This is a genomic window from Streptomyces macrolidinus, from assembly GCF_023887685.1.
Classification (GTDB): Bacteria; Actinomycetota; Actinomycetes; order Streptomycetales; family Streptomycetaceae; genus Streptomyces; species Streptomyces macrolidinus.
The window spans coordinates 1-115,343 of sequence record NZ_JAMWMR010000014.1 but is presented as its reverse complement, the minus strand read 5'-3'; the positions used below and the strand labels follow the sequence as shown (position 1 = coordinate 115,343).

Annotated in this window: 93 protein-coding genes (1 of these 93 running past the window's edge); 65 read left to right on the top strand and 28 right to left on the bottom strand. The window is 71.4% G+C overall.

The genetic code is table 11. The features are described 5' to 3' along the window. From NGF19_RS17320 to NGF19_RS17310, 3 genes are all read right to left on the bottom strand, one after another. Positions 1-733, bottom strand: the 5' portion of a protein-coding gene (locus NGF19_RS17320; RefSeq protein WP_252425846.1) for an ion transporter. 155 nt of this gene lie to the left of the window's left edge; only the first 733 of its 888 coding nucleotides appear in the window; the start codon lies at positions 731-733; its stop codon lies beyond the left edge, outside the window. Positions 734-922: 189 nt separating this feature from the next. Continuing rightward, a complete protein-coding gene (locus NGF19_RS17315) occupies positions 923-2,194 on the bottom strand; it encodes a cation:proton antiporter (protein WP_252425845.1) in 1,272 nt (423 codons plus the stop codon). A 3-nt stretch (positions 2,195-2,197) separates the two neighbouring features. Further along, positions 2,198-2,683, bottom strand: coding sequence for a cation:proton antiporter regulatory subunit (locus NGF19_RS17310; RefSeq protein WP_252425844.1), 486 nt, complete (start codon positions 2,681-2,683; stop codon positions 2,198-2,200). A 242-nt stretch (positions 2,684-2,925) separates the two neighbouring features. Here NGF19_RS17310 and NGF19_RS17305 point away from each other — a divergent pair, with 242 nt between their 5' ends. The 3 genes from NGF19_RS17305 (at position 2,926) to NGF19_RS17295 (ending at position 5,951) form a co-directional block, all read left to right on the top strand. Beyond that, on the top strand, positions 2,926-3,579 hold the full coding sequence (locus tag NGF19_RS17305) for a response regulator (protein WP_252425843.1): 654 nt from the start codon (positions 2,926-2,928) through the stop codon (positions 3,577-3,579). A 94-nt stretch (positions 3,580-3,673) separates the two neighbouring features. Beyond that, positions 3,674-5,194 carry a tRNA (N6-isopentenyl adenosine(37)-C2)-methylthiotransferase MiaB gene (miaB, locus tag NGF19_RS17300; protein ID WP_252425842.1) on the top strand — a complete coding sequence of 507 codons (1,521 nt, stop codon included), beginning with the start codon at positions 3,674-3,676 and terminating at the stop codon, positions 5,192-5,194. 31 nt (positions 5,195-5,225) lie between these two features. Next, positions 5,226-5,951, top strand: coding sequence for a class III extradiol dioxygenase subunit B-like domain-containing protein (locus NGF19_RS17295; protein WP_252425841.1), 726 nt, complete (start codon positions 5,226-5,228; stop codon positions 5,949-5,951). Positions 5,952-6,080: 129 nt separating this feature from the next. Here NGF19_RS17295 and NGF19_RS17290 read toward each other — a convergent pair whose 3' ends face one another. Further along, on the bottom strand, positions 6,081-6,347 hold the full coding sequence (locus NGF19_RS17290; protein ID WP_252425840.1) for an antitoxin: 267 nt from the start codon (positions 6,345-6,347) through the stop codon (positions 6,081-6,083). A 300-nt stretch (positions 6,348-6,647) separates the two neighbouring features. On the opposite strand from NGF19_RS17290, the gene miaA reads away from it, so the two are divergent. The 6 genes from miaA (at position 6,648) to hflX (ending at position 15,191) form a co-directional block, all read left to right on the top strand. Next, the gene (gene miaA, locus NGF19_RS17285) at positions 6,648-7,586 is read left to right on the top strand and encodes a tRNA (adenosine(37)-N6)-dimethylallyltransferase MiaA (protein ID WP_252425839.1); all 939 of its coding nucleotides are present in this window, start codon (positions 6,648-6,650) and stop codon (positions 7,584-7,586) included. Between the two features lie 105 nt (positions 7,587-7,691). Beyond that, positions 7,692-8,219 carry a hypothetical protein gene (locus NGF19_RS17280; RefSeq protein ID WP_252425883.1) on the top strand — a complete coding sequence of 176 codons (528 nt, stop codon included), beginning with the start codon at positions 7,692-7,694 and terminating at the stop codon, positions 8,217-8,219. 198 nt (positions 8,220-8,417) lie between these two features. Further along, positions 8,418-9,302, top strand: a complete 885-nt coding sequence (gene dapF, locus NGF19_RS17275) for a diaminopimelate epimerase (protein WP_252425838.1) — start codon at positions 8,418-8,420, stop codon at positions 9,300-9,302. Between the two features lie 431 nt (positions 9,303-9,733). After that, a complete protein-coding gene (locus tag NGF19_RS17270; RefSeq protein ID WP_252425837.1) occupies positions 9,734-11,926 on the top strand; it encodes a RelA/SpoT family protein in 2,193 nt (730 codons plus the stop codon). Positions 11,927-12,024: 98 nt separating this feature from the next. After that, entirely contained in the window at positions 12,025-13,518 is a 1,494-nt protein-coding gene (locus tag NGF19_RS17265) for a M1 family metallopeptidase (RefSeq protein WP_252425836.1), read from the top strand. A 182-nt stretch (positions 13,519-13,700) separates the two neighbouring features. After that, positions 13,701-15,191 carry a GTPase HflX gene (gene hflX, locus NGF19_RS17260; RefSeq protein ID WP_252425835.1) on the top strand — a complete coding sequence of 497 codons (1,491 nt, stop codon included), beginning with the start codon at positions 13,701-13,703 and terminating at the stop codon, positions 15,189-15,191. A gap of 154 nt (positions 15,192-15,345) precedes the next feature. Here the strand turns inward: hflX and NGF19_RS17255 are convergent, their stop codons facing one another. The 5 genes from NGF19_RS17255 to NGF19_RS17235 form a co-directional block, all read right to left on the bottom strand. Further along, positions 15,346-16,578: a trypsin-like serine peptidase gene (locus NGF19_RS17255; RefSeq protein ID WP_252425834.1), complete on the bottom strand. Its 1,233-nt coding sequence runs from the start codon at positions 16,576-16,578 to the stop codon at positions 15,346-15,348. Between the two features lie 116 nt (positions 16,579-16,694). Further along, positions 16,695-17,465, bottom strand: a complete 771-nt coding sequence (narI, locus tag NGF19_RS17250; protein ID WP_252425833.1) for a respiratory nitrate reductase subunit gamma — start codon at positions 17,463-17,465, stop codon at positions 16,695-16,697. After that, positions 17,462-18,226 carry a nitrate reductase molybdenum cofactor assembly chaperone gene (narJ, locus tag NGF19_RS17245; protein ID WP_252425832.1) on the bottom strand — a complete coding sequence of 255 codons (765 nt, stop codon included), beginning with the start codon at positions 18,224-18,226 and terminating at the stop codon, positions 17,462-17,464. Before narJ ends, narI begins: the two co-directional genes overlap by 4 nt. Further along, the gene (narH, locus tag NGF19_RS17240; protein ID WP_252425831.1) at positions 18,223-19,791 is read right to left on the bottom strand and encodes a nitrate reductase subunit beta; all 1,569 of its coding nucleotides are present in this window, start codon (positions 19,789-19,791) and stop codon (positions 18,223-18,225) included. Before narH ends, narJ begins: the two co-directional genes overlap by 4 nt. Before the next feature lies 1 nt (position 19,792). Then, a complete protein-coding gene (locus tag NGF19_RS17235) occupies positions 19,793-23,491 on the bottom strand; it encodes a nitrate reductase subunit alpha (RefSeq protein WP_252425830.1) in 3,699 nt (1,232 codons plus the stop codon). Between the two features lie 464 nt (positions 23,492-23,955). On the opposite strand from NGF19_RS17235, the gene NGF19_RS17230 reads away from it, so the two are divergent. The 3 genes from NGF19_RS17230 (at position 23,956) to NGF19_RS17220 (ending at position 27,260) form a co-directional block, all read left to right on the top strand. After that, the gene (locus NGF19_RS17230; RefSeq protein ID WP_252425829.1) at positions 23,956-25,188 is read left to right on the top strand and encodes a TIGR04053 family radical SAM/SPASM domain-containing protein; all 1,233 of its coding nucleotides are present in this window, start codon (positions 23,956-23,958) and stop codon (positions 25,186-25,188) included. 101 nt (positions 25,189-25,289) lie between these two features. Beyond that, the gene (locus NGF19_RS17225; protein WP_252425828.1) at positions 25,290-25,736 is read left to right on the top strand and encodes a hypothetical protein; all 447 of its coding nucleotides are present in this window, start codon (positions 25,290-25,292) and stop codon (positions 25,734-25,736) included. 348 nt (positions 25,737-26,084) lie between these two features. Then, positions 26,085-27,260 (top strand): MFS transporter, encoded by a 1,176-nt coding sequence (locus NGF19_RS17220; RefSeq protein WP_252425882.1) that lies wholly within the window; start codon positions 26,085-26,087, stop codon positions 27,258-27,260. On the opposite strand, the gene NGF19_RS17215 is transcribed toward NGF19_RS17220, so the two are convergent. Next, a complete protein-coding gene (locus tag NGF19_RS17215; RefSeq protein WP_252425827.1) occupies positions 27,261-28,595 on the bottom strand; it encodes an MFS transporter in 1,335 nt (444 codons plus the stop codon). A 106-nt stretch (positions 28,596-28,701) separates the two neighbouring features. Here NGF19_RS17215 and NGF19_RS17210 point away from each other — a divergent pair, with 106 nt between their 5' ends. The 6 genes from NGF19_RS17210 to NGF19_RS17185 all read left to right on the top strand — a co-directional run bounded on the left by NGF19_RS17210 (position 28,702) and on the right by NGF19_RS17185 (position 37,710). Then, complete coding sequence (locus NGF19_RS17210) at positions 28,702-29,397, top strand: ArsR/SmtB family transcription factor (protein WP_252425826.1); 696 nt, start codon at positions 28,702-28,704, stop codon at positions 29,395-29,397. 163 nt (positions 29,398-29,560) lie between these two features. After that, positions 29,561-30,829, top strand: a complete 1,269-nt coding sequence (locus tag NGF19_RS17205; protein WP_252425825.1) for an MFS transporter — start codon at positions 29,561-29,563, stop codon at positions 30,827-30,829. A 277-nt stretch (positions 30,830-31,106) separates the two neighbouring features. Beyond that, positions 31,107-32,492, top strand: a complete 1,386-nt coding sequence (locus NGF19_RS17200; protein ID WP_252425881.1) for a diaminobutyrate--2-oxoglutarate transaminase family protein — start codon at positions 31,107-31,109, stop codon at positions 32,490-32,492. Positions 32,493-32,620: 128 nt separating this feature from the next. Then, positions 32,621-34,597 carry an IucA/IucC family protein gene (locus NGF19_RS17195; protein ID WP_372505669.1) on the top strand — a complete coding sequence of 659 codons (1,977 nt, stop codon included), beginning with the start codon at positions 32,621-32,623 and terminating at the stop codon, positions 34,595-34,597. A 39-nt stretch (positions 34,598-34,636) separates the two neighbouring features. Beyond that, positions 34,637-35,551: a GNAT family N-acetyltransferase gene (locus NGF19_RS17190; protein ID WP_252425824.1), complete on the top strand. Its 915-nt coding sequence runs from the start codon at positions 34,637-34,639 to the stop codon at positions 35,549-35,551. A gap of 185 nt (positions 35,552-35,736) precedes the next feature. Continuing rightward, the gene (locus tag NGF19_RS17185) at positions 35,737-37,710 is read left to right on the top strand and encodes an ATP-dependent DNA helicase (protein ID WP_252425823.1); all 1,974 of its coding nucleotides are present in this window, start codon (positions 35,737-35,739) and stop codon (positions 37,708-37,710) included. Positions 37,711-37,833: 123 nt separating this feature from the next. On the opposite strand, the gene lexA is transcribed toward NGF19_RS17185, so the two are convergent. Further along, complete coding sequence (gene lexA / locus NGF19_RS17180) at positions 37,834-38,613, bottom strand: transcriptional repressor LexA (protein WP_252425822.1); 780 nt, start codon at positions 38,611-38,613, stop codon at positions 37,834-37,836. A 530-nt stretch (positions 38,614-39,143) separates the two neighbouring features. On the opposite strand from lexA, the gene nrdR reads away from it, so the two are divergent. Together nrdR and NGF19_RS17170 are read left to right on the top strand one after the other, a co-directional pair. Then, complete coding sequence (gene nrdR / locus NGF19_RS17175; RefSeq protein WP_252425821.1) at positions 39,144-39,695, top strand: transcriptional regulator NrdR; 552 nt, start codon at positions 39,144-39,146, stop codon at positions 39,693-39,695. Between the two features lie 153 nt (positions 39,696-39,848). Further along, positions 39,849-42,734 carry a vitamin B12-dependent ribonucleotide reductase gene (locus NGF19_RS17170; RefSeq protein ID WP_252425820.1) on the top strand — a complete coding sequence of 962 codons (2,886 nt, stop codon included), beginning with the start codon at positions 39,849-39,851 and terminating at the stop codon, positions 42,732-42,734. A gap of 82 nt (positions 42,735-42,816) precedes the next feature. Here the strand turns inward: NGF19_RS17170 and NGF19_RS17165 are convergent, their stop codons facing one another. Continuing rightward, entirely contained in the window at positions 42,817-43,350 is a 534-nt protein-coding gene (locus NGF19_RS17165; protein WP_252425819.1) for a TerD family protein, read from the bottom strand. Positions 43,351-43,503: 153 nt separating this feature from the next. Between NGF19_RS17165 and NGF19_RS17160 the strand changes: the two genes are divergently transcribed. The 3 genes from NGF19_RS17160 to NGF19_RS17150 all read left to right on the top strand — a co-directional run bounded on the left by NGF19_RS17160 (position 43,504) and on the right by NGF19_RS17150 (position 45,834). Next, the gene (locus tag NGF19_RS17160) at positions 43,504-44,109 is read left to right on the top strand and encodes a YdbC family protein (RefSeq protein ID WP_252425818.1); all 606 of its coding nucleotides are present in this window, start codon (positions 43,504-43,506) and stop codon (positions 44,107-44,109) included. Between the two features lie 135 nt (positions 44,110-44,244). Further along, positions 44,245-44,904, top strand: coding sequence for a histidine phosphatase family protein (locus NGF19_RS17155; RefSeq protein ID WP_252425817.1), 660 nt, complete (start codon positions 44,245-44,247; stop codon positions 44,902-44,904). A gap of 12 nt (positions 44,905-44,916) precedes the next feature. Then, positions 44,917-45,834 carry an ADP-ribosylglycohydrolase family protein gene (locus NGF19_RS17150; RefSeq protein ID WP_252425816.1) on the top strand — a complete coding sequence of 306 codons (918 nt, stop codon included), beginning with the start codon at positions 44,917-44,919 and terminating at the stop codon, positions 45,832-45,834. Positions 45,835-45,920: 86 nt separating this feature from the next. Here NGF19_RS17150 and NGF19_RS17145 read toward each other — a convergent pair whose 3' ends face one another. Further along, positions 45,921-47,468, bottom strand: coding sequence for an MFS transporter (locus NGF19_RS17145; protein ID WP_252425815.1), 1,548 nt, complete (start codon positions 47,466-47,468; stop codon positions 45,921-45,923). A gap of 217 nt (positions 47,469-47,685) precedes the next feature. On the opposite strand from NGF19_RS17145, the gene NGF19_RS17140 reads away from it, so the two are divergent. The 3 genes from NGF19_RS17140 to NGF19_RS17130 all read left to right on the top strand — a co-directional run bounded on the left by NGF19_RS17140 (position 47,686) and on the right by NGF19_RS17130 (position 49,860). Beyond that, complete coding sequence (locus tag NGF19_RS17140) at positions 47,686-48,309, top strand: TetR/AcrR family transcriptional regulator (protein WP_252425814.1); 624 nt, start codon at positions 47,686-47,688, stop codon at positions 48,307-48,309. A gap of 174 nt (positions 48,310-48,483) precedes the next feature. Continuing rightward, complete coding sequence (gene rnhB, locus NGF19_RS17135) at positions 48,484-49,185, top strand: ribonuclease HII (RefSeq protein ID WP_252425813.1); 702 nt, start codon at positions 48,484-48,486, stop codon at positions 49,183-49,185. Positions 49,186-49,254: 69 nt separating this feature from the next. Beyond that, on the top strand, positions 49,255-49,860 hold the full coding sequence (locus NGF19_RS17130) for a hypothetical protein (protein ID WP_252425812.1): 606 nt from the start codon (positions 49,255-49,257) through the stop codon (positions 49,858-49,860). Between the two features lie 210 nt (positions 49,861-50,070). Here the strand turns inward: NGF19_RS17130 and NGF19_RS17125 are convergent, their stop codons facing one another. Next, the gene (locus tag NGF19_RS17125; protein ID WP_252425811.1) at positions 50,071-50,703 is read right to left on the bottom strand and encodes a hypothetical protein; all 633 of its coding nucleotides are present in this window, start codon (positions 50,701-50,703) and stop codon (positions 50,071-50,073) included. 399 nt (positions 50,704-51,102) lie between these two features. On the opposite strand from NGF19_RS17125, the gene NGF19_RS17120 reads away from it, so the two are divergent. From NGF19_RS17120 to NGF19_RS17085, 8 genes are all read left to right on the top strand, one after another. Further along, on the top strand, positions 51,103-53,262 hold the full coding sequence (locus NGF19_RS17120; protein ID WP_252425810.1) for a RecQ family ATP-dependent DNA helicase: 2,160 nt from the start codon (positions 51,103-51,105) through the stop codon (positions 53,260-53,262). 188 nt (positions 53,263-53,450) lie between these two features. Continuing rightward, positions 53,451-55,028 (top strand): DUF4192 domain-containing protein, encoded by a 1,578-nt coding sequence (locus NGF19_RS17115; protein ID WP_252425809.1) that lies wholly within the window; start codon positions 53,451-53,453, stop codon positions 55,026-55,028. Positions 55,029-55,234: 206 nt separating this feature from the next. Next, positions 55,235-57,376 (top strand): glycogen debranching N-terminal domain-containing protein, encoded by a 2,142-nt coding sequence (locus tag NGF19_RS17110; RefSeq protein ID WP_252425808.1) that lies wholly within the window; start codon positions 55,235-55,237, stop codon positions 57,374-57,376. A 132-nt stretch (positions 57,377-57,508) separates the two neighbouring features. Continuing rightward, positions 57,509-58,267 (top strand): NUDIX hydrolase, encoded by a 759-nt coding sequence (locus tag NGF19_RS17105; protein WP_252425807.1) that lies wholly within the window; start codon positions 57,509-57,511, stop codon positions 58,265-58,267. 216 nt (positions 58,268-58,483) lie between these two features. Beyond that, positions 58,484-60,202 (top strand): ATP-binding cassette domain-containing protein, encoded by a 1,719-nt coding sequence (locus NGF19_RS17100; protein WP_252425806.1) that lies wholly within the window; start codon positions 58,484-58,486, stop codon positions 60,200-60,202. A 165-nt stretch (positions 60,203-60,367) separates the two neighbouring features. After that, positions 60,368-61,255 (top strand): FadR/GntR family transcriptional regulator, encoded by an 888-nt coding sequence (locus NGF19_RS17095; protein WP_252425805.1) that lies wholly within the window; start codon positions 60,368-60,370, stop codon positions 61,253-61,255. 399 nt (positions 61,256-61,654) lie between these two features. Next, complete coding sequence (locus tag NGF19_RS17090; protein WP_252425804.1) at positions 61,655-63,178, top strand: RNA polymerase sigma factor; 1,524 nt, start codon at positions 61,655-61,657, stop codon at positions 63,176-63,178. A 120-nt stretch (positions 63,179-63,298) separates the two neighbouring features. Continuing rightward, complete coding sequence (locus tag NGF19_RS17085; protein ID WP_252425803.1) at positions 63,299-64,114, top strand: serine protease; 816 nt, start codon at positions 63,299-63,301, stop codon at positions 64,112-64,114. A gap of 222 nt (positions 64,115-64,336) precedes the next feature. Here NGF19_RS17085 and NGF19_RS17080 read toward each other — a convergent pair whose 3' ends face one another. Further along, positions 64,337-64,567, bottom strand: a complete 231-nt coding sequence (locus NGF19_RS17080) for a DUF7455 domain-containing protein (RefSeq protein WP_252425802.1) — start codon at positions 64,565-64,567, stop codon at positions 64,337-64,339. 441 nt (positions 64,568-65,008) lie between these two features. Between NGF19_RS17080 and NGF19_RS17075 the strand changes: the two genes are divergently transcribed. The 3 genes from NGF19_RS17075 to NGF19_RS17065 all read left to right on the top strand — a co-directional run bounded on the left by NGF19_RS17075 (position 65,009) and on the right by NGF19_RS17065 (position 69,413). Continuing rightward, positions 65,009-67,132 (top strand): DNA gyrase/topoisomerase IV subunit B, encoded by a 2,124-nt coding sequence (locus tag NGF19_RS17075; protein WP_252425801.1) that lies wholly within the window; start codon positions 65,009-65,011, stop codon positions 67,130-67,132. 134 nt (positions 67,133-67,266) lie between these two features. Then, entirely contained in the window at positions 67,267-67,824 is a 558-nt protein-coding gene (locus NGF19_RS17070) for a DUF485 domain-containing protein (RefSeq protein WP_252425800.1), read from the top strand. Next, positions 67,821-69,413 (top strand): monocarboxylic acid transporter, encoded by a 1,593-nt coding sequence (locus NGF19_RS17065; RefSeq protein ID WP_252425799.1) that lies wholly within the window; start codon positions 67,821-67,823, stop codon positions 69,411-69,413. Before NGF19_RS17070 ends, NGF19_RS17065 begins: the two co-directional genes overlap by 4 nt. Before the next feature lie 136 nt (positions 69,414-69,549). Here the strand turns inward: NGF19_RS17065 and NGF19_RS17060 are convergent, their stop codons facing one another. Beyond that, the gene (locus NGF19_RS17060; protein ID WP_252425798.1) at positions 69,550-70,242 is read right to left on the bottom strand and encodes a response regulator; all 693 of its coding nucleotides are present in this window, start codon (positions 70,240-70,242) and stop codon (positions 69,550-69,552) included. Between the two features lie 156 nt (positions 70,243-70,398). Between NGF19_RS17060 and NGF19_RS17055 the strand changes: the two genes are divergently transcribed. The 3 genes from NGF19_RS17055 (at position 70,399) to NGF19_RS17045 (ending at position 73,188) form a co-directional block, all read left to right on the top strand. Then, positions 70,399-71,214 carry an ABC transporter ATP-binding protein gene (locus NGF19_RS17055; RefSeq protein WP_252425797.1) on the top strand — a complete coding sequence of 272 codons (816 nt, stop codon included), beginning with the start codon at positions 70,399-70,401 and terminating at the stop codon, positions 71,212-71,214. After that, positions 71,204-72,067: an ABC transporter permease gene (locus NGF19_RS17050; RefSeq protein WP_252425796.1), complete on the top strand. Its 864-nt coding sequence runs from the start codon at positions 71,204-71,206 to the stop codon at positions 72,065-72,067. The genes NGF19_RS17055 and NGF19_RS17050 overlap by 11 nt, the downstream gene beginning before the upstream one ends. 71 nt (positions 72,068-72,138) lie before the next feature. Then, positions 72,139-73,188: an ABC transporter substrate-binding protein gene (locus tag NGF19_RS17045; protein WP_252425795.1), complete on the top strand. Its 1,050-nt coding sequence runs from the start codon at positions 72,139-72,141 to the stop codon at positions 73,186-73,188. Here NGF19_RS17045 and NGF19_RS17040 read toward each other — a convergent pair. Further along, on the bottom strand, positions 73,169-74,890 hold the full coding sequence (locus tag NGF19_RS17040) for a sensor histidine kinase (RefSeq protein WP_252425794.1): 1,722 nt from the start codon (positions 74,888-74,890) through the stop codon (positions 73,169-73,171). The genes NGF19_RS17045 and NGF19_RS17040 overlap by 20 nt on opposite strands. A gap of 59 nt (positions 74,891-74,949) precedes the next feature. Further along, complete coding sequence (locus NGF19_RS17035) at positions 74,950-75,900, bottom strand: ferredoxin family protein (protein WP_252425793.1); 951 nt, start codon at positions 75,898-75,900, stop codon at positions 74,950-74,952. A gap of 321 nt (positions 75,901-76,221) precedes the next feature. Here NGF19_RS17035 and NGF19_RS17030 point away from each other — a divergent pair, with 321 nt between their 5' ends. After that, entirely contained in the window at positions 76,222-77,325 is a 1,104-nt protein-coding gene (locus NGF19_RS17030; protein WP_252425792.1) for a CobW family GTP-binding protein, read from the top strand. Position 77,326: 1 nt separating this feature from the next. On the opposite strand, the gene NGF19_RS17025 is transcribed toward NGF19_RS17030, so the two are convergent. Beyond that, on the bottom strand, positions 77,327-79,783 hold the full coding sequence (locus tag NGF19_RS17025; protein ID WP_252425791.1) for a DNA gyrase/topoisomerase IV subunit A: 2,457 nt from the start codon (positions 79,781-79,783) through the stop codon (positions 77,327-77,329). A 340-nt stretch (positions 79,784-80,123) separates the two neighbouring features. Between NGF19_RS17025 and NGF19_RS17020 the strand changes: the two genes are divergently transcribed. The 3 genes from NGF19_RS17020 to NGF19_RS17010 all read left to right on the top strand — a co-directional run bounded on the left by NGF19_RS17020 (position 80,124) and on the right by NGF19_RS17010 (position 83,929). Continuing rightward, a complete protein-coding gene (locus tag NGF19_RS17020; RefSeq protein WP_252425790.1) occupies positions 80,124-81,497 on the top strand; it encodes a M16 family metallopeptidase in 1,374 nt (457 codons plus the stop codon). Beyond that, the gene (locus NGF19_RS17015) at positions 81,494-82,882 is read left to right on the top strand and encodes a M16 family metallopeptidase (protein ID WP_252425789.1); all 1,389 of its coding nucleotides are present in this window, start codon (positions 81,494-81,496) and stop codon (positions 82,880-82,882) included. The genes NGF19_RS17020 and NGF19_RS17015 overlap by 4 nt, the downstream gene beginning before the upstream one ends. Positions 82,883-83,170: 288 nt before the next feature. Then, entirely contained in the window at positions 83,171-83,929 is a 759-nt protein-coding gene (locus NGF19_RS17010) for a M23 family metallopeptidase (protein ID WP_252425788.1), read from the top strand. Between the two features lie 84 nt (positions 83,930-84,013). On the opposite strand, the gene NGF19_RS17005 is transcribed toward NGF19_RS17010, so the two are convergent. Further along, entirely contained in the window at positions 84,014-84,295 is a 282-nt protein-coding gene (locus NGF19_RS17005; protein ID WP_252425787.1) for an HPr family phosphocarrier protein, read from the bottom strand. 151 nt (positions 84,296-84,446) lie between these two features. On the opposite strand from NGF19_RS17005, the gene NGF19_RS17000 reads away from it, so the two are divergent. From NGF19_RS17000 to NGF19_RS16985, 4 genes are all read left to right on the top strand, one after another. Next, positions 84,447-87,272 (top strand): bifunctional acetate--CoA ligase family protein/GNAT family N-acetyltransferase, encoded by a 2,826-nt coding sequence (locus NGF19_RS17000; protein ID WP_252425786.1) that lies wholly within the window; start codon positions 84,447-84,449, stop codon positions 87,270-87,272. 70 nt (positions 87,273-87,342) lie between these two features. Next, positions 87,343-87,930 carry a DUF5998 family protein gene (locus tag NGF19_RS16995; RefSeq protein WP_252425785.1) on the top strand — a complete coding sequence of 196 codons (588 nt, stop codon included), beginning with the start codon at positions 87,343-87,345 and terminating at the stop codon, positions 87,928-87,930. Then, the gene (locus NGF19_RS16990) at positions 87,930-89,117 is read left to right on the top strand and encodes an alkaline phosphatase family protein (protein WP_252425784.1); all 1,188 of its coding nucleotides are present in this window, start codon (positions 87,930-87,932) and stop codon (positions 89,115-89,117) included. The genes NGF19_RS16995 and NGF19_RS16990 overlap by 1 nt, the downstream gene beginning before the upstream one ends. A gap of 84 nt (positions 89,118-89,201) precedes the next feature. Then, positions 89,202-89,852, top strand: coding sequence for a thymidine kinase (locus NGF19_RS16985; protein WP_252425783.1), 651 nt, complete (start codon positions 89,202-89,204; stop codon positions 89,850-89,852). Positions 89,853-89,907: 55 nt separating this feature from the next. Here NGF19_RS16985 and NGF19_RS16980 read toward each other — a convergent pair whose 3' ends face one another. Further along, positions 89,908-90,711 (bottom strand): VOC family protein, encoded by an 804-nt coding sequence (locus NGF19_RS16980; protein WP_252425782.1) that lies wholly within the window; start codon positions 90,709-90,711, stop codon positions 89,908-89,910. A 153-nt stretch (positions 90,712-90,864) separates the two neighbouring features. On the opposite strand from NGF19_RS16980, the gene NGF19_RS16975 reads away from it, so the two are divergent. Further along, positions 90,865-91,716: a sulfurtransferase gene (locus NGF19_RS16975; protein WP_252425781.1), complete on the top strand. Its 852-nt coding sequence runs from the start codon at positions 90,865-90,867 to the stop codon at positions 91,714-91,716. Between the two features lie 84 nt (positions 91,717-91,800). On the opposite strand, the gene sepH is transcribed toward NGF19_RS16975, so the two are convergent. Continuing rightward, positions 91,801-92,832, bottom strand: a complete 1,032-nt coding sequence (sepH, locus tag NGF19_RS16970) for a septation protein SepH (protein WP_252425780.1) — start codon at positions 92,830-92,832, stop codon at positions 91,801-91,803. A 516-nt stretch (positions 92,833-93,348) separates the two neighbouring features. On the opposite strand from sepH, the gene NGF19_RS16965 reads away from it, so the two are divergent. Continuing rightward, the gene (locus NGF19_RS16965) at positions 93,349-94,146 is read left to right on the top strand and encodes a hypothetical protein (protein WP_252425779.1); all 798 of its coding nucleotides are present in this window, start codon (positions 93,349-93,351) and stop codon (positions 94,144-94,146) included. Here the strand turns inward: NGF19_RS16965 and NGF19_RS16960 are convergent. Next, entirely contained in the window at positions 94,070-95,389 is a 1,320-nt protein-coding gene (locus NGF19_RS16960; RefSeq protein ID WP_252425778.1) for a D-arabinono-1,4-lactone oxidase, read from the bottom strand. The genes NGF19_RS16965 and NGF19_RS16960 overlap by 77 nt on opposite strands. Then, on the bottom strand, positions 95,349-96,587 hold the full coding sequence (locus tag NGF19_RS16955; protein ID WP_252425777.1) for an MFS transporter: 1,239 nt from the start codon (positions 96,585-96,587) through the stop codon (positions 95,349-95,351). Before NGF19_RS16955 ends, NGF19_RS16960 begins: the two co-directional genes overlap by 41 nt. Positions 96,588-96,789: 202 nt before the next feature. Here NGF19_RS16955 and NGF19_RS16950 point away from each other — a divergent pair, with 202 nt between their 5' ends. Then, positions 96,790-97,917 (top strand): ferrochelatase, encoded by a 1,128-nt coding sequence (locus NGF19_RS16950; protein ID WP_252425776.1) that lies wholly within the window; start codon positions 96,790-96,792, stop codon positions 97,915-97,917. A gap of 8 nt (positions 97,918-97,925) precedes the next feature. Next, a complete protein-coding gene (locus tag NGF19_RS16945; protein ID WP_252425775.1) occupies positions 97,926-98,744 on the top strand; it encodes an inositol monophosphatase family protein in 819 nt (272 codons plus the stop codon). Positions 98,745-98,840: 96 nt separating this feature from the next. On the opposite strand, the gene NGF19_RS16940 is transcribed toward NGF19_RS16945, so the two are convergent. Further along, a complete protein-coding gene (locus NGF19_RS16940) occupies positions 98,841-99,014 on the bottom strand; it encodes a hypothetical protein (protein WP_252425774.1) in 174 nt (57 codons plus the stop codon). A gap of 355 nt (positions 99,015-99,369) precedes the next feature. Between NGF19_RS16940 and NGF19_RS16935 the strand changes: the two genes are divergently transcribed. From NGF19_RS16935 to NGF19_RS16920, 4 genes are all read left to right on the top strand, one after another. Next, positions 99,370-100,023, top strand: coding sequence for a response regulator transcription factor (locus NGF19_RS16935; RefSeq protein WP_252425773.1), 654 nt, complete (start codon positions 99,370-99,372; stop codon positions 100,021-100,023). A 5-nt stretch (positions 100,024-100,028) separates the two neighbouring features. Further along, positions 100,029-101,261 carry a sensor histidine kinase gene (locus NGF19_RS16930; protein ID WP_252425772.1) on the top strand — a complete coding sequence of 411 codons (1,233 nt, stop codon included), beginning with the start codon at positions 100,029-100,031 and terminating at the stop codon, positions 101,259-101,261. A 390-nt stretch (positions 101,262-101,651) separates the two neighbouring features. Next, positions 101,652-101,948, top strand: coding sequence for a DUF4193 domain-containing protein (locus tag NGF19_RS16925; protein WP_003993510.1), 297 nt, complete (start codon positions 101,652-101,654; stop codon positions 101,946-101,948). Positions 101,949-101,961: 13 nt separating this feature from the next. Then, positions 101,962-102,861, top strand: coding sequence for a hypothetical protein (locus NGF19_RS16920; protein WP_252425771.1), 900 nt, complete (start codon positions 101,962-101,964; stop codon positions 102,859-102,861). 8 nt (positions 102,862-102,869) lie between these two features. On the opposite strand, the gene NGF19_RS16915 is transcribed toward NGF19_RS16920, so the two are convergent. Continuing rightward, a complete protein-coding gene (locus NGF19_RS16915) occupies positions 102,870-103,331 on the bottom strand; it encodes a DUF3093 domain-containing protein (RefSeq protein WP_252425770.1) in 462 nt (153 codons plus the stop codon). Between the two features lie 58 nt (positions 103,332-103,389). Here NGF19_RS16915 and NGF19_RS16910 point away from each other — a divergent pair, with 58 nt between their 5' ends. From NGF19_RS16910 to NGF19_RS16880, 7 genes are all read left to right on the top strand, one after another. Continuing rightward, positions 103,390-103,974 carry a PaaI family thioesterase gene (locus tag NGF19_RS16910; protein ID WP_252425769.1) on the top strand — a complete coding sequence of 195 codons (585 nt, stop codon included), beginning with the start codon at positions 103,390-103,392 and terminating at the stop codon, positions 103,972-103,974. Continuing rightward, on the top strand, positions 103,971-104,486 hold the full coding sequence (dut, locus tag NGF19_RS16905) for a dUTP diphosphatase (RefSeq protein WP_252425768.1): 516 nt from the start codon (positions 103,971-103,973) through the stop codon (positions 104,484-104,486). Before NGF19_RS16910 ends, dut begins: the two co-directional genes overlap by 4 nt. Position 104,487: 1 nt before the next feature. Next, the gene (locus tag NGF19_RS16900; RefSeq protein ID WP_252425767.1) at positions 104,488-105,249 is read left to right on the top strand and encodes a DUF3710 domain-containing protein; all 762 of its coding nucleotides are present in this window, start codon (positions 104,488-104,490) and stop codon (positions 105,247-105,249) included. 228 nt (positions 105,250-105,477) lie between these two features. Next, entirely contained in the window at positions 105,478-108,021 is a 2,544-nt protein-coding gene (locus tag NGF19_RS16895) for an ATP-binding protein (protein WP_252425766.1), read from the top strand. Then, positions 108,018-108,701, top strand: a complete 684-nt coding sequence (locus tag NGF19_RS16890) for a response regulator (protein ID WP_252425765.1) — start codon at positions 108,018-108,020, stop codon at positions 108,699-108,701. Before NGF19_RS16895 ends, NGF19_RS16890 begins: the two co-directional genes overlap by 4 nt. 77 nt (positions 108,702-108,778) lie before the next feature. After that, the gene (locus tag NGF19_RS16885) at positions 108,779-109,177 is read left to right on the top strand and encodes an OB-fold nucleic acid binding domain-containing protein (protein WP_252425764.1); all 399 of its coding nucleotides are present in this window, start codon (positions 108,779-108,781) and stop codon (positions 109,175-109,177) included. 3 nt (positions 109,178-109,180) lie between these two features. Next, positions 109,181-109,900, top strand: coding sequence for a DUF3159 domain-containing protein (locus NGF19_RS16880; RefSeq protein ID WP_252425763.1), 720 nt, complete (start codon positions 109,181-109,183; stop codon positions 109,898-109,900). Between the two features lie 77 nt (positions 109,901-109,977). Here NGF19_RS16880 and NGF19_RS16875 read toward each other — a convergent pair whose 3' ends face one another. Next, positions 109,978-110,661, bottom strand: coding sequence for a potassium channel family protein (locus tag NGF19_RS16875; protein WP_252425762.1), 684 nt, complete (start codon positions 110,659-110,661; stop codon positions 109,978-109,980). After that, the gene (locus tag NGF19_RS16870) at positions 110,661-111,332 is read right to left on the bottom strand and encodes a potassium channel family protein (RefSeq protein ID WP_252425879.1); all 672 of its coding nucleotides are present in this window, start codon (positions 111,330-111,332) and stop codon (positions 110,661-110,663) included. The genes NGF19_RS16875 and NGF19_RS16870 overlap by 1 nt, the downstream gene beginning before the upstream one ends. 405 nt (positions 111,333-111,737) lie before the next feature. Here NGF19_RS16870 and NGF19_RS16865 point away from each other — a divergent pair, with 405 nt between their 5' ends. Both NGF19_RS16865 and NGF19_RS16860 read left to right on the top strand, forming a co-directional pair. Next, entirely contained in the window at positions 111,738-113,786 is a 2,049-nt protein-coding gene (locus NGF19_RS16865) for an APC family permease (protein ID WP_252425761.1), read from the top strand. A gap of 74 nt (positions 113,787-113,860) precedes the next feature. After that, entirely contained in the window at positions 113,861-115,189 is a 1,329-nt protein-coding gene (locus tag NGF19_RS16860) for a class I SAM-dependent RNA methyltransferase (protein WP_252425760.1), read from the top strand. The last annotated feature ends 154 nt before the right edge of the window (positions 115,190-115,343 follow it).

Genomic DNA, 115,343 nt, shown 5'->3' with positions numbered 1-115,343 from the left:
CCATGTCTCGGGCCTCGTCGAGGGAGGTGATGACGACGCCGATCAGGACGTTGACGAGGACGAAGGAGGCGAGCAGGACGTAGGAGGCGTAGTAGACGATGCTCCAGCGCGAGACCTCCAGTCCGGCGTGGACGGCGTCGCCGATGCCGTCCAGGGTCATCAGCAGGAAGAGGGTGAGGACCGCGCGGCCGATGGAGCCGTAGTGCTCGGGGTCGGCGCGGGCGAAGAAGACCCAGCCGATCATGGCGTACACATACAGCAGCAGGGCCCCGACCAGCAGGAAGCTCAGGGTGCCGGGGAGGCTGCGGACCACGGCCACCATGATGATGCGCAGTTGGGGCAGGAAGCGGGCGGTGCGCAGCACGCGGGCCAGCCGCAGGAGCCGCAGGACGGTGGTGTTCTCGCGGACCAGCGGCAGGAACGCGCTCACCACGACGAGGAGGTCGAACAGGTTCCACGGGTCGCGGAAGAAGTCCGCGGGGCGGTCCGCGTGGGCCGCGAGCCGCAGCAGGATCTCCACGGTGAACGCGGCGACACAGAGGTGTTCGGCCAGACGTAACCAGTGGTGCCACTCCGCGGCCACCCCGCTGTACGTCTCCAGCCCGAGGAGCCCGGCGTTCACCAGGATCAGGGTGAAGACGGTGACGGCGAACCAGCGCCTCTCGGTGAGGTCACGGCAGTGCCGCGCCAGTGTCTCGCGGGCGGAAAGCCGCTCGGCGGCCACGTCCGTCATCGTTCTCGTCTGTCCCTCCGTACCGCGGGGCGCCGCCGACCGGGGGTCACGGGCGGGCCTCTTGGTGATCATGTTTCTGGAGAGACTTCTACAACACCGCAGTTCATGGGGTCACAGGTGGTGGGCAGCCGAAGGGCCGACCGCGACCCGCGTCCGCAGTTCCTCGGTCGGCCCTCCTGTCGCTTCGGTTCAACTGTTGCGAGCAGCCTCCGAGTTGCTGTGAGCCGCGTCACTCGCCTCGTCGTCGGGCGCGAGGTCCGGCTCGCCCTCCGCCGCCACCGGCCGGGACGCGGGGCCTCCGCGGCCGAGGGCGCCGGTCAGCCGCGACGCCAGGGGCTCGGCGAAGCGGGCCGTCAGCGGGCCGAGGATGACGAGGATCAGGACGTAGGCCGTCGCCAGCGGGCCGAGCGAGGGCTCGATGCCCGCCGTCACCGCGAGCCCCGCGATGACGATCGAGAACTCGCCGCGCGCCACGAGCGCGCCGCCCGCCCGCCAGCGGCCCTTGACGGAGATCCCGGCGCGGCGGGCCGCCCAGTACCCCGTCGCGATCTTGGTCAGCGCGGTGACGGCGGCCAGCGCGAGCGCGGGCAGCAGGACCGGCGGGATGCTGTTCGGGTCGGTGTGCAGCCCGAAGAAGACGAAGAACATCGCCGCGAACAGGTCCCGCAGCGGGCTGAGCAGCGTGTGAGCGCCCTCGGCGACCTCGCCCGACAGCGCGATGCCGACGAGGAACGCGCCGACCGCCGCCGACACCTGGAGCTGCTGGGCTATGCCCGCGACCAGGATCGTCAGACCGAGCACGACCAGCAGCAGCTTCTCCGGGTCGTCGCTGGAGACGAACCGGGATATGACCCGGCCGTAGCGGACGGCCACGAACAGGACGAGCCCGGCCACGCCCAGCGCGATCGCCAGCGTCAGGCTTCCGGCCGCCAGACCCGCCCCGGCCACCAGCGCGGTGATGATCGGGAGGTACACGGCCATCGCCAGGTCCTCGAGGACGAGGATGCTGAGGATCACCGGTGTCTCACGGTTGCCGACCCGGCCGAGGTCGTTCAGGACCTTCGCGATGACACCCGAGGACGAGATCCAGGTCACGCCCGCGAGGACCACGGCGGCCACCGGGCCCCAGCCGAGCAGCAGCGCGGCGAGCGCGCCGGGCAGCGCGTTGAGCGCGCAGTCGACCAGGCCCGAGGGGTAGTGCGTCTTGAGGTTGGAGACGAGATCGCTGGCCGTGTACTCCAGGCCGAGCATCAACAGCAGCAGGATGACGCCGATTTCGGCGCCCGTCGCGACGAACTCCTCGCTCGCGCCGAGCGGGAGGAGCCCGCCCTCACCGAAGGCGAGACCCGCGAGGAGGTAGAGCGGGATCGGGGAGAACCGCAGCCTGGCGGCGAACCGGCCGAGCAGGCCGAGGGCGAGGATGATGGAACCGAACTCGATCAACAGGACAGCAGAGTGCACCCTTCACTCCTGCCCGAGGATCGCCACGGCGGCGTCCACGCCCTCGCGGGTACCGATCACGATCAGCCGGTCGCCGCCCGCGAGCCGGAAGTCCGGCGTCGGCGACGGGATCGCCTCGGCGCGGCGCAGCACCGCCACGATCGACGCCCCGGTCTCGGTCCGCATCCGGGTGTCGCCCAGCAGCCGTCCGTTCCAGCGGGAGGCCGCCGGCACCTCGATGCGCTCGGCGATCAGTCCGAGGTCGGTGGTGTACAGCAGACTGGCGCTGTGGTGGGACGGCTTGAGAGCGTCGATCAGCGCGCCCGCCTCGGAGCCGGACAGGCGCAGCGACTGAGCACAGGAGTCGGGGTCGTCGGCTCGGTACACGCTCACGGTGCGGGCGCCGTCCCGGTGAGCCACCACCGACAGATGGCGGTTCTCGCGCGTCATGAGGTCGTACTGGACCCCGATGCCCGGCAGCGGCGTCGTCCGGAGGCGTGGAGCAGACACGTTTCTTCCCTTGCTCATGGTTGTACGGGTGCGCGTACAAGGCTGCCATGCTGTCATTCCTCGTACGGTGTTCCTATGGGTGTCATGACGGATGGACGCGGAGGACGCACGACGGGCAGGGTCACAGGGGTACTCGCGTGGCGGCGAGCCGGTGACGATCCGTCTGACTGCCCACGGAACAAGGCCAGTTGGCGAGCCGGTCACGCGACGGGCGCGGGCGCGACGGCCGGAGGCGGTCGCCGATGAGGGCGCCGACCCGGGTCCTGCTCGCCGACGACCACGCGCTCGTACGCCGTGGTGTACGTCTCATCCTGGACGCCGAACCGGACCTCACGGTCGTCGCCGAGGCCGGTGACGGTGCCGAGGCCGTGGCGCTGAGCCGCACCACGGAGATCGACCTCGCGGTCCTGGACATCGCCATGCCGAGGATGACCGGGCTGCAGGCGGCCCGCGAACTCTCCCGCAGACGGCCCGGCCTGCGCATCCTCCTGCTGACCATGCACGACAACGAGCAGTACTTCTTCGAGGCGCTCAAGGCCGGGGCCTGCGGCTATGTCCTGAAGTCCGTCGCCGACCGCGACCTGGTCGAGGCGTGCCGGGCGGCGATGCGTGACGAGTCGTTCATCTGCCCCGGCGTCGAGCGGGCCCTCGTCCGTACCTACCTCGACCGCCTGCGCCGGGGCGACGGCCTGCCCGAGCGGGCCATCACCGATCGAGAGGAGGAGATCCTCAAGCTCGTCGCCGAGGGCCACACCTCGAAGGAGATCGGCGAACTCCTCTTCATCAGCGCGAAGACGGTCGAGCGGCACCGGGCGAACCTGCTGCACAAGCTGGGCATGCGCGACCGCCTGGACCTCACGCGCTATGCGATCCGCGCGGGCCTGATCGAGCCCTGACCCGCGCGTCGGAGCCAGGGCCCGTCGCGGCGGGTGGGCCGCACCCGGCGGCCACGCGGGAAGGGGCGCTCCCGACACCGCCTACCCTGGAGGCATGACCAGCAGCGACCGGAGCCAGGCAGTGGGCGTCAAGACATACGAAGTGCGCACCTATGGGTGCCAGATGAACGTCCACGACTCCGAGCGATTGTCCGGGCTGCTCGAGGACGCCGGATACGTACGCGCCCCCGAGGACTCCGACGGCGACGCCGACGTCGTCGTCTTCAACACCTGCGCCGTACGGGAGAACGCCGACAACCGGCTCTACGGCAACCTCGGCCGCCTCGCGCCGAAGAAGGCCTCGCGGCCGGGCATGCAGATCGCCGTCGGCGGCTGTCTGGCCCAGAAGGACCGCGACACCATCGTGAAGAAGGCGCCCTGGGTGGACGTCGTCTTCGGAACGCACAACATCGGCAAGCTGCCCGTCCTGCTCGAACGCGCCCGCGTCCAGGAAGAGGCGCAGGTCGAGATCGCCGAGTCGCTGGAGGCGTTCCCCTCGACGCTGCCGACCCGCCGCGAGAGCGCCTACGCGGCCTGGGTGTCGATCTCCGTCGGCTGCAACAACACCTGCACCTTCTGCATCGTCCCGGCGCTGCGCGGCAAGGAGAAGGACCGCCGCCCCGGCGACATCCTGGCCGAGGTCGAGGCGCTGGTCGCCGAGGGCGTCAGTGAGATCACCCTCCTCGGGCAGAACGTCAACGCGTACGGCTCCGACATCGGCGACCGCGAGGCCTTCAGCAAGCTGCTGCGTGCCTGCGGCGCGATCGAGGGCCTGGAGCGCGTCCGGTTCACCTCGCCGCACCCGCGCGACTTCACCGACGACGTCATCGCCGCCATGGCCGAGACGCCGAGTGTGATGCCGCAGCTCCACATGCCGCTCCAGTCCGGCTCGGACACGGTCCTGAAGGCGATGCGCCGCTCGTACCGCCAGGAGCGCTACCTGGGGATCATCGAGAAGGTGCGCGCCGCCATCCCGCACGCCGCGATCACCACCGACATCATCGTGGGCTTCCCGGGCGAGACCGAGGAGGACTTCGAGCAGACGCTGCACGTGGTCCGCGAGGCACGCTTCGCCCAGGCCTTCACCTTCCAGTACTCCAAGCGCCCCGGCACCCCGGCCGCCACCATGGAGGACCAGATCCCCAAGGAGGTCGTCCAGGAGCGCTACGAGCGCCTGGTCGCCCTTCAGGAGGAGATCTCCTGGGAGGAGAACAAGAAGCAGGTCGGCCGCACGCTGGAGCTGATGGTCGCCGAGGGCGAGGGCCGCAAGGACGGTGCCACCCACCGGCTGTCCGGCCGCGCCCCCGACAACCGGCTGGTCCACTTCACCAAGCCGGACGAGGAGGTGCGCCCCGGCGACGTGGTGACCGTCGAGATCACCTACGCCGCCCCGCACCACCTCCTCGCCGAGGGTCCCGTCCTGAGCGTGCGCCGCACGCGCGCGGGAGACGCCTGGGAGAAGCGCAACGCGGCCGAGGCCGCGAAACCGGCCGGGGTGATGCTGGGCCTGCCGAAGATCGGCGCGCCCGAGCCGCTGCCGACGGCGCCCGCCGGGGCGTGCGGCTGCGGCGACTGACACCCTCTCCCGTGGGGTTACGCTGCGCAGCATGCTTGTCGCCGCTGCTGTCTGCCCCTGTCCGCCGCTGCTCGTGCCCGAGGTCGCCGCGGGCGCCGCACCCGAACTGGACGGCGCCCGTGCCGCGTGCGCGGACGCCCTGCGGGTGCTCGCCGCCGCGCGCCCCGGGCGACTGGTGGTCGTGGGGCCTGCCGAGGAGAGCGAGCAGGGCCCGTACCCGGCGGGGACCCGCGGTTCGTTCCGCGGCTTCGGCGTCGACACCGACGTACGGCTGGGTACGGCGGACGGCGGGACGGACCCGGTGGCACCGGAGCGTGAGCTTCCGCCCTCGCTCGCCGTCGCCGCGTGGCTGCTGGGGTGGGCGAGGTGGTCCGAGGCGCCCGTCGAGGGGCTCGCCGTGGCGGAGGCCCTGACCCCTGATCGATGCGTCCGGACGGGGGCGGACCTCGCCGGTCAGGACGAGCGGGTCGCCCTGCTGGTCATGGGGGACGCCAGCGCCTGCCGGTCGCTGAAGGCACCGGGCTATCTGGACCAGCGTGCGGCGAGCTTCGACGCGCAGGTCGCGCGGGCGCTGGGGGCGGCGGACGTCGCGGCCCTCAAGGCGCTGGACGCGGATCTGGCACAGGAGCTGAAGGCCCTGGGCCGGGCCCCCTGGCAGATCCTCGCGGGCGCCGCCGAACAGACGCGACTGACCGGCGACCTGCTGTACGACGACGCGCCGTACGGCGTGGGCTACCTGGTGGCGGCCTGGGCGTAGCGAACGCGGGCGCGGGGCGCCGGTACGAACGGACGCGGGACGCGGCGGACGGCCGGGCTGTGCGCCGTGCGGCCGTCCGCCGCGGTGCGTCCCGTGGTCCCGTGTTCCGTCGTCAGGGCACGGGTGCGGTCACATGCCGGGGGGCGGCGACGTGTCCGAGGGCGGGCCGCCGGGCGTCGTACCGGTGTCCGGGTGCGCGATGCGCCCCATCGCCTGTTTCGCCTTGTCCGAACCCGTGTGGATCTTGTCGCTGTACTTGCCCTTGGTCTTCTCGTCGACCATCTTCGCGGCCTTTTCGATGCCCTGCCCGACCTTGTCCTCGTGCTGCTGCGCGAAGTCGGTGACCTTGTCCTTGGCAGGGCCGAGCTTGGCTTTCAGGTTGTCCAGGAGACCCATGATCCACCTTCCCTGGCAGGGGAGTTACGTGCGGGCGCTCTCGTCGCCGTCGGCTTCGTGGCCTCCGCTGACACCGACCGCGTCCCTTCCGTCGTTCTCGACCTCCGGAGAATTCTGGCGAAAACGCCCATATCAACTCCATACGTTACCTGTTCGGGTGAAATCTCGCGTGGCTCGGTTGGTGGTCGGCCTCGGGCTTGGTGTCGAACAAGTGATCGGTGTTCGTCGGATTCGGCCCGGGGCGGCGGCGTTCCCCCGGCTGGTTCGAGGAGTGGTCCCGGGGTTTGGGAGACTGGTGCGGTGAGTAGTGCAGCCCCCGCGCCCCGGGTCATCGCCGTCGTCGGACCGACCGCGGCCGGAAAGTCAGATCTGGGTGTGTTCCTTGCCCAGCGCCTCGGTGGCGAGGTCGTCAACGCCGACTCCATGCAGCTCTACCGGGGGATGGACATCGGCACCGCCAAGCTGACGCTCGAGGAGCGCGGCGGTGTGCCGCACCACCTGCTGGACATCTGGGACGTCACGGTCGCGGCGTCCGTGGCCGAGTACCAGCGGCTCGCCCGCGCGCGTATCGACGCGCTGCTCGCCGAGGGCCGCTGGCCCGTCCTGGTCGGTGGCTCCGGACTGTACGTCCGCGGCGCGGTCGACAACCTGGAGTTCCCGGGGACCGACCCCGAGGTGCGCGCGCGCCTGGAGGAGGAACTCGCGCTGCGCGGCCCGGGAGCGTTGCACGCGCGCCTGGCCGCCGCCGACCCCGAGGCCGCGAAGGCCATCCTGCCCGGCAACGGCCGCCGTATCGTGCGCGCGCTGGAGGTCATCGAGATCACCGGACGGCCCTTCACGGCGAACCTCCCGGGCCATGACTCCGTCTACGACACGGTGCAGATCGGCGTCGACGTGGCCCGCCCCGAACTCGACGAGCGCATCGCCCGCCGCGTCGACCGGATGTGGGAGGCGGGGCTCGTGGACGAGGTGCGCGAGCTGGCGGCGAAGGGTCTGCGCGAGGGGCGTACGGCGTCGCGTGCGCTCGGGTACCAGCAGGTGCTCTCGGCGCTCGCGGGGGAGTGCACGCTGGAGGAGGCGCGCGCCGAAACCGTGCGCGCCACCAAGCGCTTCGCGCGCCGTCAGGACTCCTGGTTCCGGCGCGATCCGCGGGTGCACTGGCTCAGCGGTGCGGTCGCGGACCTCGGGGAACTCCCGCACCGGGCACTGACGTTGGTCGAACGAGCGGTTACAGCCTGATCACGTGATGGCATCGGGTCGCTCCGGCCGTCATGAGGGCCTGTGGCGGCGTGCCATCATCGAGCGTCGATCGATCGAGTCCGAGAGTTGGGAGGGCGCGTGGCGATGGAGGCCGCCCCTCGTGACACCGCACACGGCACGGAGCACGGCATCGCGGAAGACGAGGACCAGCGGGGTCCCGACGGGTACGGACCGACCACCGACGGGGACCGGCTGAGCCCCGACGGTCCCGACGAGCAGACTCCGGACTCGGTGAGCGACGACGGCCCCGACGAGGACGAGCTGTCCTCCGGGCTCGAGGTCGAGGTCGAGTTGCGTCCGCAGCGCCGACTGCGGATCTGGCAGCTCGCCCCCATCGTGGGGCTGGCCGCGCTCGGCTCCCTGATGTTCGCCTTCCCGCTGGCCTTCGAGTTCGGCGACAGCGGTGCCGTGGTCGCCATGCTCGGCCTGCTGATCTGCTCCTGCGCGGCCGGTTGGGGCATGATGGCCGCCCGCCGCGTCGGCTACACCTGGCCGGGCCTGCCCCAGCGAGGCTCCGGCCGCCGCCCGGACTGGCGCGTCGTCCTGGCGTACGCCGTGGTGATGGCGGCGGTCGCGATCCTGGCGGTATGGCGCGTGGCCCGACTGCGCTGACCCCGACGCCTCGGGGCGCCTGAGGCCCCTGGCGGGTCCGGGAACCGTGGCGGCTGCGGCCTGTGGCTGCGGGGCCAGGCCGAAGGCGACCCCTGCGGCGGTGGTGGCGCGCACAGGGCCCGCCCCCGGGCGGACGAGGGCAATCATCAGGCGGCCCTGGCGGCACGCGGTGCCGTTCCGACCCCGTACGATCGTGGAATGAGCACGCGGATCGCCTTCCTCAAGGGGCACGGCACCGAGAACGACTTCGTGATCGTCCCGGACCCCGAGAACGCCGTCGACCTGTCCCCGGCCGCCGTCGCCGCCCTGTGCGACCGGCGCGCGGGCATCGGCGGTGACGGTGTGCTGCATGTCGTGCGCTCCGCCGCCCACCCCGAGGCCCGGGAGATGGCCGACGAGGCGGAGTGGTTCATGGACTACCGCAACGCGGACGGCTCGGTCGCCGAGATGTGCGGCAACGGCTCGCGGGTGTTCGCGCGCTACCTCCAGCGCGCCGGGCACGTGAGCGAGGGCGACGTTGCGATCGCCACCCGCGGCGGCGTGAAGACCGTCCACATCGCCAAGGCCGGGCCCGTCGGCGCGGGTGACATCACCGTCGGCATGGGCAAGGCGCTGCTGCCCGCCGGAGAGGTCACGGTGAGCGTCGGCGAGCGCGCCTGGCCCGCGCGCAACGTGAACATGGGCAACCCGCACGCGGTGGCCTTCGTCGACGACCTCGCGCACGCGGGCAACCTCTTCACCCCGCCGCTCTTCACCCCGGCATCGGCCTACCCGAACGGGGTGAACATCGAGTTCGTGGTCGACCGCGCCCCCCGGCACGTGGCGATGCGCGTCCACGAGCGCGGCTCCGGCGAGACCCGCTCCTGCGGCACGGGCGCCTGCGCGGTGGCCGTCGCCACGGCCCGCCGCGACGGCGTGGACCCGGCGGTGACGGGCACCCCGGTGACGTACACCGTGGACGTCCCCGGCGGCACGCTGGTGATCACCGAACATCCGGACGGCGAGATCGAGATGACAGGCCCGGCGGTGATCGTCGCCGAGGGCGAGATCGACGCCGACTGGCTGGCCTCCGCCACCCGCTGACCGGAGCTGCTACGTGAACTCGCGCCGCCACAGGGCACTTTGGGGGGCGAACAGGCGGCGCGCCGAAGCACGGTGTGGCACGCGGAGGGCGATCGTCCGCGGTCAGGGCTGGCCGGAAACCGCGGTCGGCCGCCCCGGTCCGTCGCTCCGTATCGCAGCTTCCGGCCGCCTCGGACGCCGTGATCCGCAGCCCGGGGCGCGGGGAGAGGTACGAATCGACGGTCCGCGTCCGTTCCCCTGGCGCGATTCCGTAAACCTTCGGACGTTCGCTCGAATGGGTGATCCGGTTCCTCCTCGGCGAGAGCCGGTCGGGCGGGCGTGATGGGCTCGATAGCATCAAGCACCGGCCCGGACGGGGGACCGTCGCCATCCCCGCGCCGTGTCTGCCATGGGGCACTCCGTCCACCGGTCCACGCAGCCGGAGGTGCCCAATGAGTGCGGAGGCCACGAACCCTGCCACCCCCGTCCCCGTGACGCCCGGGGTGTACCGCAGGAAGAGCCGTCCCCGGATCGACCTGCGCCGTCTCGGCCGGGCCGCCCTGCTCGGCTCCGCCACCCGCGACCGGCTGCCCGACGCCATCGGCCACGTCGCCGAGGCGCACCGCGCCCACCACCCCGACGCCGACCTCGAACCGCTGCGTCGCGCCTATCTGTTGGCCGAGTCCTCGCACCGCGGCCAGATGCGCAAGAGCGGTGAGCCGTACATCACCCACCCCCTCGCGGTGACCCTGATCCTCGCCGAACTCGGCGCGGAGACCACCACGTTGACCGCCTCCCTGCTGCACGACACCGTCGAGGACACCGAGGTGACCCTCGACCAGGTGCGCGCGGAGTTCGGCGAGGAGGTGCGCTATCTCGTCGACGGCGTCACCAAGTTGGAGAAGGTCGACTACGGCGCGGCGGCCGAACCCGAGACCTTCCGCAAGATGCTGGTCGCCACGGGCAACGACGTCCGGGTGATGTCGATCAAGCTGGCCGACCGGCTGCACAACATGCGCACGCTCGGCGTGATGCGCCCCGAGAAGCAGGAACGCATCGCCAAGGTCACCCGCGACGTGCTCATCCCGCTCGCCGAACGCCTCGGCGTCCAGGCGCTCAAGACCGAACTCGAGGACCTCGTCTTCGCGATCCTGCGCCCCGAGGACTATCAGCGCACCAGAGAGCTGATCGCGGAGAACAGGGCGCACGGCGACGACCCGCTCACCGAGACGGCCGAGGAGGTGCGTACGGTCCTGCGCGAGGCCGGTATCCCCTCCGAAGTCCTCATCCGGCCACGGCACTTCGTCTCCGTCCACCGCATCTCCCGCACCCGGGGCCCGCTGCGCGGCGCGGACTTCGGACGTCTGCTGGTGCTCGTGAACGACGACGCCGACTGCTACGGCGTGCTCGGCGAACTGCACACGTGCATGACCCCGGTGGTCTCGGAGTTCAAGGACTTCATCGCCGTCCCCAAGTTCAACCTCTACCAGTCCCTGCACACCGCCGTCGCGCGCAAGGACGGCGAGGTCGCCGAAGTCCTCATCCGCACCCACCAGATGCACAAGGTCGCCGAGGCCGGAGTGATCGCGCTCGGCAACCCCTACGCCCCCGGGTCCGAGGACCCGTCCGACGGCGAGCGCGCCGACCCCACCCGCCCCGGCTGGCTCTCCCGGCTCCTCGCATGGCAGGAAGCGGCCCCGGACACCGACACGTTCTGGTCGACGCTGCGCCAGGACCTGGCCCAGGACCGGGAGATCACCGTGTTCCGCCCCGACGGGGGAACGCTCGGGCTCCCGGCGGGCGCGAGTTGCGTGGACGCGGCGTACGCCCAGTACGGCGAGGACGGGCACGCGTGCATCGGCGCCCGCGTCAACGGCCGCCTCGTGACGCTGAGTACGGTCCTGAAGGACGGCGACACCGTCCAGCTCCTCATGGGCCAGGACCCGGCCTCCGAGCCCTCCCGCGAGTGGCTGGACCACGCGCACACGCCCGCCGCGCGCATCGCCATCCAGCGCTGGCTGACGGCGCATCCGCTGCCCGGAGACCCGGCCGAGGGCGCGTCGGAACCGGGTGTGGCACGGCCCCGCGCCGGAGCCGCCGCGTACACGGGCGCGCCCGGTCCCGCCGCGCGCCGACCGGCGCTTCCCGCGCGCCCCACTCCGGACGCCCCGGACGCGCCCGGCCCGCGCGACGCCAACGCGGTCGTCGATCTGCCCGGCGCCTCCGTACGTCTCGCGGGCTGCTGTACGCCCGTACCGCCCGACGAGGTCACCGGATTCGCCGTGCGTGGCGGCGTGGTGACGGTCCATCGCGTCGAATGCGCCGGAGTGGCGTGCATGAAGAGCACGGGGCGCGCGGAGATCGGCGTGCACTGGGGCGACACCACCGAGTGCCGGGTGACGCTCGTCGCCGAGTCCTTCGGGCGCCCGCATCTCCTCGCCGACCTCACCGAGGCCATCGCCCTGGAGAACGTCGCGATCGTCTCCGCCACCGTCGAACCCCCCAGCCAGCAACGGGTCCGGCACACCTACACCCTCCAACTCCCCGACGCCGCCCACCTGCCGACCCTGATGCGCGCAATGCGCAACGTCCCCGGCGTGTTCGACGTGAGCAGGGCCCAACACCCGGCGGCGGCAGCCCACTAGAGACCCACTCGGGCGGCAGCCCACCAGAGACCCACTCGTTCGGGTGGAACGGCGCGCGTCGTCACCGCGGGGCCGGTGCGCGCTGGTAGCCGTGGTCCATGCCGCAGACCCCCCGTTCCGTGATCCCTCGTGCCCGGCGTGCCAGGGCGGCCCTGCTCGCCTCCGCCGTCTCCGTCTGCCTGATCGCCGCGAGCGCCCCCACCTCCGCCCACCCCCAGGGCATCGGTGACCGGCTCTTCCCGACGCTCGGCAACCCCGGCTACGACGTGGGCGCGTACGACCTGTCCTTCACCTATCCCGGCCGCAACGACAAGCCGCTCACCGCCGTCACCACCGTGCTCGCCCGCGCCACCGAGCCCCTGGAGCGCGTCAACCTCGACTTCGCCCGCGGCACCGTGCGGTCCGTGGACGTCAACGGCCTGCCCGCGGACTTCACCAGGACCGGGGAGGACCTGGTGATCACCCCGTCCGTGCCGATCCCCGAGGGCGGCACCCTGCGGATCACCGTGCGCCACACCAGCGACCCCGTGTCCCCCAAGGGCAGGGACGGCGGCTGGGTACGGACCGACGACGGGCTGGCGATGGCCAACCAGGCCGACGCCGCCCACCTGGTCTTCCCGTGCAACGACCACCCCTCCGACAAGGCGATGTTCACCATCCGCGTCACCGCGCCGAACGGCTACACGGCCGTGGCGAACGGCCTCCCGGCCGGGGTCCGGCGCGCCGCGCAGTCCACCACCTGGACGTATCGCACCGCCCACCCCATGGCCACCGAACTCGCCCAGGTCTCCATCGGCCGCAGCGCCGTGACGCGACACCAGGGGCCGCACGGGCTGCCCCTGCGCGATGTCGTCCCCGCCCAGGACCGCGAGGCCCTCGCGCCGTGGCTGAAGAAGACCTCCGGGCAGGTCGCCTGGCTGGAGAGCAAGGTCGGCCCGTACCCCTTCGAGCGCTACGGGCTGCTGATCGTCCGGGCGAAGACCGGGTTCGAACTCGAGACGCAGACGCTCTCCCTCTTCGAGAAGCGCCTGTTCACCGAGCCCGCCTACCCGAAGTGGTACGTCGAGTCGCTCATGGTGCACGAGCTGTCCCACCAGTGGTTCGGTGACAGCGTCTCCCCGCACACGTGGTCCGACCTGTGGCTCAACGAGGGACACGCCACCTGGTACGAGTCCCTGTACGTCCAGGAGACCGCGCACCGCCCCATGGAGAAGCGGATGAAGGCGGCGTACGGCCTCTCCGACTACTGGCGTGTCACGGGCGGCCCTCCCGCGGCGCCCAAGGGACCCAAGCCCGGCCAGAAGATCAGCATCTTCCGCCCCAACGTGTACGACGGCGGCGCGCTCGTCCTGTACGCGCTGCGCCAGGAGATCGGCGCCCCCGCCTTCGAACGGCTGGAGCGGGCCTGGGTCGGGCTGCACCGCGACAGCTCCGCGACCACCGCCGACTTCGAGCGCCTGGCGTCCCGGACGGCGGGGCGCGACCTGAGCGCGTTCTTCGAGGGCTGGCTCCACGGCAGGAAGACCCCGCCGATGCCGGGGCACCCGGACTGGAAGAGCAGCGCCACCCCGCCGCCCCCCGTGCGGCGGTAACCCGGATGACGAGACGGGCCGTGCCGTGCGACCATCGTCAGGTCGGCGACGCGGCCCGCGGGGCCGGGGTGACCGGGAATCTCCGGGGGTACCCGAGCGTTGTCACAGGAGACGAGTCCCGCAGGCCCGCAGCGGCTCGCGGCTCGTCACCGCCAACGGAACCCCTTCGACGTAAGGACCCAATGACCTCCTCTTCTTCCCCTTCCCAGGACACCAAGCGCTTCGCGCGCACCACCACCGAGGGTCTTCGGGCCGATGCCCTGATGGAAGAGGACGTCGCCTGGAGCCACGAGATCGACGGAGAGCGGGACGGCGACCAGTTCGACCGCTCCGAGCGGGCGGCGCTGCGCCGTGTCGCGGGCCTCTCCACCGAACTCGAGGACGTCACCGAGGTCGAGTACCGCCAGCTCCGCCTGGAGCGCGTGGTGCTCGTCGGGGTGTGGACCTCGGGGACCGTGCAGGACGCGGACAACTCCCTCGCCGAGCTGGCGGCCCTCGCGGAGACCGCGGGCGCGGTCGTGCTCGACGGTGTGATCCAGCGCCGTGACAAGCCGGACGCGGCGACCTACATCGGGTCCGGCAAGGCCACGGAGCTGCGGGACATCGTCCTCGAGACCGGCGCCGACACGGTCGTCTGCGACGGTGAGCTGAGCCCCGGCCAGCTCATCCACCTCGAAGACGTCGTCAAGGTCAAGGTCATCGACCGTACGGCCCTGATCCTCGACATCTTCGCCCAGCACGCCAAGTCCCGTGAGGGCAAGGCCCAGGTCGCGCTCGCGCAGATGCAGTACATGCTGCCGAGGCTGCGCGGCTGGGGTCAGTCGCTGTCCCGGCAGATGGGCGGCGGCAGCGGCGGCCTGGCGACCCGTGGTCCCGGTGAGACCAAGATCGAGACGGACCGGCGGCGGATCCGCGAGAAGATGGCGAAGATGCGCCGGGAGATCGCGGAGATGAAGACCGGCCGCGAGATCAAGCGCCAGGAGCGCCGCCGTCACAAGGTGCCCTCGGTCGCCATCGCGGGCTACACCAACGCGGGCAAGTCCTCCCTGCTCAACCGCCTCACCGGCGCGGGCGTCCTGGTCGAGAACGCGCTGTTCGCGACCCTGGACCCCACCGTGCGCCGGGCCGAGACCCCGAGCGGGCGGCTGTACACGCTCGCGGACACCGTCGGCTTCGTCCGGCATCTGCCGCACCACCTGGTCGAGGCGTTCCGCTCCACGATGGAGGAGGTCGGCGACTCCGACCTGATCCTGCACGTGGTGGACGGCTCGCATCCGGTGCCGGAAGAGCAGCTCGCCGCCGTGCGCGAGGTGATCAGGGATGTCGGCGCCACCGATGTCCCCGAGATCGTCGTGATCAACAAGGCGGACGCGGCCGACCCGCTGGTCCTCCAGCGGCTCCAGCGCAACGAGAAGCGCTCCATCGTCGTCTCGGCCCGCAGCGGCCAGGGCATCGACGAACTGCTCGCGCTCATCGACGCCGAGCTGCCGCGGCCCTCGGTCGAGATCGAGGCCGTCGTGCCGTACACGCACGGCCGACTGGTGGCCCGCGCCCACTCCGAGGGCGAGGTGATCTCCGAGGAGCACACCCCGGAGGGCACGCTGCTCAAGGCGCGGGTGCACGAGGAACTGGCCGCGGAACTGGCGCCGTACACGCCCGCAGCCGCGCTCTGACCCACCACCCGCTCACGAAGAAGGCCCGCCCCCGAGGGACGGGCCTTCTTCACGGATCAAGCGCGTCGAGCGCGTCAGGCGTCACGCATCGAGCGCGTCGAGCGTCGAGCGTCACGCTTCAAGGTCGTCGAGCGTCACGCATCGAGCGGCAGCGTCACCGCCCCGCGAACTTCTTGCTGACCGAGTCGTAGACGCCCTTGGCCACCGGGCCGAGCCGCGGACCGGCCAGCCAGCCTGCCTGCACCGGGCCGATCGAGGTGTTGGAGACCAGCGCGGGCTTGCCGTCCGCGCCCGTCTCCACCCAGCCGCCGCCGGACGAGCCGCCCGTCATGGTGCAGCCGACGCGGTACATCGTCGGGTCCGTCCGCACGATCGAGAGGCGGCCCGGCTTGTCCTGGCACTGGTAGAGCGTCTGGCCGTCGTACGGCGCCGCCGCCGGGTAGCCGGTCGCCGTGATACTGGCGGCCTTCGGCACGGCGGGCGCGTTGAAGTTCACCGGAAGCGCCGAACCGACGGTCTCCTCGAGGGACTTGCCGTCGCCGCCCTTCTCCGGCGTCACATGGATGACGGCGTAGTCGTACGCCGCGCCGTCGCCGCCGGTCTCGCCGCCCTGCTCGATCCACTGGTCCGAGGTCTGGGCCCAGTCACCCCACCAGACGCCGTACGGGGCGATCTCCTCCCGCGGCGCGCTCTTCAACGCCGCCGTCGGCTTACCGGAGTTGTTGTACGACGGCACGAACGCGATGTTGCGGTACCAGCCGCCCTTCTTGCCGGCGTGCACACAGTGACCGGCGGTCCACACGAGGTTGGACTTGCCCGGGTGCGCCGGGTCCTGGACGACGGTCGCGGAGCAGACCATCGTGCCCTTGGGGGAGTCGAAGAACACCTTGCCGGCCGTCGGCGCGTTCTGGTGGTACGACGCCGCGACGGCCCGTGCCTTCACCGGGACAGGGGTCGGATCCGTGACGCCCTGGTCGCCCGAGAGGTCGTTGTCGTCGACGCCCTTGTCCTTGTCCGGGTCCTCGGCCCGGCGCATCCGGTCCGGGTCCCACAGGCCCTTGATGATCGGGTTGATGTATTCGTCCGCCTCGCGCAGCCAGTCGTCCTTGTCCCAGTTCTTCCAGGCGCCGTTCTTCCACTTGTCGATGTCGATCCCGTGCTCCTTGAGCTTCTGCTTCAGCTCGTCCGGGATCTTGATCTTGTCGTTGCCCGCCGTGGACGCCACCGGGGCGGGCTTGCCCTCCGCGTCGGCGTCGCCGTCCGGACCGCACGCGGTCGTGGTGAACGTCAGCGCCGCGGCGAGGCCGACTGCCGCCAGCACGGGGGAGGTTCGACGGCGCACGCTCCCTTCTCGGCGGGCGGCGAAGAGTGGGCGTATGGGTCGCATGGTGTGAACTCCCCCTGGGATGAACCTGTGTGGGCACCACACACGATGATGCTGTGTGGGCACCACACACTATGCGGTCGGTGTGGGGGACTTCAGGCCGTACGGCAACGGTTCCGCTACAGGTGATCGGCCCGGGGCACGGAGGCCGCGGTGCCGCGCGAGACGGGCGGCGGGGTCGTGGCACGCCTCCGGTAGACCAGGTAGGGGCGGACGAGATAGCCGATCGGGGCGCTCCACACATGGACGAGGCGGGTGAACGGCCAGGCCGCGAAGAGCAGACAGGCGGTCAGCGCGTGGAGCTGGAACAGCAGCGGGGCGTCGCTGATCGCCTCGGGCCGTGGCTGGAGGCCGAAGATCCCGCGGAACCAGACGGAGACGGTGGCGCGGTAGTCGTAGCCGGGGCCGACGAGGTTGTGCGCGGCGGTGGCCGCGATGCCGAGCAGGACGGTGGCCGACAGCAGCGGGAAGAGCAGCTTGTCGCTGCGGTCGGTGCCCAGCCGGATCCGCCGGGTCAACAGGCGGCGGGCGCACAGCATGCCGAGCCCGGCGACCATGGCGGTGCCCGCGACCGAGCCCGCCCACACCGCCGTGGTGTGGTAGGCGTGTTCACCGATTCCGGCGGCCTCGGTCCAGGAGGCGGGCACGGCCAGGCCCACCACATGCCCGGCGATCACCATGAAGGCGCCGAGGTGGAACAGTGGGCTGCCCCAGCGCAGCCAGCGGTGCTCAAGGAGTTGGCTGGTGTGGGTGGTCCAGCCGAACTGGTCGTGCCGGTAGCGCCAGACGTGCCCGACGGCGAACACGGCCAGACAGATGTAGGGGACGGCGACCCACAGCAGCAGATCGCCTCCGCTCGCGGCGGCCAAGGGGTGTCCCGTGGTGCTCATCGGGGGCCTTCCGGGGGTGAGAGGGGCGGCATGAGGGTGGGCGGGGCCGGGTGCGGCGGGACGAAGGTGCCCGGCGGCGCGAACTCACCTGCCCCGTACGGGTCGAGGCCGACGTCCTCCTGCGGCGGGCCCTGCGCGGCCAGTTCGGCCACGGCCGCGAGGTCCGCCTCGGTGGGCGGGGGCAACAGGGCGAGCAGCGCGGAGAGGACGTGCCGGTAGGGCGAATCGGCGTCGGTCAGCGCGTGCTGGATCAGCTCCAGGCCCCGTCGGTGCTGCCGCAGCGGTGCCTCGCCTGTGCGGTGCCCGGCGAGGGCGGCGAACTCCAGGACGACCGGGAGGTGGTCGGGCAGTTCACCGCCGGCGCTCTCCCAACCCGAGGCCCGGTAGCGCTGGGCCAGGGCGAGCAGGGCCATGCCGCGGCGCCGGGTGTCGCCGTGCAGGTAGTAGGTGAGGTAGAGGCTGCTCCGGCGGCGCAGGTCGAACGTCTCGACGTAGTGCCGCTCCAGGGCCTGGGGTTCCTGGTCGGTGAACCAGGCGGTGAAGGCGGCCAGGTGCTCGGCCGACGGGGACGGCGCCAGTGCCTCGACGGTGGTGGTCAACACCGGCCGGGCGGTGGCCAGTTCGGCGTCCGGGTACTGCAGCAGCAGTGAGCACAGCCGGAGCAGCAGGGCGCGTTCCTCGGCCTCCTCGGGTGTGAGCCGGGCCGGGCGGCGCGCGGCTGCCCGCAGACGGGTGCGGTCGGGGGCGGGCCGCGGACTCATGCGTGCTCTCCGGTGGATGCGTCGGGCGGACGGTGGCGCTGAGTGGGGATGCCGAGCATGACGCGGCGGCCCCCGGCGGACCCGGGATCGCCGGAGGACTCCACCGGGCAGCGGTTCTCCAGGGCGGTCAGCGCGGCGGCGTCCTCCTGGTGGGCGGCCGGAACGACGTACCGCTCCCGGTACTTGGCCACCGCGAGCAGCCGGTGCAGGTCCTCGCCCTCCCGTGCGGTGAGGCCGACCGCCTTGAGGACGGCCTCGTCGCCCGCCTCGCCCAGCGAGCGTGCGCGCATGTACGAGCGCAGTGCGGTGAGCTTCATCAGCACCCCGGCGACGATGTCCGTGTCCCCGGCGGTGAACAGGTTCGCCAAGTAGTCGAGGGGGATGCGCAGTCGGGTGACGGCGGCGAAGACATGGTCGGGGTCGTCCTGGTCACCGCCCGCCCCGCTGACGGCGTCGAGGATCGGGGAGAGCGGGGGGACGTACCAGACCATCGGCAGGGTGCGGTACTCCGGATGCAGCGGCAGCGCCACCTTGTACCGCGACACGAGGTCGTACACAGGGGAGCGGCGGGCGGCGTCCAGCCAGTCCTCGGGGATGCCCGACTCCCGTGCGGCGGCCCGGACTTCAGGGTCGTGCGGGTCGAGGAAGACGCCCCGCTGGGCCTCCAGCAGGTCCCGCTCGTCGGGGGTGGCCGCCGCCTCGCCGACCCGGTCGGCGTCGTAGAGCAGCAGCCCGAGGTAGCGCAGCCGTCCGACACAGGTCTCGGAGCACACGGTGGGCAGGCCCGCCTCGATACGCGGGAAGCAGAAGGTGCACTTCTCGGCCTTGCCGGTGGCGTGGTTGACGTAGACCTTCTTGTACGGACACGCGGTCACGCACATCCGCCAGCCGCGGCAGCGGTTCTGGTCGACCAGGACGATGCCGTCCTCGACCCGCTTGTACATCGCGCCCGACGGACACGCCGAGACACAGGCCGGGTTGAGGCAGTGCTCGCACAGCCGCGGCAGATGGAACAGGAAGGTCTGCTCGAACTCGAACCGCACCCGCTCCGCCCATTCGCCAGTCAAGTTCGGGTCGCCGCCCGCGTGTTCGGGGGCACCGCCGAGACCGTCCTCCCAGTTGGCGCCCCAGGTGATCGCCGTCGGCTCGCCGGTGAGGGCCGAGCGGGGGCGGGCGACCGGGGCGTCCGGTCCGGCGGGCGCGCTCACCAGGTTGTCGTAGTCGTACGTCACCGGCTCGTAGTAGTCCTCGATGCCCGGCAGATCGGGGTTGGCGAACAGCGACAGCAGCCGCTCGGCCCGGCCGCCCGAGCGCAGCACCAGCCTGCCCTTCGCGTCGAGCGTCCAGCCGCCCTTCCAGCGCTCCTGGTCCTCGTAGCGGCGCGGATAGCCGACACCCGGTTTGGTCTCGACGTTGTTGAACCAGGCGTACTCGACGCCGGGCCGGTTGGTCCACGTCTGCTTGCAGGTGACCGAACACGTATGACAGCCGATGCACTTGTCGAGGTTCATCACCATCGCGATCTGTGCCATCACGTGTCCGATAGTGGCTTCGCCACGGGGCATGTCAGTACTCCACGTCCTGCGAGCGACGCCGGATCACGGTGACCTCGTCGCGTTGGTTGCCGGTCGGGCCGTAGTAGTTGAAGGCGTAGGTGAACTGCGCGTAGCCGCCCGCGAGATGGGTGGGCTTGAGCAGCAGCCGGGTCAGGGAGTTGTGGACGCCGCCGCGCCGCCCGGTGACCTCGGCCTTCGGGACGTTCACCGTGCGGTCCTTGGCGTGGTACATGTACACCGTGCCCTCGGGCATCCGGTGCGTGACCACGGCGCGGGCGACGACGACGCCGTTGCGGTTGTACGCCTCGATCCATTCGTTGTCCCGTACGCCGATCTTCTCGGCGTCGGCGGTGGACATCCAGATCACGGGCCCGCCGCGGGAGAGCGCGAGCATATAGGCGTTGTCCTGGTACTCGGAGTGGATCGACCACTTGGAGTGCGGCGTCAGATAGCGGACGGTCACCTCGGCGCGGCCCGCGTCGTGCAGGTGCTCGTCGCCGTAGTGCCGCGGTGCGTTCAACGGCGGCCGGTAGACCGGCAGTTGCTCACCGAGTTCGGCGATCCAGTCATGGGCGACGAAGAAGTGCTGGCGGCCGGTGAGGGTGTGCCAGGGCTTCTTGTGCTCGACGTTGATGACGAACGGCGAGTAGCGGCGCCCGCCGGTCTCCGAGCCCGACCACTCGTACGATGTCATGACGGCACGCGGCTGCGTGCGGGTGTCGGCGAAGGTGATCCGCTCGGCCTCGCGTTCGGCGGCGAGCGCGGCCAGCCCCTCGCTGCCGGTGCGCCGCTCCAGCTCCCTGAACCCCTCGGTCGCCAGGCGCCCGTTGGTGGTGCCGGACAGGGCCAGGATCGCCTCGCACATGTCGCTGGCGGTGGCCAGCGAGGGACGGCCCTCGGCGATCCCCTCGCGGACGGTGCCGCAGCGGTGCCGCAAATCCTCGATCTCCCGGCCGGGTCGGACCGTGACGCCCTTGGTGGTCGTCCCGAGCGTGTCGAGCAGGGGGCCGACGGCACGCATCTTCTGGGCGACGGCCGCGTAGTCCCGCTCGACGGTGACCAACTTGGGCATGGTGCGGCCCGGGACCGGCGCGCACTCCCCGGCCCGCCAGTCGCGAACGACCCCGCCGGGCTGGGCGAGTTCGTCGGGAGTGTCGTGCGCCAGGGGCACGGCCAGGACGTCGGTCCGGGTGCCGAGGTGCTCGGCGGCCAGCTCGCTGAACCGGTCGGCGATCGTGAGGAACGTGTCGTAGTCCGTACGCGCCTGCCAGGGCGGGGCGATGGCCGGAGTGAAGGCGTGCACGAAGGGGTGCATGTCGGTGGACGACAGATCGTCCTTCTCGTACCAGGTCGCGGCCGGCAGGACGACATCGGCGAGCAGACCGGTGGAGGTCATCCGGAAGTCCATCGCGACCAGCAGATCGAGCTTGCCCTCGGGCGCCTCCTCGCGCCACACCACGTCCTTCGGACGGGCCTCGGGCGGCGCCTCCGCGCCGCGTACGGCGCTGTCGGTACCGAGGAGATGACGCAGGAAGTACTCGTTGCCCTTGCCCGAGGAGCCGAACAGATTGGCCCGCCACACCGTCAGCACACGCGGGAAGTTGGCGGGGTTGTCGGGGTCCTCGACCGCGAACTTCAGCCGCCCCGCCGTGAGTTCGTCCACGATGTGCTCGGCGACCGGCCGCCCCCGCGCGGCGGCCTCGTCGGCGAGGTCGAGCGGGTTGCGGTCGAAGCCGGGGTGGCCGGGCGTCCAGCCCAGCCGGACGGCCTGCGCGAGACAGTCCGCGAACGCCTTGCCCCGGAAGCGGCCCGCCCCCAGCGGAGACGCCAACTCGTCGGGCCCGAAGGCCTCGTAGCGCCACTGGTCGGTGGCGAGATACCAGTACGAGGTGCCGGCCATGTGCCGGGTGGGGCGCTGCCAGTCGAAGGCGAAGGCCAGATGCTGGAGCCCGGTGATCGGGCGGACCTTCTCCTGGCCGACGTAGTGCGCCCAGCCGCCGCCGTTGACGCCCTGGCAGCCGGTCATCGTCGTCAGCGCGAGGAACGCCCGGTAGATGGTGTCGGAGTGGAACCAGTGGTTCGTGCCCGCGCCCATTGCGATCATCGAACGGCCTTGTGTGCGCTCGGCGTTGCGGGCGAACTCACGGGCGATCCGCGCGGCCTGCGCGGCCGGGACGGAGGTGATCGTCTCCTGCCAGGCCGGGGTGTACGGCTGCTCGGCGTCGTCGTACGAGGACGGCCAGGCACCCGGCAGACCCGGGCGCCCCACACCGTACTGGGCCAGCATCAGATCGAAGACCGTGGTGACGAGACGGCCGCCGACCCGGCGGACCGGAACACCGCGGACCAGCGCCGAACCGCCTTCCGTGGCACCCTCGTCGAACCGGGGCAGCGCCACGGTCACCCGGTCCTCGGCCCGCTCCAGCAGGCTCAACTCCGGTACGACATCCCCGAGATCGAGGTTCCAGCGGCCCTCGCCCTCCGGACCCCAGCGGAAGCCGAGCGAACCGTTCGGGACGACCGGCTCACCCGTGGCACCGTCCAGCAGGACCGTCTTCGACTCGGCGTGCTCACCGCTGTCCCCGAGATCCGCGGCGGTCAGGAAGCCGTCCGGCACCAGGTGCTCCCCGTGCTGACGCAGCGTCACGAGGAAGGGTGCGTCCGTGTACGTGCGCAAGTAGTCCCGGAAGTACGGCACTTCACGGTCCACGAGGAACTCGCGCAGGATCACATGCCCCATGGCCATCGCCAACGCGCCGTCTGTGCCCGGATGCGGGGCGAGCCACTCGTCGGCGAACTTCACGTTGTCGGCGTAGTCGGGACTGACCGCGACGACCTTGGTGCCGTTGTAGCGGGTCTCGGTGAGGAAGTGCGCGTCGGGCGTGCGGGTCACCGGGATGTTGGAACCCCACATCACCAGATAGCCCGCGTTCCACCAGTCGGCCGCCTCGGGAACGTCCGTCTGGTCGCCGAAGACCTGCGGGGAGGCCACGGGAAGGTCGGCGTACCAGTCGTAGAACGACAGCAGCGTGCCGCCGATCAGCGACATGAAGCGGGCGCCCGCGGCGAAGGACGCCATCGACATCGCCGGGATCGGCGAGAACCCCGCCACCCGGTCCGGGCCGTACGCCTTGATCGTGTGCACCTGCGCGGCGGCCACCAGCTCGGCGACCTCGTCCCAGTCGGCGCGCACCAGCCCGCCCTTGCCGCGCGCCCGCTTGTAGGCGCGGGCCTTCGCCGGGTCACCGGTGATCTCGGCCCAGGCCGCCACCGGATCGCCGAGCCGCTGGCGCGCCTCGCGCCACAGCTTCAGCAACGCGCCCCGGACGTACGGGTATCGGACTCTGCTGGGCGAGTACGTGTACCAGGAGAACGACGCACCGCGCGGGCAGCCACGAGGCTCGTACTCGGGACAGTCCGTGCCGATCGACGGGTAGTCGGTGGCCTGGTGCTCCCAGGTGATGATGCCGTCCTTGACGTACACCATCCAGGAGCAGGACCCCGTGCAGTTGACGCCATGGGTGGAGCGAACCACCTTGTCGTGCGCCCAGCGCCCGCGGTAGAAGCCCTCCCACGCCGGATCGCCCGCGCCGAAGACAGCGCGCCCGTCGGCCGAGACCTCGCGACGGGTCAACAGCCTGCGGGCGGTGAGCGGCCAGCCTTCGGTGGTGCGCCGCTTGGGGTCGGGCGCGGTTGTGTCGTTCTCCATGGACCCGCACGCTAGGTCCCGCCGCGGTGGCGAGCCTGGGGCCGAACGGCCCCGGCGAACAGCCCGTCGGCCCCGGCCGATCGCTCCGATCGGCACTCAAGCCACCGGAGCGAAGGGGTAGTTGCTGCTCATGCGCGCCGGCCGGGCGGCATGTGCCATCCGGTCGGCCCTAGCCCGCCCGCGACACCAGGGACCTTCGGCCCACCGGCCTAGGGAAGTTCGGCCGCCGCGCCGGGTGCCACCGATGCCGGAAGCTTGCAGACGACTGATCCGGAGGTGACCCGTGTACGAACGCACCGAGCGCCCGCGCGGCTGTCTTCCTCGTCGTCCCCCGCAGCGGGCGCCCCGCACGGTCCGGACCAGTCATCGTCCGGCCGCCTGCCACGTCTGCCCTGACTCTCGGGCGGCCGGACGTACGACGCACACCCATATGGGACGGAGGACCCGGTGAGACGGAGGACCCGGTGAGCGGTGCGCGAGCCATCCGCCGACAGCACCAGAACGTCGCGGACAAGCCGTTCATCGTCATCTGGGAGTCCACGCGCGCCTGCCCGCTGGCCTGCGTGCACTGCCGCGCCGAGGCCGTGCCCGGCCGCGACCCGCGCGAGCTGGACACCGCTGCCGCGCAGGACCTGCTGCGCCAGGTCGCCGCGTTCGGGCAGCCCGCCCCGATCTTCGTGATCACCGGTGGCGACCCGTTCCAGCGCCCCGATCTGAACGAGCTGATCGCGTACGGCGAGGAGGCGGGGGTCCGCGTCGCCGTGTCCCCCTCCGGCACGCCCACCCTCACCCGGGACCGGCTGCGGGCCGTGCACGAGGCGGGCGCGGTCGGGCTCTCGCTCAGCCTGGACGGTTCCACCGCCGAGCTGCACGACGGATTCCGCGGGGTGAGCGGGGTCTACCGCTGGACCCTGGACGCCTGGGACACCGCCCGCGCACTCGGGATGAAGGTGCAGATCAACACCACGGTCGCCCGTCACAACCTCCATGACCTCCCCGACATCGCCCGCCTGGTCCTCGACCACGGCGCGATGCTGTGGAGCGTCTTCTTCCTGGTGCCGACCGGGCGCGGCCGTCAGCTCGGCACGCTCACCCCGGCCGAGGTCGAGGACGTCCTGAACTTCGTGTACGACGTCGGCCTGACCGTGCCCGCCAAGACGACCGAGGCCCACCACTTCCGCCGCGTCGCACTCCAGCGCAAGGTCCTGTCGGACGCCGGTGAGGACCATGTCGCGGTACTGGGGCTCGGCCCGCTCTACCGGCAACTGCGCGATCGCAGCGCCGAGTCGGGCCTCGCCTCCGGAGGGCGCCGGGCACGTCGGCCACCGCTGGACGTCAACGCGGGCCGCGGCTTCGTCTTCGTCTCGCACACCGGGACCGTGCACCCCAGCGGCTTCCTGCCGCTCGGCGCGGGCAGCGTGCGCGAGACGCCGCTGACCGAGATCTACCGCACCTCGGAGCTGTTCACCGGACTCCGGGACGCCGACCGGCTGGGCGGCCGGTGCGGGGCCTGCGAGTTCCGCCGGGTCTGCGGCGGCTCCCGCTCGCGCGCCTACGGCGTCACCGGGGACCCGTACGCCGAGGAACCGTGGTGCGGCTACCGGCCCGGGAGCTTCCCCCACCAGAGCGAGCTGGCCCCGCTGCTGGCCGACGGCCTCGCCGCGGCGCGGACCGGACGGCCGCCGGAAGCCGGGTGACCAGCGGCTCGGCAGGCCCCGCGGTCGGCGGTGGCGCCCGTCCCGGTACGCTCGAACAGTTCGGTTGGAGGGCCCGTGCGGCCCGGTGGAGGTAAGCAGCGGTGGGTACCGTCGGTCTCTGGTCCCTGGTGCGGTTCCTCCATGTCGCCGGGGCCGTGCTGTGGGTCGGCGGGCAGCTCGCCCTGAGTCTTGTGGTGCTGCCACTGGCCCGGCGGATGCTCTCGGCCAAGGACAGGGACGGCTTCGCGTCCGCGGCCGGGCGCCGGTTCGGACTGCTGACCGGGGCGGTGTTCCTGCCGGTGCAGCTGGCCACGGGGTGGGCCATGGCCTGGCACCGGGGCGTCACCTGGGCCTCGCTCGCCGACCCCGGCTACGGGCGCACACTGGCCGCCAAGCTCGTCCTGTTTCTGCTGGTCATGCTGGCCGCAGCCGCGCACGGCGTCGCGTACGCCAAGGGTCGCCCGAAGACGGCCCGAGTCCTGGCCATGGCGTCGCTGGTCGGCTCGCTGGGCGTCGTCCTGCTCGCCGCCGCGCTGCCCGTCACCTGACCGGCGAGCACCTCAACTCCCTTGCTGGCCCTGTCTGTTGGTGATCCCGGGCCGGGGGCCGTTCGGATGGAAACCGGGGACTGCCGGGTCGGGTGGTCGGGCCGGACGGCCCACCCCGCGCGGGCGTCCCGCTGTCGATAGTGGCTTCGGGCCACCGGCATATGGTCGGCGGGCCTGCGGCCCCGGGCCCATGATCGGGGCCGCCCCACCGTGCGTACGACAGGGGAGGGCGGCATGCTTCAGCCGTCTGCAGAGCGGGACCCGGAACCAGACCAGGGCCGGGGCCAGGACCAGGGTCACGGCCAGGACCAGGCCTTGGGCGACTCCGTGCCGGGGCGGGCCTGGCTGATGCTGGCGCTGGCGACCGTGGGCTTCGCGGTCAACTTCTGGGCCTGGGCGCTGCTCAGCCCGCTCGGCCCCCGGTTCAAGGACAGCCTGGACCTGACCTCGTTCCAGCAGTCGCTGCTGGTGGCGGTGCCGGTCGTGGTCGGCTCCCTCGGCCGTGTCCCGGTCGGCGCGCTGACCGACCGCTTCGGCGGGCGGGTGATGTTCCCCTGGGTCACCGCGGCCACCATCGTGCCCGTCCTCTACCTCGGCCTCGCCGGGCACTCCTCACTCACCGCGCTGCTGGTCGGGGGCTTCTTCCTCGGCATCGGCGGCACCGCCTTCTCGGTGGGCGTACCCGTCGTGAACGCCTGGTTCCCGCCGCGGCGGCGCGGCATGGCCATCGGTGTCTTCGGCATGGGCATGGGCGGCACCGCCATCAGCGCGCTGACCACCGTCAAGCTGGTCGACGCGCACGGGATGAGGACCCCGTTCCTGCTCACCGCCGGGGTCCTCGCGGCGTACGCGGTCCTCGCGGCGCTGCTGCTGCGCGACGCGCCCGGCAGGACCGTACCCACCGAGCCGCTGGGCCGCCGCCTGGCCGCCACCGCGAGGCTCGGGATCACCTGGCAGGCGTCGGCCCTGTACGCGGTGGCCTTCGGCGGCTATGTCGCCTTCTCCGTCTACCTGCCCACGTACCTGAAGACGGGTTACGGACTGACACAGGCGGACGCGGCGAACCGCATGGCCGGCTTCGTGCTGCTGGCGGTCGCGATGCGCCCGGTCGGCGGCTGGCTGTCGGACCGCGTGGGGCCGGTGCGGGTGCTGGCCGGGGCGCTGGCCGCGGTGCTCGCCGGGGCCTTCGTCCAGTCGTTCACCCCGGCGCTGGCGCCGGTCGGCACGATCGCGTTCCTCGTGATGGCCGCCGCGCTCGGCGCGGGCAGCGGCGCGGTGTTCGCCCTGGTGGCGCTGCTGGCCCCGGCGAACACGGTCGGCTCGGTCACCGGGGTCGTCGGCGCGGCGGGCGGCCTCGGCGGGTTCGTCCCGCCGCTGGTGATGGGCTCGCTGTACGGCGCGTACGGTTCGTACGCGGTCGGGCTCGTCCTGCTCGCGCTGGTGGCCGCGGCGGCGCTGGCCTTCACAGGGACCGGGGTACGGCATACGGTGACGCGGCGGGTGCCCGCACGCGCCGCGCACTGATCAGGCGGGCCGGTGTTCGGTGATCCAGCGGGCGGCGAGGAGGCCGGACCCGGCGGTGAGGACGGCGGCGGCGACCACGGTGGCGTTCAGCCCCAGGGTGTCGGCGAGGACACCGGCCACGAGGGCTCCCGCGGCGTAGCCGATGTCGCGCCAGAAGCGGTAGGTGCCCAGCGCGTTGGCCCGCCAGGTGGGGTGGGCGTGGTCGGAGATCGAGGCGATCAGCGCCGGGTAGACGAGGGCGGTGCCGACACCGAGCGCCACCGCCGACAGGACGCCCGCGAGCAGCGGTGTGTCCAGCAGGGCGAGGGCGAGGACGAAGCCACCGGCCTGGACGAACATGCCGGTGACGATGAGCGGCTTGCGGCCGATACGGTCCGCGAGGTGACCGGTGGCGATCTGCCCGACGCCCCACAGCAACGGGTACAGGCCCTTGATCAGACCGACGGCGGCCAGCCCCAGGCCGTGGTCGGTGAACAGCAGCGGGAAGACACCCCATGTCAGGCCGTCGTTGAGGTTGTTGACCAGACCGGCCTGGCTGGCACCGCGCAGCGAGCGGTCGTGCCATGAGGTCCGCGTGAACGTCCGGGCGAGGCCCATGGGCTGCTCGGCGGTGGCGGTTGCGGCGGTGGTGATGGCGGTGGCGGTGGTGGCGGTCGGTTTCGGGTGCTGGGTCAGCTCCAGCGCGACATGGGCGGCGGTGTCGCGCACGACCAGGGACAGACCGAGGCCCGCGGCCACGAACACGACACCGATGAGTTCGGGCGCGGGGCGCAGGCCGTAGGCGGTGGCGAGGTAGCCCGTGAACAGGGCGGTGGCGCCGACAGCGACGTAACCGGCGGCCTCGTTCAGCCCGGTGGCGAGCCCGCGACGGGCGGGGCCGACCAGGTCGATCTTCATGTTGACGGTCATCGACCAGGTCAGGCCCTGGTTGACGCCGAGCAGCACATTGGCCGCGACGATCCATCCCCACGACGGCGCCCAGGCGAGCGCGAACGGCACGGGGATGCCGACGAGCCAGCCCGCCACGAGGAGCTGCTTGCGGCGGAAGCGGGCGGTCAGCGCTCCCGCGGCCAGGTTCGTCAGGGCCTTGGTGACACCGAAGGCGACGATGAAGGAGAAGACGGCCAGGCCGCTGGTCAGCCCGAAGACCTCGGCGCCGATCAACGGGACGGTGGTGCGCTCCAGGCCGACCAGGCCGCCCACACAGACGTTGACGACGACGAGCAGCGTGAACTGCGGCCAGTTCTCCCGCAGTCCGAGCCGTACGGGTGGTCTGTCCCGTGGGGCTGCGGCGGGGTCCGGCGTCGATGTCGGGTGGTCGGCGGTGATGCCCACGGTGGTCCTCCGGAACGCGGCACAGGAACGACGAAGAGGGATGTGGGCCCCCGCGCCCTGCTCTACAATATTCCATGGAATTGTGGAGGAGTGGAGGCGGGTTCGTATGACGGAGATCGGCGACCGGCACGCGAAGGCACGGCTGTACGAGGCCTTCGCGGCCAGCGGCAAGGCGCTGGCCAGCGGGAAGCGCCTGGAACTGCTGGACCTGCTGGCCCAGGGAGAGCGCACCGTCGACGCCCTGGCCAAGGCGGCCGAGCTGAACCTGACGACCGCCTCCGCACACCTGCAGACGCTCAAACAGGCCGGGTTCGTCGCCACCCGCCGTGAGGGCACGCGAGTGCACTACCGCCTCGCCGGGGACGACGTAGCCCACCTGCTCGCACTGCTGCGCAGGGTCGCCGAGACCCATCAGGCCGCCGTACCCGTCGCCCGAGACGCCTACCTCGGCGAGGACGACGGGCGGGAGGTCAGCCGCGAGGACCTGCACGCGCGCGTACGGGCCGGGGACGTGGTGGTGCTGGACGTACGCCCGGCGGACGAGTACCGGGCCGGTCACATCCCCGGCGCCCGCTCCATCCCGGTGGGCGAACTGGCCGAGCGGATCGACGAGTTGCCCGAGGACACCGAGATCGTCGTGTACTGCCGCGGTGAGTACTGTGTCCTCGCCCACGACGCGGTGCGCCTGCTGACCGACCTGGGCCGCCGCGCGATCCGACTGGACGACGGCATGCTCGAATGGCGCCTGGCCGACCTGCCCGTGGCCATCGGCCTGCCCAGGGCCGCCGGGGAGCCGGTCTGAGGGCGCGCGCCGGGTGCGGCGGCGCGTATCCGCCCGCTGCGTGAACCGCCGCGCCCCGACCCTTGTACCGCCCTGACCCTTGTACCGCCCCGACCTCGGCCGGTCCGCCCCGCGCGGACCGGCCGAGCCCGACGCGGCCCCGGCCGCCGTGCAAAGGAGCACCGTGACGAGCACCGCCCCCGCGACCGCCGGTATATCGGCCCATCCAGAGGCCCAACGCCGCACCCTGACCGTCCTCGTCGCCTCCCAGGTCCTCAGCGGCGCCGGACTGGCGGCGGGCATCACCGTCGGTGCCCTGCTCGCCCAGGACGTGCTCCACTCCACCGACCTGGCCGGACTGCCCAGCGCCCTGTTCACCGCCGGGTCAGCGCTCGCCGCCCTCGCGGTGGGCCGCGTCTCCCAGGCGCACGGCCGCCGCCCTGGGCTCGCCGCCGGATACTTCACCGGCGCCCTCGGCAGCGTCGGCGTCATCGCCGCCGCCGCGCTCGGCAGCCCCGTCCTGCTGTTCCTCGCCCTGTTCGTCTACGGCGCCGGTACCGCCACCAATCTCCAGGCCCGCTACGCCGGGGCCGACCTCGCCGCCCCCGCCCATCGCGCCCGCGCCCTCTCCACCGTCCTGGTCGCCACCACTCTCGGCGGTGTCATCGGCCCCAACCTCGCCGCCCCCACCGGCGACCTCGCCGTGACCCTCGGCATCCCCCGTCTGGCCGGGCCCTTCCTCCTCGCGGGCGCCGCCTACTTCCTGGCCGCCGCGGTCCTGTTCCTCTGGCTGCGCCCCGACCCTCTCCTGCTCGCCCGCGCCCAGCAGGAGGCGGCGCCCGCCCCCATCTCGGTGACCGAACCCACCTCGGCGGCCGACCCGGTCGCGGCGGCCGAACAGCGGCGCCCCGGCGTGGTGTTGGGCGCGCTGGTGATGATCGTCACCCAGCTCGTCATGGCCGCGATCATGACGATGACCCCCGTCCATATGCACGACCACGGCCATGGCACCGCCGCCTCCGGCCTCGTCATCGCCGTCCATGTCGGCTCGATGTACCTTCCCTCCCCGCTCACCGGCTGGCTCGTCGACCGCTACGGCCGTCTCGCCGTCGCCGCCGCCTCCGGTCTCACCCTGCTGGCAGCCGGGATCGTCGCCGCCGCCGCACCGGCCGACTCCGTCGCGCTACTGGCGCTCGCGCTCGCCCTGTTGGGCCTCGGCTGGAACTTCGGTCTGCTGTCCGGCACCGCGATCATCACCGACGCCGTACCTCTGGCCACCCGGGCCAGGACCCAGGGCCTGGTGGACGTCTCCATCGCGATCGCGGGCGCCACCGGGGGTCTGGCCTCCGGCATGGTCGTGTCCGCCGCGAGCTATCCGGTCCTCGCCCTGACCGGCGGCGTCCTCTCCCTGGCGGTCCTGCCCGCCATCGCGGTCACGGCACACCGCCGCTGACGGGCCGGGACCTCGGCCGACCCGTCGACTGGGCGCTCGGCTGGATCTTCGGCCAGGCCTTCGGCTGGATCTTCCGTTCACGTTCACCCGCTTCCCCCGGGCGTCGACGTCGTTGGTAGGTACGGGGTGCCTGCCTGCCGTCCAGGCTCTGCCCCGCGCCCCATCGCCCCTGGAGAGCGGGAGGACCTACGTCGTGACCGTGACGGAGACCGCGGCGGTGCCGCACGAGGGCGAACCGGAAGGGCGCGCGGAAGCGGCGGGGGAGCGCGGGGCGCGCGTGACGGCGGAGAGAACCGAGGTCCCGTACGCTGCGCAGGACGGCATCCTGCGGCGGCAGTCGGCGCGGGAGTCCGCGGCGCGCACCTATGCGCGTGCCCTGCCCATCGTGCCCGTGCGGGCGCGCGGGCTCACCATCGAGGGTGCCGACGGACGCCGTTACCTCGACTGCCTCTCCGGCGCGGGCACGCTCGCCCTCGGCCACAACCACCCCGTGGTCCTGGAGGCGATCCGCGACGTCCTCGACTCCGGTGCCCCGCTGCACGTCCTGGACCTGGCCACCCCGGTCAAGGACGCCTTCATCACCGAGCTGTTCCGGACGCTGCCACCCGGCCTCGCCGACCACGCGCGCGTGCAGTTCTGCGGACCGGCGGGGACCGACGCCGTCGAGGCCGCGCTCAAGCTGGTGCGCACGGCGACCGGCCGCAGCGGGATCCTCGCCTTCACCGGGGCGTACCACGGGATGACCGCCGGAGCCCTCGAAGCGTCCGGCGGCGCGACCGACGTCCGCGTGACCCGGCTGCCCTACCCGCAGGACTACCGCTGCCCGTTCGGGATCGGCGGTGAGTACGGCGCCGAACTCGCCGCCCGCTGGACCGAGTCGGTGCTCGACGACGCCAAGTCGGGCGTACCACGACCCGCCGGGATGATCCTCGAACCGGTCCAGGGCGAGGGCGGCGTGCACCCCGCCCCCGACGCATGGCTGCGCCGTATGCGGCAGATCACCGAGGCCCGGTCGATCCCGCTGATCGCGGACGAGGTGCAGACCGGCGTGGGCCGCACGGGCCGCTTCTGGGCGGTCGAGCACAGCGGCGCGGTGCCCGACGTGATGGTGCTCTCCAAGGCGATCGGCGGCAGTCTGCCCCTCGCCGTCGTCGTCTACCACGAGGACCTCGACGTCTGGCGACCCGGCGCCCACGCGGGCACGTTCCGCGGCAACCAACTCGCCATGGCCGCGGGCGCGGCCACCCTCGCCTATGTACGGGAGAACAACCTCGCCGAGCGCGCCGCCGCGCTGGGCACCCGCATGATGGCCCAACTCCGCTCACTCGCCGCCGAGTTCCCCTGCATCGGGGACGTACGCGGCCGGGGCCTTATGATCGGCGTCGAACTGGTCGACCCCGAGGCGGAACCCGAACCGGCCCTCCCGAACGAAGAGTTGGCGGGTCCCGAAGCCGCTGGTCCGCGTCCCGCCGCGCCCGACCTGGCCGCCGCGGTGCAACGGGAATGTCTGCGGCGCGGCCTGATCGTGGAGTTGGGCGGTCGGCACGCGAGCGTGGTGCGGTTGCTGCCGCCGCTGACGATCAGTGACGAGCAGGCGACCGCGGTCCTGGACCGGCTCGCGGACGCCGTGGCAGCGGTGGCCCACAGGCCCGCACGCCCCTGAGCCCACGCACACACCACCGCCCTCCGCCCAAGCTTCCACACCCGTACCGCCCCGCACCCGTACTGCCCCGCACCCGTACCGCCCGGTCCGTCGCGCGACGAGCCGGAACGACCTCGCAAGGAACGCCCTTGAACGCCACCCCCACCCCCGACGGCGGCCCTCACCTCCCCACCCGAGAACCCGACCCCGCACCGACCGCCGCCGCCCCGGTACCGGAACGCGACACCGTCCCCCGGCAGCAGGCCGCGTCCCCCGAGGTGGCGCCCCTGCGCGGCGCCACCGTCGACCCCCTGGAAGACGCGGACCCATGGACGGCGGCCCAGGCCGCGACCCTGGAGAACCTCCTGCGCTGCTGGGTACGCGAGAACGACCTCGCGGCCCCCGCCGACAGCACACTCCGCATCCCCCTCCCCGCCAGCGGTACGACCCTCCACGTACCGGTCCACTACTGGTCCCCGACCGGCTGGCACCGCTTCGGCTCACCCCGCCTGGCCACACCGGAGCCGACCCCGCCCGTGGACGCGACAATGCTGGCGGCACTCCTGGCCCGGGAGACAGAGCCGAAGACCGAGGCGACGGTGACGGAGGCGGAGGCGGAGACCGAGCCGAAGACACCGGACCACCACGCCACCCCGGCCGCCCCACCCGCCCACCACACCGAACTGGTGAGCCGCGTCGCCGACTCCCTCCGTCTCACCGCGGTCTTCATCACCGACCGCCGAGCACACCCCACGGACGGAACCGATCTCTTCCTCACCGCGGAACAGGCGCTGCTGCTCGGCCACCCGACGCACCCCACGGCCAAGAGCCGCGAGGGCCTCTCCGACGCCGAGGTCCGGCGCTACTCACCCGAACTGCGCGGCCACTTCCCGCTGCACTGGATGGCCGTCGCCCCCTCGGTGGTCGCGGCCGACTCGGCCTGGACGGAAGGCGGCCGTCACGTGCCCGCGGGCCGACTGACCGAACGGCTCGCGGGCCCCGGCCTCGCGGTGCCGGACGGCTTCACGGCGCTGCCGCTGCACCCCTGGCAGGCACGCGAGATCCAGCAACGCCCCGAGGCCGCCGCCCTCCTGGACGCCGGGCTGCTCCGAGACCTCGGCTCACACGGCGACTCCTGGCACCCCACCTCCTCCGTCCGCACCGTCCATCAGCCGGGCGCCCCGGTGATGTTGAAACTGTCACTGGGCCTGCGCATCACCAACTCCCGCCGTGAGCACCTCCGTAAGGAACTCCACCGAGGCGTCGAGGTGCACCGCCTGCTGCGCCGAGGACTCGGCAAGCAGTGGCGGGCCGCGCACCCCGGCTTCGACATCGTCCGCGATCCGGCCTGGGTCGCCGTCGACGGCCTGGACGGCACTCCGGTGACCGGCCTGGACGTGATGATCCGCCACAACCCGTTCGCCCCGACGGACGACGCCTCCTGCATCGCGGCACTGGTCTCGCCCCGAGCCGGTGCCCGCCCCGCCGGACCGCACCACCGAGCCCCGCACTCCCGCCTCGCCGAGATCGTCACCCGCCTCGCGGGACGCACCGGCCGACCCCGCGGCGCCGTCGCCACCGAGTGGTTCCTGCGCTACCTCGAACAGGTCGTCCGCCCCGTGCTCTGGCTGGACGCGGAGGCGGGCATCGCCCTGGAGGCACACCAGCAGAACACTCTGCTCCTGCTGGACTCCGAGGGCTGGCCCGCGGGCGGTCGCTTCCGGGACAACCAGGGCTACTACTTCCGTGAGTCCCACCACGCGGAACTCGATGCCCGGCTGCCCGGCATCGGCGCGCACAGCGACACCTTCGTATCCGACGAGGTCACCGACGAACGCTTCGCCTACTACCTCGGCATCAACAACGTGTTCGGCCTGATCGGCGCCTTCGGCTCCCAACGTCTCGCCGACGAACGGCTGTTGCTCGCCGCGTTCCGCCGCTTCCTCACCGATGCCGCCACCGGCCCCGGCCGTCTGCGCACACCCCTGCCCGCCCGCCTGCTCGACTCACCCGTCCTGCGCTGCAAGGCCAATCTGCTGACCCGGCTGCACGGCCTCGACGAACTCGTCGGCCCGGTGGACACCCAGTCCGTCTACGTCACCCTCACCAACCCCCTTCATTCCTGAGGAACATGTCCCATCCCGTCTCCTGAGAGGAGCGTCGCCGTGCCTCCCACCGACGCGAGCCCCGACGCCGGCACCGCCTCCGCCCACGCCACGGAGCGCGACACCGGCACCGGCTCCGGACCGGATGCCGGACCGAGTGCCGGACCAGGCGCCGGGCCGGGTGCCCGACCGACTCCCGGACCCGGATCGAGCCGAGGCCCGCGGTCCGGCTCGGACTGCGAGGACACCCTCGACCTGAAGCTGCCGGAAGAGTTCATGGCCCTGTGCGCGGGGGGAGAGGCGGACCGGCGCGCCGCCGCCCCGGCCACCACGGTCACGCGTCCACCCCGAGCGACCGCCTCCTCTCCCGACGTCCCCTGGGACGACGACCTCCTCGACTGCCTCGCCGACTGGGGCACGATCGCCACCCCGGCAGGCGACTTCCGCCTCGCTCCCGTGGATCCCCGCCGCGATCTCCCACTCGTCGCCCGCTGGATGAACGACCCCGCCGTCGCGGTCTTCTGGGACCTGGCGGGAGACGAGTCGGTGACCGAGCGGCACCTGCGCGCGCAACACTCCGGTGACGGACGCAGCATCCCCTGCCTCGGCGTCCTGGACGGCACACCGATGAGCTACTGGGAGATCTACCGGGCGGACCTCGACCCCTTGGCCCGCCACTATCCGGCGCGTCCCCATGACACCGGGATCCACCTGCTCATCGGCGGTGTCGCCGACCGCGGGCGCGGCCTCGGCTCCACCCTGCTGCGTAACGTCGCCGACCTCGTCCTGGACCGGCGTCCTTCCTGCGCGCGCGTCATCGCGGAACCCGACCTTCGCAACACCCCCTCCATCGCCGCGTTCCTGAGCGCCGGCTTCCGGTTCTCCGCCGAGGTCGACCTGCCCGACAAGCGAGCCGCCCTGATGGTCCGAGACCGGTCCCTGCGCCATCTGCTCCAGCGCTATCACTCTCCGTAACGAGCCGCGTACGGTGCGGGTTCCCGAGAACGAAGAAATTCCCACGCCGATTTCGATCGCAAGCCCCACCAGTAGCGCCCCGCGCCCCACAAGACCGCCCCGACCTCCGCGCTCCCCATGAGCGCACCACGAGCCCCGGCGTCGATGCCCCAGTTGTCGGCGCCGGGCCGTAGGGTGGTCGCGCTATGACGAAGCCCTCACTCCCCGAACTCCTGCACGCTGCCGTCTCAGCCGTCGGCGGCACGGAGCGCCCCGGCCAGGTGACCATGGCCCAAGCCGTCGCGGAGGCCATCGACGACGGTTCCCATCTGCTGGTCCAGGCCGGCACCGGCACCGGCAAGTCGCTCGGCTACCTGGTGCCCGCGCTCGCGCACGGGGAGCCCGTCGTCGTGGCGACCGCCACCCTGGCGCTGCAACGCCAGCTCGTCGAGCGCGACCTGCCACGCACGGTCGAGGCACTGCACCCACTGCTGCGCCGCCGCCCGGAGTTCGCGATGCTCAAGGGCCGCTCGAACTACCTCTGCCTGCACCGTCTGCACGAGGGTGTCCCGCAGGACGAGGAGGAGGGACTCTTCGACCAGTTCGAGGCAGCCGCGCCCACCAGCAAGCTGGGCCAGGACCTGCTGCGGCTGCGCGAATGGTCGCAGGACACGGAGAGCGGTGACCGCGACGACCTCACGCCGGGCGTCTCGGACCGCGCCTGGGCCCAGGTGTCGGTGTCGTCGCGCGAGTGCCTGGGCGCCTCGAAGTGCGCGTACGGCGCCGAATGCTTCGCCGAGACGGCCCGCGAGCGCGCCAAGCTCGCCGAGGTGATCGTCACGAACCACGCCCTGCTCGCGATCGACGCCATCGAGGGCGCGCCGATCCTCCCGCAGCATGAGGTGCTGATCGTCGACGAGGCCCATGAGCTGGTCTCCCGGGTGACCGGTGTCGCCACCGGCGAACTCACCCCCGGCCAGGTCAACCGCGCGGTGCGCCGCGCCGCCAAGCTCGTCGACGAGAAGTCCGCCGACCAGCTCCAGACGGCCGCCGAGGGCTTTGAGCGGCTGATGGAGCTGGCCCTGCCCGGCCGTCTCGAGGAGATCCCCGAGGACCTCGGTTATGCCCTGATGGCGTTGCGCGACGCCGCCCGCACGGTGATCACCGCGCTCGGCAACACCCGCGACAAGTCCGTCCAGGACGAGGACGCCGTCCGTAAGCAGGCGCTGGCCTCGGTGGAGAGCGTGCACGAGGTGGCGGAGCGGATCACCAACGGCTCGGAGTGGGACGTCGTCTGGTACGAGCGCCACGACCGCTTCGGCGCCTCCTTGCGGGTCGCCCCGATGTCGGTGTCGGGGCTCCTCAGGGAGAAGCTCTTCGCCGACCGCTCGGTGGTCCTCACCTCCGCCACGCTGAAGCTGGGCGGCGACTTCAACGGCGTCGGGGCGTCCCTCGGCCTCGGCCCCGAGGGCGCGGAGGGCGAGGACCTCCCGCAGTGGAAGGGCGTCGACGTCGGTTCCCCGTTCGACTATCCGAGGCAGGGCATCCTGTATGTCGCCCGGCATCTCTCGCGGCCCGCGCGGGACGGCGACCGCGCCGACATGCTGGACGAGCTGACGGAGCTGATCCAGGCAGCCGGTGGCCGCACACTGGGCCTGTTCTCCTCGATGCGGGCCGCACAGCTCGCCGCCGAGGAACTGCGTACGCGAATCCCCGAGTTCCCGATCCTCCTCCAGGGCGAGGAGACGCTCGGCGAGTTGATCAAGAACTTCGCGGCGGACCCGAAGACCTGCCTCTTCGGCACGCTGTCGCTCTGGCAGGGTGTCGATGTCCCCGGCGCCAGTTGCCAGTTGGTGGTCATGGACAAGATCCCCTTCCCGCGCCCCGACGACCCGCTGATGAGCGCGCGCCAGAAGGCCGTCGAGGACGCCGGGGGCAATGGCTTCATGGCGGTCGCGGCGACCCATGCCGCGCTGCTGATGGCACAGGGCGCCGGCCGCCTCGTAAGGGCGACGGGGGACCGGGGCGTCGTAGCGGTGCTGGACCAGCGGCTGGCCACGGCCCGCTACGGCAGCTATCTGAAGGCGTCCCTGCCGGACTTCTGGTACACGACGGACCGCAACCAGGTACGCAAGTCGCTGTCGGCGATCGACGCCGCGGCGAAGGCGAACGAGGCGTAACAGAGAAGGCGCAACGAGACATACAGGGCGGGCTCAGGACAGCATGGGGCCCCGGAACCGGCGCAGGGGTCCCGGGGCCCGGATCAGGGGCAGGCGTGGAGAGGTCCGCCCGCCGCGGTCGGGTCACACCCGCCGAAGCACCGCCACCACCTTGCCGAGGATCGTCGCCTCGTCGCCAGGGATCGGCTGGTACGCGGAGTTGTGCGGCAGCAGCCACACATGGCCGTCCTCGCGCTTGAAGCGCTTGACCGTGGCCTCGCCGTCGAGCATCGCGGCGACGATGTCGCCGTTCTCGGCGACGGGCTGACGGCGGACGGTGACCCAGTCGCCGTCACAGATCGCGGCCTCGATCATGGAGTCGCCGATGACCTTGAGGACGAACAGCTCACCGTCGCCGACGAGCTGCCGGGGCAGCGGGAAGACGTCCTCGACCGACTCCTCGGCGAGGATGGGGCCACCGGCGGCGATGCGGCCGACGAGCGGGACATAGGACGCGGCAGGCTTGCCCGCGGTGTCGGTGGGCTGCATGGCGGTCGACTGGTCCGAACCGCGCACCTCGTACGCGCGTGGGCGGTGAGGGTCGCGACGCAGGAAGCCCTTGCGCTCCAGTGCCATCAACTGGTGGGCCACGGAGGACGTGCTGGATAGGCCGACGGCCTGGCCGATCTCCCGCATCGACGGGGGGTACCCCCGACGTTGCACGGAGTCCCGGATGACCTCGATCACCCGGCGCTGCCGGTCGGTGAGCCCGGAACTGTCCGCCCGGATGCCTGGCGGACGGCCGGGCAGGGACCTCTTGGGGCCCTCAGGGTTCGTGGCTTCGTTCATGGCATGCACCGGCTCGAGTCGGCCCTGGGGGCGGTCCTGGGCAGTGATGGTCGCACTGTCTGCGGTCGTGGTCACGTCGGCCCCTCTCGATGGTCTCCCGTGCAGCACAACGGTAATTGCTTTCGAAAGGTTGCACCAAACACACGTTCGAGTGAAAAACTGCGAAATGCCTTACGTGATCAGGAAGCCGGGTGTATGGCCTGTGCTGTGCCCCTGCGGACAAATGCGCTCATTGCTGTACTGTTCACCGCCGGGGTGACGGCCTGCCGGGTCGCCGCGGTCGGCGCTCAGTCTGCCATCCGCAGCCCCGCGGGCCGGGAACCGGCCCCTCGCCCCGCGGCGTCCCTGGCGACGCGCGACGTGCCCGCGCAGGGCCCGCTTCGGGGCGCTCTGGCGGCACGCGTCCGTCGGTCCATGTCGACGCGCGTCAACGACGTATGTATGAGCCGATCGCTACATGTAGTGGTTGGATTGCGACAGTGGCCCAGAAGTTGTGGTCCCTTGGTCTTGGCGGCTCTCTCGATCGCCTATGCTTGGGGCTGCTTCGAGGGGCCCGTGAGGCCTCGCGAGGTCTATGAGCCGTGCTGAAAAGGAGGGTTGGAGCCATGCACTGTCCCTTCTGCAGGCACCCCGACAGCCGCGTCGTCGACAGTCGTACGACCGACGACGGCACGTCGATCCGCAGGCGCCGTCAGTGCCCCGGCTGCTCCCGTCGCTTCACGACGGTGGAGACGTGCTCGCTGATGGTCGTCAAGCGATCCGGAGTCACCGAGCCCTTCAGTCGCACCAAGATCATCAACGGCGTGCGCAAGGCATGCCAGGGGCGGCCGGTCACGGAGGACGCGCTCGCCCAGCTCGGCCAGCGGGTCGAGGAGGCGGTGCGGGCCACCGGGAGCGCCGAGCTGACCACCCATGACGTGGGCCTGGCCATACTCGGTCCCTTGCAGGAGCTCGACCTCGTCGCCTACCTGCGGTTCGCGTCCGTGTACCGGGCGTTCGATTCGCTGGAGGACTTCGAGGCCGCCATCGCGGAACTCAGGAAGCAGCAGCAGGAGCGCCTCGTCGTGGACGACGACCCGGACGGGGCGTGCCAGGGAGCCGATCGCGGGTCCAGCGGGGCGGCCGACGCCCCCGTGCCCGCCACCGCCACCGACTGACGCGAGGGCCGGCAGGGGCCGGCCTCGTCGGCGGCGCACACACACCCGTCACGCGCGCCCGCGCACGGACGCGCGTGACAAGCAGACAGACGACACGGTGCCCCGGGAAGAAACGGGTACCTTTGGGCGTTTTGCCCGAAACAGGGAGGCGGCATGACAGAGACGGCGAGCGGTCCGGCACGAGGTTCCCGAGCGAAGGGGGCCAAGGCCACCAAGGGACTGCGGGTCGAGCGCATCCACACGACCCCCGGCGTGCACCCGTACGACGAGGTCGAGTGGGCGCGCCGTGACGTCGTCATGACCAACTGGCGCGACGGCTCGGTCAACTTCGAGCAGCGTGGCGTCGAGTTCCCCGAGTTCTGGTCGGTGAACGCGGTCAACATCGTCACCAGCAAGTACTTCCGTGGTGCCGTCGGCACCCCCCAGCGCGAGACCAGCCTCAAGCAGCTGATCGACCGCATCGTGAAGACGTACCGGAAGGCCGGTGAGGACTACAAGTACTTCGCCTCGCCCGCCGACGCGGAGATCTTCGAGCACGAACTGGCGTACGCCCTCCTGCACCAGATCTTCAGCTTCAACAGCCCCGTCTGGTTCAACGTCGGCACCCCCCAGCCCCAGCAGGTCTCCGCCTGCTTCATCCTGTCCGTCGACGACTCCATGGAGTCGATCCTCGACTGGTACAAGGAAGAGGGCATGATCTTCAAGGGCGGCTCCGGCGCCGGCCTGAACCTCTCCCGGATCCGGTCCTCCAAGGAGCTGCTCTCCTCCGGCGGCAACGCCTCCGGCCCGGTCTCCTTCATGCGGGGCGCCGACGCCTCCGCCGGAACGATCAAGTCGGGTGGCGCCACCCGCCGCGCCGCCAAGATGGTCATCCTGGACGTCGACCACCCCGACGTCGAGAACTTCATCGAGACCAAGGTCCAGGAGGAGGAGAAGATCCGCGCCCTGCGCGACGCGGGCTTCGACATGGACCTCGGCGGTGACGACATCACCTCCGTCCAGTACCAGAACGCCAACAACTCGGTCCGCGTCAACGACACCTTCATGAAGGCCGTCGAGAGCGGCGGGCAGTTCGGCCTGCGCGCCCGTATGACGGGTGAGGTCATCGAGGAGGTCGACGCCAAGTCGCTCTTCCGCAAGATGGCCGAGGCCGCCTGGGCCTGTGCCGACCCCGGCATCCAGTACGACGACACGATCAACCACTGGCACACGTGCCCGGAGTCCGGCCGGATCAACGGCTCGAACCCGTGCAGCGAGTACATGCACCTGGACAACACGTCCTGCAACCTCGCCTCGCTGAACCTGATGAAGTTCCTGAAGGACGACGGCAAGGGCCACCAGTCCTTCGACGTCGAGCGCTTCGCCAAGGTCGTCGAGCTGGTCATCACCGCGATGGACATCTCGATCTGCTTCGCGGACTTCCCGACCCAGAAGATCGGCGAGAACACCCGCGCGTACCGCCAGCTCGGCATCGGCTACGCCAACCTCGGCGCCCTCCTCATGGCGACCGGGCACGCGTACGACTCCAATGGCGGTCGCGCCCTGGCCGGTGCCATCACCTCCCTGATGACCGGCACGGCGTACAAGCGTTCCGCCGAGCTGGCCGCGGTCGTCGGCCCGTACGACGGCTACGCCCGCAACGAGAAGCCGCATCTGCGCGTCATGCAGCAGCACGCCGACGCCAACGCCACGGCCGTCCGCATGGACGACCTGGACACGCCGGTGTGGGCCGCCGCCACGGAGGCCTGGCAGGACGTGCTCCGCCTCGGCGAGAAGAACGGCTTCCGCAACTCCCAGGCGTCCGTCCTCGCGCCGACCGGCACCATCGGTCTCGCGATGTCCTGCGACACCACGGGTGTGGAGCCGGACCTGGCCCTGGTCAAGTTCAAGAAGCTGGTCGGCGGCGGCTCGATGCAGATCGTCAACGGCACCGTGCCGCAGGCGCTGCGCCGCCTCGGCTACCAGGAGGAGCAGATCGAGGCGATCGTCGATCACATCGCCGAGCACGGCAATGTGATCGACGCGCCGGGCCTCAAGCAGGAGCACTACGAGGTCTTCGACTGCGCCATGGGCGAGCGCGCCATCTCCCCGATGGGCCACGTCCGGATGATGGCCGCGATCCAGCCGTGGATCTCCGGCGCCATCTCCAAGACGGTCAACATGCCGGAGTCGGCGACCGTCGAGGAGGTCGAGGAGATCTACTTCGAGGCCTGGAAGCTGGGCATCAAGGCGCTCGCGATCTACCGCGACAACTGCAAGGTCGGTCAGCCGCTCTCCGCCAAGAAGAAGGAGACCACCGAGAAGCAGGCGCCGGTGTCCGCCGCGCAGCCCGCGGTCGAGAAGGTCGTCGAGTACCGCCCGGTCCGCAAGCGCCTCCCGAAGGGTCGTCCCGGCATCACCACCTCGTTCACCGTCGGCGGCGCCGAGGGGTACATGACGGCCAACTCCTACCCGGACGACGGGCTGGGCGAGGTCTTCCTGAAGATGTCCAAGCAGGGCTCGACCCTCGCGGGCATGATGGACGCCTTCTCCATCGCCGTCTCGGTGGGCCTGCAGTACGGCGTGCCGCTGGAGACCTACGTCTCGAAGTTCACCAACATGCGCTTCGAGCCGGCCGGTATGACGGACGACCCGGACGTGCGGATGGCGCAGTCGATCGTCGACTACATCTTCCGCCGCCTGGCGCTGGACTTCCTGCCCTTCGAGACGCGCTCCGCGCTCGGCATCCACTCCGCCGAGGAGCGCCAGCGGCACCTGGAGACCGGCTCGTACGAGCCGATCGACGAGGAGATCGACGTCGAGGGCCTGGCCCAGTCGGCGCCGCTCGCCCAGGAGCTGAAGACGGTCGTCACCCCGAAGGCCGAGACCGCGGCGACGCAGTCGGCCCCGAAGCAGGCGCACACCAACGCCGAACTGGTGGAGATGCAGCTCGGCATCCAGGCGGACGCCCCGCTGTGCTTCTCCTGCGGCACCAAGATGCAGCGGGCGGGCTCCTGCTACATCTGCGAGGGCTGCGGCTCGACGAGCGGATGCAGCTGACCTGACCCCCTGAGGGCGAACCTCGGAAGGGCGGCACGGCCGATGGTCGTGTCGCCCTTCGGCATACGAGGGAGCGGGCCGCTCAGGAACTGCGCGGTGCGCCCATGACGCGCGTGAAGCCCGCGGGGTCCGTGTCGTGGCCGTGCAGCCCCGGGGTGAACATCCACTTACCGGAGGCGTCGCGGACGAACTCGCCCACCGTCGTCGCGGTCGAGCCCAGTACGCCGCCGAAGTCGTCCTCGGCGAGCACCGTGTAGCCCTCGCGCAGCCGCACCCCCGGGTTCAGGACGTCGTCGAAGGTCTTGCGCCCCATGTGCTGCTGGATGACGACGCCGCACACCACGCGCGCGTAGCGGCTGGCGAGCCGGTACAGCTCCAGCGTCATGACCTCGTCCCAGCCGAAGCCCTTTCCGTCGGTGCTGTCGCGGTTCAGATTGATCGTGCCGTCCGGGGAACGGCTGTCGAAGTGCACGACGTAGTCGGGGTCCCCGTACGGATCCGTCGCCAGGTAGGTCGCTGCCACGATGTCGAGATCGGTGGGCGGCTGACCCGCCGGGCTCGGGTCCCACTTCAGTGCCAACTCCACCTTCTGGATGCCCTTGTTGAGAGCGCTCATCACACGTTCCTCCCCGATCCCTTGCACTGCTCCGCACGAACTCCAGTGCATCAGTGGCCAGTTGTCCATTGTGCCTCGCGTACCGGGCCCCTCGCCCGAGTGGAGTCCGCCGGACAGTGACCAAGGCCACGTACGGGGCCGTACGATGGCGCGGTGCTGGTCAAGTGGATTCGCTGCACCGTGGTCGATCGCCGCGGTTTCGAGCGGGGGCAGCGGAAATGGGCGGGGCTTCTGGGGGAGCCGGGATTTCGGGGACAGGGCGGAGGCTGGAGCCGGGGCAGGCCTGGTGTGGCGCATGTCTTCGCGTTCTGGGAGAGCCGCGCCTTCTACGACTCGTTCATGGCGCGTTCCCATGACCGGCTCGCCGCGTCGCAGTCCGGTACGTTCACGGACGCGCAGGTCAGGCTGTTCGACCACCGCTTCGATGTGAAGACCGGCTTCGAGCCCCGCTTCACGGACACCGATCTGGTGCGGGTCGCGCACTGCCGAGTCCACGAGGAACGGGCCGAGCACTTCGCGCTGATGCAGGAGAAGGTGTGGAACCCCGCCATGGCCGGATCGCCGGGCATGGTCCGCGGCCTGTTCGGCGAGGCGCCGGGCCATGAGTTCCTGGTCCTGTCGATGTGGCAGTCGGACGCCGAGCACGGCAAGTACCGGGTCGAACGCGTGGAGCGCCTGGCGCTGCGGGCACAGACGGAAGCGGACGTCGCGGCGCTCACGGGCGATGTCGTGGACCTGGAGCCGACGTGGACGGTATGAAGCCCGCGGACGCGATGATCACGGCGGTGTGAGCCCGCGGACGTGCTGATCAGGGCGGCGGTGGACTACCGGACACCGTAGGCGGTCCGATCACGACAAGAAGAACACCGCCCGCCACGGCACTAGGATTTTGCCATGGTACGACCACGGCGCATCGTCCTTGTCCGGCACGGCGAGTCGGCGGGCAATGCCGATGACTCCGTGTACGAACGCTCGCCGGACCACGCGCTGCCGCTCACCGAGCGGGGATGGCGGCAGGCGGAGGAGACGGGCAGGCGACTGCGGGAGACCTTCGGCCGGGAGCGCGTCAGCGTGTACGTCTCCCCCTACCGTCGTACCCACGAGACGCTCCACGCCTTCCGTCTGGACCCCGAGCTGATCCGCGTCCGGGAGGAGCCCCGGCTGCGGGAGCAGGACTGGGGCAACTGGCAGGACCGCGACGACGTACAGCTCCAGAAGGAGTACCGGGACGCCTACGGCCACTTCTTCTACCGCTTCGCCCAGGGCGAGTCCGGCGCCGATGTGTACGACCGGGTGGGCGGCTTCCTGGAGAGCCTGTTCCGGAGCTTCGAGGCCCCCGACCACCCGCCGAACGTCCTGCTGGTGACCCATGGACTGGCCATGCGGCTGTTCTGTATGCGCTGGTTCCACTGGACGGTCGCCGAATTCGAATGCCTGTCGAACCCGGGTAACGGCGAGACCCGCATGCTCGTCCTCGGCGAGAACGGCAAGTACGCCCTCGACCAGCCGTTCGAGCGCTGGCGTGATCCGGAGCCGTACTGGGTCACCGGATAGAGTGGCAGGGCGATGACCGCTGACTTCTCGACCGCAGACTTCCCTTCCCGGCGCCTGGAGCGCGCCCTGGCCAGCCTGCGCGGACTGGCGGTGGGGGACGCGCTGGGCTCACAGTTCTTCGTTCCCGCCAACTATCCGCTGCTCAAGCGCCGCGAGCTGCCGTCGGGCCGCTGGCAGTGGACGGACGACACGGAGATGGCCTGCTCCGTCGTATCCGTGCTGGTCCTGCACCGCCGTGTAGACCAGGACGCGCTGGCCCACTCCTTCGCCGAGCACCATGACTTCGACCGCGGCTACGGACCCGCCGTGAACCGTCTGCTGCGGCTGGTCCGCGAGGGCGGCGACTGGCGTGAACTGGCCGCCGCGCTGTTCGAGGGGCAGGGGTCGTGGGGCAACGGCGCGGCGATGCGGATCGCGCCCCTGGGCGCCTGGTACGCGGGCGAGCCCGAGCAGGCCACCCACCAGGCGGAGATCTCCGCGTACACCACCCACCAGCACCGCGAGGCCGTGGCCGGTGCCATGGCCGTCGCCGCGGCTGCCGCCCTCGTCGCCGCTCCGGCAGGTCCGCCGAGCGCCGAGGCCCTGCTCGACGGCGTCATCTCCCTCGTCCCGAAGAGCGCCGTCGGCGCCGGGCTGCGGCGGGCGCGCGACATGCTCGACTACGGCGACGCGGCGACGGTCGCGGCCGTCCTGGGCTGCGGACGGCGTACGACCGCGCACGACACGGTGCCGTTCGCGCTCTGGTCGGCCGCGCGCGCCCTCGGCGACTACGAACAGGCCTTCTGGACGACGGCCCAGGTGGGCGGCGATGTGGACACCACCTGCGCCATCGTCGGCGGAGTGGTGGCCGCCGAGAAGGCCGGGACACCGCCCGCGCACTGGCTGGAACGGGCGGAACCACTGCCTGACTGGGCACCTTCGTCGACGTAGCGGACCAGCCGGGCCTCAGGTCCGGTGGCCGAGGACGGGCACCCCGGGCCGTGCGGACCGGGCAGGGCCGCACATCCTGTGGCTGCTCAGCCCGCGGCCGGTCCCGCCGTGCCGGACAGGGCCGCCAGGTCGCTCTTGCGTACGCGGATGACCAACGCGGCCGTGGCCAGGGCCAGTACGGCCATCACGGTGGCCGGGACGAACGCCGTCGAGATGCCGTGCGCGAGGACCTCGTGCCCCCAAGGAGCCGGCAGTTGACGCGTCCTCGCGAACTCCGCCTTCTGCTCGGCTGTCCCGTTCGCCAGGAACTTCGGTATCTGCCGGTCCGCCTCGCTGCGGCTGGCCGTGCCGAACACCGTGGTCAGGATGGACAGGCCGAGCGAACCGCCCACCTGCTGTGTGGTGTTGAGCAGACCCGAGGCCGCACCCGCCTCGTGCGGGGCCACGCCCGAGACCGCGGTCAGCGTCAGCGTCACGAAGTTCAGACCCATGCCGAAGCCGAACGTCACCATCGGGCCGAGCACCCCCGTGACGTACGAGCTGTCCGGGCTGATGAACGTGAGCCAGACCAGTCCGATGACCACCAGTGTGGCGCCCGTCAGCATGAACGGCTTGGGACCCAGCACCGGCAGGAACCGCTGCGACAGACCCGCGCCGGCCACGATCGCCACCGTCACCGGAAGGAAGGCCACCCCCGCCGAAATCGGCGTGTACCCCAGCACGTTCTGCACGAAGAGCACGATGTAGAAGAACATGCCGAACATCGCCGCGGCCAGGCTCAGCATGATCACGTACGTGCCGGAGCGATTGCGGTCGGCGAACATCCTGAGCGGGGTGATCGGTTCCACGGCCCGCCTCTCGACGAAGACGAACGCGGTCAGCAGCACGACGGCCGCGGCGAAGGACCCGAGGGCCAGGCTGTCCCGCCAGTTCTCCTCGGAGACGCGGATGAAGCCGTACACCAGGGATGCCATGCCGAGCGTCGAGGTGAGCGCACCCGCGATGTCGAAGCGCCCCGGGTGGCGTGGGGACTCGCTGATGAACTTCGGTGTGAGCACGACGATCAGGGCGCCGATGGGTACGTTGACGAAGAGGACCCAGCGCCAGTCGAGCCACTCCGTGAGCATGCCGCCGGCCAGCAGGCCGATCGCGCCGCCACCGGCCGATACCGCGGCGAAGATGCCGAACGCGCGGTTCCGCGCGGGGCCTTCGGGGAACGTCGTGGTGATGAGCGCCAGCGCGGTGGGCGACGCTATGGCCCCGCCCACGCCCTGGAGAGCGCGCGCGGTCAGCAACTGCCAGGGCTCCTGCGCCAGTCCGCCGAGCAGCGAGGCCAAGGTGAACAGCAGGATGCCGGTCATGAAGACCCGACGCCGCCCGAGGATGTCACCGGCCCGGCCGCCGAGCAGCAGCAGACCGCCGAAGGTGAGCGTGTAGGCGCTGATCACCCACGTGAGATCGGTGGTGCTGAATCGGAGCGCGCCTTGAATGTGCGGCAGCGCGATGTTCACAATCGTCGAATCGAGTACCACCATGAGTTGGCAGGCCACGATGACGGCGAGTGCGATGCCCGGACGCCCTTCCCGGCGCGTGGCTTCCTGCTTCTGATCCCGGAGTAACGGAGAGGTTGTCACGGAGAGTCCCCCACAGGTGAGTTAGTGAACGGCCGCGTTCACTGTCACGTCCAACGGTAAGCAATCCCCTTTAGGGAACGCAAGCGTTCACTGAATTCGATTCCAACGACATCGCCCACCCGCTCGCCGCTTCCCCTGTGGTCCCTGCAGTCCCTGTAGTCGCCGCAGTCCCACGGGCCTCGCAATCCCCGTCCCCACGCTCAACGGAGATGTACAGATGGCTACTTCGTCCCCGACGGCCGCGTCCGCGCAGCCGGTCTCTCTGCGCCGGCGCGGTGCCGTGCTCGAACGCGCGATCCTCGACGCCGTGTTGGAGCAGCTCGGTACCGTCGGCTGGAACGGCCTCACCATGGAGGGGGTCGCGGCCGGCGCTCAGACCGGCAAGGCCGCGGTCTACCGCCGCTGGTCGTCCAAGGAGGAACTCGTCGCGGCGGCGCTCCAGGCGGCGCTGCCGCGCCTCGATCGGGCGCCCGACCTCGGGAGCGTGCGCGAGGATCTGCTGGCGCTGTGTCGGCAGGCGCGGGAGGTGATGTACTCGTGCCCCGGTTTGGCGCTTCGCTCGGTGATTCACGAATGCGACACGCTCCAGGCTGAACGCTTCCACGCCGTGATCTTCGAAGGTCTCGTCGAGCCGACCTCGAAGCTGCTGCGTGAGGTCACCATCCGCGGGATAGAGCGTGGGGAGGTGCGCGGTGGCGCCGCGAACGAGTACGTCTTCGATGTCATCCCGGCGATGATGATGTACCGCGCGAAGGTGTGCGGCAGTGAATGGTGCGAGCGGGATCTCGAGGAGATGATCGACCAGTTGATGGTTCCGCTGCTGCGGCCGGAAGGCGACTGAACCGGGCCTTCGGGTCGGCGCGGACACGGCTGGGGCGCGATCCCGCGCCCGCCCTGCGCCCGTCCTGTGGCCGTCCCGTGGCCGCCTTCGGGAAGGGGGCGGAGCGGGGTGCTCGGGCGTCAGGGGAAACCGGGGTGTCGCGCAGGGATCCCGGCGGCGTACGCTAAGGACGCCATGCCGTACGAACCCCCTACTCACACCGTCGAGCGCTCCCTTCGCGCCACGACCGGAGCGAAGGTCATCGCCGGTGTCGACGAGGTGGGGCGCGGTGCGTGGGCCGGCCCGGTCACCGTCTGCGCCGCGGTCACCGGCCTGCGTCGACCGCCAGAGGGCCTCACCGACTCCAAGCTGCTCACCGTCAAGCGCCGCACCGAGCTCGCCGGGCTGCTGGAGAAGTGGGTGACGGCGTACGCCCTCGGCCATGCCTCCCCGGAGGAGATCGACGACCTCGGGATGACGGCCGCCCTCCGGCTCGCGGCGGTGCGCGCCCTGGAGACGCTGCCGGTCCGCCCCGACGCGGTCATCCTCGACGGCAAGCACGACTATCTGGGGGCGCCCTGGAGAGTGCGCACCGTGATCAAGGGTGACCGGTCGTGTGTGGCGGTCGCGGCGGCTTCGGTGATCGCGAAGGTTCACCGCGACAAAATGATGGCCGAACTGGGCCTCGACCATGCAGACTTCGGTTTTGCTGCCAATGCCGGGTATCCGTCGCCCGTGCACAAGGCCGCGCTGGAGGAGCGGGGCCCCACCCCGTACCACCGCTTGTCGTGGGCGTATCTTGATGCGCTGCCCCAGTGGCGGCATCTCAAGAAGGTCCGCAGTTGGGCGGCTGGAACCGCGCCGGAGATCGAGGGCCAGCTCGGCTTCGACTTCTGACCGGTTCCGATCGCACTCATGTGCAACCCGCCGACGCGTCTCGTATCGGCGTTTGATAAAAATCAGCTCATGCCTCTCATTCCCGAGGAGTCTCAGATTCACGAGAGCGCCCAGGGTCCCCGCGTCACTCCGGCCAGCGGCCGCACCGCGCCGACCCCTCGTCCTGTACCCGGCCCCCGCCCCGCGGCCCCTGCGCGTCCCGGTCGTCCGGGTCCCGTTCGGCCCGTGCCGGCTCAGCGCGGCTCGCACGAGCCCGCGAAGCCAGGGCCGTCCGCTCCTGCTTCCACCCCGCAGATCCAACTGGTCCCGGCCTCCGCCGAGGGCGCGCTGGACGCCGCCGAGGAAGCCGTCGACCTGCTGCTGGACTCCGGTCGCGCCCCTGGTGAGGTGCTGGTGATCACCACCGGCGATCCGCACCCGTGGGCCGCGCACGAACTGTCCTTCGGCGAAGCCGCCTACTGGGCCCAGCACGAGGCCGGTGACGACGTCTTCTACGCGGACGCCTCCGTCGCGTCGCGTGCCGCCCGCCGCCCGGTGGTCGTGGTCGCCGTCAACGGCGGAGACGACGCCACTGTCGCCACGTCGCTTCCCCTGGCGCTCGGCCGGGCCGATGCCCTGCTGATCGTCTGCGGCAACCCGCAGCAGATCAACTCGGTGCTGGGCGCGGGAGTCTGAGTGGTCCGGCACTGCCGGACCACCCGCGTTCCGTCCTCGCGCCGCAGGTCCGGAACCCGGTCACCGGGTTCGGTCCGGGTCTCGGCCGGGGGCGGTGAGGGGGTCGCGTCGACGCCCCCGGCACAGAGGTCGCTTCGGCTTGTGCCCGCACCAACCCTGGCCGATGTGGCATCGCCACGGACCGGGACAGCCTCTGCGAGGTCGCCGCGTTCAGCGGGCGGTGGCCCGGCGGAGTACCTCCGAGGCGGCGCCCCCGGTCAGCGGGAGCGGTGGCGGTGCCCCCGGCGGAGCGGATGCTCCCGGCGATGACTGCGCGTTGGGGTGGCGTCCGCCCCGGCCCTCGCCGAGCACCTGCCAGCCGTCACGCGTCAGCGTGATGTACGCACCGCACCGCAGCCCGTGCAGCGTGCACGCGTCCCGCAGGCCCCACATCCACGCCCCGTCCTCCTCCGTCCAACGCGCCTCGCCCTCACGGCAGTAGAGCAGCACGGCGGTCCGTACGGGAGCCCGCCGCCGTAGATCGTGCGGGATGACCTGACGCAACCGGGCGAGCAGCGCGTTGCGGAGCACCCACCCGTCCGCCGGGGCGGGGAGCCGGGTGAACGACGCGCTCGCCCGCAGCCGTCCGTCCGGATCCAGAACGGCCACGACGGCCGTGGAGTGCCGTGGCTGATGCAGGGCGTGCAGCGCGCCGACGATCTCTCGGGGGTTGCGGAGCAGCGGAATCCCGGCGGCTGCCCACTCCGCAGGCTCGAGTATCCGGGCCAAGGGAGCCGAGGCGGCGGACGGTTCGGCGGCGACCGACAGGGATGCTGGTGAGGACGAAGTGAATCCGAAGGTCACGGTCCTCCCTTCGGCTACCCGCTCACGGGGCGGGCGGGATCGGACTGGGGGAGCGCCCACCACGGCGGAGCTCTGCCGGATCACGGACGAGCCGCGCGGGGAGCGGACCTCGATTCTCCCCGTCGAACGGACATGCGGCAACGAGCGCGATGAACCGCTGCTCGCCTTCTGGCGATATGTGACCTACATCCCCTGTCGGCCTGTGCAGACGTGCTCTTGGGCAGAGGCCGGCCGCGCGTACGCAACACGGATCAGCGTCAACGCGCTCTCCTGCCCTGCCGGTTGGGGGTATCTCGTGGCCACACCCCGAGAGGCGAGGGCACAGGCGCACCGTCGGCAAGGCGGTTGTCACGCTGAGTGAGTTGGCCGGTGGCCCTCGGAATCGGGTTGCATGGGGGTATGGACAACCTGGAGCTGCGTGCCGAAGCCGATGCCGTCCTCGCCGAGCTGGTCGGCGCCCCGGAGGGTGCGGCGCGGCTGCGGGAGGACCAGTGGCAGGCGGTGGCCGCCCTGGTGGAGGAGCGTCGGCGTGCTCTGGTGGTGCAGCGCACCGGCTGGGGGAAGTCGGCGGTGTACTTCGTCGCCACCGCCCTGCTGCGCCGACGCGGCTCCGGTCCCACGGTGATCGTCTCGCCGCTGCTGGCGTTGATGCGTAACCAGGTCGAGGCCGCGGAGCGGGCCGGTATCCGCGCACGCACGATCAACTCGGCCAATCCGGAGGAGTGGGAGACGATCTACGCGGAGGTCGAGCGTGGTGAGACCGACGTACTCCTCGTGAGCCCCGAACGCCTCAATTCCGTGGACTTCCGTGACCAGGTGCTGCCCAAGCTCGCGGCCACGACCGGTCTGCTGGTGGTCGACGAGGCGCACTGCATCTCCGACTGGGGCCACGACTTCCGGCCTGACTACCGCCGGTTGCGGGCGATGCTCGGCGACCTCGCCCCCGGTGTGCCGGTGCTGGCCACCACGGCGACCGCCAACGCGCGCGTCACGGCGGATGTGGCCGAGCAGTTGGGTACCGGTGCCGGGGAGGCTCTGGTGCTGCGTGGCTCGCTGGAGCGGGAGAGCCTGCGGCTCGGGGTCGTCCGGCTGCCGGACGCGGCGCACCGCCTGGGCTGGCTCGCCGAGCACCTCGACGAGCTGCCGGGCTCCGGGATCATCTATGTCCTCACCGTCGCCGCGGCCGAGGAGGCCACCGCCTTCCTGAAGCAGCGCGGCTTCAAGGTGGCTTCTTACACCGGCCGTACGGAGAACGCCGACCGGCTCCAGGCCGAGGACGACCTCAAGGAGAACCGGGTCAAGGCGCTCGTGGCGACCTCCGCGCTCGGTATGGGCTTCGACAAGCCGGATCTGGGCTTCGTCGTACATCTTGGTTCACCGTCCTCTCCGATCGCCTACTACCAACAGGTCGGCCGCGCGGGCCGCGGGGTGGAGCACGCCGATGTGCTCATGCTGCCGGGCAAGGAGGACGAGGCGATCTGGCGCTACTTCGCCGACACCGCGTTCCCGCCCGAAGAGCAGGTACGTCAGACGCTCTCGGCCCTCGCCAACGCCGGACGGCCGCTGTCCGTACCGGCCCTGGAGGCCCTGGTCGACCTCCGCCGCACGCGTCTGGAGACCATGCTCAAGGTGCTCGACGTGGACGGGGCGGTCCAACGCGTCAAGGGCGGCTGGATCTCCACCGGCCGGCCGTGGGTCTACGACGCCGAGCGCTATGCGTGGGTGGCGCGGCAGCGGGCGGCAGAGCGGCAGGCCATGCGGGACTACGTGAGCACGACCCGGTGCCGTATGGAGTTCCTGCGCGGCCAGTTGGACGACGAGGGTGCTGCCCCGTGCGGCCGCTGCGACAACTGCGCGGGAGCGTGGGCCGAGTCGTCCGTCTCGGCGGAGGCGTTGACCGGAGCGGTGAAGGAACTGGACCGCCCCGGCGTGGAGATCGAGCCGCGCCGGATGTGGCCCACGGGCATGCCCGCACTCGGTATCGACCTCAAGGGCCGTATCCCGGCCGGGGAACAGTGCTCCACCGGGCGCGCCCTGGGGCGGCTCTCGGACATCGGCTGGGGCAACCGGCTGCGCCCTCTGCTGGCCGAGAACGCGCCGGACGGGCCGGTCCCCGACGACGTGCTGCGGGCCGCGGTGGCCGTCCTCGCCGACTGGGCACGCTCTGCGGGGGGTTGGGCGCCGGACGTGCCGGACGCCTCTGCCCGGCCGGTAGGAGTCGTCGCCGTACCGTCCGTGGCCCGCCCGCAGTTGGTCGGTTCCCTCGCGCAGGGAATCGCGGCCATCGGGCACCTTCCTTTCCTGGGCACTCTGACCCACACCGAGCCGAGCGGCCTTCGCACGGCACACCGCAGCAACTCCGCCCAACGTCTCAGGGCACTGTCCGGGGCCTTCACGGTCTCCGAGGAGCTGGCCGATGCCCTGAAGCGTTCTTCGGGCCCGGTCCTGCTCGTGGACGACTGCACCGACTCCGGCTGGACCCTCGCCGTCGCCGCCCGCCTTCTCCGGCAGGCGGGCAGCGGCCAAGTCCTTCCGCTGGTCCTCGCCGCTGCGGGCTGAGTTCGGTCCCGGCGCGGGTGCAGCCACCGGCCAGGGGTGTGGCTTCGTTCGTCATGCGTCCATGTAACCCGAGCGGTCGGACATCGTGCGCGGAAGCCGGTCCGCCTGTGGACAACCCCTGGCGTGCTCATGGCCATGGTTATCCACAGGCTCAAGCGGAATTTCGGAATCCGCGAGATGGTCACGGCATGACGAACCACGACGAAGCGGCCGGCTCCTCCGGCATCGGCGATATGCATGGATCCGCGCCCCATGACGGCGGGCCCACCGTGTACACAGGACATGGCTCCTCGGCGAGCGTCGACGGCGGGCCCCAGGTCACGCTGCGCACCCCCGCCGAGCTGGCCGACGCCCTGCCGTATCTGCTGGGGTACCGCCCCGAGGACAGCATCGTGCTGGTTGCCCTGCACGACCAGGACAGGCGGGGAAGGTTCGGCGGGCGCGCACGGCTCGGCATTCCGCCCCACCCCGACGACTGGCCCTCCGCGGCACGGCAGTTGGTGCAGGGACTGGTGACCGGCAGCGAACGCAGAGGCGCCCGCCCGCAGAGCATGGTCGCCTACGTCGTCCAGGACCCGGCGTGCGGGGAGACGGGCCGTGACGTCATGGAACGCCTCAGGCCGCTCGCCCAAGTACTGCGCACCACCTGCGGCAGCCTCGACATCCCTGTGGTGGAGGCGCTGTGCATCTCCGACGGCCGCTACTGGTCCTACTGCTGCCCGAGTTCGGACTGCTGCCCGGCCGAAGGCCGGCCGATGGGCCTGCCCGGTACCTCCGTCCTGGCCGCCGCCGCGACCTACGCGGGCCTTCAAGTGCGGGGCAGTCTCAAGGAGTTCAGGGAGAGGCTCAGCCCCTGGGAGACATCGGCCGCGCTCGACCAGGAAGCGGCCCTGGACGCCGCGAGCCTGGCACTCGTACCGAGGATCCTGGACGACGGCACCCGTGAGGATGTCGCCGCGGAGACGCTCGGGCTGGCCGAGCGGGTCATGGCACGTCTCGCCGAGCTGTCCCCCGTGTCCGGCACACTGCCGTCGGATCTCCGTGACGACGAACTGCTTGCTCACGATGAGGCGGCGGCCCTGATCCTCGGCTTGCAGGACCGCACGACGCGTGACCGCGCGGCGGCGTGGATGGAGGGCGCGGAGGCTCCGGTGGCCCTGCGGCTGTGGCGTGCCCTGGCCCGCCGCTGCGTCGGATCGTACGGAGAACATGCCGCCGCGCCGCTGACGCTCGCCGGATGGGTCGCCTGGTCCACCGGCGACGAAGTCGAGGCCCGCGAAGCCTTCGCCATGGCCCTGGGCGCGGATCCCGACTACCTCTTCGCCCGCCTTCTGCACCAGGCCTGCAACGAGGGCCTTGACCCGGAGTCCGTCCGCCGATGCCTGCGCGCGGAGAGAGCGGATCGCGCGAAAGGGGCGGCCGGGCAAGGGCACGCCGAGCATGCCGCATCGCTCTGCGACGAGAACCCCGCCCCGGCCACGCCCGCTGCTCTGGCTCCTCGTCAGGGGAGGGCCGGCACCACGGGGCGGTCATGGCACGCCCGCACCCTTCCCCGACGGCCTCGCATGCCACGCCCGTCGGCCGGTCGCCGGCCGGGCAGCCGTTCTCCCCGAGCGCTCGGACTCCGCCACCGGCGCCCGTCCGACGCCCCGACCACCGGCGAGGCCTCGCGGCGGTCAGCGGACGACACGCGCAGCCACGCCCGGACCCGCCCCGAGCCTGGCCGGACCACGGGGGAGCCGCGTACGGGGGAGCAGGGCACATGAGCGTGAGCTGCCCTCCGGCCCCTTCGGTACACCGCCGTTCGGTCGGCTTCCCCGGCCCGGAGCGTGACCTGGGACAGGTCCTTTCCGTTCACCTGTGTGGCCGAACCCGCGCCCGGGGCGCGCCACCGCACCGCTCACGACCTCCGGAGCCCCTCACCCGGCGCCGGGCACGCCCCTGGCGTACCGAGCGCAGAGGAAGCCGTTTCATGCCCCTGTCCGCACTGCCCTTCGCCCCCGACGGCGACCGATCTCCCCGCCGCGAGCTGCCCCGGCCCGCGCCGCCGACAAGTACCCCACCGGCAGCGGCCGGGGACCTGGGCCGATCACCGGTGCCCATGCCCGCCGTCCGTCCGCAGCCGTCCGGCTCGCCGCGACGCCCTCCTCTCCCGCAGCGCCGCCTCGTCGACCTGCCGCCCGTCCACACAGCGCTGATCTGCGTCGCCCTGCCCGCACTCGCGATCTCCACGGACCAGGGGCAGTTGACCGGGAGTGGCCTGGAGGGGTTCTACCGCGCGGGTCGGCGTCTGCTCTCCCGCTGCCAGGTGCGGGTGGCGGGTCGGGAGCCGCTCGCCGTGCAGGCCCGGATGATCGAGGCCGACCGCGCCCACTTCGTGGGGACGGTGCACGCGTCCTCCGACACCGGCCCGGACCCGGATGTCGTCGTGGAGCGTGTCCGGCACGCGGACGGCACGGAGCTGATCACCCTGCGCAGCGCGGTCCCGCGCCCGCTGCGTCTGCCGGTGGAGGTGGCCCTCGGTACGGATCTCGCGGAGTTGAGTGCCATCGCCTCGGGTGGTGCCGGGCCCGAACTCTCCGCCAGCGTCCACGCGTTCGGGCTGCGCTGGTCCGGTAATACGGGCGACGCCGTGGTCACGGCTCACCCGCCGCCGTCCGACTCCCTCGCCTCCGCCGGACTCCTGCGCTGGGAGCTGGAGTTGCCTCCCGGCGGGACCAAGAGCCTGGAACTGCGGGTGCGGCCGGTGAGAGCCGGTCGGGTCGCAGCGGTGGGACGCGACGCCAGAAGTCCGCTCGCACCGGCCGTGGCCACGGGCGACGATCCCCGGGTTCAACCGCTGTTGCGTACCTGTGTCGAGGATCTCCATGCCCTGCTGCTGCGCGACCCCCTGCATCCGGCGGACCTCCAACTCGCGGCGGGGGCACCGTGGCGCTGCGGTCCGGCACCGGCCGAGGCGCTGGCCGCGGCCCGGATGACGCTGCCGCTCGGCACCCGGCTCGCCGCGGGCACGCTGCGCATCCTGGCCCGTACCCAACTCCGCGGCAGTGGAGCCGAATCAGGCATGATCCCGGGCCCTCGGCGGGACGCGGGCGCACACCTCCCACCGGGCTGCACGGGCACCGAGTCGACCCTGCTCTTCCCCGCGGTGCTCGCCGAGGCCCGGCGATGGGGCCTGCCCGAACGGGAGACGGAGGAGCTGCTGCCCGCGGCCGAGCGCTGCTTGCGCTGGCTGCGCACCACGGTCGGCGACGGCACCTACCTCCCCGACCCGCAACCGGACGGGCCGCACCGCTGCGAGATCCAGGCGCACGCCCATCGGGCCGCCCTCCTCGGCGCCGACCTGCTCGACGCTTACGGGCGCCCGGGGGCACCGGAGCTGCGTCAGTGGGCACAGGCGCTCCGGGAGGCGTTCCACGAGGACTTCTGGACCGAGGACCTCTCGGGCGGCAGACCGGTGGCCGCCCGCACGCCCGACGGACGAGTCGTGCCGCACCTCGGCGCGGGCGCCGCCCACCTCCTCGACACCGGCCTGCTCGGCTCCGGCACCCTGGCGCCCGGCCTGCTCGACCGGGCACGGACCGAGCAGCTCGCCCGGCTGCTGACGGAAACCGGGGTGAACTCGGGCTGGGGGCTGCGCGGCCTGAGCGCCGGCGAGGCGGCGTACAACCCGTTCGGACACCGCAGCGGGGCCGTGCGGATACAGGAGACGGCCATCGCCGTCGCCGGATTGGCCGCCGCGGGCCATGACAGGGAGGCGAGCGGGCTGCTGCACGGCATGCTGGCGGCGGCGGAGACCTTCGGACACCGGCTGCCCGAGATGTACGCGGGCGAGCCGCGCGCGAGAGGCGGCGCCCCGGTGGCGCATCCGGCGGCCTGCCGCCCCGCCGCCACGGCGGCAGCCGCCGGGGTGCTGCTTCTGACCACACTCGCCGGACTCCGCCCGGACGCCCCGGCGAAGACGGTGACACTGCGTCCGATGCACGGCGCGCCGCTCGGCGAGATCGTCCTGACCGGCCTGAGGCTTGCCGGAGCCCCCTTCTCCGTACGGATCGGCCGGACCGGCCTCGCCATGGTGGAGGAGGCGGCCGACGGACTACAGCTCGGGGGGTGACCCCCGGTGACCTGGTGGACGAGCGGGGAAGGCAAGCCGGTGATGAGACCTGTATCGGACAGAAGCGGATCAGCCGTCGCGGCAGTAGGCGAACGGAGTGTTTATCGTCAGGCAGACGACTATGATCGCGGCATGCCCTACGACCCGTCAGCCTTCCCGCCCTTCGCTGTCACCGTGGATCTGGTCGTGCTGACCGTGCGCCGTCACGCACTGTGCGCGCTGACGGTCCGCAGGGGCGAGCCGCCCTTCCAGGGGCGCTGGGCGCTCCCGGGCGGCTTCGTCAGGGACGACGAGGATCTGGCGCAGGCCGCGGCGCGCGAGCTGGCCGAGGAGACGGGACTGCGGGCCCACGATCCGTCCGCCCCGGCCCAGGACAACGGTGCGCATCTGGAGCAACTGGCCACCTACGGAGACCCGAAGCGCGACCCCCGGATGAGAGTCGTCAGCGTCGCCCATCTGGCGCTCGCCCCCGACCTGCCCGCGCCCCGGCCGGGCAGCGACGCCAGCGGCGCCCGCTGGGCGCCCGTCGAGGAACTGCTCCAGCAGGGCGGCCACGGCAGGGACGGGGAGCAGGCGGCGCCGCTCGCCTTCGATCACGCGCAGATCCTGGCGGACGGTGTCGAACGCGCCCGCTCCAAGATCGAGTACTCGTCACTGGCCACCGCGTTCTGCCCACCCGAGTTCACCGTCGGTGAGCTTCGCAGGGTCTACGAGGCCGTGTGGGGCGTCGCGCTCGACCCGCGCAACTTCCACCGCAAGGTCACCGGCACCCCCGGCTTCCTCGTCCCCGCGGGCGGTACGACCACCCGCCAGGGAGGCCGCCCTGCGCAGCTCTTCCGCGCGGGCGGCGCCACGCTCCTCAATCCGCCGATGCTGCGCCCCGAGGTCTGACCACCGGCCGACGCGGGACGGTCGGCGCACTGATCACCAGCCGACGCGGGCCGGCGGGCGCTCTGGCCACCGGCCCACGCAAGGACGGTGGGTGGTCGGGCCACCGTCCCACGCGGGGACGGTTGGCCCCGGACAGACGTCCGAACGGGGAGCATATGGGGGCCGGTCGCCTTCAAGATGACCGGAAAATGGGCATATCACGCTATCTTGCTTCGGGTGATCCAGGCGATCGGACTGACCAGCATCCCCCTCAAGGACCTTCCGCCCGCCGTCGGCGACGTGTCCTTCGAGGCGCGCGCAGGCCGCGTCACCGCGCTCCTCGGGGCCTCCGGCGCGGGTAAGACGACGGTGCTCGGGCTCATGCTCGAACGTCGACCGGGCCGAGGCGTCACCTGCTTCCGGGGTCGGCCGCTGCACCGCGTCGCCCGCCCCTGGCAGGAGGTCGGCGTCCTCCTCGGCGATGTTCCCGGGCATCCGGCGCGCACGGTCCGCGGAGTGCTGCGCATGATGTCCGCCGCCGCGGGGGTGCCCGTCCGCCGCGCCGACGAAGTCCTCGAAGCGGTCGGACTCGGCGCGCTGCGCGACGCGCGCCTCAGCACCCTCACGCGTGGTGAGGACCGCCGCCTCGGCCTCGCCCGCGCCCTGCTCGCCGACCCGCACGCGCTCCTCCTCGACGACCCGACCCGCGGCCTCTCCACCCGCGAAGGCCACCAGGTGCACGCTCTGCTGCGCGCGCACGCCGCCCGGGGCGGCACCGTCCTGTTCACCACGCGCGACCCCGAGGAGGCCGCGCGCACCGCCGATCACGTCGTCACGCTCGACAACGGGCGGCTCGCCGCCGACCAGGAGGCCGCCGACTTCGCCCGCACCCGGCTACGGCCCCGCGTCAGCGTGCACAGCCCGCACGCCACCCGCCTCGGCACCCTTCTCACCAAGGAGGCCCGAGCGATGCGACGTTCCCTGGAAGTCGTCCACGAGGACGGCAACCGGCTGTCGGTGTACGGCAGTACGTGTGCCGACATCGGCGAGACCGCGTTCCGCAACGGCATCCTCGTCCATCAACTGGCCGACGAGACCGGTGACATGGGTCCGCGCGCGCTCGCCGAGACGGCCGCCCCGTCCTGCCCGGACGAGGCCGCGGAGGCACTCCCTCCGCTGCCGCCGCCCCTCCGTGTCCGGCCCGCTCACGCCCCGTCGCGACCGCTGCGCTACGAGGTGCGCCGCGCCATCGGAACCCCGACGGGATACGGCATCGCGGCGGCCGTGCTGGTCCTCTCCGTCCTCGTCTGCCTGCTCCTCGCCCGTAGCCGGCACACAGCGCAGGACCTCTTGCCGGCGGCCTGGCCCCGTGAACTCCCCTTGCCGCCCGCGGCACTCGGCGCGGGACTGCTCGGCGCCCACGCCTTCGGCGACGAGTTCCGGCACCCCGTTCTGACGGGATCGCGGGACACCGTCCCCCGCTCTGTGGGACTGCTCGCCGCGAAGCTCCTCGTCGCCGGGGTCGCCGCGCTGACCCTGGCCCTGCTCACCGTCGGCTGCGACCTCGGGACCCTCGCCCTCTTCCACGGACCCGACCTGGCCGAAATTCCCGCTGACTGGCCTTCTCCCGGCGCGAGTTGGCTAGGGCTGGTCGTGGGATGCGCCTGGGCCGGTGTGCTGGCCGCCGGGGTCTTCCGGTCCACGTCCGCCGGTCTCGCCGCAGTGCTCGCGGTGCCCGTCCTGATCGTCCCCCTCGCACAGAACGCCCTGGGAGAACGGGCCTTCCGCGGCGCGACGGATCTCAGCGCGTCGGCGCCGCGAGGGTCCTTCGGCGGGGAGAGCCGGTTGGCCGCCGTGGCGCGCGTGACGGCCCAACCTGTGGGCGGCGCACTGGCCTTGTCCATCACGGTGCTGTTGTGTGCGTATCTGCTCGCGACCCTGCGGAGCCGGGCCTGATGACCACCATCCGCGCGCATCCGGTCCCCTGTGTGCACAACTCCCTCGAAGCGCGCCCACTTCTTTCCGATAAGGCGTCAATTGCGACGCAGTGAGCGATCACCCTTTCGTGTGCTTTTCACCAAAGACCTCAAGGGAGTTGGAGACGGCGCCGACAAAGGATCCGTGAGTACCCTTGCGCACACCATGATGACCGCCGCCCGTTCCACAGACCCCGGCCTGGCCGGATCGGGCGAACTCGACCGATACCCCTACGCCGAGGCGCCCCCCGCCGACCGCGTCGGCGCACCTTCCTGGGAGGGGGCGGATCCGGAACTGGGCCGCGTCGGCCGACGCGCCTCCGGAAGCCGCGGACGCGGACTGCACGGCCAACTCGTCCAGCAGCTCGGCCAGATGATCGTCTCGGGGGACCTGGGCGCGGACCGTCCGCTGGTGCCCGAGGAGATCGGCCAGCGCTTCGAGGTCTCCCGCACCGTCGTCCGTGAGTCATTGCGCGTCCTGGAGGCCAAGGGCCTGGTCAGCGCCCGCCCGAACGTCGGTACGCGCGTGCGCCCGGTGAGCGACTGGAACCTCCTCGACCCGGACATCATCGAATGGCGGGCCTTCGGGCCGCAGCGCGACGACCAGCGTCGTGAGCTCAGCGAGCTGCGCTGGACCATCGAGCCGCTCGCCGCCCGCCTGGCCGCCGGGCACGGACGCGAGGAGGTGCAGCAGCGGCTCGGCGACATGGTGGAGATCATGAGTCACGCCATGGGACAGGGTGACGCCCTGACCTTCTCGCGCGCCGACGCGGAGTTCCACTCGCTGCTCATCCAGGTCGCCGGGAACCGCATGCTGGAGCACCTCTCGGGCATCGTCTCGGCCGCTCTCCAGGTCTCCGGCGGCCCGGTCACCGGGTGCGAGCGCCCGAACGAGGCCACGCTCACCCAGCACGCCCGGATCGTCGACGCGCTCGCCTCGGGCGACGGCGCGGCGGCCGAGAACGCCATGCGTCAACTGCTCACCGTCCATCCCGAGGTGGAGCGCGTGGTGCCCGCACCGCGCGAACACTGACCGCACACGGCGGGCGGTGCGGGCCGGCGGGCGGGCGCCTTCGTGCGTCGGCGCGCGGTCCGCGCGGGCACACACGCCGTTCACTCGCCGTCGGGCCCCGTCGGATTCTCCCGGGGCCCGGCGGCGTCCGACGGCGAGTGACCGTCTATGCCCGCATCCGCATACTTTTGAGTAACTACGGGGTGTGACTCGGGCCACGCAGATTCGGCGTAACGCTCTTCGAAGCTGTGCGATGACCTAAGAGGTGGCAGCCGAGGAGGGAATACAGACGCCGTTCACGGCGCTGTGTATCTTCCCGGCCCGCGCCCGCGCCGTCGGCCCATCCCCAAGCCGGCGGTCGGCCTCTGTCCGTGTCGGACGGGGCCGGAAGCCGTTTTCCAACGTTCCGAGAGGTTGTTCGTGTCGGCCAGCACATCCCGTACGCTCCCGCCGGAGATCGCCGAGTCCGTCTCCGTCATGGCCCTCATTGAGCGGGGAAAGGCTGATGGGCAGATCGCCGGCGACGATGTGCGTCGGGCCTTCGAAGCTGACCAGATTCCGGCCACTCAGTGGAAGAACGTACTGCGCAGCCTCAACCAGATCCTCGAGGAAGAGGGTGTGACGCTGATGGTCAGTGCCGCAGAACCCAAGCGCACCCGAAAGAGCGTCGCAGCGAAGAGTTCGGCCAAGCGCACGGCCACCAGGACCGTCGCGGCCAAGACGGTGACCACCAAGAAGGCCACTGCCGCCGCCGCGGCGCCGGTCGCCGACGACTCGGCTGAGGACGCCCCCAAGAAGGCTGCCGCGAAGAAGACGACCGCGAAGAAGGCGGTCGCGAAGAAGACGGCCGCCAAGAAGACCGCGGCCAAGAAGACGGCCGCCAAGAAGGACGACGCCGAGCTGCTCGAGGAAGACGTTCTCGAGGAGACCCCCGGCAAGGGCGGCGACGAGCCCGAGGGCGCCGAGAGCGCCGGTTTCGTGCTCTCCGACGAGGACGAGGACGACGCGCCCGCGCAGCAGGTCGCGGCGGCCGGTGCCACGGCCGACCCGGTCAAGGACTACCTCAAGCAGATCGGCAAGGTCCCCCTGCTCAACGCCGAGCAGGAGGTCGAGCTGGCCAAGCGCATCGAGGCCGGTCTCTTCGCCGAGGACAAGCTGGCCAACGCCGACAAGCTCGCCCCCAAGCTCAAGCGCGAGCTGGAGATCATCGCCGAGGACGGGCGCCGCGCCAAGAACCACCTCCTGGAGGCGAACCTCCGTCTGGTGGTCTCCCTGGCCAAGCGCTACACCGGCCGCGGCATGCTCTTCCTGGACCTCATCCAGGAGGGCAACCTCGGTCTGATCCGCGCGGTCGAGAAGTTCGACTACACCAAGGGCTACAAGTTCTCCACGTACGCCACCTGGTGGATCCGTCAGGCGATCACCCGCGCGATGGCCGACCAGGCCCGCACCATCCGTATCCCGGTGCACATGGTCGAGGTCATCAACAAGCTCGCGCGTGTGCAGCGCCAGATGCTCCAGGACCTGGGCCGCGAGCCCACCCCGGAGGAGCTGGCCAAGGAACTCGACATGACCCCGGAGAAGGTCATCGAGGTCCAGAAGTACGGCCGCGAGCCGATCTCCCTGCACACCCCATTGGGCGAGGACGGCGACAGCGAGTTCGGTGACCTCATCGAGGACTCCGAGGCCGTCGTCCCGGCCGACGCGGTCAGCTTCACGCTCCTCCAGGAGCAGTTGCACTCTGTCCTCGACACCCTGTCCGAGCGTGAGGCGGGCGTCGTCTCCATGCGGTTCGGTCTCACCGACGGTCAGCCGAAGACCCTCGACGAGATCGGCAAGGTGTACGGCGTCACCCGCGAGCGCATCCGTCAGATCGAGTCCAAGACGATGTCGAAGCTGCGTCACCCGTCGCGATCCCAGGTGCTGCGCGACTACCTCGACTAGCCTCCACCGCGGTGGCGAGGGCCCGACTTCCCGAGGGAAGCCGGGCCCTTTGCATGTGCGCGACGCCTTACATTGGATCACTGTGGGTGTTCCACGATCACCTCACAGTGAGGAACAGGTATGCGTCGTCCCTTCGCTCCAGCGCTGGCCCTCGCGGCCGCGGCGGCCCTGGTGCCGCTGTCGGCGCCCGCACAGGCGGCCCAGGGCAGCGTCGTCATCGGAGGCTCCCCGGTCGATATCTCGCAGAGTCCTTGGGCGGTCGCCCTCTCCAGCCGTGACCGGTTCGGTGGTACGCGGGCCGGGCAGTTCTGCGGGGGAGTGGCGGTGGACCGGTCCGTGGTCCTGACCGCGGCCCACTGTATGAGCAGGACCGTCCTCGGGGCGCCACCAGGGAAGGTGCGCGACCTGAAGGTCATCGCGAACCGCACCGATCTGCTGTCCCACCAGGGCAAGGAGATCCGGGTGTCGGCCGCCTGGGTCAATCCCTCGTACAACAGTTCCACGAACGCCGGGGACTTCGCCGTGCTCACCCTCGCCGATCCGCTGCCCGCGGGCTCGGTCATCGCCATGGCCGAGGCCGGTGACCCGGCGTACAAGCCCGGCACGGCCGCGACGGTGTACGGCTGGGGCGACATCACCGGGGGCGGGGACTACGAGCACAGCCTGCGGGCCTCGCACGTCCGGGTCCTGCCGAACGCGGCCTGCGAGCGGGCCTACCCCGGCGAGGCGGAGGGGAAGTACACGCCCGCTTCCATGCTGTGCGCCGGAGACCCCAAGGGGGGCCACGACGCCTGCCAGGGGGACAGCGGAGGGCCGCTGGTCGCCAAGGGGCGGCTCATCGGCCTGGTGTCATGGGGGAGCGGATGCGGTCGGGCCGGCAGCCCGGGGGTCTACACGCGGGTCTCGGAGGTCGTCCGCGCGCTGGCCGGTGGCTGAGCGACGACGGCGCTGAGCGTGGCGTCGCACAGGAGCGCCTTCGGGTTCCTACCCGAAGGCGCTTGTTCGTAGGGTCACGCCGACATGGAGCCTCCAGGACGACGTACGTCGTGAAGGTCGGCGCACTGCGCCCTACGAGTACGGGCGGCCACTGCCTGTGATCGAAGTGGCCGACCATTCACCGGCCTCGCGCCGGTGCGGGCTCGTCGTGAAGGCGAAGCGTCAGTGCTCCTCTTCGGGCGCGTGCGCCGGAACGGAGGTGAGCCGCTGCGTCTCGTCCTGTATCTCGGCCGCGATCTTCTTGAGTTCCGGCTCGAACTTGCGACCGTGGTGGGCGCAGAAGAGCAGCTCTCCGCCGCTCAGGAGGACGACGCGCAGGTACGCCTGGGCGCCGCAGCGGTCGCAGCGGTCAGCGGCCGTCAGCGGGCTCGCGGGGGTCAGAACAGTAGTCACGTCGCCTCTTCTCTAGCTCGACGAGCTGTCTTACCAGGGTCAACATCCAACCAGGCCGAAAACGTTCCCGCTCGCGGCTTTTCCTCGAAGATTTCTCTCCGTGGTGGCTGTCCGTTGCCGGTTGGCGGCGAATGAGCCGTATTGCGTGCCTTGCGTCGTACGGATTCGCGCTGTCTGTCGGGTGTCGGTCCTCCCGGCCGGGTTGCCGGTTATTGATGAGGACGTGCCCGGAGCCTAAAGGGTTCATGCCTCGAAGGGAACGTGATGTGCACTTCACTCGGGCTCAAGTTCGAACGCCCGTACGACTCTGGACTAGTCTGAGTTCAGACGAGGGTGGCGTGACAACGGCTCTATCAGGCCTCTGTACCCTCGGACCGGCGGCCGCCGCCGCCCCCCTTGTCGCCAAGGGCACCATCTGAAATTCAGCGAGGAGCGAACCGCGTGACCGCCGAGACGTCCGTGCCGTCCACAGCGCTGCTGACCGGAGCAGACCGGGACGGTTCCAACTACACCGCGCGGCACCTGCTCGTCCTCGAAGGCCTCGAGGCCGTGCGCAAGCGCCCGGGTATGTACATCGGCTCCACGGACAGCCGTGGCCTGATGCACTGCGTCTGGGAGATCATCGACAACTCCGTGGACGAGGCCCTCGGCGGGTACTGCGACCGCATCGAGGTGGTCCTGCACGACGACGCCTCGGTGGAGGTGCGGGACAACGGCCGTGGCATCCCCGTCGACGTGGAGCCCAAGACCGGGCTGTCCGGTGTCGAGGTCGTGATGACCAAGCTGCACGCGGGCGGCAAGTTCGGCGGCGGCTCCTACGCGGCCTCCGGCGGTCTGCACGGTGTCGGCGCGTCCGTGGTGAACGCCCTCTCCGCGCGCCTGGACGTCGAGGTCGACCGCGGTGGACACACCCACGCGATCAGCTTCCGGCGCGGCGTGCCCGGCGCCTTCGCCAAGGACGGTCCGGACGCCAGGTTCGAGGCCAAGGGGGGGCTGCGCAGGACGAAGAAGATCCCCAAGACCCGTACCGGCACGCGCGTGCGCTACTGGGCCGACCGCCAGATCTTCCTCAAGGACGCCAAGCTCTCCCTGGAGACGCTGCACCAGCGCGCCCGCCAGACCGCGTTCCTGGTGCCCGGCCTCACCATCGTCGTACGCGACGAGTACGGGCTCGGTGACGGCGGCAGCAAGGGCGAGGAGTCCTTCCGCTTCGACGGCGGCATCAGCGAGTTCTGCGAGTACCTGGCGAGCGACAAGCCGGTGTGCGACGTCCTGCGCTTCTCCGGGCAGGGCACCTTCAAGGAGACGGTGCCCGTCCTGGACGAGCACGGCCAGATGACGCCCACCGAGGTCACCCGGGACCTGGGCGTCGATGTCGCGCTGCGCTGGGGCACCGGGTACGAGACGACCCTCAGGTCCTTCGTCAACATCATCGCCACGCCCAAGGGCGGCACCCATGTCGCGGGCTTCGAGCAGGCCGTCGCCAAGACCGTGAACGAGGTGCTGCGCACCAAGAAGCTGCTGCGCGTCGCCGAGGACGACATCGTCAAGGACGACGCTCTGGAAGGGCTCACCGCGGTCGTCACCGTGCGCCTGGCCGAACCGCAGTTCGAGGGCCAGACCAAGGAGGTCCTCGGCACCTCCGCGGCCCGCCGGATCGTCACGAACGTGGTCTCCAAGGAACTCAAGGCGTTCCTCACCTCCACGAAGCGGGACGCCGCGCAGCAGGCCCGGGTCGTCCTCGAGAAGGCCGTCGCCGCCGCCCGTACGCGGATCGCCGCACGTCAGCACAAGGACGCGCAGCGCCGCAAGACGGCCCTGGAGTCCTCGTCGCTGCCCGCCAAGCTCGCCGACTGCCGCAGTGACGACGTCGAGCGCAGCGAGCTGTTCATCGTCGAGGGCGACTCCGCGCTCGGTACGGCGAAGCTCGCGCGGAACTCGGAGTTCCAGGCGCTGCTGCCGATCCGCGGCAAGATCCTCAACGTCCAGAAGTCGTCCGTCACGGACATGCTCAAGAACGCCGAGTGCGGAGCGATCATCCAGGTCATAGGAGCCGGCTCGGGCCGGACCTTCGACATCGACGCGGCCCGCTACGGCAAGATCATCATGATGACCGACGCCGATGTGGACGGCTCCCACATCCGTACGCTGCTCCTGACGCTCTTCCATCGCTACATGCGGCCCATGGTCGAGGCGGGCCGGGTGTTCGCCGCGGTGCCGCCGCTGCACCGCATCGAGATCGTCCAGCCGAAGAAGGGCCAGGACAAGTACGTCTACACGTACTCGGACCGCGAACTGCGCGACAAGCTCCTGCAGTTCCAGAGCAAGGGCGTCCGCTACAAGGACTCCATCCAGCGCTACAAGGGCCTCGGTGAGATGGACGCCGATCAGCTCGCCGAGACGACGATGGACCCCCGGCACCGCACCCTGCGCCGGATCAACCTCTCCGACCTGGAGGCCGCCGAGCAGGTGTTCGACCTGCTGATGGGGACCGATGTGGCGCCGCGCAAGGAGTTCATCTCCAGCTCGGCGGCGACGCTGGACCGCTCGCGCATCGACGCGTAGCACGGCGCCCGGTGCGGCCCCGTCCTTCGGGGCCGCCCGCGTCACCTGTGTCACCCGTGCCGTGTGTCACCTGATGGGGTGAACGGGTCGGGGAAGCGGAGTCGGGGGTCGTCACGATCTGCCCATCCTTGGGCATGCAGTCAAGCGATGGCCGTCCCCGCGGGCACGGAGACGGCCCTGAGAGTCCGGTGGAGAAGTACGAGGGCCGTGACCCGGCCCCCGCGGACGTGGGGGCGTCGGAACGGCCGAGGTACGACGATCCTTGGTACGACGCGCTGGCCTCGGGCTGGGGCGAGACGGACGGGACGGGCTCCCCGGCGCCCGTCGTGCCGCCCGCGCGCCAGGAGCGTACGGGCGATGCGGCCGAGGTCTATCTGGAGGTGCGGCGCAGCGAGGCGTTCCAGGAAGTACGCAGCCGGTACCGCAGGTTCGTGATCCCGGGCCTGGCGCTGTCCCTCACCTGGTACGTGGGCTATGTGGTGACCGCGCAGACGGCACCCGGGCTGATGGCGCGCCCGGTCGCGGGCGCGGTGAACGTGGCGATGGTGGCCGGGATCGGGCAGTTCCTGACGACGTTCCTGTTCACGTGGGCGTACGCGCGGCACGCGCGCTTGCGCCGGGACCGGGCCGCGCTCGATCTGCGCTGGAACACCCAGGAATTGACGCGCGGGCTCAGGGGTGGGGCGCGATGACTGGACACCATCAGGCCCTGGCGCTCCTGCTGTTCGGCGTCTTCGTCGTGATCACGCTCGCGATCACGACCTGGGTGAGCCGCGACCGCCATGGCTCGGCGGAGGAGTTCTACGCGGGCGGACGGCTGTTCTCGCCGATGGAGAATGGTTTTGCCATCGCCGGTGACTACACCTCGGCCGCCTCGCTGCTGGGCGTCACCGGGCTCATCGCGCTCTTCGGGTACGACGGGCTGCTGTATGTGGTGGGCTTCCTCGTCGCCTGGCTCGTGGTGCTCTTCTGCGTCGCCGAACTGGTGCGCAACTGCGGACGGTTCACGCTCGCGGACGTCGTCGTGGCGCGGATGCGCGAGCGTCCGGTGCGCATCGCGGCCGGGACGTCCTCGGTGACCGTGTCCGTGCTCTACCTGGTGGCGCAGATGGTCGGCGCGGGCAGCCTGGTGGCGCTGCTGCTCGGTGACACGAGCGAGGCGGCGCGCGCGTGGACCGTGATCGGCGTCGGCGCGCTCATGGTGATCTATGTGTCCCTCGGCGGGATGCGGGCCACCACCTGGATCCAGATCGTCAAGGCGGTCCTGCTGCTCGGCGGCACCATCGCCCTGACCGTGCTCGTCCTGCTGCGCTTCCACGGGAACATCGACGCGCTGCTGCGGACGGCGGCCGAACGCAGCGGACACGGGCAGGCGTTCCTCGCGCCCGGCCTCAAGTACGGCGGCGGCTGGGCCTCCCGGGTCGACTTCATCAGCCTGGGCCTGGCGCTGGTGCTCGGCACGGCCGGGCTGCCGCACATCCTGTCCCGCTTCTACACCGTGCCGACCGCGCGTGCCGCGCGTCGCTCGGTCGTCTGGTCGGTCGGACTCATCGGCGGCTTCTACCTGATGGCGATCGTGCTGGGGTTCGGTGCTGCCGCCGTCCTCGGACCGGACGCCGTACGGGAGTCGAACTCCGCCGGGAACACAGCGGTGCCGCTGCTCGCGCGGAACCTCGGCGGTGGTGCGGACTCCACCGGAGGAACGGTTCTGTTCGCCGTGGTCGCCGCGATCGCCTTCGCCACGATCCTCGCGGTCGTCGCCGGGATCACCCTCGCCGCCTCGGCCTCGGTGGCCCACGATCTGTATCCGTCGCTGCGGCGCCGTCGCGTCGCCCCGCGCAGCGAGGTGGCCGTGGCGCGGATCGCCGCCGTCGCCGTCGGCGTGGTCGCGATCACGCTCGGGCTGCTGGCCCGCGACCTCAACGCGGCCTTCCTGGTGGGGCTCGCCTTCGCGGTCTCCGCGTCCGCGAACCTCCCTGTGCTGATGTACTCGCTGTTCTGGCGCGGCTTCACCACGCGCGGCGCCGTATGGGCGGTCTACGGCGGCCTCGTGCCCGCGCTCGGGCTCGTGCTGCTGTCCCCGGTCGTCTCGGGGAGCCCCGACTCGCTGTTCCCGGCCGTCGACTTCCAGTACTTCCCGCTGGAGAACCCGGGCATCGTCTCCGTCCCGCTGGGCTTCCTCGCGGGCTGGCTCGGCACGGTCACCTCGGCCGAGCCACCGGACGAGGCGAAGCACGCCGAGACCGAGGTGCGGTCGCTGACGGGGGCCGGGGCGGTCTGAGACACCCACGGACGCGGGACACCCGTAGGAATCCGTACGAGGCCGCAGGCGCCCGCAGACGCCTGTGGGCACCCGGAGACACCCGGTGGGCACCGGGCGGGCCCTCCTGGCGCCGTACAGAGCCTACGAGAGCCCTCTACGGCGCCACCCAGGCGTACCGGTGCTCCGGCCGTCCCGTGATGCCGTACTTCAGGGACAGGCTCAGCCGGCCCGCCTGCTCCAGATGACGCAGATAGCGCTGGGCGGTGGAGCGGCTGAGGCCGGTCCGGGCGGCCACCTCGTGGGCGGACAGCGGGTGTTCGGCCCCGTGCAGCACCTCGCAGATGAGGTCCGTCGTCGGCTCCGAGTGACCGCTGGGCAGTCTGGACGCGGAGGGGGCGGGCGCGGTGCGCAGGGCGCCGAAGATGCGGTCGACCTGTTCCTGCCCCGTCACCCCTCGGCCGCTGACCCGGTCGACGGTGCGCCGCAGCGCCGCGTACGAGTCGAGGCGTGCGCGCAGACCCGCGAACGTGAACGGCTTGACCAGATAGTGCAGCGCGCCCAGGCGCATCGCCGCCTGCACGGTGGCCACGTCTCCCGCCGCCGTGATCATGATGACGTCGGTGCCATGGCCGTGCTCCCGCATGCGGTGGACCAGTTCGAGGCCGGTCCGGTCCGGCAGATAGTGGTCGAGCAGGACCAGATCGATCGGGGCGCGCTCCACCGCGGCGAGCGCCTGGGCGGCGTTGTGCGCGCGGGCGGCGACCCGGAAGCCGGGAACCTTCTCCACGTACTTGGCGTTGATCTCGGCGACACGGAAGTCGTCGTCCACGACCAGGACGTCAATCATCGGGCCTCTCCCTCAGGGCCGGGCGAGCGTTGAGCCCGTGTTTCAGTCCGTGTTGTAGCGCGCGCAAAACGAGCACAACAGACTCCTGTGAGCAGAAGTCGCGGTTGTGACCACAAGACTGCTGCGCCGGCCCGTCGCGTTCTACGGTCCCAGGCCATGAGCGCAGAGATCAGCCCCGCGATCGAGTTGCGGGGCGCGAGCAAGGTCTTCAGGACCCCGGCAGGGGGTCTGCACACCGCGGTCAGGGAGCTTGATCTGACCGTCGGGCGGGGTGAGTTCGTCGCTGTCGTCGGACCCACGGGGTGCGGCAAGTCGACGACGCTGACCCTGGTCAGTGGCCTGGAGGAGCCCACCGAGGGCGAAGTCCTGGTGGCCGGTGAGCCCGTCGACGGAGTCGGGGACAAGGTCGGCTTCGTCTTCCAGCAGGACGCCACGTTCCCCTGGCGCACGGTCCTGTCCAACGTCATGGCGGGCCCGCGCTTTCGCGGTGTGCCGAAGGCGGAGGCCAGGCAGAAGGCGCGCGAGTGGCTCGCCCGCGTCGGGCTCGCGGCCTTCGAGGACCGCTACCCCCACCAGCTCTCCGGCGGCCAGCGCAAGCGCGTCGCCCTCGCGGCCACCTTCGTCAACGACCCCGAGATCCTGCTCATGGACGAGCCGTTCTCGGCTCTCGACGTGCAGACCAGGGCCCTGATGTCGGACGAACTGCTGGAACTGTGGGAGGGCACGGGCGCCTCGGTCGTCTTCGTCACCCACGACCTGGAGGAGTCCATCGCGCTGGCCGACAAGGTGGTCGTGATGACCGCCGGGCCCGCGACCGTGAAGCAGGTCTTCGACATCGACCTGCCGCGCCCGCGCAAGGTCGAATCGGTGCGCCTGGAGCCGCGGTTCATCGAGATCTACCGCGAGATCTGGGAGTCCCTCGGCGAAGAGGTCCGCATCACGCGCGAGAGAGGTACCGCCCATGTCGCCTGAGGTCCTCTCCGCTCCGTCGTCCGTCGACGTCGTCAAGTCCGACCGCGCGCACTCACGCGCGCGTGCCGCCCGGAGACGCAAGGCCGTTGTCGCCCTCGCGCGTGTGCTGCTGCTGGTCGCCGTGCTCGGGCTGTGGGAAGTGCTGTCGCGGACCGGGACCATCGATCCGTTCAACTTCTCGATGCCGTCGAAGATCTGGGACCAGATCCACACCTGGGTCATGCACGGCACCGCGCTCGGCTCGCTCGGCGCGCAGATCTGGGTCACGCTTCAGGAAGCGCTCGTCGGCTGGATCCTCGGGGTCGTGTCCGGGGTGGTCTCCGGTATCGCGCTGGGACGGGTCGCCTTCCTCGCCGATGTCCTTGGTCCGTACATCAAGGTGCTCAACTCCATTCCCCGGATCGTCCTTGCCCCGATCTTCGTGATCTGGTTCGGGCTCGGATCGGCCTCCAAGATCGCCTCGGCCGTCGTGCTGGTCTTCTTCCCCGTCTTCTTCAACGCCTTCCAGGGCGCCCGCGAGGTGGACCGCAATCTCGTCGCCAACGCCCGCATCCTGGGCGCCAGTGACCGCCGTGTGACGCTTCAGGTCGTCATCCCGTCCGCCACCTCGTGGATCTTCACCAGCCTCCACGTCAGCTTCGGCTTCGCGCTCATCGGCGCCATCGTCGGCGAGTACATCGGCGCCACCCAGGGCATCGGTCTGCTCGTCGCCCAGTCCCAGGGCACCTTCAACGCGGCCGGTGTGTATGCCGCGATGGTCATCCTCGCCGTCGTCGCGCTGGCGGCCGAAGGCCTGCTCACCTTCGCCGAGCGCCGCATCTTCCGCTGGAAGCCGTCGGACTCCGGGCAGTGACCCCCGCTCGACACCCCGCACGGCACCCGAACTTCCTCCCGCACCGCCCTCTCACAAGGACGTGAACCACCATGCGCAAGTCCGCCAGATGCGCCGCCCTCGCCGCGGCCGGCCTGCTCGCCCTCACCTCGCTCACCGCCTGCGCCGATGACGCCTCCTCCGGTGCGGGCGGCGGGGGCGACGGCAAGGGCGAGAAGGTCAAGATCATGGTGGGTGGTCTGGACAAGGTCATCTACATGCCCGCCATGCTCACCCAGCGGCTCGGCTACTTCGACGCCGAGGGCCTCGAAGTGGAGCTGCTGAGCGAGCCCGCCGGAGTGCAGGCCGAGACCGCGCTCGTCTCGGGGCAGGTCCAGGGCGCGGTCGGCTTCTACGACCACACCCTCGACCTGCAGACCAAGGGCAAGCACGTCGAGTCCGTGGTGCAGTTCTCGCACGCGCCCGGTGAGGTCGAGATCGTGTCCACCCGGCGCGCGAAGGACATCACGTCGCCCAAGGACTTCAAGGGCACGAAGCTCGGCATCACCGGCCTCGGCTCCTCGACGGACTTCCTCACCAAGTACCTCGCGGTCAAGAACGGGGTGAACGTCAGTGAGTTCAGCCCGGTCGCCGTCGGCGCCGGTGCGACGTTCATCGCGGCCCTGGAGAAGGGCTCCATCGACGGGGGGATGACCACCGACCCGACCGTCGCGACGATCCTGCAGAAGAAGCTCGGCACGGTGCTCGTCGACATGCGGACACCGGAAGGGTCGCAGGAGGCGCTCGGCGGTCTGTATCCGTCGTCAAGCCTGTACATGCAGACGGAGTGGGTCAACAGTCACAAGGACACGGTCCAGAAGCTGGTCAATGCGTTCGTGAAGACCCTGAAGTGGATGTCCACGCACTCCGCGGACGAGATCGCCGCCAAGATGCCGGCCGACTACTCCCAGGGCGACAAGACGCTCTACGCGAGCGCCATCAAGAGCACGCTGCCCATGTTCACCAAGGACGGCGTGATGCCGGAAGGCGGCCCCGAGACCGTCCAGAAGGTCCTCAAGGCGTTCAACCCCAACATCAAGAACGCCACCATCGACCTGGACAAGACCTACACGACGGAGTTCGTCAAGAAGGCCGCGGGCTGAGCCCGTCGGCCGTGCCCTCGGACGCGGGCCGCCCGGACGCAGCGATGCCCGGCGCGGCCCGCGTCGCCGTGCCCGGCCGGCTCGGGCCGGACTCCTCCAGCGCCTCCGGCAGGACGACGACGAACTCCGCGCCCCCGCCGTGCGCTTCGCCCACCCGCGCGCTGCCTCCTTGGCGTTCGGCGAGGCGGCGCACCAGGGAGAGCCCGATGCCGCGCTTGCCGTGAGCCGGGGGCTCCTTGGTGGACCACCCGTCCGTGAAGACCAACTCCCGTCGCTCGGCGGGGATTCCGGGCCCGGTGTCGCGCACGCTGAGCACGGCCGTACGTCCCTCGGCGCGCAGATCGACCTCCACGCGCGCGTGCGGTGTGCCCGCGACGGCGTCCAGTGCGTTGTCGACCAGGTTGCCGACGATCGTGGCCAGCCCCTGGGGGTCGATCAACCGGTCCGGCAGCAGCGTGTGATCCGCGATCCACAGCGCCACCCCGCGCTCGCCGGCCACCGTGGCCTTGCCCACCAACAGGGCCGCGAGAAGCGGGTCGTGGATCTTCTCGGTGACCTGTTCCGCGGTGGCCCGGTGGTCGCCCACCACCTCGCCGATGAACTCCGCGGCGTCGTCGTACATCTCCAGCTCGAGCAGCCCCAGGAGGATGTGCAGCCGGTTGGCGTGCTCGTGGTCCTGCGCCCGCAGCGCGTCTGTCAGACCGCGCGTGGAGTCGAGTTCACGGCCGAGCCGCTCGAGTTCGGTGCGGTCGCGCAGGGTGGCGACGGCGCCTCCGTCGTCGGTGGGCATGCGGTTGGCGACCAGGACGCGGTGTCCGCACACGGTGAGCAGATCGGTGCCGGTGACCCGTCCGGCGAGCACATCGGTCGTACGGCCCTCGCCCAGCGCCTCGTCGAGGGACCGGCCGACGGCTTCGTCCCCGATGCCCAGCAGGCGCCGCGCCTCGTCGTTGAGAAGACGCACCCGGCCCGCGCGGTCCAGGGCGACGACCCCCTCCCTGATGCCGTGCAGCATCGCCTCGCGCTCGGCGAGCAGGGCCGCGATGTCGGAGAAGGCAAGGTCGCGCGTCTGCCGCTGGACCCTTCGGGAGATCGGATACGCGACCAGGGCGCCGATGGCCAGGGCCGCGCCCGCGTAGGCGAACAGCCCCGGGATCGCGTGGATCAGCCGGGTTCGCACGGTGGCGTACTCGATGCCCACGGAGACGGCGCCGATGATCCGGCCGTGCGCGTCGCGCAGCGGCACCTTGCCGCGGGCCGAGCGGCCCAGGGTGCCGCTGTCGATCTCCATCACCTCCTGGCCGGCCAGGGCCTTGCCCGGGTCGGTCGAGACGACCTTGCCGACCAGCGTGGGATCCCGGTGCGACCAGCGCACATGCCGCAGGTTCAGCACCACGACGTACTCGGCGCCGCTGGCCTTGCGGATGCGCTCCGCCGCCACCTGCACGGGCCCGTCCGGCGTCGGCCGCGTGGACCGCAGATCCTCGGCGATCTGCGGCTGGGCGGCCGTGCTCTGCGCGATGGCGAGGGCCCGGCGCATCGCCTGATCGTCCAGCAGATGGCTGAGCGGGGCCAGGAACAGCCCGGTGGCGAGCACGGCCACCCCCGCGGCGACCGCCATCTGCATCAGCAGGACCTGCGAGAACATCCGGCGGGGCAGCCCCAGACGCAGGCGTCGGGCAGGGGGAGGTGTCGTGTGCATGCGCCGACGGTACGGGGACGGGCGCGCCCCTGCCTCGGCCGTGCGCGCCCTGCCCTGTCTCAGCCGCGCGCGGTGCCCGCGTGGTCGTCGAGGCGCAGCTCCCGTACCGACACCACGTCCATCCGCGCCGGCGAACCGAGTGCCGAGCCGCAGCTCTCCGGGCGCGGCGGCAGGGAGGCGCCCCGTGCCACGACGACGCGCCACCGACGGCCGTCGGCGTGGGCGACCTCGACCTCCCAGCGCGGTGCGGCGCCCTCGGTGCGGACGACGGTCAGCGCGTTCGCGGTGTCTTCACGGGACGCGGTGCGCACCGCGAGTTCGGCGGCCTGGGCGGGCCGCTCCCAGGCCGAGCCGCCGCGGCAGCCCTCGACCACGACCCGGCCCTCCCGCACCCCCTGGAGGATCTCCTTGACGTGCGGGGCCTGCGCCCGCCCGTAGGAGTACCCGAACGGCAGGACGAGCAGCGTGGGCGAGAAGCGGTGGCCGCCGAGGTGGGTCACCTCCCAGACGCCGTCCACTCCGGAGGCGGCCAGCTCGGCCGCGAGGGGGCGGCCGAGAAGAGCGCAACAGCGGTCCCGCTTGCCGTTGGTGCAGACGAGCGCGAGCGGATCGCCGGTGTGGGGCCGTCCTCGGAGCACCGCGTCGACGGTGTGCGGGTCGCCGTCGCCGAGCGCGGCGAAGTCCAGGCCGAGCAGCCGTTCCGGCGCGGTCGTCGTGGCGCTGTACAGCCAGGTGCGTCCCGGAACGGTGTGCGCGGCGTACACCTGTCGTACGGCGGGTGTGCCGCAGTCGGCGTGGCGGCCGGGACGGCGGATGAGCGCGACCCGTACGCCGGTGCCCTCCGTGGCCGCTTCGAGGGCGCGGCCGAGCGCCGGGTCCAGGTGGCTGGAGGTGAGGGCCTTGGCGCCCCACGGGCCGGGCTGTTCCAGCAGCAGCCAGGTCCGCGCGGTCGCCGCGGTCCCGGCCAGTGGCTCGTCGAGGTGCCGGGAGGCGGCGGTGCACGTACTCACACAGGTGAGCCTAACCTGACTTCGTCCGCGGTGATTTCCGGCCGCGCGAGCGAGGCGACGGGCTCACGCGGGGAGCGGCTGCGGCGGACGCGGCCCTGCGTAGTGCCCGCTCGGGCGCATGCGGAGCGGGCGTTCCTCGTACTCCTCCAGGGTGTGGGCGATCCAGCCGGCCTTCGCGACGGCCCGCGTGGTCGGCTGGAGCGCCGTGGCCTGAGCGGTCCTGCCCGTTCGCCTCGCACCCTCCCCGGCCACTCGTATCCTGGGTCGGCATGACCTCCTGGGTCGGCATGCGACCGCGTACGGTGTGAGAAGGGACGGGCGTTGAGCCAGAAGTCGGGCCTGCGGCAGATTCCGGTCGTCGTCCTCGCCGGATTCCTCGGGTCGGGCAAGACCACGCTCCTCAACCACCTTCTGCACCACAGCGGGGGCAGCCGTATCGGCGCCGTCGTCAACGACTTCGGGGACATCGAGATCGACGCGATGGCCGTGGCCGGGGCGCTCGGGGACTCCACCGTCTCCCTCGGCAACGGATGCCTGTGCTGCGCCGTCGACGCGAGCGAACTCGACCTGTATCTCGACCGTCTCGCCCAGCCCGCGGCCGGTATCGATGTCATCGTCATCGAGGCCAGCGGGCTGGCCGAACCGCAGGAACTGGTGCGCATGGTGCTCGCCAGCGAGCAGCCGCGCGTGGTCTACGGCGGGCTGGTCGAGGTCGTCGACGCGGTGGAGTTCGACGCCACCCGCGCGCTCCATCCCGAACTCGACCGCCATCTCGCGCTCGCCGACCTCGTCGTGGTCAACAAGACCGACCGCGCCGAGGACAGCGAGCGCGTCCTCGGACTCGTACGGGCGCTCGCCGACCGCGCCGCCGTCGTCCCGGCCGTCCACGGGCGCGTCGACCCCGAGTTCCTCTTCGACTGCCGACCGGCCGAGGAGCGGATCGGCCAGCTCTCCTTCGACGACCTCCACCGGCACGAGCACGGGCCGGACGACCCCGCGCACACCCATCTGCACACGGGATACGAGAGCGTCTCCTTCCGTTCCGGCACGCCACTGGACCCCCGGCGGCTGCTGGACTTCCTCGACAGCAGGCCGGAAGGCCTCTACCGGATCAAGGGGTACGTCGACTTCGGCGCGGCCGATCCACGCAACCGGTACGCCGTGCACGCCGTAGGGCGGTTCCTGCGGTTCTACCCGGAGCCGTGGACGGCACGCGATGAGCGGCTCACCCAACTCGTGCTCATCGGCTCCGGCATCGACACCGACGCCCTGCTCAAGGAGTTGGAGGCATGCGCGGACGGCGCCCCGCACGCCGACGAGCGCGGCATGTGGGGCGTCCTCCGCTACGTGCAGGACAGGCAGCCGGACGAAGAACGGGACGAGGCGGCCGAAGCTCCCGAGAGCCCCGGCCGCCTCGAAGGCTGAGCTACAGCTCCGTCGCCACCGCCGCGATCGTCCTCGGCAGCGACAGGCCCGAGCCGTCGCGCCGCGGGTCCGGCTCCGGCAGGTCGGCCGGAGAGCCGTTCTTCTGCGCGGCCCGGGCCGGCGCCGCACCCGCCCAGGCGAACGACAGGCAGTCCTCGCCCTTCAGGAACCGCTGGCAGCGCACACCGCCCGTGGCACGGCCCTTGCGCGGATACTGGTCGAACGGTGTCACCTTGCCCGTCGTCTGGACCGAGTCGTCCAGCGTGCCGCGCGAGCCGGCGACCGTCACGACGACCGCGTCCGCCGCAGGCTCCACCGCCGTGAAGGAGATCACCTTCGCACCGGCCGAGAGCTTGATCCCGGCCATGCCACCCGCGGGACGGCCCTGCGGGCGCACCTGGGACGCCTGGTAGCGCAGCAGTTGCGCGTCGTCCGTGACGAAGACCAGGTCCTCCTCGCCGGTGCGCAGCTCGACCGCGCCGACGATCCGGTCACCCTCCTTCAGCGTGATGACCTCCAACTCCTCCTTGTTGGACGGGTAGTCGGGCACCACACGCTTGACGACGCCCTGTTCCGTACCGAGCGCGAGGCCCGGCGAGGACTCGTCCAGCGTCGTCAGACAGACCACCGTCTCGTCCGCGTCCAGGGAGACGAACTCCGAGACCGGGGCGCCTCCGGACAGGCTCGGCCGGGCCGCCGTCTCCGGCAGTTGCGGGAGGTCGATCACGTTCAGCCGCAGCAGCCGTCCCGCGGACGTCACCATGCCCAGCTCGCCGCGGGCCGTCGCCGGGGCCACGGAGACGATCACGTCGTGCTTCGCGCGCCTGCCGTCCGTGTCCTCCGTGAACGGGTCGCCGTTCGCCGTACGGGCCAGCAGACCCGTCGACGACAGCAGCACCCGGCACGGGGCGTCCTCGACCTGGAGCGGGGTCGTCGGGGCCGGGGCACCGGAGGACTCCAGCAGCACCGTGCGCCGCTCCGTGCCGAACTTCTTGGCCACCGTGGCCAGTTCCGCGGAGACCAGCTTGCGCAGCTCCGCGTCCGACTCCAGGATCCGGGTCAGCTCCTCGATCTCGGCGACGAGCCGGTCCTTCTCCGCCTCCAGCTCGATGCGGTCGTACTTGGTCAGACGGCGCAGCGGGGTGTCGAGGATGTACTGCGTCTGGATCTCGCTCAGCGAGAAGCGCCGCATCAGACGCTCCTTCGCCTGGGCGGAGTTCTCGCTGGAGCGGATCAGACGGATGACCTCGTCGATGTCCACGAGCGCCGTGAGCAGACCCTCGACCAGGTGGAGACGGTCGCGCCGCTTGCCGCGGCGGAACTCCGAGCGGCGCCGCACGACCGTGAAGCGGTGGTCGAGATAGACCTCCAGCAACTCCTTGAGCCCCAGCGTGAGCGGCTGCCCGTCGACCAGGGCGACGTTGTTGATACCGAAGGAGTCCTCCATCGGCGTCAGCTTGTAGAGCTGCTCCAGGACCGCCTCCGGCACGAAGCCGTTCTTGATCTCGATGACCAGCCGCAGACCGTGCTCACGGTCGGTGAGGTCCTTGACGTCGGCGATGCCCTGGAGCTTCTTCGCACCGACCAGGTCCTTGATCTTGGCGATCACCTTCTCCGGGCCGACCGTGAAGGGCAACTCCGTGACGACGAGGCCCTTGCGGCGCGCCGTCACGTTCTCCACGGACACCGTGGCCCGGATCTTGAACGTGCCGCGCCCGTTCTCGTAGGCGTCACGGATCCCGGAGAGGCCGACGATCCTGCCGCCGGTGGGCAGATCGGGGCCCGGGACGTGCTTCATCAGGGCGTCCAGATCCGCGTTCGGATACCGGATCAGATGGCGGGCGGCGGCGATCACTTCGCGCAGGTTGTGCGGCGGCATGTTCGTGGCCATGCCGACCGCGATGCCCGACGAGCCGTTCACCAGGAGGTTCGGGAAGGCGGCGGGCAGGGCCACCGGCTCCTTCTCCTGGCCGTCGTAGTTGGGCGCGAAGTCGACCGTGTCCTCGTCGATCGACTCGGTCATCAGGCTCGTCGCCTCGGCCATCCGGCACTCGGTGTACCGCATGGCGGCCGGCGGGTCGTCGTTGCCCAGCGAACCGAAGTTGCCGTGGCCGTCGACCAGGGGAACGCGCATCGAGAACGGCTGGGCCAGGCGCACCAGGGCGTCGTAGATCGACGCGTCGCCGTGCGGATGCAGCTTGCCCATCACCTCGCCGACGACGCGGGCGCACTTCACATAGCCGCGCTCGGGGCGCAGCCCCATCTCGTTCATCTGGTAGACGATCCGCCGGTGCACCGGCTTGAGGCCGTCACGCGCGTCCGGCAGGGCTCTGGAGTAGATGACCGAGTACGCGTATTCCAGGAAGGAGCCCTGCATCTCGTCGACGACGTCGATGTCGAGGATCTTCTCCTCGTACGCGTCGTCGGGCGGCGGGGTCTTCGTGCTGCGGCGGGCCATCGCTGCCGGCTCCTTCACAGTCTGCGCTGGGCAATGAACGAACGTCTGTCGCGGACCATTGTGGACCGCCGCACTGACAACGCGGACCATGCCCCTTCCCTCCGGCCCGCTCCCGAGCACGACGACGGGACGCGGCGACGGGGTACGACGACGGGTACGAGGGGGGTGCGAGGCCCGGCACGTCAACCGGCTGCGCGTACCCCACCCCCCGTAATCCTGGTCTCGCTCAGGGCGTATGCCGCCCGGGAACTTCGCCAGCGGTCCACACGCTTGCATACAGTGACAGGAACGGCAGGAAACCGCGGTTTCCGCGACAGCTTCCGCGATCGAAGGGACGTACATGCCCATGGGTCACACGGCCACAGCCGAGGCAGGCTCCGGCGGCCTGACAGCGACCGAGCACCGCCTGGCCAACGGTCTGCGCGTGGTGCTCTCCGAGGACCACCTGACCCCGGTCGCGGCGGTGTGCCTCTGGTACGACGTCGGCTCGCGCCACGAGGTCAAGGGGCGCACGGGCCTCGCCCACCTCTTCGAGCACCTGATGTTCCAGGGCTCGGGACAGGTCGAGGGCAACGGCCACTTCGAACTGGTGCAGGGCGCGGGCGGCTCGCTCAACGGCACGACCAGCTTCGAGCGCACCAACTACTTCGAGACCATGCCGGCCCATCAGCTGGAGCTCGCCCTCTGGCTGGAGGCCGACCGCATGGGCTCCCTGCTCGCCGCGCTCGACGACGAGTCCATGGAGAACCAGCGGGACGTCGTGAAGAACGAGCGCCGCCAGCGCTACGACAACGTCCCGTACGGCACGGCCTTCGAGAAGCTCACCGCCCTCTCCTACCCGCAGGGCCACCCGTACCACCACACGCCGATCGGCTCGATGGCGGACCTGGACGCGGCCACGCTGGACGACGCGCGCGCGTTCTTCCGCACGTACTACGCGCCCAACAACGCGGTCCTGTCCGTCGTCGGCGACATCGACCCCGAGCAGACCCTCGCCTGGATCGAGAAGTACTTCGGGTCCATCCCGTCCCACGACGGCAAGCCCGAGCCCCGCGACGGCTCGCTGCCCGACATCATCGGCGAGCAGGTGCGCGAGGTCGTCGAGGAGGAGGTCCCGGCGCGCGCCCTGATGGCCGCCTACCGGCTGCCGCAGGACGGCACGCGCGCGTGCGACGCGGCCGACGTGGCGCTCACGATCCTCGGCGGCGGCGAGTCCTCCCGCCTCTACAACCGGCTGGTACGGCGCGACCGCACGGCCGTGGCCGCCGGGTTCGGCCTGCTGCGGCTCGCCGGTGCGCCCTCCCTGGGCTGGCTGGACGTGAAGGCCTCCGGCGACTTCGAGGTGCCGGTCATCGAGACCGCCATCGACGAGGAGTTGGCCCGGTTCGCCGAAGAGGGCCCCACGGACGAGGAAATGGAGCGCGCCCAGGCCCAGTTGGAGCGCGAGTGGCTGGACCGCCTCGGTACGGTCGCGGGCCGCGCCGACGAACTGTGCCGGTACGCCGTGCTGTTCGGCGACCCGCAGCTCGCCCTGACCGCCGTGCAGCGCGTCCTCGCGGTCACGGCCGATGAGGTGCGGGAGGTCGCCCAGGCCCGCCTGCGCCCGGACAACCGCGCGGTGCTCGTGTACGAGCCGATCGCGGCCGAGACCCCGGAAGCCGACGGAACGACCGCCGCCGAAGGCGCCAGCAACGACGAGGAGTCGGCGAAGTGACCGAGCTCGCGACCATGGACTTCCACCCGCAGCCCCGGCCCGGCCAGGCCCGGCCCTGGGCCTTCCCCGCGCCCGAGCGCGGCACGCTCGACAACGGCCTGACCGTGCTGCGCTGTCACCGTCCCGGACAGCAGGTCGTCGCCGTCGAGGTGCTCCTCGACGCGCCCCTGGACGCCGAGCCGGCCGGTCTCGACGGTGTCGCCACGATCATGGCGCGTGCCTTCTCCGAGGGCACCGACCGGCACTCCGCCGAGGAGTTCGCCGCCGAGCTGGAGCGCTGCGGCGCCACGCTCGACGCGCACGCGGACCACCCCGGCGTCCGTATCTCCCTCGAAGTGCCCGCCTCTCGCCTGGCGAAGGGGCTCGGACTGCTCGCCGACGCCCTGCGCACACCGGCGTTCGCGGACAGCGAGATCGAACGCCTGGTGCGCAACCGTCTCGACGAGATCCCGCACGAGACCGCGAACCCGGCCCGCCGTGCCGCCAAGGAACTGTCCCGGAACCTGTTCCCGGCGTCCTCGCGCATGTCGCGCCCCCGTCAGGGCACCGAGGAGACGGTCTCGACCATCGACTCCGCGGCGGTCCGCTCCTTCTACGAGCGGCATGTACGCCCGGCCACGTCCACCGTCGTCGTGGTCGGCGACCTCGCCGGGATCGACCTCGACGCGCTGCTCGGGGACACGCTCGGCGCCTGGACGGGGGAGCCGGGCAAGCCGCGCGCCGTGCCGCCGGTGACCGCCGACGACCGGGGCCGCGTGATCATCGTGGACCGCCCCGGCGCCGTCCAGACGCAACTGCTCCTCGGCCGTATCGGCGCCGACCGCCACGACCGCGTGTGGCCCGCGCAGGTGCTCGGCACGTACTGCCTCGGCGGCACGCTCACCTCCCGCCTGGACCGCGTCCTGCGCGAGGAGAAGGGCTACACCTACGGCGTGCGGGCGTTCGGCCAGGTGTTGCGCTCCGCGCCCGACGGCACGGGCGCGGCGATGCTCGCCATCAGCGGCTCCGTCGACACGCCGAACACCGGCCCGGCGCTGGACGACCTGTGGAAGGTGCTGCGCACCCTGGCCGCCGAGGGGCTGACGGACGCCGAGCGCGATGTCGCCGTGCAGAACCTGGTGGGTGTGGCGCCGCTGAAGTTCGAGACGGCGGCGGCCGTCGCGAGCACGCTCGCCGACCAGGTCGAGCAGCATCTGCCGGACGACTACCAGGGGACGCTGTATCAGCGGCTCGCCGCCACGGGCACGGTGGAGGCCACGGCGGCCGTCGTGAACGCCTTCCCGGTCGACCGGCTGGTGACCGTCCTGGTGGGTGACGCGGCGCAGATCGAGGAGCCGGTCAAGGCGCTCGGCATCGGCGAAGTGAGCGTCGTACCGGCCGAGTAGCACCTCGCTCCGCGCACGCGTGGGCGACGATTCCGACCCGGGCCCTGGTGACTCTTCCGTCACCAGGGCCCCGTCTGTCGGGGGTATGTCCGGATTGCCACAGAGGTTGCCTCTCTGCCCTGTGGGATGCGCTACACATTCCGGGATCCGTTTGTTCACCGTGTGAAGGCCCGCTTAGCGTCTGTCGGGCTGTCCGTCGGGCACTTCGTCGCATTCGCGGCACCGGACAGTCATCGCCCCCACCGCTGACCCGGTAGGCGAGAGGGAAGGAAAGGACCAGCCACGTCTATGGCGTTCACCTGCGCCACCGGGAAGCACCGTCGGCAAGGGCGCGTGACGCGCACGACCACGAACGCCATGGGTCTCGCGGCACTCACCACCACGGGCGTGATCGGCACGCTGGCCTCCCCGGCGTTCGCGGCCGACGGCTCCGTCGAGACCGAGCAGACCGGACTGACCCAGGCCCTCAGCGTCGGTGACGCGGTCGCCGAGCACATCGAGGCCCAGGCCACCGCCCAGGAGCGGGCGATGGAGCGGAAGCAGGCCGCCGAGGCCGCGCGCAGGCAGGCCGCGGCCGAGGCGAAGAAGGAGCGCGCGGCCGAGGAGCACGCCGCCCGCGAGGCCGAGCGCAGGCTCCTGAACACCTGCGTGGCGCCGATCTCCGGTTCGTACGTCTCCACCGCCTACCGCAGCGGCGGCACCCTGTGGTCCTCCGGCACCCACACCGGTATCGACTTCCACGCCGCGTCGGGGACGCCGGTGCACGCGGTCGGCGCGGGGACGGTCGTCGAGGCCGGCTGGGGCGGCGCGTACGGCTACCAGATCGTCCTCAGGATGCACGACGGCACCTACACGCAGTACGGCCATCTGTCGTCCATCGGGGTCAACGTGGGCCAGAGCGTCACCCCAGGTGAGCAGATCGCCCTGTCCGGCGCCACCGGCAACGTGACCGGGCCCCACCTGCACTTCGAGGCCCGTACGAGCGCGGAGTACGGCTCGGACATCGACCCCGTCGCCTATCTGCGGGCCCACGGCGTGAACCTCTGACGTTCGACGCCCGCAGCCGCGTTCACCGTCGAACGGCCGACGCGGCTGCGTCGTGCGTGGTCGGTCGAGGCCGGGGACGCAAGCTCAGACCGTCTCGGGCAGCTCGTCCAGCCCCTCCGCGACGAGCTTCGCCAGACGGTCCAGCGCGACCTCCGCCCCCTCGGCGGCGGACGCGAGGACGATCTCCTCGCCGCCCTGGGCGCCCAGGCTGAGCACCGCCAGCATGGACGCGGCATTGACAGGGCTGCTGTCGCCCTTGGCGATGGTTATGGGGACGCCGGAGGCCGTGGCGGCCCGGACGAAGATGGAGGCGGGGCGGGCGTGGAGCCCCTCGGCCCAACCGACATTGACGCGACGCTCGACCATTGACGCTGCCCTTCCGATCAAGGTTGCTCAGGGTTGTCCGGACCAGGATGTCCCGTAGTGGCATGCCCGGACCGGGGCCCCGGAGGACCCCGGTTCCGTCCCCTCAGCCTGCCTCGCGCCGCTGCCGGGCGCGAGCCTTACGCTGGGCCCCATGCAGACCGCGTCGGACCGGCACGAGTACCCCGCCCACTGGGAGGCCGACGTGGTCCTCCGCGACGGCGGCACCGCGCGCATCAGGCCCATCACCATCGACGACGCCGAGCGGCTCGTCAGCTTCTACGAGCAGGTGTCGGACGAGTCGAAGTACTACCGCTTCTTCGCGCCCTACCCCCGCCTGTCCGCCAAGGACGTCCACCGCTTCACCCACCACGACTTCGTGGACCGGGTGGGGCTCGCGGCCACGGTCGGCGGCGAGTTCATCGCGACCGTGCGCTACGACCGGGTCCGTGGCGGAGCCCCGGCCGCCTCCCCGGGCGCGGAGGGCCCCGTCGACACGGCCGAGGTCGCCTTCCTGGTGCAGGACGCGCACCAGGGCCGGGGCGTCGCCTCCGCCCTCCTCGAACACATCGCCGCGGTGGCCCGGGAGCGCGGCATCGGCCGGTTCACCGCCGAGGTGCTGCCCGCCAACACCAAGATGATCAAGGTGTTCACGGACGCCGGATACCGCCAGAAGCGCAGCTTCGAGGACGGCGTCGTCCACCTGGAGTTCGACCTGGAGCCCACCGACCGCTCCCTGGCCGTGCAGCGCGCGCGTGAGCAGCGCGCCGAGGCGCGGTCCGTGCAGCGCCTGCTCTCGCCCGGCTCGGTCGCCGTGATCGGCGCGGGCCGCACACCCGGGGGAGTGGGCCGCAGCGTCCTCGGCAACATCAGGGACGGCGGATTCACCGGCCGGCTGTACGCGGTGAACAGCGCGTTCCCCGAAGAGCAGCGGGAACTCGACGGCGTCCCCGCCCACCGCTCCGTCCGCGACATCGCCGAGCCGATCGACCTCGCCGTGGTCGCCGTCCCCGCGGAGCACGTCCCCGACGTCGTCGCCGAGTGCGGGGAGCACGGGGTCCAGGGGCTCGTGGTCGTCTCCGCGGGATACGCCGAGAGCGGCCCCGACGGCCGCGAGCGGCAGCGGGAACTGGTGCGGCAGGTGCGCTCGTACGGGATGCGGCTCATCGGGCCGAACGCCTTCGGGATCATCAACACCTCGCCCGGGATCCGGCTCAACGCCTCCCTCGCGCCCGAGATGCCGCGCCCCGGCCGCATGGGACTGTTCGCCCAGTCCGGCGCCATCGGGATCGCGCTGCTGGCCCGGCTGCACCGACGCGGCGGAGGCGTCACCGGGGTCACGGGCGTGTCGACCTTCGTCTCCTCCGGGAACCGGGCGGACGTGTCGGGCAACGACGTCCTCCAGTACTGGTACGACGACCCGGACACCGACGTCGCCCTCATGTACCTGGAGACCATAGGCAACCCGCGCAAGTTCACCCGGCTCGCGCGGCGCACGGCCGCGGCCAAGCCCCTGGTCGTGGTGCAGGGCGCGCGGCACGGCGGCGCTCCCCAGGGACATGCCGTACGGGCCACGCGGCTGCCGCACGCCACGGTCTCCGCGCTGCTGCGACAGGCCGGGGTGATCCGCGTGGACACCATCACCGAGCTGGTCGACGCGGGGCTGCTGCTGGCCCGGCAGCCGCTGCCCGCAGGTCCGCGGGTGGCGATCCTCGGGAACTCCGAGTCGCTCGGGCTGCTGACCTACGACGCCTGCCTGGCCGAGGGGCTGCGGCCGGCACCGCCGCTCGACCTGACGACGGCGGCGTCCCCCGAGGACTTCCACCGGGCGCTGTCCGCCGCGCTGGCCGACGACGCGTGCGATGCCGTCGTCGTGACGGCGATGCCGGCGGTCGGCGAGACCCCGGCCCGGGACGAGGCCCTGGCGGAGGCCCTCCGGTCGGCCGCCGCGGCGGCCCCGGCCAAGCCGGTGCTGGTGGTGCACGTGGAGCTGGGCTGGCTCGCCGAGGCGCTGTCCGTCGCGGCCGGTACGTCCCCCCAGGCGCAGCGGGGCGGTCCCGGCCGCCCCGAGGAGCGGCCCCCCGTCGCGGTGGAGCCCGCCCCGGCGCCGCAGGAGCCCCGTCCCATCCCCGCCTACCCCGCCGCCGAGCGCGCCGTCCGGGCGCTCGGCGAGGCCGTCAAGTACGCCCAGTGGCGGCGCGAGGCCGCCGAGCCCGGCAAGGTGCCCGAGTACGAGGACATCGACGAGAAGGGCGCCGCCGAACTGGTCGCCGGACTGCTCACGCGCGGGCAGGGGCTGACGCTCGGCCCGGACGAGACCTGCGAGCTGCTCGCGCGCTACGGCGTCCCTGTCCGCCGGGCGCTGCCCGCGCCCACGCCCGAGACCGCCGCCGAGGCCGCCCGCGCGATCGGCTACCCGGTGGCGCTCAAGGCCACCGCCCCGCATCTGCGGCACCGCGCCGACCTGGGCGGCGTACGGCTGGATCTGGCCGACGAGGAGCAACTGCGGCGCGCCTACGCCGAGTTGACGGAGCTGTTCGGCGATCCGGACCGGGTGCGGCCGGTCGTCCAGGCCATGGCGCCGCGCGGCGTCGACACGATCGTCCGCGCGGTCATCGACCCGGCCGCCGGGGCCGTCCTGTCGTTCGGGCTCGCCGGGGCCGCCTCGCAACTGCTCGACGACACCGCGCACCGGCTGATCCCGGTCACCGACCGCGACGCCACCTCCCTGGTCCGGTCGATCCGGACGGCACCGCTCCTGTTCGGCTGGCGCGGTTCCGACCCCGTCGACACCGCCGCCCTGGAGGAGCTGATGCTGCGCGTGTCACGGCTGGTCGACGATCATCCGGAGGTGGTCGCGGTCACCCTGGAGCCCGTTGTCGTCGCCCCGCGCGGGCTGAGCGTCCTTGGCGCCACCGTACGGCTCGCGCCCCCGCCCGCCCGCGACGACCTCGGCCCGCGGACGCTCCCGGTGTACTGAACCGCTCCCGGTGTACCGAACGGCGATGAGCGGTGTCTCGCAGTCAGTGGGTCCCCGTAGGATGGACGTCATGGCCAAGACCAGTACGACGACCCAGGGGCTGCGGGCGGCGATCGAGCGCAGCGGCTACTACCCGGCTCTCGTGGCCGAGGCGGTGGAAGCCGCGGTGGGCGGCGAGCCCATCCGGTCGTACCTGGTCCACCAGGAGACCACCTTCGACGCGAACGAGGTGCGCCGGCACGTGACCGTGCTCGTGCTCACCGGCAACCGCTTCATCGTCAGCCACACCGACGAGCAGGCCGCGGACGACACCTCCCCGACGCCGTACGCGACGACGTCGACGGAGTCGGTGAAGCTCGGCCGGATCTCGTCCGTCGTCGTCAGCCGGGTCGTCGCCAACCCCGAGTCCTACACGCCGGGCACGCTGCCCCGCGAAGTCGTCCTGACCATCGGCTGGGGCGCCGTCTCCCGTATCGACCTGGAGCCCGCCGCCTGCGGCGACCCCAACTGCGAAGCGGACCACGGCTACACGGGCAACGCGACGGCGGACGACCTCAGCCTCCGCGTCAGCGAGGCCGGAGACGGACCGGAGACGGTGCGCCAGGCGCTCGCCTTCGCGCAGTCCCTCTCCGAGGCGACCGCGGACATCGCCCGCTGATGGCCCTGTCGACCTGGGACGACCCGGAGCCGCTCGCCCTCGACTCCGCACCCCTCCCCGAGTACGGCAGCGGCTCGCTGGCCGACCTCCTGCCCACGCTGGCCGCGGGCATGGGGGTACCGGGGCAGACCGCCGCGATCACGGAACTGACCCCGGCCGACCGCAACTGCGTCTTCCTGGTCGACGGCCTCGGCTGGGAGCAGATCAAGGCGCACCCCGGCGAGGCGCCCTTCCTGGCCTCGCTCCTGTCGTCCTCCCGCGGCGGCACCGGCCGCCCGATCACCGCCGGCTATCCGGCGACCACCGCGACCTCGCTCGCCTCGGTCGGCACCGGTCTGCCGCCCGGCGCGCACGGCCTGCCGGGATACACGGTCCGCAACCCCGCGACCGGCGAGCTGATGAACCAGCTCCGCTGGAACCCCTGGACCGAGCCGCGCGCCTGGCAGCCGTACCCGACGATCTTCCAGCTCGCGGACGCGGCGGGCGTCCACACCGCGCAGGTGTCCTCACCGACCTTCGAGAACACCCCGCTGACCAAGGTCGCGCTCAGCGGCGGACGGTTCCACGGCCGGCTGACCGGCGAGGACCGCATGGACCTCGCGGCCGAGCAACTGGCCGCGGGCGACCGCTCGTTGGTGTACACGTACTACGCCGAACTCGACGGCGCGGGCCACCGCTTCGGCGTCGACTCGGACACCTGGCGCGGCCAACTCATGTACGTCGACCGGCTCGCCCAGCGCCTGGCGGAGCAACTGCCGCCGCGCACGGCCCTGTACGTCACCGCCGACCACGGCATGCTCGACATCCCCTTCACCGAGGAACACCGCATCGACTTCGACGCGGACTGGGAGCTGCGCGCCGGGGTGGCCCTGCTCGGCGGCGAGGGACGCGCGCGCCATGTCTACGCCGTACCGGGCGCCGGGAACGACGTGTTGACCTGCTGGCGCGAGGTGCTCGGCGAGCAGTTCTGGGTGGCCTCGCGGGACGAGGCGATCGCGGCGGGCTGGTTCGGCCCGCACATCGACGAGCGGGTGTACGCGCGCATCGGCGACGTGGTCGCCGCCGCCCGCGACGACGTGCTCATCATTGCCTCCGAGCAGGAGCCGAGGGAGTCGGCGATGGTCGGGAACCACGGATCGATGACGGCCGTGGAACAACTGGTGCCCCTGCTGGAAGTCCGCACCTGAGTACGGGGCGCCCCCCGGCGCCCGGTACGCTCCCCGATGTCCCCACGCCCTCCTTGCCTCCCGTCGAAAGGTCCTCAACTCCCCATGTCCGAGCTGGTCTTCTTCTCCGGAACGATGGACTGCGGGAAGTCGACGCTGGCCCTCCAGATCGAGCACAACCGCTCCGCCCGGGGGCTGCAGGGCATGATCCTCACCCGCAACGACCGGGCCGGCGAGGGCAAGCTCTCCTCACGGCTCGGCCTGGTCACGGACGCCGTGGAGGTGGCGGCCGGGCAGGACCTGTACGCGCACCTCGTCGACCACCTCTCCCAGGGCGGGCGCGCGGACTACGTGATCGCGGACGAGGCCCAGTTCCTGGCGCCGGAGCAGATAGACCAGTTGGCCCGGGTGGTCGACGACCTCGGTCTCGACGTCTACGCCTTCGGCATCACGACCGACTTCCGCAGCAAGCTCTTCCCCGGCTCGCAGCGTCTGGTGGAGCTGGCCGACCGGGTCGAGGTCCTCCAGGTGGAGGCCCTGTGCTGGTGCGGAGCCCGCGCCACGCACAACGCCCGTACGGTTGGCGGGGAGATGGTGGTCGAGGGCGCCCAGGTCGTCGTGGGCGACGTCCACCACTCCGCGGGCGAGGTCGGCTACGAGGTCCTGTGCCGCCGCCACCACCGCCGCCGTATGACAGCCGCCACGGCCCGCGCGGCAGCCCTCTCCCCGGACGTCCTGCCGGTCACGTCGAGCTGACCCGTCGCCGTGGCGTGGCGTGGGTGATCGCCGTGGTCCGTACCGCGTCCCGCGCTCAGTGCGGTCGGCTGACCACCGAGAACACCGCGCCCTCCGGGTCCGCCACCGTGACCATGCGGCCCAGGGCCGTGTTGCAGGCGGGGTGTACGACGTGTCCGCCCAGCTCGGTGACCCGCTGAGCCGCCGCGTCGACGTCCGCGACCTCGAAGTACGTCATCCAGTGCGGGCCCTGGTCGGGGGGCAGATGGGGGCCGACGCCGTGGATGCCCGCGACGGGGCGGTCGTCGATGTGCAGGAGGAGGTAGTCGAGGTCCGCCAGGACCACCGGTTCCTCCGTGTAGCCGAAGACGCTCCGGTAGAACGTGGCGACGCTCGCGGTGTCGTAGGTGAGCAGCTCGTACCAGACCGGAGTGCCGGGCACGTCCGTCAGGCCCGTGCCCGGATGCGCGGCGGCCTGCCAGACGCCGAACACGGCGCCCACCGGGTCCGCGGCGATGGCCAGCCGTCCGGCGTCGTCCGCGTCCAGGGGACCGACCCCCACCGTGCCGCCGCAACTGAGCACCGCTTCGGCGGTCGCGTCCACGTCGTCCGAGCCGAGGTAGGGCGTCCAGGCGATCGGCAGATGGCGGTCCGGCGGCAGCTTGCCGATGCCCGCCACCTGGTAGTCGTGCAGTACGGCCCGCACATACGGTCCGAAGTGCTGCGGCCCCGGCCGGAACCGCCAGCCGAACAGCGACCCGTAGAACTCCTGGGTGGCCTCCAGCCCGTGCACCATCAGACTCACCCAGCTCGGTGCGCCGGGCGCGTGCCGGACGTGGATGGTGCCCCCCGGACCCGTCGGCTCCCATGCCTCGGTCATCGGTCACTCACTCCTCGGCCACTCGCGGTGGCCGCGTGGCTCCCGCGGTGCACCTGTGCCGGACCCGGTACGCGAAGTGACCAGGGCTCTCCGGCGCGGCGGAGCAGCCGGAACCGGGCTCCGCGGCCACCCTCATACGCCAAGATGAGGGCTATGAAGGCCATCATCTCCGCATCCGAACTCGCGAGCGACTTGGCAGGGTCCCGACCGCCCACGGTGCTCGACGTCCGCTGGCAAATGAGCACCGCGAAGGCGGCGGGCGCCGCTCCCTTCGACGGTCGCGCCGCCCATGCGGCCGGGCACATCCCGGGCGCCGTCTTCGTGGATCTCGACGCCGATCTCGTGGCTCCGCCGGGGCCCGCCGGACGGCATCCGCTGCCCGACCCGGAGCACTTCGGCGCGGCCATGCGCGCCGCGGGCGTCCGCGCGGACCGGCCGGTCGTCGTGTACGACGGCGGACAGAGCTGGGCCGCGGCCCGTACCTGGTGGATGCTGCGCTGGGCGGGTCACCCGGACGTGAGCGTCCTCGACGGCGGGTTGACCACCTGGGACGGCCCGTTGGCCACCGGCACCGAGGAGCCCGCACCCGGTGACTTCCAGCCCGTGCCGGGCGGGATGCCGCTCCTGGACGCCGACGGAGCCGCGGCGCTCGTCCGTACGGGGCTGCTGCTGGACGCGCGGGCCGGTGAGCGCTACCGGGGCGAGGTGGAGCCGATCGACCCGGTGGCCGGCCACATCCCGGGCGCGGTGTCGGCACCGACGACGGAGAACGTGACCGGGACCGGCCGCTTCCGGTCCGCCGCCGAACTCGCCGAACGCTTCAAGGCACTTGGCGCCACGGAGGGCACCGAGGTGGGGGTGTACTGCGGATCCGGTATCTCCGCCGCGCACCAGGTGCTGGCGCTCGCGGTGGCGGGGATCCCGGCCGCGCTGTACGTGGGGTCGTGGTCGGAGTGGTCGGCGGACGCCGCCCGCCCGGTCGCGGTGGGTCCCGACCCGGAGTGACCGGGCGGGGTCCACGCCCGCGCGGCGTGGACCCCGTCGTGGTACGTGGCGCGGCAACTCCTGCCTGCCGCCCGGCTGTTCGGGCTACTCCTGCTTCTTGCGCCGGGTCCCGAACACGATCTCGTCCCAGCTCGGGACCGCCGCCCTGCGGCCGGGCCGGACACCGTCCGCCTCGGCCTGGCGGTCCGTCGCGCCGACCAGACGGTCCCGGTGGCTGCCGACCGTGCGCGGCATGAGGATGTCCGCGTACGCCGAACCGGCCGACGCCGCGGGAGCGGGGGGCTCCTCCGCCTCGGGTTCCTCGGCGGCCTCCTCCTGCGGTTCCGTGGGCCGCTCGGGCACCACCATGTCGCCGCGGAAGCTCGGCACCGCCTCCAGGAGGCTCGTGAGCGAGTCGCGCTCACTCGCGCTCTCCTCGGCGGGCTCGGGCGAGGGCGGGGCGGGCCGGTCGATCTGGCGGTCCAGGGCGCGGTCCATGCGGCCCTCGCGCGGCAGGCGTGCGATGCGCGGCACGAAGGGGTGGCTCGGCTCGGGCGCCGCGAGGTCGTCGGACTCGCCGATCAGGGAGCGCGCCTCGTCGTCGACGGCCTGGACGAGTCGTCGGGGCGGGTCGTACGTCCAGCTCGCCGAGTGCGGCTCACCGGCCACGCGGTAGACGAGCAGCACCTCCCAGGTGCCGTCGTCGCGCCGCCAGGAGTCCCACTGGACGGTGTCCTTCTCGGCGCCGCGCAGCAGCAGCCGTTCCTGGACGGCCTCGCCGAGCTGGGGCCCGGCGTTCTCGCCGGGGCGACGTACGGGTGTCTTGCGCGCGCGCTCGGCCATGAAGGCGCGCTCCGCGAGGACGGGGCCCTCGAAGCGGCGTACGCGGTCGACGGAGATACCGGCGAGTTGGGCGACCTCTTCGGCGGAGGCGCCGGCACGTATCCGTGCCTGGATGTCCCGGGGGCGGAGATGGCTCTCCACCTCGATCTCGATCTGGCCGAGGCGGGGACGGTCGCCGCGCACGGCGGCGCGGAGCCGTTCGTCGATCGGAAGCGTGTACTCCGTGCTGTCCGCAGCCTTCAGCACCAGCCGTGTGCCGTCATTGGAGACGGCCACGACACGCAGTTCGGGCATGGGGACCTCCCGGGTGGTGCCTGCCGACGTCACGTGCGTCGCTGCTTCCGCTAGTCGAGTGTGGCCTGCCCGGGTGCAGCCTGCCACAACCTTGCCGAGTTGCCCGGCGTGTCGGGCACGGGCCCTGGATCGCCGTTATGGCACGGTTACCTATTCGCAACGCTAAGTGACCAACACCGTCACCCTGTGCAACAAGCCCCCTCCCGGCAGTCCAGCAGGGTCCCGGACATCCTGGCGGGATACCGGACCCAGGGGTCGCAACAGTACTCCATTCGGGCCACCTCCGTGGATCAACGCGCCGCCCCGACTTCCGGCAAGGGGTGCGAGTCGGCCGAGATGCGCCGCTTTCGAGTTCCTGAAACGTGGCGGACTTCACCTATCCGTCAGAAACGGAACTATTCGTTTCGGGCGTACGTCCCCTTTCTCGGACAGATGAACGACCGCATTCGACATCGGGCGTTCATGTGTGAACGGTCATGAACGGTCGTGGATGGGAAAGGCGGGAAAGTTCCGGTGATGCGTGAGAAACCGGACGGCGGTGCGGGTGCGGGGGCCGGAGCGTCCGGCAAGAAGAAGCGGCTGGATCTGAGCGTTCCCCAGGTGGCCGGGAGCGCCCTGGCCGCGGTGGTCGCCGCCAAACTCGCCTCGTCCTTCGGCGTCTACGGGACGATCCTGGGCGCGGGCGTGGTCAGCCTCGTCGCCACCTGCGGTGGTTCGGTCCTCCAGCATGTCTTCCGGCGCACCGGCGAGCAGCTGCGCGACGTGGCCGTGCGGGGCAGGAGCCGCGAGGAGCAAGGGCCGGTGGGCCCGGGGGAGTTCACCGAGGGGACCGTCTACCGGGCCCGGACCAGGCGCTGGCGACGGCCGGTGGTCGCCGCCGCCGTCGTCTTCGGCGTCACCATGGCCGGGATCACCACGTACGAACTGGTGTCGGGCAGCAGCTTCAGCGGCGGTTCGAGCACCACCACGGTCCGCGATGTCCTGACCGGTCACAGCGAGTCGTCCTCGAAGCAGGACCCGTCGCCCTCGCCCTCGTGGACGCCGTCGCGTGGCACCGACGCGCCGTCGGGCGGTGCCACGCGGGGCGGTACGCCGTCCGCGGGCGAGGGAACCGGAGCGCCCACCGGACGCGAGAGCGCCGACCCGGCGAAGAGCCCGGCGCCCGGTGCCACGACCGGCCCGGACGCCGGTTCCGGCAGCCCGTCGCCGACCGCGACACCTACGCCCGGCGCCTCGGTCACGCCCCCAGCACCCGACGCAGATAGCGGTTCCCGAAGCGGCGATCCGGGTCCAGACGGTCCCGCAGGGCCGTGAACTCGCCGAAGCGCGGATAGACCTCCGCCAGGTACTCCGCGTCACGCGTGTGCACCTTGCCCCAGTGCGGCCGTCCCTCGTGCGCGGTGAAGATCCGCTCGGCGGCGGTGAAGTATGCCTGATAGGGCGTACCGCGGAACATGTGTACGGCGATGTAGGCGCTGTCCCGGCCGGACGCGGTGGAGAGCGTGATGTCGTCGGCCGGGGCGGTGCGGACCTCCACGGGGAAGCTGATGCGCAGGTTCGACCGGTCGATCATGGCCTTCAGTTCGCGCAGCGTCTCGGGCAGGGCCTCGCGCGGGACGGCGTACTCCATCTCCAGGAACCGCACCCGGCGCGGCGAGGTGAAGACCTTGTAGGGGATGTCCGTGTACGTGCGGGCCGACAGCAGGCGGCTGGAGAGTCCGGCGATCGCCGGGATCGTGGCGGGCGCGGCGCGGCCGACCCAATTGGCCACCTGGAAGACGTTGTTGGAGAGGAACTCGTCCTCGAACCAGCCGCTCACCCGCCCTACCGGCCGCTCCGGTCCGGCGCTGCGGTTGTTGCGCTTGGTGGTGGTGCTGCCGGTGTGCGGGAACCAGTAGAACTCGAAGTGCTCGTTCTCGGCGCAGAGTTCGTCGAACTCGGCGAGGACCTGGTCCAACGGCATCGGCTCCTCGCGCGCGGTGAGCAGGAAGACCGGCTCCACCGCGAAGGTGAGGGCGGTGACGATCCCCAGGGCGCCGAGGCCGATCCGGGCGGCGGCGAAGACGTCGGGGTTCTCCTCCTCGGAGCAGGTGAGCACCGTGCCGTCCGCCGTCATCAGCTCAAGTCCCTTGAGCTGGGCGGCGATCGACGCCGAGTCGCGGCCGGTGCCGTGCGTGCCGGTGCTGGTGGCGCCGGAGACCGTCTGCTCCATGATGTCGCCCATGTTCGTGAGCGAGAGCCCCTCGCGCGCGAGCGCCACATTGAGTCTCTTGAGCGGCGTCCCCGCCTCGACGGTGACGGTACCGGCCGCACGATCGATCTTGCGGATGCCGGTCAACAGTTGAGGGTGTATCAACACCCCGTCGGTCGCGGCGGCGGCCGTGAAGGAGTGCCCGGTGCCGACGGCCTTCACCGTGAGGCCGTCCTCCGCCGCCTTGCGTACGGCGGCGGAGAGTTCCTCCACCGAGGCGGGGGTGACCTCCCGTACGGGCCGGGCGGTGACGTTCCCCGCCCAGTTACGCCACGTGCCGCTCTTCCCGCTCGCTGTGGTGCTCAAGGGCCCCTCCCCGCTGCCGAACCGGCTTGCGCAGCCGGCGATACCCGAGGAAACCGACCGCGGTCGCGACGGCTCCGGACACCACCGGAACCCCGTACCCGGCCCGAGCGCCGGCGGCGTCGATCACCCAGCCGCCCACGGAGGAGCCGATCGCGACCCCGACGGCGAGCCCGGTGGACACCCAGGTCATGCCCTCGGTCAGGTGCGCGCGTGGTACGTGCCGCTCGATGAGGCCCATAGTCGTGATCATCGTGGGTGCGATGGACAGACCCGCCACGAACAGCGCCACGGACAGAAACAGCAGGTTTCCGACCAGTAGGAGGGGGATCATACTCACGGTCATCGCACACACGCCCAGCAGCCACCTGCGTTCCGGCGCTCCGGTGAAGCGCAGCAGCCCGAAGACGACACCGGCGACACAGGAACCCGCCGCGTACAGCGCCAGCACGACGCTGGCGATCGCCTTGTGGTGCTGCTCCTCGGCGAAGGCGACGGTCACCACGTCGATCGCGCCGAAGATCGTTCCGACCGCGACGAACGTGGCCACCAGGACCTGGAGTCCGGGGGAGCGCAGCGCCGAGGCCCCGCCGTGCCGCTCGCGCGGGTGCGGCTCCGGCTCGGTGGCGCGCTGCGCGGTGAGCCAGAAGACGCCGGTCGCGAGGAACCCCGCGGCGAGCAGCGGCCCGGCCTCCGGGAACCAACTGGTGGACAGGCCGATGGAGATGATCGGCCCGAAGATGAAGCAGACCTCGTCCACCACCGACTCGAAGGAGTAGGCGGTGTGCAGCTGCGCGGTGCCGCCGTACAGGGCCGCCCAGCGCGCCCGGACCATCGCGCCGAGGCTCGGCACGGAACCGATGCCCGCCGCGCACGCGAACAGCACCCAGTCCGGCCAGGACAGATGCACGGCCAGCAGCAGCCCGGTGGCCGCGGCCAGCGCGACAAGCGTCGCCGGGCGCAGCACCCGCCGCTGCCCGTGCCGGTCCACCAGGCGGGATATCTGCGGGCCGATCGCGGCGGCGGACAGCGCGATGGTGGCGGAGAGCGCGCCCGCGAGCCCGTAGCGCCCCGTGAGCTGGGAGATCATCGTGACCACGCCGATGCCCATCATCGACAGCGGCATCCGTCCGAGGAAGCCGGCTGCGGAGAAGCCCTTGGAACCGGGGGCGGCGAACAGGGCGCGGTACGGGCTGGGCACGGGGACTCCGATACGTCCGGTAAGGCGTGAAATGCGGCACGCGCCTTACGAGTCAGGCAAACGTAATGTATGCGGAGCCTTCTCGCGGCACCAGAGCCCGGGCCTCACGGCACCGGAGCGCGAGGCGCCTTCGTCGATCCGGCACCGGCGGACGGGGCGGTCGGCGGGAGCGGTGTCGGTGGCGGGTGGCAGGATCGTAGACATGCCCGAAGCACGTGATGCCAGCCCGTACGACGCTCTGCTGCTCCTCTCGTTCGGAGGCCCGGAGGGCCCGGACGACGTGGTCCCGTTCCTGGAGAACGTGACGAGGGGGCGGGGCATCCCCAAGGAGCGCCTGAAGGAGGTGGGACAGCACTACTTCCGCTTCGGCGGGGTCAGCCCGATCAACGAGCACAACCGCGCCCTCCTCACCGCCCTCCGCAAGGACTTCGCGGAACACGGCCTCGACCTGCCCGTGTACTGGGGCAACCGCAACTGGGCGCCGTATCTGACCGACACCCTGCGCGAGATGGTCAACGCGGGCCATCGCCGCATCCTGACCCTCGCCACGAGCGCGTACGCCTCCTACTCGGGCTGCCGCCAGTACCGCGAGAACCTCGCGGACGCGCTGGCCACCCTGGAGGCCGAGGGCCTCGAACTGCCGCGGATCGACAAGCTGCGGCACTACTTCAACCACCCCGGCTTCGTGGAGCCCATGGCCGAGGGCCTGGTGAAGTCCCTGGCCGACCTCCCCGAGGAGGTCCGAGCGGCCGCCCACATCGCCTTCACCACCCACTCCGTCCCGCACACCACGGCGGACACCTCCGGCCCGGTCGAGGGCCACGGGGACGGCGGGGCGTACCTCCGCCAGCATCTGGACGTGGCGCGAGTGATCGCCGAGACCGTGCGCGAGAAGACCGGCGTCGACCACCCCTGGCAGCTCGTCTACCAGTCCCGCTCCGGCGCCCCGCACATCCCCTGGCTGGAGCCGGACATCTGCGACCACCTGGAGCGGTTGCACGACGCCGGGGTCCCCGCGGTCGTGATGGCCCCCATCGGGTTCGTCTCGGACCACATGGAGGTCCTCTACGACCTCGACACGGAGGCCACGGCGAAGGCCGGGGAGTTGGGGCTGCCGGTACGCCGCTCGGCCACCGTGGGCGACGACCCGCGGTTCGCCGCCGCGGTCCGCGACCTGATCCTCGAACGTGCCGCCGTCGAGCGGGGGCAGCAGGTCACCCCGTGCGCCCTCGGCAGCCTGGGCCCGAGCCACCAGGTCTGCCCGGTGGGCTGCTGCCCCGGCCGTACCCCCAAGCCCGCAGCCGCGGGCGCCGACAGCCCGTACGCGTGAGGAGCACCGTGAGCGAACAGCCCGAACCGTCCGGCCGACTGACGGCAGAACTCCTCGAGATCGCCCTGGACGCCGCCACGCGCGCGGGCACGTTCCTGCGCGACGGACGCCCCGAGGACCTCGGCGTGGCGGCCACCAAGTCCAGCGCCATCGACGTCGTCACCGAGATGGACATCGAGGCCGAGAAGCTGATCACCGGCCTGCTCACCGACCGCAGGCCGGACGACGGCCTGCTCGGCGAGGAAGGCGCCAGCGTCGAGGGCAGCAGCGGCGTCGAGTGGGTGATCGACCCGATCGACGGCACCGTCAACTACCTCTACGGACTGCCCAGTTGGGCGATCTCGATAGCGGCCCGCAAGGACGGGGAGACGCTCGTCGGGGTCGTCCACGCGCCGATGCGCGGGGAGCTCTTCCGGGCCGTCAAGGGCCAGGGCGCGTTCGTCAACGACCGCCCCGCGCGCGTGCGCCCCGCGGCCGAGCCGAGCCTCGCCCTCGTGAGCACCGGCTTCGGCTACCTTGCCGAGCGCAAGGCCCACCAGGCCGAGGTCGTCCGGCAGCTCATCCCCGAGGTACGGGACATCCGCCGGGGCGGCTCCGCCGCGATCGACCTGTGCGACGTGGCGGCGGGCCGCCTGGACGCGTACTACGAGCGCGGGCTGAACCCCTGGGACTACGCGGCGGGCGACCTGATCGCCCGCGAGGCGGGCGCCCTGACCGGAGGCCGCCCCGGAGAGCCGCTCTCCCCGGCCCTGACCATCGCGGCTCCGCCCGGCCTGTTCGAGGTCCTCCAGGCCCGCCTGGACGACCTGGGCGCCTGGCACGACTGACCGCGCCCGACCGCGACGCGTCACCGCGCCGCACCGCACGCGGCGGGGCCCCGGCCTGGATCTGCCGGGGCCCCGCCGCGTGCTTCTACGTGCCGCTCAGGCGCGCGTCGCGCCGACTTCCACACCGTGCTCGGCGGCAAGGCGGTGCAGATCGTCGAGTTCCGACTGCTCGACCTCCGCGAGGAAGTCGTCGCCGGTTTCGCGGGCCCGCGTCAGGTCGGACTCGGTAGCCCGTATGCGCTGGAGAAGCCCTGCGGTGAATGCGTCCATGCTGCGCCCCCTCGTCCTGGGTCGTGGGATCGGTGGCACGGGGTGTGTGCCTTCGGGAAGGGAAACGATCACGACGGAAAGCGGTGGGCGGCCGACCACAGGGTGGTGTGCCACGCGCAGAGCGTGATCGTGGGGTGTAAACCCGTCCTCCCCTCGCCTTCTTCCGTGGAAACCTCACGGGGGCGAGAAAATTTCGCATTCCCGGGCAGCCGGGCCGCTCCTGCCCGCCTCCCCACCCCTCTTACAGCCGGTTTATGGTCGAAAAGGGCAGGATGGAGCCCATCATCCAGACAGCCCAGCCCTGCGGGGTGCGCGCGATCAGGTCGCGCGGGTGGACAGAGGAAGGACAAACGACGTGCGCGTACTCGTCGTCGAGGACGAGCAACTGCTCGCCGATGCGGTGGCCACCGGACTGCGCCGGGAGGCCATGGCCGTCGACGTCGTGTACGACGGTGCGGCGGCCCTGGAGCGCATCGGCGTCAACGACTACGACGTGGTCGTCCTCGACCGCGATCTCCCGCTGGTGCACGGCGACGACGTCTGCCGCAAGATCGTCGAGCTGGGCATGCCCACGCGTGTGCTGATGCTCACGGCGTCGGGCGACGTCAGCGACCGTGTGGAAGGCCTGGAGATCGGCGCCGACGACTACCTCCCCAAGCCGTTCGCGTTCAGCGAGCTGATCGCGCGCGTGCGCGCCCTCGGGCGGCGTACGAGCATGCCGCTGCCGCCCGTCCTGGAGCGCGCCGGGATCAAGCTCGACCCCAACCGCCGCGAGGTCTTCCGCGACGGCAGGGAGGTCCAGCTCGCCCCCAAGGAGTTCGCCGTCCTCGAAGTCCTCATGCGCAGCGAGGGCGCCGTCGTCTCGGCCGAGCAGCTCCTGGAGAAGGCCTGGGACGAGAACACGGACCCCTTCACCAACGTCGTACGCGTGACGGTCATGACCCTGCGCCGCAAGCTGGGCGAGCCCCCGGTCATCGTCACCGTGCCCGGCTCCGGATACCGGATCTGATCACCGTGGCCCCCACCCCCGCGCCGCCCTCGGCGCCGCCCAAGCCCACCTGGAACCCCCGCAGGCCCGAGCCCCCGTTCCCCTGGCTGCGCCCGACCATCCGGATACGGCTCACGCTGCTGTACGGCGGCATGTTCCTGATCGCGGGCATCCTGCTGCTGTCGATCATCTATCTGTTCGCGGCGCACGCGCTCAACGTGGGCAGCGAGCTGCCGTTCAAGATCATCTCTGGTCAGGTGATCAGCGACAGTTGCAACTTCCCGTCCCGCCCGTCGGCCAGCGAGCTGAACGACGCGATGAACGCGTGCGCGAACGAACAGCGCCAGCACGCCCTGGACAACCTCCTCAGCCGCTCGCTGTTGGCCCTGCTCGGCCTCGCCGTGATCGCCTTCGCCTTCGGGTACGCGATGGCCGGACGCGTGCTGTCGCCGCTCGGCCGGATCACGCGCACGGCCCGCGCGGTGGCCGGATCGGACCTGTCCCGCCGTATCGAACTGGACGGCCCGGACGACGAGCTGAAGGAGCTGGCGGACACCTTCGACGACATGCTGGAGCGGCTGCAGCGGGCCTTCACGGCCCAGCAACGGTTCGTCGGCAACGCCTCGCACGAGCTGCGCACCCCCCTCGCGATCAATCGCACGCTCCTGGAGGTGCACCTCTCCGACCCCGGCGCCCCGGTCGAGCTCCAGCAGCTCGGGAAGACGCTGCTGGCCACCAACGAGCGCAGCGAGCAGCTCGTGGAAGGGCTGCTGCTGCTCGCCCGCAGCGACAACCAGATCGTCGAGCGCAAGCCCGTCGACCTCGCCGAAGTGGCCTCCCGGGCCATCGACCAGGTGCATGCCGAGGCGGAGTCCAAGGGAGTCGAGATCCGCGGCGAACGCTCCGCGGCGGTCGTCCAGGGCAATGGCGTCCTGCTGGAACGGATCGCCCTGAACCTCGTCCAGAACGCGGTGCGCTACAACGTCCCGGAGGGCGGCTGGGTCGAGGTGACGACCGAGGTCCAGCACGGCCAGGCGGTCCTGCTGGTCTCCAACACCGGACCCGTGGTCCCCGCCTACGAGATCGACAACCTCTTCGAGCCCTTCACACGCCTGCGCAACGAGCGCACGGGCAGCGACAAGGGCGTCGGCCTGGGCCTTTCCATCGCGAGGTCCGTGGCGCGCGCCCACGGTGGTCACATCACCGCGCAGCCTCGTGAGGGGGGTGGCCTGGTGATGCGAGTTACCCTGCCCGTCTGAGGCCTTGCACGGTCCGGCCCGTGTTCGCCACGTGCGGAATTCCCGGGTTCTGGACACGGTCGCGCCCTGTGTGATCGATCACAGGAGCGCGATTCCGGCCACCCACTCTCCGTGATCGCACAAGGTCCCAAACATCGGGAAAATCCGGGTTTTCTGGGCCCTTGATCACGGGAAGTACACGATGAGATGCCTTTGAAATGCGGCACAGGGACCGTGTACGGTCCGGTTCGCCATCCAACCCGATCACTCTTGAGGAGTCCGGTTGGGTGTCGATTGAGTAACAGACCTTGATGTGAGGCAAAATCTCCGCCTCGAGGCGGGCACAAGTCCGGCCTCTCACGCGTTACGTGCGCTGGAGACACCCGCAGACACCCAGAGGGGGAGAGCGAAATGGCAACCGATTACGACACTCCACGCAAGACCGATGACGATGTCGACTCCGACAGCCTTGAAGAGCTGAAGGCTCGGCGGAACGACAAGTCCGCCTCCGCCGTCGACGTCGACGAGTTCGAGGCCGCCGAGGGCCTGGAGCTCCCGGGCGCCGATCTCTCCAACGAGGAATTGGCCGTCCGGGTGCTGCCGAAGCAGCAGGACGAGTTCACGTGCATGAGCTGCTTCCTGGTGCACCACCGCAGCCAGCTGGCCCGGGAGAAGAACGGTCAGCCGATCTGCCGCGACTGCGACTGAGCAGGGGTCGGCCGTGACTGGCTCGACCCCTCCTCGGAAGCGCCGCTTCTCGCGCAGGGAAGCGGACCACGAGCCGTACGACGGCTCTCACCGCGTGCGTGACGACGAGCGAGGCTCTTCCGCCACCGGAGCAGCCTCGCTCGAACCGACACCCACGCCCACGGCCCCCGGTGGGCCGACGGTGCCGGCCGCAGTGCCCGCACCGGTCGCACGGCGCCGTGCGGCTGCCGTCAGGCGCGGAATCCAGGAGGGCGTCCGCAAGGGCGGCAGCCAAGCCAAGGCGGGGCTGGCGTACCTCACGGACCGGATCATCGAACTGCCCCCGCGCATCCCCGTACGGGATCTCGCGACCCTCCGCAGGCAGTTCCCCGGCCTCGGACCCGAGGAACTCGCGGACAAGCTCGTCGCAGGCGCGGCAGGGGCATCGGCCGTGGTCGGAGCCGGGGTGGGCGCCGTGGCGATGCTGCCGGTACCGCCCGCCATGCCGACCGAGCTGGCCACGGAGATCACCGGCGTCGCGGCGGTCGAGATGAAGCTGATCGCCGAGCTGTACGAGGTCTACGGCGTTCGCCCGTCCGGCGGTCTCACCCAGCGCAGCACCACGTATCTGAGGTCCTGGACCGGGGAGCGCGGGATCCGGGTCGCCAAGCCGTCGACGATCGACGCGGCCTTCGGCGGACAGATGAAGCGCGAACTGCGCCAGCAGATCATGAAGCGCATGGTCCGGGACCTGCCGAACCTCATGCCGTTCATGGTGGGCGCCACGGTGGGCGCGGTCATGAACCGGCGGGACACCAGGCGGCTCGCGGAGCGTATCCGCGCGGACCTGCGGCGGATGCAGGTGCCCTGGGCGGAACTGCCCGAACTGCCGCCGCTGGAGAAGCCCGCCGACCCCCTGGAACTCGGCCCCTGAGCCCTCGGCTAGCCCTTGGCCGCTGCCGCCTTGAGCGCTGCCGCCAGGCGCTGCGGCTCCCGTGTCGACAGATACAGATACGGGGTCGGGTCCGCCGGGTCCGTGACCTCGATCTTCACAGCCGTCGGGATGTAGGCGCGAAGAAGCATGAAGGCGTGCGGGTTCGCCTTGTAGGTGCGCCAGGCGCGCGCCTCCTCCTGGTCCAGGATCTCCGTGTCACCGAGGGCCGACAGCGGGATCTTCGCCTCGCCCGCGATCAGCGAGTCCCCCACCACACGGATGCGGACGGAACCGTACGAGCTGGCCACGACCGCCGCGACCGCGGTGCCGCCGACCAGCCCGCCCAGCAGCGGCAGCGTGCCGAAGGGGGTGAGGATCAGGGCCATCGAGCAGCCGATCAGGAGACACATCAGCCACCAGCTACGGGGCGCGGTGAGACGTTCTTCGTACGGTGACGCGGAGAGCTGCATGAGGCCAAGCTTGGCACGATGTCCGGACCGTCCTCACGCGCGGGTAAGGTCTGCGGCTGTGAGTGGTACTTCCGCAGCTCTGACGCCCCCCGCCGACGCCCTGGCGCCCGTACGGCACCCCGACGCGCCCGCCCCGGGCGAACTGCTCGGCGCCCACTACGAACAGTGTTTCGGTTGCGGAGGCGAGCAGCCGCACGGACTGCACCTCCAGGCGCGGGCCGGTGAGGGAGTCGCCCTGACCGCCGAGTTCACCGTGCGCGCCGCCCACCAGGGCGCGCCGGGCCTCGCGCACGGCGGGCTCCTCACCACCGCCCTCGACGAGACCCTCGGCTCGCTGAACTGGCTGCTGCGTACCATCGCGGTGACCGGCCGCCTGGAGACCGACTTCGTGCGGCCCGTCCCCGTCGACACCGTGCTTCATCTGGAAGCCGAGGTCACGGCGGTCGCGGGGCGCAAGATCTACTCGAGGGCGACCGGACGGATAGGCGGCCCGGACGGGCCCGTCGCCGTCCGCGCCCAGGCCCTCTTCATCGAGGTGAAGGTCGACCACTTCATCGACAACGGCCGCCCGGAGGAGATCCAGGCGGCGATGAGCGACCCGGACCAGGTCCGGCGTGCCCGTGCCTTCGAGGTGAACCCGTGACCCCTGCCCCCCTGAACGTGCTGATCCGGCGTATCGACCCGGACGTACCGCTTCCCGCGTACGCGCATCCCGGCGACGCGGGAGCCGATCTGCGCACCACCGAGAGCTGCGAGCTGGCCCCCGGTGAGCGTGCCGTACTGCCCACAGGTGTGTCTGTAGCGCTCCCCGAGGGGTACGCGGCGTTTGTGCATCCGCGCTCCGGGCTTGCCGCGCGCTGCGGTGTCGCCCTCGTGAATGCCCCAGGGACGGTTGATGCCGGGTACCGTGGGGAGATCAAGGTGATCGTGGTGAACCTCGATCCGCGCGAACCGGTGCGGTTCGAGCGCTTCGACCGGATTGCCCAACTGGTCGTCCAGCAGGTCGAGAGGGTCCGCTTCCAGGAGGTCGCGGAGCTTCCCGATTCGGCGCGGGCCGAGGGGGGCTTCGGGTCCACCGGCGGTCATGCCGCCGTGGGCGGCACAACGGGTGGGAATCGATACGCTTCGGTCGTATCCGACCGGGAAGGACAGTGACGTGTTCGGACGTCGGAACAAGAAGGATGCCGCCGACAGCGCGGCCGGCGAGGCCGAGCAGGTCGTCGACGGTGTCGACACTGACGCGGACGAGGCCGAGCGCGAGCGCGTGAGGCTCGAACCGGCGCCGCGACCCGAGGGTCCCTGGGACAGCTCCGAGGTCCGTGAGCCCGCCGAGGGCCGCGTGGACCTGGGCGGTCTGTTCGTGCCCGGAGTCGAGGGCATGGAGCTGCGGGTCGAGGTCGCGGGTGACGCGATCGTCGCGGCGACCGTCGTCCTGCGCGACAGCGCCATCCAGTTGCAGGCCTTCGCGGCTCCCAAGCGCGAGGGCATCTGGGGCGAGGTCCGCGAGGAGATCGGCAGCGGCATCACCCAGCAGGGCGGCATCATCGACGAGGCCGAGGGGCCGCTGGGCTGGGAGCTGCGCGCGCAGGTACCGGTCCAGCTTCCGGACGGCACGGGCGGATTCCAGGTCGTGCGGTTCGTCGGCGTGGACGGCCCCCGCTGGTTCCTGCGGGGTGTGATCTCCGGACAGGGCGCCGTGCAGCCGCAGGCCGCGGGTCTGCTGGAGCAGATCTTCCGGGACACGGTCGTCGTCCGGGGCGAAGGCCCCATGGCGCCGCGCGACCCGATCGTGCTGAAGCTGCCGAACGACGCGCAGATGGTGCCCGAGGGCGGCGTGCAGCAGGAGGAAGGCGCCTCGCGCTTCTCCGGCAGCATGGGCCAGCTCCAGCGCGGCCCCGAGATCACCGAGGTCCGCTGACCGCCGACCGGCCCGAGGGCTCGTACCTCGTACGAAGAGCAGGCCGCACCACTCACGGAGGGGTGCGGCCTTTCCCCTGCGTGTGCCCTCGCGCCGGGTCCCCGGGGCGGCCCGCATCAGGGTTCCGTCAAAGACACCCCCGGGCGTGTCCCCCGCCCCTTTTGCCGTGATTATTGGCCGTAAGGTCTACGCAGCGTGCTGAGCTGCGACGAGGAAGACAATGAGGCCATGGGACGCGGCAAGCTTCGGATCTACCTCGGTGCGGCACCGGGCGTGGGCAAGACCTATGCGATGCTCTCCGAGGCCCATCGCCGGGTCGAGCGGGGCACCGACTGCGTGGTCGGCTTCGTGGAGCACCACGACCGGCCCCGTACCGAGGTGATGCTGCACGGCCTGGAGCAAGTCCCGCGCAGGGCGCTGGAGTACCGCGGCAGCACCTTCACCGAGATGGACGTGGACGCCGTACTGCGCCGCGCCCCCGCCGTCGCGCTCGTGGACGAACTCGCCCACACCAACGTGCCCGGCTCCCGCAACGCCAAGCGCTGGCAGGACGTCGAGGAGCTGCTGGCCGCGGGGATCAACGTGGTCTCGACCGTCAACATCCAGCATCTGGAGTCGCTCGGTGACGTCGTGGAGTCGATCACCGGCGTACGGCAGCGCGAGACCGTACCCGACGAGGTGGTGCGCCGCGCGGACCAGATCGAACTGGTGGACATGTCGCCGCAGGCGCTGCGCCGGCGCATGGCCCACGGCAACATCTACCAGCCCGACAAGGTCGACGCGGCCCTGTCGAACTACTTCCGGCCCGGGAACCTGACCGCGCTGCGGGAGCTGGCCCTGCTCTGGGTCGCCGACCGGGTCGACGAGTACCTGAACGAGTACCGCAGCCAGCACAAGGTGTCGACGATCTGGGGCTCGCGGGAGCGGATCGTCGTCGGGCTGACCGGCGGCCCCGAGGGGCGCACCCTGATCCGCAGGGCCGTACGGCTGGCGGAGAAGGGCGCGGGCGGCGAGGTCATGGCCGTCTACATCGCCCGCAGCGACGGACTGACCTCGGCCTCGCCCAAGGAACTCGCCCTCCAGCGCACCCTCGTCGAGGACCTCGGCGGCACCTTCCACCATGTGGTCGGCGACGACACCCCGGCGGCCCTGCTCGACTTCGCGCGCGGCGTCAACGCCACCCAGATCGTGCTCGGCTCCTCGCGCCGCAAGGCCTGGCAGTACGTCTTCGGACCCGGCGTCGGCGCCACGGTCGCCCGGGAGTCCGGCCCCGACCTCGACGTGCACATCGTCACGCACGAGGAGGCCGCCAAGGGGCGCGGCCTGCCCGTCGCCCGCGGCGCACGCCTCGGCCGCTCGCGCATCATCGCGGGCTGGCTGGTCGGCGTGGCCGGTCCGGTCGCCCTCACGCTGCTGCTGAACACCGTGCGTCTCGGCCTCGCCAACGACATGCTGCTGTTCCTGGCGCTGACCGTGGCCGCGGCGCTGCTCGGCGGGCTGCTGCCGGCGCTCGCCTCGGCGGCCGGCGGCTCCCTGCTGCTGAACTACTTCTACACACCGCCGCTGCACCGGCTGACCGTCTACGACCCGAAGAACATGGTCGCGATCGCCATCTTCGTCGGGGTGGGGGTGTCGGTCGCGTCGGTGGTGGACCTGGCGGCCCGGCGCACCCACCAGGCGGCCCGGCTGCGCGCCGAGTCGGAGATCCTCTCCTTCCTCGCGGGCAGCGTGCTGCGCGGCGAGACCAGCCTGGAGGCCCTGCTGGAACGGGTGCGCGAGACCTTCGGCATGGAGTCGGTGGCGCTGCTGGAGCGTACGAGCGAGGTCGACCCGTGGACCTGCGCCGGCAGCGTGGGCGCGGGCACGCCCGTCGAGCGGCCGGAGGACGCGGACGTGGACGTACCGGTCGGCGACCATATGGCGCTCGCGCTGTCCGGGAGGGTCCTGCCCGCCTCGGACCGCCGGGTGCTGGCCGCCTTCGGCGCGCAGGCCGCCGTGGTCCTGGACCGCCGACGGCTCCAGGAGGAGGCCGAGCAGGCCCGCGCGCTGGCCGAGGGCAACCGCATCCGTACCGCGCTGCTCGCGGCCGTCAGCCATGATCTGCGGACGCCGCTGTCGGCGATCAAGGCGGCGGTCTCCAGCCTGCGCTCCGACGACGTGGCGTGGTCCGAGGAGGACCAGGCCGAGCTGCTCGCCGCGATCGAGGAGGGCGCCGACCGCCTCGACCACCTCGTCGACAACCTGCTGGACATGTCACGGCTGCAGACCGGTACGGTGACCCCGCTGATCCGCGGGATCGACCTGGACGAGGTGGTCCCCATGGCGCTCGGCGGGGTCCCGGAGGACAGCGTGGAGCTGGACATCCCGGAGACCCTGCCGATGGTCGCCGTGGACGCCGGACTCCTGGAGCGCGCGGTCGCCAACCTCGTCGAGAACGCGGTCAAGTACAGCCCCCTCGGCACCCCGGTGGTGGTGTCCGCGAGCGCCCTCGCCGAGCGCGTGGAGGTCCGTGTCGTCGACCGCGGTCCGGGCGTGCCCGACGACGCGAAGGAGCGCATCTTCGAGCCCTTCCAGCGCTACGGAGACGCCCCGCGCGGCGCAGGCGTCGGTCTCGGCCTCGCGGTCGCCCGCGGCTTCGCCGAGGCCATGGGCGGCACGCTGAACGCCGAGGACACCCCCGGCGGAGGGCTGACGATGGTCCTCACCCTCCGGGCCGCGGGGGGCCCGCACGACTTGGCACGACAGGCCGAAGCAGAAAGGCAAACCACATGACTCGGGTGCTCGTGGTCGACGACGAGCCGCAGATCGTACGCGCCCTCGTGATCAACCTGAAGGCGCGCAAGTACGAGGTCGACTCGGCGTCCGACGGCGCGACCGCGCTCCGGCTCGCCGCCGCCCGCCACCCCGACGTCGTGGTGCTCGACCTCGGGCTGCCCGACATGGACGGCGTCGACGTGATCAAGGGGCTGCGCGGCTGGACCCGGGTCCCGATCCTGGTGCTGTCCGCCCGCCACTCCTCGGACGAGAAGGTCGAGGCACTGGACGCGGGCGCCGACGACTACGTCACCAAGCCCTTCGGCATGGACGAGCTGCTCGCCCGCCTGCGCGCCGCCGTGCGCCGGGCCGAGCCGACCGGGGGCGGCGCGGACGACGTGCTGGTCAAGGCGGAGGGGTTCACCGTCGACCTGGTCGCGAAGAAGGCCAACCGGGCCGGGAAGGACATACGCCTGACCCCCACGGAGTGGCATCTGCTGGAGGTCCTCGTCCGCAACGCGGGCCGTCTGGTCAGCCAGAAGCAGCTCCTCCAGGAGGTGTGGGGGCCGTCGTACGGCACGGAGACGAACTACCTGCGGGTCTACATGGCCCAGCTCCGGCGCAAGCTGGAGGCGGACCCGTCGCATCCGCGGCACTTCATCACGGAGCCGGGGATGGGCTACCGCTTCGAGAAGTGAGCCGGGGCGTCCCGGGGCCGCCTGTGACCGCGACCACGGGTTACGTCCGCGCCGGTGCCCCCCGGTAGGCTTTCGGTATGAGTGAGGTTCCTCGATCGGAAAGGCCGGCGGGCCGCTTCCGGCGCATGTTCGACCGGCTGTCCTCCTCGCAGGAGGACCTCGAGTCCGAGGAGCTGCGGGAGGACGCCGAGACCGCGGGCTGTACGCGCATCGGCGACTGCCAGGACCGGCAGATCGTCACGGTTACTGGTACCTTGCGCACGGTCACGCTGCGCCCGCGGGCCGGGGTCCCGGCCCTGGAGGCCGAACTGTTCGACGGCTCGGCGGCGCTGGACGTGGTGTGGCTCGGCAGACGCTCCATCGTCGGCATAGAACCGGGCCGCAAGCTGATCGCTTCGGGCCGGATCGCGATGAGCCGGGGCCGCAGAGTGCTGTTCAACCCGAAGTACGAACTCAGACCCCTCGGACGGGAGTAGCCGGTGACGTCACTCGAGAAGCCGACCGAAGACGCCCAGCAGGATTCGCGGGCGGTGACGGAGGCCGCGCTCTTCGAGGCGTTCGGCGGGGTCCGGGGCATGGTCGAGACCATGGTGCCCGGCCTTCTGTTCGTCACCATCTACACGATCAACAAGAACCTGTACTGGTCGGCGACGGCCGCGGTCGCGGTGTCGCTGCTGCTGGTCGCGGTCCGCCTCGTGATGCGGGACACCCTCAAGCACGCCTTCAGCGGTGTGTTCGGGGTGGCGTTCGGTGTGGTCTTCGCGATGATGACCGGCAAGGCCAAGGACTTCTATCTGCCGGGCATGCTCTACACGCTGGGCCTGGCCGTGGCGTACATCGCCACCACACTCGCCGGGGTCCCGCTGATCGGTCTGATCCTCGGCCCGGTCTTCAAGGAGAACCTCTCCTGGCGTACGCGCAATCCGGGCCGCAAGAAGGCGTACGCGAAGGCCAGTTGGGCCTGGGGGCTGATCCTGCTCGCCAAGTGCGTGGTCCTCTTCCCGCTGTACTGGTGGGCGGACACCACGCAACTGGGCTGGGTCCTGGTCGCGTTGAAGATCCCGCCGTTCCTGCTGGCCGTGTGGCTCACCTGGGTGTTCCTGGCGAAGGCGCCCGCGCCGATCGACGTGTTCGCGGAGATGGAGGCCGAGGAGGCCGCGGCCAAGGAGAGGGAGGCCGCGAGGGGCCACGAGGCCTAGCCGCACGTACGTAAGCCGAAGGGGCACCCGGAGTCTTCCGGGTGCCCCTTCGGCCTACGTACGACGTACGACCGCCGTCAGTCGGCCGTCTCCGTCTCCGCCCTGCGTACCGACAGCAGGTCCTCCAACTGTCCCTCCCGTGCCTGGGCCGCCACGAACAGCAGTTCGTCGCCCGCCTCCAGGGAGTCCTCCTGGGAAGGCGTGAGCACGCGCGTGCCGCGGATGATCGTCACCAGGGACGTGTCCTCGGGCCACTCCACGTCACCGACCTGCGTACCGGCCAGCGCCGACTCGGGCGGCAGGGTCAGCTCGACCAGGTTCGCGTCGCCATGGCTGAAGCGGAGCAGGCGGACCAGGTCGCCCACGCTCACCGCCTCCTCCACCAGGGCCGACATCAGGCGCGGGGTGGAGACGGCCACGTCCACGCCCCACGCCTCGTTGAACAGCCACTCGTTCTTGGGGTTGTTGACCCGGGCGACGACCCGCGGGACCCCGTACTCCGTCTTCGCCAGCAGCGACACGACCAGGTTCACCTTGTCGTCGCCCGTCGCGGCGATCACGACGTTGCAGCGCTGCAACGCCGCCTCGTCCAGGGACGTGATCTCGCAGGCGTCGGCCAGCAGCCACTCCGCCTGGGGAACGCGCTCGACCGAGATCGCGGTCGGCGCCTTGTCGATCAGCAGGACCTCGTGCCCGTTCTCCAGCAGCTCGCCCGCGATGGAGCGGCCCACGGCACCGGCACCGGCGATGGCGACCCTCATCAGTGACCGCCCTCCCGCTCAGGACCCTCGGCGAACGCCGCCTCGACCTTCTCGATGTCGTCCGTCCGCATCATCACGTGCACCAGGTCGCCTTCCTGCAACACCGTCTGCGAGCTGGGCAGTATGGCCTCGCCGAGCCGGGTGAGGAACGCCACGCGGACGCCCGTCTGCTCCTGCAGCCTGCTGACCTTGTGGCCGACCCACTCCGGCGCGGTGTGCACCTCGGCGAGCTGGACGCCACCGGTGGGGTCGCGCCACAGCGGCTCGGCGCCGGAGGGCAGCAGCCGCCGCAGCATCTGGTCCGCCGTCCAGCGGACCGTCGCGACGGTCGGGATACCGAGCCGCTGGTAGACCTCGGCGCGCCGGGGGTCGTAGATACGCGCCGCGACATTCTCGACGCCGAACATCTCGCGGGCCACCCGGGCGGCGATGATGTTGGAGTTGTCACCGCTGGAGACGGCGGCGAACGCGCCGGCCTCCTCGATGCCCGCCTCGCGCAGGGTGTCCTGGTCGAAGCCGACTCCGGTGACACGACGGCCGCCGAACCCGGAGCCCAGCCGCCGGAAGGCGGTGGGGTCCTGGTCGATCACAGCGACCGTGTGCCCCTGTTGCTCCAGGGTCTGGGCAAGAGCGGAACCCACTCTTCCGCAGCCCATGATGACGATGTGCACGACCGTCCTTCCGGTGTCAGTGGTCACGGCTGGGTCCGGACGCCGATGAGGCTTCCGGACGCGGCCCAAGCTACCCAAGCTACACACGCCCGGTCCGGGTAGGGCACCCCCCTCGGCCCGGTGTGGTCAGCGTCGGCTGATGCCGCGCAGACCGAGAAGAGTCAGGATTCCGAGGCCGACGAGTGCGACGGCGGCACCGACGAGTTCCGCGGTCATGTGCATGGAACCTCCGTGAAGCGCGAGATATGGGGGTTCGGGAAGCAAGTCATGGGGGTTTCGTCATATAGACATGCCGAACTCTTTACCTGCGGAATCCGCAGCCGATTGCTCAGCAAATTCACTCGTGAGGCAGATCTCTGTCAGGAGGGAGGCGGCCCCCAGTTCGAACCCTTACGATCCTCTCTTGTGTCCAAACTGACCGACGTGCCCAAGCGCATCCTGATCGGGCGCGCCTTGCGCAGTGACCGGCTGGGCGAAACGCTCCTGCCGAAGCGCATCGCACTTCCCGTCTTCGCTTCCGACTCGCTGTCCTCCGTGGCGTACGCGCCCGGCGAGGTCCTGCTGGTCCTGTCCATCGCGGGTGTGTCGGCGTACCACTTCAGCCCCTGGATAGCGGTCGCTGTCGCCGTGCTGATGCTGACCGTGGTCGCCTCCTACCGGCAGAACGTGCACGCCTACCCGAGCGGCGGCGGCGACTACGAGGTGGCGACCACCAACCTCGGCCCCAGGGCGGGCCTGACCGTCGCCAGCGCGCTTCTCGTCGACTACGTCCTCACGGTCGCCGTGTCGATCTCCTCGGGCATCGAGAACCTCGGCTCCGCGGTCCCCTTCGTCGTCCAGCACAAGGTGCTCTGCGCGGTCGCCGTCATCGTGCTGCTGACGCTGATGAACCTGCGCGGCGTGAAGGAGTCGGGCACGCTCTTCGCGATCCCCACGTATGTGTTCGTCACCGGCGTCTTCGTCATGATCGCCTGGGGCGCCTTCCGCGGACTTGTCCTCGGTGACACCATGCGCGCACCGACGGCCGATTTCCACATCAAGGCCGAACACCAGGGACTCGCCGGTTTCGCTCTCGTCTTCCTGCTGCTGCGCGCCTTCTCCTCCGGCTGCGCCGCGCTCACCGGTGTCGAGGCGATCTCCAACGGCGTCCCCGCCTTCCGCAAGCCCAAGTCGAAGAACGCGGCGAGCACGCTGGCGATGATCGGTCTGCTGGCCGTGACGATGTTCTGCGGAATCATCACGCTGGCCATGACGACCAAGGTCCGGATGTCCGACAACCCGGCCACCAACCTGCTGCACAACGGCGTCCCGGTCGGTTCGGACTATGTGCAGAACCCGGTGATCTCGCAGGTCGCCGAGGCCGTCTTCGGCAAGGGCAGCTTCCTGTTCGTCATCCTGGCCGCGGCGACGGCGCTGGTCCTCTTCCTCGCCGCCAACACCGCCTACAACGGCTTCCCGGTGCTCGGCTCGATCTTGGCCCAGGACCGCTATCTGCCCCGCCAACTGCACACCCGCGGCGACCGCCTCGCCTTCTCCAACGGCATCGTGCTGCTCGCGGGCGCGGCCGTCCTGCTGACCGTGGTCTACGGCGCCGACTCGACCCGGCTGATCCAGCTCTACATCGTCGGCGTGTTCGTGTCCTTCACGCTCAGCCAGATCGGCATGGTCAAGCACTGGAACCGCCACCTGGCCGTCGAGAAGGACCCGGCGAAGCGCCGCCACATGACGCGCTCGCGCGCCATCAACACCTTCGGCGCCTTCCTCACCGGCACGGTCCTGGTCGTCGTCCTCATCACGAAGTTCACGCACGGCGCCTGGGTCGCCCTGCTCGGCATGTGCATCTTCTACGCGACGATGACCGCGATCCGTCGGCACTACGACCGCGTGGCCGACGAACTCGCCGCCCCCGAGGTGCCGAGCGACGACAGCGTGCGCCCCTCACGCGTCCACTCCGTACTGCTCATCTCCAAGATCCACCGCCCCACGCTGCGCGCCCTGGCCTACGCCAAGCTGCTGCGGTCGGACACCCTGGAGGCCCTCAGCGTCAACGTCGACCCGGCGGAGACCAAGGCACTCAAGGACGAGTGGGAGCGGCGCGGCATCGATGTCCCGCTGAAGGTCCTCGACTCCCCGTACCGCGAGGTCACCCGGCCCGTGATCGAGTACGTCAAGAGCCTGCGCCGGGAGTCGCCGCGCGACGCCGTGTCCGTGATCATCCCCGAGTACGTGGTGGGGCACTGGTACGAGCATCTGCTGCACAACCAGAGCGCGCTGCGCCTCAAGGGGCGGCTCCTGTTCACCCCCGGTGTGATGGTGACCTCGGTGCCCTACCAGCTCCAGTCCTCCGAGGCGGCGAGGGACCGGGCCCGCAGGCGGCAGGACTGGAACGCGCCGGGTGCGGTGCGCCGCGGACCGGCCGAGCCGCGGGCGAAGGAGCCCAGCGCCGGGAACTGACGCGTGCGGGGAGCACGTAGACTGGTGGGCTGTTGTCCAGCCGTTCCCTCTCGATGTTGTGGAGTTACCCCGCCATGCAGGCAGAACCGAAGAAGTCGCTGGTGGGGGAGGAGTACGAGGTCGAGATCGGCCCCGTCGCCCACGGTGGTCACTGCATCGCCCGGACCGACGAGGGCCAGGTCCTCTTCGTCCGGCACACGCTGCCCGGCGAGCGCGTCGTGGCCCGGGTGACGGAGGGCGAGGAGGGAGCCCGCTTCCTTCGCGCGGACGCGGTGCGGGTGCTGGAGGCCTCGAAGGACCGTATCGACGCCCCCTGCCCGTACGCCGGTCCGGGCCGCTGCGGCGGCTGTGACTGGCAGCACGCCAAGCCGGGTGCCCAGCGGCGACTGAAGGGCGAGGTGATCGCCGAGCAACTGCGGCGGCTCGCGGGCCTCACGCCCGAGGAGGCGGGCTGGGACGGCACGGTGGTCCCGGCCGAGGGCGACAAGCTCCCGGCGGGCGAGGTACCGAAGTGGCGTACGCGCGTGCAGTACGCGGTGGACGCCTCCGGACGCGCGGGGCTGCGGCGGCACCGCTCGCACGAGGTGGAGCCGGTCGACCACTGCATGATCGCCGCGGAGGGTGTCAGCGAGCTGGGCATCGAGAAGCGTGACTGGGCGGGCATGGACTGCGTCGAGGCGATCGCGGCGACGGGTTCGCAGGACCGCCAGGTCATCCTGACGCCCGAGCCGGGCGCGCGGCTGCCCCTGGTGGAGCTGGACCGCCCGGTGTCGGTGCTGCGGGTGGACGAGAAGTCCGGCGGCGTCCACCGCGTCCACGGCCGCCCGTTCGTCCGCGAACGCGCCGACGGCCGTACGTACCGCGTCGGGGGCGGCGGCTTCTGGCAGGTCCACCCGAAGGCGGCGGACACGCTGGTGACGGCGGTGATGCAGGGACTGCTGCCGCGCAAGGGCGACATGGCGCTGGACCTGTACTGCGGCGTCGGCCTCTTCGCGGGCGCGCTCGCCGACCGGGTCGGCGACCAGGGCGCGGTGCTCGGTATCGAGTCGGGCAAGCGCGCGGTGGAGGACGCCCGGCACAACCTGGCCGACTTCGACCGCGTCCGTATCGAACAGGGCAAGGTCGAATCGGTCCTCCCGCGCACGGGCATCACAGAGGTCGACCTGATCGTCCTGGACCCGCCCCGCGCGGGCGCGGGCCGCACCACGGTGACCCACCTGACGTCCCTGTCCGCCCGCCGCATCGCCTACGTGGCCTGCGACCCGGCAGCCTTGTCCCGCGACCTCGGGTACTTCCGGGAGGGCGGGTACCGGGTGCGGATGCTGCGGGCGTTCGATCTGTTTCCGATGACGCATCATGTGGAGTGCGTCGCGATCCTTGAACCGGCCGCAAAGGGCTCCTGACCTGCGGCTCTATGCACGCGCATTATGTGCGCTGTGGGCGTTACGGGCGATGCCTCGACGCTGGCTGCAGGCGTCGCCCTGGCCACGGCTGCCGCCGCGGGCAGTGCGGACGGTGCCGTTGGGAGTTTGAGCTCAGCTGTGCCAGCTGTGGGGT

Coding starts and splice junctions, on each gene's coding strand:
- NGF19_RS17060 (WP_252425798.1), bottom strand. CDS start 70,242: ATGATTGACGTCCTGGTCGTGGACGACGACTTCCGTGTCGCCGAGATC.
- NGF19_RS16875 (WP_252425762.1), bottom strand. CDS start 110,661: ATGAGGGTCGCCATCGCCGGTGCCGGTGCCGTGGGCCGCTCCATCGCG.
- NGF19_RS17040 (WP_252425794.1), bottom strand. CDS start 74,890: ATGCACACGACACCTCCCCCTGCCCGACGCCTGCGTCTGGGGCTGCCC.
- NGF19_RS16895 (WP_252425766.1), top strand. CDS start 105,478: ATGGGACGCGGCAAGCTTCGGATCTACCTCGGTGCGGCACCGGGCGTG.
- NGF19_RS17055 (WP_252425797.1), top strand. CDS start 70,399: ATGAGCGCAGAGATCAGCCCCGCGATCGAGTTGCGGGGCGCGAGCAAG.
- NGF19_RS17170 (WP_252425820.1), top strand. CDS start 39,849: ATGACAGAGACGGCGAGCGGTCCGGCACGAGGTTCCCGAGCGAAGGGG.
- NGF19_RS16995 (WP_252425785.1), top strand. CDS start 87,343: ATGGCCAAGACCAGTACGACGACCCAGGGGCTGCGGGCGGCGATCGAG.
- NGF19_RS16990 (WP_252425784.1), top strand. CDS start 87,930: ATGGCCCTGTCGACCTGGGACGACCCGGAGCCGCTCGCCCTCGACTCC.
- NGF19_RS17070 (WP_252425800.1), top strand. CDS start 67,267: ATGCAGTCAAGCGATGGCCGTCCCCGCGGGCACGGAGACGGCCCTGAG.
- NGF19_RS16985 (WP_252425783.1), top strand. CDS start 89,202: ATGTCCGAGCTGGTCTTCTTCTCCGGAACGATGGACTGCGGGAAGTCG.
- NGF19_RS17025 (WP_252425791.1), bottom strand. CDS start 79,783: ATGGCCCGCCGCAGCACGAAGACCCCGCCGCCCGACGACGCGTACGAG.
- dapF (WP_252425838.1), top strand. CDS start 8,418: ATGAGCACGCGGATCGCCTTCCTCAAGGGGCACGGCACCGAGAACGAC.
- NGF19_RS17010 (WP_252425788.1), top strand. CDS start 83,171: ATGGCGTTCACCTGCGCCACCGGGAAGCACCGTCGGCAAGGGCGCGTG.
- hflX (WP_252425835.1), top strand. CDS start 13,701: ATGACCTCCTCTTCTTCCCCTTCCCAGGACACCAAGCGCTTCGCGCGC.
- NGF19_RS17140 (WP_252425814.1), top strand. CDS start 47,686: ATGGCTACTTCGTCCCCGACGGCCGCGTCCGCGCAGCCGGTCTCTCTG.
- NGF19_RS17265 (WP_252425836.1), top strand. CDS start 12,025: ATGCCGCAGACCCCCCGTTCCGTGATCCCTCGTGCCCGGCGTGCCAGG.
- NGF19_RS17295 (WP_252425841.1), top strand. CDS start 5,226: ATGCTTGTCGCCGCTGCTGTCTGCCCCTGTCCGCCGCTGCTCGTGCCC.
- NGF19_RS17185 (WP_252425823.1), top strand. CDS start 35,737: ATGACGAAGCCCTCACTCCCCGAACTCCTGCACGCTGCCGTCTCAGCC.
- NGF19_RS16975 (WP_252425781.1), top strand. CDS start 90,865: ATGAAGGCCATCATCTCCGCATCCGAACTCGCGAGCGACTTGGCAGGG.
- NGF19_RS16965 (WP_252425779.1), top strand. CDS start 93,349: ATGCGTGAGAAACCGGACGGCGGTGCGGGTGCGGGGGCCGGAGCGTCC.
- NGF19_RS17105 (WP_252425807.1), top strand. CDS start 57,509: ATGCCCTACGACCCGTCAGCCTTCCCGCCCTTCGCTGTCACCGTGGAT.
- rnhB (WP_252425813.1), top strand. CDS start 48,484: ATGCCGTACGAACCCCCTACTCACACCGTCGAGCGCTCCCTTCGCGCC.
- NGF19_RS17220 (WP_252425882.1), top strand. CDS start 26,085: ATGCTGGCGCTGGCGACCGTGGGCTTCGCGGTCAACTTCTGGGCCTGG.
- NGF19_RS16885 (WP_252425764.1), top strand. CDS start 108,779: ATGAGTGAGGTTCCTCGATCGGAAAGGCCGGCGGGCCGCTTCCGGCGC.
- miaB (WP_252425842.1), top strand. CDS start 3,674: ATGACCAGCAGCGACCGGAGCCAGGCAGTGGGCGTCAAGACATACGAA.
- NGF19_RS17280 (WP_252425883.1), top strand. CDS start 7,692: ATGGAGGCCGCCCCTCGTGACACCGCACACGGCACGGAGCACGGCATC.
- NGF19_RS17085 (WP_252425803.1), top strand. CDS start 63,299: ATGCGTCGTCCCTTCGCTCCAGCGCTGGCCCTCGCGGCCGCGGCGGCC.
- NGF19_RS16950 (WP_252425776.1), top strand. CDS start 96,790: ATGCCCGAAGCACGTGATGCCAGCCCGTACGACGCTCTGCTGCTCCTC.
- NGF19_RS17270 (WP_252425837.1), top strand. CDS start 9,734: ATGAGTGCGGAGGCCACGAACCCTGCCACCCCCGTCCCCGTGACGCCC.
- NGF19_RS16980 (WP_252425782.1), bottom strand. CDS start 90,711: ATGACCGAGGCATGGGAGCCGACGGGTCCGGGGGGCACCATCCACGTC.
- NGF19_RS17305 (WP_252425843.1), top strand. CDS start 2,926: ATGAGGGCGCCGACCCGGGTCCTGCTCGCCGACGACCACGCGCTCGTA.
- NGF19_RS17290 (WP_252425840.1), bottom strand. CDS start 6,347: ATGGGTCTCCTGGACAACCTGAAAGCCAAGCTCGGCCCTGCCAAGGAC.
- NGF19_RS17210 (WP_252425826.1), top strand. CDS start 28,702: ATGACGGAGATCGGCGACCGGCACGCGAAGGCACGGCTGTACGAGGCC.
- NGF19_RS17045 (WP_252425795.1), top strand. CDS start 72,139: ATGCGCAAGTCCGCCAGATGCGCCGCCCTCGCCGCGGCCGGCCTGCTC.
- NGF19_RS16925 (WP_003993510.1), top strand. CDS start 101,652: ATGGCAACCGATTACGACACTCCACGCAAGACCGATGACGATGTCGAC.
- NGF19_RS17005 (WP_252425787.1), bottom strand. CDS start 84,295: ATGGTCGAGCGTCGCGTCAATGTCGGTTGGGCCGAGGGGCTCCACGCC.
- NGF19_RS17130 (WP_252425812.1), top strand. CDS start 49,255: ATGCCTCTCATTCCCGAGGAGTCTCAGATTCACGAGAGCGCCCAGGGT.
- NGF19_RS16940 (WP_252425774.1), bottom strand. CDS start 99,014: ATGGACGCATTCACCGCAGGGCTTCTCCAGCGCATACGGGCTACCGAG.
- NGF19_RS17050 (WP_252425796.1), top strand. CDS start 71,204: ATGTCGCCTGAGGTCCTCTCCGCTCCGTCGTCCGTCGACGTCGTCAAG.
- narJ (WP_252425832.1), bottom strand. CDS start 18,226: ATGAGTCCGCGGCCCGCCCCCGACCGCACCCGTCTGCGGGCAGCCGCG.
- NGF19_RS17155 (WP_252425817.1), top strand. CDS start 44,245: ATGGTACGACCACGGCGCATCGTCCTTGTCCGGCACGGCGAGTCGGCG.
- NGF19_RS17020 (WP_252425790.1), top strand. CDS start 80,124: ATGCCCATGGGTCACACGGCCACAGCCGAGGCAGGCTCCGGCGGCCTG.
- NGF19_RS17255 (WP_252425834.1), bottom strand. CDS start 16,578: ATGCGACCCATACGCCCACTCTTCGCCGCCCGCCGAGAAGGGAGCGTG.
- NGF19_RS17110 (WP_252425808.1), top strand. CDS start 55,235: ATGCCCCTGTCCGCACTGCCCTTCGCCCCCGACGGCGACCGATCTCCC.
- NGF19_RS17065 (WP_252425799.1), top strand. CDS start 67,821: ATGACTGGACACCATCAGGCCCTGGCGCTCCTGCTGTTCGGCGTCTTC.
- NGF19_RS16860 (WP_252425760.1), top strand. CDS start 113,861: ATGCAGGCAGAACCGAAGAAGTCGCTGGTGGGGGAGGAGTACGAGGTC.
- NGF19_RS17165 (WP_252425819.1), bottom strand. CDS start 43,350: ATGAGCGCTCTCAACAAGGGCATCCAGAAGGTGGAGTTGGCACTGAAG.
- NGF19_RS17120 (WP_252425810.1), top strand. CDS start 51,103: ATGGACAACCTGGAGCTGCGTGCCGAAGCCGATGCCGTCCTCGCCGAG.
- NGF19_RS17000 (WP_252425786.1), top strand. CDS start 84,447: ATGCAGACCGCGTCGGACCGGCACGAGTACCCCGCCCACTGGGAGGCC.
- NGF19_RS17150 (WP_252425816.1), top strand. CDS start 44,917: ATGACCGCTGACTTCTCGACCGCAGACTTCCCTTCCCGGCGCCTGGAG.
- sepH (WP_252425780.1), bottom strand. CDS start 92,832: ATGCCCGAACTGCGTGTCGTGGCCGTCTCCAATGACGGCACACGGCTG.
- NGF19_RS17235 (WP_252425830.1), bottom strand. CDS start 23,491: ATGGAGAACGACACAACCGCGCCCGACCCCAAGCGGCGCACCACCGAA.
- narI (WP_252425833.1), bottom strand. CDS start 17,465: ATGAGCACCACGGGACACCCCTTGGCCGCCGCGAGCGGAGGCGATCTG.
- NGF19_RS16915 (WP_252425770.1), bottom strand. CDS start 103,331: ATGCAGCTCTCCGCGTCACCGTACGAAGAACGTCTCACCGCGCCCCGT.
- NGF19_RS16890 (WP_252425765.1), top strand. CDS start 108,018: ATGACTCGGGTGCTCGTGGTCGACGACGAGCCGCAGATCGTACGCGCC.
- NGF19_RS17115 (WP_252425809.1), top strand. CDS start 53,451: ATGACGAACCACGACGAAGCGGCCGGCTCCTCCGGCATCGGCGATATG.
- nrdR (WP_252425821.1), top strand. CDS start 39,144: ATGCACTGTCCCTTCTGCAGGCACCCCGACAGCCGCGTCGTCGACAGT.
- narH (WP_252425831.1), bottom strand. CDS start 19,791: ATGCCCCGTGGCGAAGCCACTATCGGACACGTGATGGCACAGATCGCG.